This is a genomic window from Amorphoplanes friuliensis DSM 7358 (assembly GCF_000494755.1).
Taxonomy (GTDB): Bacteria; Actinomycetota; Actinomycetes; order Mycobacteriales; family Micromonosporaceae; genus Actinoplanes; species Actinoplanes friuliensis.
This window is the reverse complement of sequence record NC_022657.1, coordinates 8,016,087-8,131,195: the sequence shown is the minus strand read 5'-3', so window position 1 is coordinate 8,131,195 and position 115,109 is coordinate 8,016,087. Positions and strand designations below refer to the sequence as shown.

95 protein-coding genes and 3 pseudogenes (2 of these 98 cut by a window edge) are annotated in these 115,109 nt (G+C 70.3%); 56 read left to right on the top strand and 42 right to left on the bottom strand.

The genetic code is table 11. The features are described from left to right. The 3 genes from AFR_RS37415 to mce form a co-directional block, all read right to left on the bottom strand. Positions 1-755: the 5' portion of a coiled-coil domain-containing protein gene (locus tag AFR_RS37415; RefSeq protein WP_023562034.1), read on the bottom strand. 796 nt of this gene lie to the left of the window's left edge; only the first 755 of its 1,551 coding nucleotides appear in the window; it begins with the start codon at positions 753-755; its stop codon lies off the left edge, out of view. A 231-nt stretch (positions 756-986) separates the two neighbouring features. After that, a complete protein-coding gene (locus tag AFR_RS37410; protein ID WP_023562033.1) occupies positions 987-2,285 on the bottom strand; it encodes a DivIVA domain-containing protein in 1,299 nt (432 codons plus the stop codon). A 280-nt stretch (positions 2,286-2,565) separates the two neighbouring features. Then, a complete protein-coding gene (gene mce / locus AFR_RS37405) occupies positions 2,566-3,018 on the bottom strand; it encodes a methylmalonyl-CoA epimerase (RefSeq protein WP_023562032.1) in 453 nt (150 codons plus the stop codon). A 140-nt stretch (positions 3,019-3,158) separates the two neighbouring features. Between mce and AFR_RS37400 the strand changes: the two genes are divergently transcribed. Together AFR_RS37400 and meaB are read left to right on the top strand one after the other, a co-directional pair. Continuing rightward, positions 3,159-4,304, top strand: coding sequence for an acetyl-CoA C-acetyltransferase (locus tag AFR_RS37400; protein WP_052359895.1), 1,146 nt, complete (start codon positions 3,159-3,161; stop codon positions 4,302-4,304). A gap of 20 nt (positions 4,305-4,324) precedes the next feature. After that, entirely contained in the window at positions 4,325-5,275 is a 951-nt protein-coding gene (gene meaB, locus AFR_RS37395; protein ID WP_023562030.1) for a methylmalonyl Co-A mutase-associated GTPase MeaB, read from the top strand. On the opposite strand, the gene AFR_RS37390 is transcribed toward meaB, so the two are convergent. Further along, positions 5,272-5,868 carry a PadR family transcriptional regulator gene (locus AFR_RS37390; protein WP_023562029.1) on the bottom strand — a complete coding sequence of 199 codons (597 nt, stop codon included), beginning with the start codon at positions 5,866-5,868 and terminating at the stop codon, positions 5,272-5,274. The genes meaB and AFR_RS37390 overlap by 4 nt on opposite strands. A 63-nt stretch (positions 5,869-5,931) precedes the next feature. Between AFR_RS37390 and AFR_RS37385 the strand changes: the two genes are divergently transcribed. The 3 genes from AFR_RS37385 (at position 5,932) to AFR_RS37375 (ending at position 9,906) form a co-directional block, all read left to right on the top strand. Continuing rightward, the gene (locus AFR_RS37385; RefSeq protein WP_023562028.1) at positions 5,932-7,095 is read left to right on the top strand and encodes an FAD-dependent oxidoreductase; all 1,164 of its coding nucleotides are present in this window, start codon (positions 5,932-5,934) and stop codon (positions 7,093-7,095) included. A gap of 119 nt (positions 7,096-7,214) precedes the next feature. After that, positions 7,215-8,699 (top strand): GGDEF domain-containing protein, encoded by a 1,485-nt coding sequence (locus AFR_RS37380; protein ID WP_148308186.1) that lies wholly within the window; start codon positions 7,215-7,217, stop codon positions 8,697-8,699. Positions 8,700-8,793: 94 nt separating this feature from the next. After that, the gene (locus tag AFR_RS37375; RefSeq protein ID WP_023562026.1) at positions 8,794-9,906 is read left to right on the top strand and encodes a sugar ABC transporter substrate-binding protein; all 1,113 of its coding nucleotides are present in this window, start codon (positions 8,794-8,796) and stop codon (positions 9,904-9,906) included. On the opposite strand, the gene AFR_RS37370 is transcribed toward AFR_RS37375, so the two are convergent. Together AFR_RS37370 and AFR_RS37365 are read right to left on the bottom strand one after the other, a co-directional pair. Continuing rightward, positions 9,899-10,501 (bottom strand): Pr6Pr family membrane protein, encoded by a 603-nt coding sequence (locus AFR_RS37370; RefSeq protein WP_023562025.1) that lies wholly within the window; start codon positions 10,499-10,501, stop codon positions 9,899-9,901. The genes AFR_RS37375 and AFR_RS37370 overlap by 8 nt on opposite strands. 55 nt (positions 10,502-10,556) lie before the next feature. Continuing rightward, positions 10,557-12,101: a M4 family metallopeptidase gene (locus AFR_RS37365; protein ID WP_023562024.1), complete on the bottom strand. Its 1,545-nt coding sequence runs from the start codon at positions 12,099-12,101 to the stop codon at positions 10,557-10,559. 145 nt (positions 12,102-12,246) lie between these two features. Here AFR_RS37365 and icmA point away from each other — a divergent pair, with 145 nt between their 5' ends. Beyond that, positions 12,247-13,920 carry a coenzyme B12-dependent isobutyryl-CoA mutase large subunit gene (gene icmA, locus AFR_RS37360; protein ID WP_023562023.1) on the top strand — a complete coding sequence of 558 codons (1,674 nt, stop codon included), beginning with the start codon at positions 12,247-12,249 and terminating at the stop codon, positions 13,918-13,920. A 238-nt stretch (positions 13,921-14,158) separates the two neighbouring features. Here icmA and AFR_RS37355 read toward each other — a convergent pair whose 3' ends face one another. Together AFR_RS37355 and AFR_RS37350 are read right to left on the bottom strand one after the other, a co-directional pair. Beyond that, the gene (locus AFR_RS37355) at positions 14,159-15,412 is read right to left on the bottom strand and encodes an IS701 family transposase (protein WP_023358104.1); all 1,254 of its coding nucleotides are present in this window, start codon (positions 15,410-15,412) and stop codon (positions 14,159-14,161) included. A 67-nt stretch (positions 15,413-15,479) separates the two neighbouring features. Then, entirely contained in the window at positions 15,480-16,049 is a 570-nt protein-coding gene (locus tag AFR_RS37350) for a TetR/AcrR family transcriptional regulator (RefSeq protein WP_023562022.1), read from the bottom strand. Positions 16,050-16,147: 98 nt separating this feature from the next. Between AFR_RS37350 and AFR_RS37345 the strand changes: the two genes are divergently transcribed. The 3 genes and pseudogenes from AFR_RS37345 to AFR_RS48660 all read left to right on the top strand — a co-directional run. Next, complete coding sequence (locus AFR_RS37345; RefSeq protein WP_023562021.1) at positions 16,148-17,077, top strand: SDR family NAD(P)-dependent oxidoreductase; 930 nt, start codon at positions 16,148-16,150, stop codon at positions 17,075-17,077. Between the two features lie 75 nt (positions 17,078-17,152). Next, a complete protein-coding gene (locus AFR_RS37340; protein WP_023562020.1) occupies positions 17,153-18,067 on the top strand; it encodes a tetratricopeptide repeat protein in 915 nt (304 codons plus the stop codon). An 18-nt stretch (positions 18,068-18,085) separates the two neighbouring features. Beyond that, positions 18,086-19,126 (top strand): annotated as a pseudogene (locus AFR_RS48660) (arginase family protein); the annotation flags it as partial. Positions 19,127-20,937: 1,811 nt separating this feature from the next. Here the strand turns inward: AFR_RS48660 and AFR_RS37330 are convergent. Further along, entirely contained in the window at positions 20,938-22,866 is a 1,929-nt protein-coding gene (locus tag AFR_RS37330; protein ID WP_023562018.1) for a penicillin-binding transpeptidase domain-containing protein, read from the bottom strand. Positions 22,867-23,079: 213 nt separating this feature from the next. Between AFR_RS37330 and AFR_RS37325 the strand changes: the two genes are divergently transcribed. Then, complete coding sequence (locus AFR_RS37325) at positions 23,080-28,044, top strand: NAD-glutamate dehydrogenase (protein ID WP_023562017.1); 4,965 nt, start codon at positions 23,080-23,082, stop codon at positions 28,042-28,044. 132 nt (positions 28,045-28,176) lie between these two features. Here the strand turns inward: AFR_RS37325 and AFR_RS37320 are convergent. Next, a pseudogene (locus AFR_RS37320) lies at positions 28,177-28,785 on the bottom strand (alpha/beta fold hydrolase); the annotation flags it as partial. Between the two features lie 136 nt (positions 28,786-28,921). Here AFR_RS37320 and AFR_RS37315 point away from each other — a divergent pair. Together AFR_RS37315 and AFR_RS37310 are read left to right on the top strand one after the other, a co-directional pair. Then, positions 28,922-29,536, top strand: a complete 615-nt coding sequence (locus AFR_RS37315) for a TetR/AcrR family transcriptional regulator C-terminal domain-containing protein (RefSeq protein ID WP_041841422.1) — start codon at positions 28,922-28,924, stop codon at positions 29,534-29,536. Then, positions 29,533-31,671 carry a heavy metal translocating P-type ATPase gene (locus AFR_RS37310; RefSeq protein WP_023562014.1) on the top strand — a complete coding sequence of 713 codons (2,139 nt, stop codon included), beginning with the start codon at positions 29,533-29,535 and terminating at the stop codon, positions 31,669-31,671. The genes AFR_RS37315 and AFR_RS37310 overlap by 4 nt, the downstream gene beginning before the upstream one ends. Before the next feature lie 328 nt (positions 31,672-31,999). Here the strand turns inward: AFR_RS37310 and AFR_RS37305 are convergent, their stop codons facing one another. The 4 genes from AFR_RS37305 to AFR_RS37290 form a co-directional block, all read right to left on the bottom strand. Further along, a complete protein-coding gene (locus AFR_RS37305) occupies positions 32,000-32,770 on the bottom strand; it encodes a TetR family transcriptional regulator (protein WP_023562013.1) in 771 nt (256 codons plus the stop codon). Further along, positions 32,751-33,179: a thiol-disulfide oxidoreductase DCC family protein gene (locus AFR_RS37300; RefSeq protein ID WP_023562012.1), complete on the bottom strand. Its 429-nt coding sequence runs from the start codon at positions 33,177-33,179 to the stop codon at positions 32,751-32,753. The genes AFR_RS37305 and AFR_RS37300 overlap by 20 nt, the downstream gene beginning before the upstream one ends. Continuing rightward, positions 33,176-33,670 carry a hypothetical protein gene (locus AFR_RS37295; RefSeq protein ID WP_023562011.1) on the bottom strand — a complete coding sequence of 165 codons (495 nt, stop codon included), beginning with the start codon at positions 33,668-33,670 and terminating at the stop codon, positions 33,176-33,178. The genes AFR_RS37300 and AFR_RS37295 overlap by 4 nt, the downstream gene beginning before the upstream one ends. Before the next feature lie 141 nt (positions 33,671-33,811). Continuing rightward, a complete protein-coding gene (locus tag AFR_RS37290; protein ID WP_023562010.1) occupies positions 33,812-35,269 on the bottom strand; it encodes a glycoside hydrolase family 3 N-terminal domain-containing protein in 1,458 nt (485 codons plus the stop codon). A 173-nt stretch (positions 35,270-35,442) separates the two neighbouring features. Here AFR_RS37290 and AFR_RS37285 point away from each other — a divergent pair, with 173 nt between their 5' ends. Genes AFR_RS37285 through AFR_RS37275 form a run of 3 tightly spaced genes read left to right on the top strand, consistent with a single transcriptional unit; the run spans position 35,443 to position 38,397 of the window. Beyond that, positions 35,443-36,621, top strand: coding sequence for an ROK family transcriptional regulator (locus AFR_RS37285; protein WP_023562009.1), 1,179 nt, complete (start codon positions 35,443-35,445; stop codon positions 36,619-36,621). Further along, the gene (locus AFR_RS37280; RefSeq protein WP_438829916.1) at positions 36,621-37,484 is read left to right on the top strand and encodes an ABC transporter ATP-binding protein; all 864 of its coding nucleotides are present in this window, start codon (positions 36,621-36,623) and stop codon (positions 37,482-37,484) included. Before AFR_RS37285 ends, AFR_RS37280 begins: the two co-directional genes overlap by 1 nt. A 7-nt stretch (positions 37,485-37,491) precedes the next feature. Next, positions 37,492-38,397, top strand: a complete 906-nt coding sequence (locus AFR_RS37275) for a ribokinase (protein ID WP_023562007.1) — start codon at positions 37,492-37,494, stop codon at positions 38,395-38,397. Here the strand turns inward: AFR_RS37275 and AFR_RS37270 are convergent. The 3 genes from AFR_RS37270 to AFR_RS37260 are packed head-to-tail and all read right to left on the bottom strand — an operon-like array spanning position 38,387 to position 39,531. Then, complete coding sequence (locus AFR_RS37270) at positions 38,387-38,749, bottom strand: DoxX family protein (protein WP_041843234.1); 363 nt, start codon at positions 38,747-38,749, stop codon at positions 38,387-38,389. The genes AFR_RS37275 and AFR_RS37270 overlap by 11 nt on opposite strands. Before the next feature lie 39 nt (positions 38,750-38,788). After that, positions 38,789-39,064, bottom strand: a complete 276-nt coding sequence (locus AFR_RS37265; RefSeq protein ID WP_023562005.1) for a DUF8847 domain-containing protein — start codon at positions 39,062-39,064, stop codon at positions 38,789-38,791. After that, entirely contained in the window at positions 39,061-39,531 is a 471-nt protein-coding gene (locus AFR_RS37260; RefSeq protein WP_023562004.1) for a DUF6232 family protein, read from the bottom strand. Before AFR_RS37260 ends, AFR_RS37265 begins: the two co-directional genes overlap by 4 nt. 88 nt (positions 39,532-39,619) lie before the next feature. Between AFR_RS37260 and AFR_RS37255 the strand changes: the two genes are divergently transcribed. The 4 genes from AFR_RS37255 to AFR_RS37240 all read left to right on the top strand — a co-directional run bounded on the left by AFR_RS37255 (position 39,620) and on the right by AFR_RS37240 (position 44,539). Further along, complete coding sequence (locus AFR_RS37255) at positions 39,620-40,393, top strand: enoyl-CoA hydratase/isomerase family protein (RefSeq protein WP_023562003.1); 774 nt, start codon at positions 39,620-39,622, stop codon at positions 40,391-40,393. A gap of 72 nt (positions 40,394-40,465) precedes the next feature. Then, entirely contained in the window at positions 40,466-41,017 is a 552-nt protein-coding gene (locus AFR_RS37250) for a hypothetical protein (RefSeq protein WP_023562002.1), read from the top strand. 40 nt (positions 41,018-41,057) lie between these two features. Then, positions 41,058-42,851, top strand: coding sequence for an Hsp70 family protein (locus AFR_RS37245; RefSeq protein ID WP_023562001.1), 1,794 nt, complete (start codon positions 41,058-41,060; stop codon positions 42,849-42,851). 65 nt (positions 42,852-42,916) lie between these two features. Beyond that, positions 42,917-44,539, top strand: coding sequence for an acetolactate synthase (locus tag AFR_RS37240; RefSeq protein ID WP_023562000.1), 1,623 nt, complete (start codon positions 42,917-42,919; stop codon positions 44,537-44,539). Positions 44,540-44,542: 3 nt separating this feature from the next. On the opposite strand, the gene AFR_RS37235 is transcribed toward AFR_RS37240, so the two are convergent. The 3 genes from AFR_RS37235 to AFR_RS37225 are packed head-to-tail and all read right to left on the bottom strand — an operon-like array spanning position 44,543 to position 45,614. Then, positions 44,543-44,881, bottom strand: a complete 339-nt coding sequence (locus AFR_RS37235) for a PLD nuclease N-terminal domain-containing protein (RefSeq protein WP_023561999.1) — start codon at positions 44,879-44,881, stop codon at positions 44,543-44,545. A gap of 38 nt (positions 44,882-44,919) precedes the next feature. Next, complete coding sequence (locus AFR_RS37230) at positions 44,920-45,222, bottom strand: DUF202 domain-containing protein (protein WP_023561998.1); 303 nt, start codon at positions 45,220-45,222, stop codon at positions 44,920-44,922. Positions 45,223-45,236: 14 nt separating this feature from the next. Then, positions 45,237-45,614: a YidH family protein gene (locus tag AFR_RS37225; protein WP_023561997.1), complete on the bottom strand. Its 378-nt coding sequence runs from the start codon at positions 45,612-45,614 to the stop codon at positions 45,237-45,239. Between the two features lie 211 nt (positions 45,615-45,825). On the opposite strand from AFR_RS37225, the gene AFR_RS37220 reads away from it, so the two are divergent. The 6 genes and pseudogenes from AFR_RS37220 to AFR_RS37195 all read left to right on the top strand — a co-directional run bounded on the left by AFR_RS37220 (position 45,826) and on the right by AFR_RS37195 (position 52,345). Then, positions 45,826-46,605, top strand: a complete 780-nt coding sequence (locus tag AFR_RS37220; protein ID WP_023561996.1) for an electron transfer flavoprotein subunit beta/FixA family protein — start codon at positions 45,826-45,828, stop codon at positions 46,603-46,605. A 14-nt stretch (positions 46,606-46,619) separates the two neighbouring features. After that, on the top strand, positions 46,620-47,579 hold the full coding sequence (locus AFR_RS37215) for an electron transfer flavoprotein subunit alpha/FixB family protein (protein ID WP_023561995.1): 960 nt from the start codon (positions 46,620-46,622) through the stop codon (positions 47,577-47,579). 105 nt (positions 47,580-47,684) lie between these two features. Then, positions 47,685-48,860: a cysteine desulfurase family protein gene (locus AFR_RS37210; protein ID WP_023561994.1), complete on the top strand. Its 1,176-nt coding sequence runs from the start codon at positions 47,685-47,687 to the stop codon at positions 48,858-48,860. Positions 48,861-49,669: 809 nt separating this feature from the next. Next, positions 49,670-50,731: pseudogene (gene mnmA, locus AFR_RS37205) on the top strand (tRNA 2-thiouridine(34) synthase MnmA); the annotation flags it as partial. A gap of 217 nt (positions 50,732-50,948) precedes the next feature. Continuing rightward, complete coding sequence (locus AFR_RS37200; protein WP_041843231.1) at positions 50,949-51,947, top strand: methionine synthase; 999 nt, start codon at positions 50,949-50,951, stop codon at positions 51,945-51,947. A 44-nt stretch (positions 51,948-51,991) separates the two neighbouring features. Continuing rightward, positions 51,992-52,345, top strand: coding sequence for a VOC family protein (locus AFR_RS37195; protein ID WP_023561991.1), 354 nt, complete (start codon positions 51,992-51,994; stop codon positions 52,343-52,345). Position 52,346: 1 nt separating this feature from the next. Here the strand turns inward: AFR_RS37195 and AFR_RS37190 are convergent, their stop codons facing one another. Next, a complete protein-coding gene (locus tag AFR_RS37190) occupies positions 52,347-52,742 on the bottom strand; it encodes a type II toxin-antitoxin system PemK/MazF family toxin (protein ID WP_023561990.1) in 396 nt (131 codons plus the stop codon). A gap of 236 nt (positions 52,743-52,978) precedes the next feature. Between AFR_RS37190 and ligA the strand changes: the two genes are divergently transcribed. Continuing rightward, positions 52,979-55,078 (top strand): NAD-dependent DNA ligase LigA, encoded by a 2,100-nt coding sequence (gene ligA, locus AFR_RS37185; protein WP_238547419.1) that lies wholly within the window; start codon positions 52,979-52,981, stop codon positions 55,076-55,078. A 345-nt stretch (positions 55,079-55,423) separates the two neighbouring features. On the opposite strand, the gene AFR_RS48205 is transcribed toward ligA, so the two are convergent. Next, the gene (locus tag AFR_RS48205) at positions 55,424-56,335 is read right to left on the bottom strand and encodes a hypothetical protein (RefSeq protein WP_238547185.1); all 912 of its coding nucleotides are present in this window, start codon (positions 56,333-56,335) and stop codon (positions 55,424-55,426) included. 3 nt (positions 56,336-56,338) lie between these two features. Here AFR_RS48205 and AFR_RS37175 point away from each other — a divergent pair, with 3 nt between their 5' ends. From AFR_RS37175 to gatB, 4 genes are all read left to right on the top strand, one after another. After that, complete coding sequence (locus AFR_RS37175; RefSeq protein WP_238547184.1) at positions 56,339-58,033, top strand: putative bifunctional diguanylate cyclase/phosphodiesterase; 1,695 nt, start codon at positions 56,339-56,341, stop codon at positions 58,031-58,033. 252 nt (positions 58,034-58,285) lie between these two features. Continuing rightward, complete coding sequence (gene gatC, locus AFR_RS37170) at positions 58,286-58,585, top strand: Asp-tRNA(Asn)/Glu-tRNA(Gln) amidotransferase subunit GatC (RefSeq protein WP_023561986.1); 300 nt, start codon at positions 58,286-58,288, stop codon at positions 58,583-58,585. 23 nt (positions 58,586-58,608) lie between these two features. Then, positions 58,609-60,084, top strand: coding sequence for an Asp-tRNA(Asn)/Glu-tRNA(Gln) amidotransferase subunit GatA (gene gatA / locus AFR_RS37165; RefSeq protein ID WP_438829957.1), 1,476 nt, complete (start codon positions 58,609-58,611; stop codon positions 60,082-60,084). Then, positions 60,081-61,574 (top strand): Asp-tRNA(Asn)/Glu-tRNA(Gln) amidotransferase subunit GatB, encoded by a 1,494-nt coding sequence (gatB, locus tag AFR_RS37160; RefSeq protein WP_023561984.1) that lies wholly within the window; start codon positions 60,081-60,083, stop codon positions 61,572-61,574. The genes gatA and gatB overlap by 4 nt, the downstream gene beginning before the upstream one ends. Positions 61,575-61,769: 195 nt before the next feature. Here gatB and AFR_RS37155 read toward each other — a convergent pair whose 3' ends face one another. Together AFR_RS37155 and AFR_RS37150 are read right to left on the bottom strand one after the other, a co-directional pair. After that, the gene (locus AFR_RS37155; RefSeq protein ID WP_041841420.1) at positions 61,770-63,368 is read right to left on the bottom strand and encodes a metallophosphoesterase family protein; all 1,599 of its coding nucleotides are present in this window, start codon (positions 63,366-63,368) and stop codon (positions 61,770-61,772) included. Between the two features lie 51 nt (positions 63,369-63,419). Beyond that, complete coding sequence (locus AFR_RS37150; protein WP_023561982.1) at positions 63,420-64,598, bottom strand: PQQ-dependent sugar dehydrogenase; 1,179 nt, start codon at positions 64,596-64,598, stop codon at positions 63,420-63,422. A gap of 107 nt (positions 64,599-64,705) precedes the next feature. Between AFR_RS37150 and AFR_RS37145 the strand changes: the two genes are divergently transcribed. Next, positions 64,706-65,632, top strand: a complete 927-nt coding sequence (locus tag AFR_RS37145) for a 2-hydroxyacid dehydrogenase (protein ID WP_023561981.1) — start codon at positions 64,706-64,708, stop codon at positions 65,630-65,632. Here the strand turns inward: AFR_RS37145 and AFR_RS37140 are convergent. Beyond that, complete coding sequence (locus tag AFR_RS37140; protein WP_148308185.1) at positions 65,576-65,986, bottom strand: PH domain-containing protein; 411 nt, start codon at positions 65,984-65,986, stop codon at positions 65,576-65,578. The two genes, AFR_RS37145 and AFR_RS37140, sit on opposite strands and share 57 nt — an antisense overlap. Positions 65,987-66,051: 65 nt before the next feature. On the opposite strand from AFR_RS37140, the gene AFR_RS37135 reads away from it, so the two are divergent. The 3 genes from AFR_RS37135 (at position 66,052) to AFR_RS37125 (ending at position 70,211) form a co-directional block, all read left to right on the top strand. Continuing rightward, positions 66,052-67,128 (top strand): WD40/YVTN/BNR-like repeat-containing protein, encoded by a 1,077-nt coding sequence (locus tag AFR_RS37135; protein WP_023561979.1) that lies wholly within the window; start codon positions 66,052-66,054, stop codon positions 67,126-67,128. After that, the gene (locus AFR_RS37130) at positions 67,128-67,403 is read left to right on the top strand and encodes a MoaD/ThiS family protein (RefSeq protein WP_023561978.1); all 276 of its coding nucleotides are present in this window, start codon (positions 67,128-67,130) and stop codon (positions 67,401-67,403) included. Before AFR_RS37135 ends, AFR_RS37130 begins: the two co-directional genes overlap by 1 nt. Before the next feature lie 189 nt (positions 67,404-67,592). Then, on the top strand, positions 67,593-70,211 hold the full coding sequence (locus AFR_RS37125; RefSeq protein ID WP_052359557.1) for an EAL domain-containing protein: 2,619 nt from the start codon (positions 67,593-67,595) through the stop codon (positions 70,209-70,211). Between the two features lie 717 nt (positions 70,212-70,928). Here AFR_RS37125 and AFR_RS37115 read toward each other — a convergent pair. After that, entirely contained in the window at positions 70,929-71,948 is a 1,020-nt protein-coding gene (locus AFR_RS37115) for a LacI family DNA-binding transcriptional regulator (protein WP_023561976.1), read from the bottom strand. Positions 71,949-72,251: 303 nt separating this feature from the next. On the opposite strand from AFR_RS37115, the gene AFR_RS37110 reads away from it, so the two are divergent. The 4 genes from AFR_RS37110 to AFR_RS37095 are packed head-to-tail and all read left to right on the top strand — an operon-like array spanning position 72,252 to position 77,900. Then, positions 72,252-73,535 carry an ABC transporter substrate-binding protein gene (locus AFR_RS37110; protein ID WP_023561975.1) on the top strand — a complete coding sequence of 428 codons (1,284 nt, stop codon included), beginning with the start codon at positions 72,252-72,254 and terminating at the stop codon, positions 73,533-73,535. A gap of 56 nt (positions 73,536-73,591) precedes the next feature. Beyond that, complete coding sequence (locus AFR_RS37105; RefSeq protein ID WP_202963965.1) at positions 73,592-74,599, top strand: carbohydrate ABC transporter permease; 1,008 nt, start codon at positions 73,592-73,594, stop codon at positions 74,597-74,599. Beyond that, positions 74,596-75,483, top strand: a complete 888-nt coding sequence (locus AFR_RS37100; RefSeq protein WP_023561973.1) for a carbohydrate ABC transporter permease — start codon at positions 74,596-74,598, stop codon at positions 75,481-75,483. Before AFR_RS37105 ends, AFR_RS37100 begins: the two co-directional genes overlap by 4 nt. Beyond that, entirely contained in the window at positions 75,483-77,900 is a 2,418-nt protein-coding gene (locus tag AFR_RS37095) for a glycoside hydrolase family 2 protein (RefSeq protein ID WP_084298261.1), read from the top strand. Before AFR_RS37100 ends, AFR_RS37095 begins: the two co-directional genes overlap by 1 nt. 574 nt (positions 77,901-78,474) lie before the next feature. Here the strand turns inward: AFR_RS37095 and ilvD are convergent. Further along, a complete protein-coding gene (gene ilvD / locus AFR_RS37090; protein WP_023561971.1) occupies positions 78,475-80,322 on the bottom strand; it encodes a dihydroxy-acid dehydratase in 1,848 nt (615 codons plus the stop codon). A 146-nt stretch (positions 80,323-80,468) separates the two neighbouring features. Here ilvD and AFR_RS37085 point away from each other — a divergent pair, with 146 nt between their 5' ends. From AFR_RS37085 to mpgS, 5 genes are all read left to right on the top strand, one after another. After that, entirely contained in the window at positions 80,469-82,853 is a 2,385-nt protein-coding gene (locus AFR_RS37085) for a putative bifunctional diguanylate cyclase/phosphodiesterase (protein ID WP_023561970.1), read from the top strand. A 147-nt stretch (positions 82,854-83,000) separates the two neighbouring features. After that, entirely contained in the window at positions 83,001-84,833 is a 1,833-nt protein-coding gene (locus AFR_RS37080; protein WP_023561969.1) for an acetolactate synthase large subunit, read from the top strand. A 5-nt stretch (positions 84,834-84,838) separates the two neighbouring features. Further along, positions 84,839-85,354: an acetolactate synthase small subunit gene (ilvN, locus tag AFR_RS37075; protein WP_023561968.1), complete on the top strand. Its 516-nt coding sequence runs from the start codon at positions 84,839-84,841 to the stop codon at positions 85,352-85,354. A 79-nt stretch (positions 85,355-85,433) separates the two neighbouring features. Next, positions 85,434-86,447 carry a ketol-acid reductoisomerase gene (gene ilvC, locus AFR_RS37070; protein WP_023561967.1) on the top strand — a complete coding sequence of 338 codons (1,014 nt, stop codon included), beginning with the start codon at positions 85,434-85,436 and terminating at the stop codon, positions 86,445-86,447. Between the two features lie 185 nt (positions 86,448-86,632). Continuing rightward, the gene (gene mpgS, locus AFR_RS37065; protein ID WP_084298260.1) at positions 86,633-87,895 is read left to right on the top strand and encodes a mannosyl-3-phosphoglycerate synthase; all 1,263 of its coding nucleotides are present in this window, start codon (positions 86,633-86,635) and stop codon (positions 87,893-87,895) included. A 43-nt stretch (positions 87,896-87,938) separates the two neighbouring features. On the opposite strand, the gene AFR_RS37060 is transcribed toward mpgS, so the two are convergent. Further along, positions 87,939-88,733, bottom strand: a complete 795-nt coding sequence (locus tag AFR_RS37060; RefSeq protein ID WP_023561965.1) for a hypothetical protein — start codon at positions 88,731-88,733, stop codon at positions 87,939-87,941. Positions 88,734-88,904: 171 nt separating this feature from the next. Between AFR_RS37060 and serA the strand changes: the two genes are divergently transcribed. Next, positions 88,905-90,506, top strand: coding sequence for a phosphoglycerate dehydrogenase (gene serA, locus AFR_RS37055; RefSeq protein WP_023561964.1), 1,602 nt, complete (start codon positions 88,905-88,907; stop codon positions 90,504-90,506). Here the strand turns inward: serA and AFR_RS37050 are convergent. After that, positions 90,503-90,838, bottom strand: a complete 336-nt coding sequence (locus AFR_RS37050) for a hypothetical protein (RefSeq protein WP_438829956.1) — start codon at positions 90,836-90,838, stop codon at positions 90,503-90,505. The two genes, serA and AFR_RS37050, sit on opposite strands and share 4 nt — an antisense overlap. 393 nt (positions 90,839-91,231) lie before the next feature. On the opposite strand from AFR_RS37050, the gene AFR_RS37045 reads away from it, so the two are divergent. Together AFR_RS37045 and AFR_RS37040 are read left to right on the top strand one after the other, a co-directional pair. Then, complete coding sequence (locus AFR_RS37045) at positions 91,232-92,263, top strand: 3-isopropylmalate dehydrogenase (protein ID WP_023561962.1); 1,032 nt, start codon at positions 91,232-91,234, stop codon at positions 92,261-92,263. 154 nt (positions 92,264-92,417) lie between these two features. Then, positions 92,418-93,515: a branched-chain amino acid aminotransferase gene (locus AFR_RS37040; RefSeq protein ID WP_023561961.1), complete on the top strand. Its 1,098-nt coding sequence runs from the start codon at positions 92,418-92,420 to the stop codon at positions 93,513-93,515. Here the strand turns inward: AFR_RS37040 and AFR_RS37035 are convergent. Genes AFR_RS37035 through AFR_RS37025 form a run of 3 tightly spaced genes read right to left on the bottom strand, consistent with a single transcriptional unit; the run spans position 93,512 to position 95,166 of the window. Beyond that, positions 93,512-93,958 (bottom strand): glycosyltransferase, encoded by a 447-nt coding sequence (locus AFR_RS37035; protein ID WP_238547418.1) that lies wholly within the window; start codon positions 93,956-93,958, stop codon positions 93,512-93,514. The genes AFR_RS37040 and AFR_RS37035 overlap by 4 nt on opposite strands. Next, positions 93,841-94,392 carry a glycosyltransferase family protein gene (locus AFR_RS48200; RefSeq protein WP_041841417.1) on the bottom strand — a complete coding sequence of 184 codons (552 nt, stop codon included), beginning with the start codon at positions 94,390-94,392 and terminating at the stop codon, positions 93,841-93,843. The genes AFR_RS37035 and AFR_RS48200 overlap by 118 nt, the downstream gene beginning before the upstream one ends. A gap of 36 nt (positions 94,393-94,428) precedes the next feature. Beyond that, positions 94,429-95,166, bottom strand: a complete 738-nt coding sequence (locus AFR_RS37025) for a tyrosine-protein phosphatase (protein WP_023561960.1) — start codon at positions 95,164-95,166, stop codon at positions 94,429-94,431. 216 nt (positions 95,167-95,382) lie between these two features. On the opposite strand from AFR_RS37025, the gene cimA reads away from it, so the two are divergent. Then, the gene (gene cimA / locus AFR_RS37020) at positions 95,383-96,969 is read left to right on the top strand and encodes a citramalate synthase (RefSeq protein ID WP_023561959.1); all 1,587 of its coding nucleotides are present in this window, start codon (positions 95,383-95,385) and stop codon (positions 96,967-96,969) included. 5 nt (positions 96,970-96,974) lie between these two features. Here the strand turns inward: cimA and AFR_RS37015 are convergent, their stop codons facing one another. Then, a complete protein-coding gene (locus AFR_RS37015; protein WP_023561958.1) occupies positions 96,975-97,715 on the bottom strand; it encodes an ABC transporter permease in 741 nt (246 codons plus the stop codon). A gap of 21 nt (positions 97,716-97,736) precedes the next feature. Further along, complete coding sequence (locus tag AFR_RS37010; protein ID WP_023561957.1) at positions 97,737-98,606, bottom strand: ABC transporter ATP-binding protein; 870 nt, start codon at positions 98,604-98,606, stop codon at positions 97,737-97,739. Positions 98,607-98,688: 82 nt separating this feature from the next. Here AFR_RS37010 and AFR_RS37005 point away from each other — a divergent pair, with 82 nt between their 5' ends. Next, positions 98,689-99,300 (top strand): TetR/AcrR family transcriptional regulator, encoded by a 612-nt coding sequence (locus tag AFR_RS37005; RefSeq protein WP_023561956.1) that lies wholly within the window; start codon positions 98,689-98,691, stop codon positions 99,298-99,300. On the opposite strand, the gene AFR_RS37000 is transcribed toward AFR_RS37005, so the two are convergent. The 4 genes from AFR_RS37000 to AFR_RS36985 form a co-directional block, all read right to left on the bottom strand. After that, positions 99,281-100,279, bottom strand: coding sequence for an endonuclease/exonuclease/phosphatase family protein (locus AFR_RS37000; protein WP_023561955.1), 999 nt, complete (start codon positions 100,277-100,279; stop codon positions 99,281-99,283). The genes AFR_RS37005 and AFR_RS37000 overlap by 20 nt on opposite strands. 58 nt (positions 100,280-100,337) lie before the next feature. Next, a complete protein-coding gene (locus AFR_RS36995) occupies positions 100,338-101,795 on the bottom strand; it encodes a hypothetical protein (RefSeq protein WP_023561954.1) in 1,458 nt (485 codons plus the stop codon). A 130-nt stretch (positions 101,796-101,925) separates the two neighbouring features. Continuing rightward, positions 101,926-103,272 (bottom strand): M16 family metallopeptidase, encoded by a 1,347-nt coding sequence (locus AFR_RS36990; protein WP_023561953.1) that lies wholly within the window; start codon positions 103,270-103,272, stop codon positions 101,926-101,928. Then, on the bottom strand, positions 103,269-104,585 hold the full coding sequence (locus AFR_RS36985; RefSeq protein WP_023561952.1) for a M16 family metallopeptidase: 1,317 nt from the start codon (positions 104,583-104,585) through the stop codon (positions 103,269-103,271). Before AFR_RS36985 ends, AFR_RS36990 begins: the two co-directional genes overlap by 4 nt. Before the next feature lie 200 nt (positions 104,586-104,785). Between AFR_RS36985 and AFR_RS36980 the strand changes: the two genes are divergently transcribed. From AFR_RS36980 to AFR_RS36955, 6 genes are all read left to right on the top strand, one after another. Continuing rightward, positions 104,786-105,805 carry an AAA family ATPase gene (locus AFR_RS36980; protein WP_023561951.1) on the top strand — a complete coding sequence of 340 codons (1,020 nt, stop codon included), beginning with the start codon at positions 104,786-104,788 and terminating at the stop codon, positions 105,803-105,805. Between the two features lie 61 nt (positions 105,806-105,866). Further along, on the top strand, positions 105,867-106,832 hold the full coding sequence (locus AFR_RS36975) for a DUF58 domain-containing protein (protein ID WP_023561950.1): 966 nt from the start codon (positions 105,867-105,869) through the stop codon (positions 106,830-106,832). Beyond that, positions 106,829-107,809, top strand: coding sequence for a VWA domain-containing protein (locus tag AFR_RS36970; protein ID WP_023561949.1), 981 nt, complete (start codon positions 106,829-106,831; stop codon positions 107,807-107,809). The genes AFR_RS36975 and AFR_RS36970 overlap by 4 nt, the downstream gene beginning before the upstream one ends. Before the next feature lie 12 nt (positions 107,810-107,821). Further along, entirely contained in the window at positions 107,822-108,697 is an 876-nt protein-coding gene (locus tag AFR_RS36965) for a S1C family serine protease (protein ID WP_041841416.1), read from the top strand. 7 nt (positions 108,698-108,704) lie between these two features. Next, the gene (locus tag AFR_RS36960) at positions 108,705-109,382 is read left to right on the top strand and encodes a response regulator transcription factor (RefSeq protein ID WP_023561947.1); all 678 of its coding nucleotides are present in this window, start codon (positions 108,705-108,707) and stop codon (positions 109,380-109,382) included. After that, positions 109,379-110,578, top strand: coding sequence for a sensor histidine kinase (locus AFR_RS36955; protein ID WP_023561946.1), 1,200 nt, complete (start codon positions 109,379-109,381; stop codon positions 110,576-110,578). Before AFR_RS36960 ends, AFR_RS36955 begins: the two co-directional genes overlap by 4 nt. On the opposite strand, the gene AFR_RS36950 is transcribed toward AFR_RS36955, so the two are convergent. Next, entirely contained in the window at positions 110,562-111,458 is an 897-nt protein-coding gene (locus AFR_RS36950) for a LysR family transcriptional regulator (RefSeq protein WP_023561945.1), read from the bottom strand. The two genes, AFR_RS36955 and AFR_RS36950, sit on opposite strands and share 17 nt — an antisense overlap. A 66-nt stretch (positions 111,459-111,524) precedes the next feature. Between AFR_RS36950 and AFR_RS36945 the strand changes: the two genes are divergently transcribed. Together AFR_RS36945 and arfB are read left to right on the top strand one after the other, a co-directional pair. After that, on the top strand, positions 111,525-112,442 hold the full coding sequence (locus AFR_RS36945; protein WP_052359554.1) for an EamA family transporter: 918 nt from the start codon (positions 111,525-111,527) through the stop codon (positions 112,440-112,442). A 303-nt stretch (positions 112,443-112,745) separates the two neighbouring features. Beyond that, positions 112,746-113,183: an alternative ribosome rescue aminoacyl-tRNA hydrolase ArfB gene (gene arfB / locus AFR_RS36940; RefSeq protein ID WP_023561943.1), complete on the top strand. Its 438-nt coding sequence runs from the start codon at positions 112,746-112,748 to the stop codon at positions 113,181-113,183. A 3-nt stretch (positions 113,184-113,186) separates the two neighbouring features. Here the strand turns inward: arfB and AFR_RS36935 are convergent, their stop codons facing one another. The 3 genes in view from AFR_RS36935 to AFR_RS36925 are tightly spaced (at most 44 nt apart) and all read right to left on the bottom strand, a layout consistent with a single transcriptional unit that may run on beyond the window. Continuing rightward, complete coding sequence (locus AFR_RS36935; protein ID WP_023561942.1) at positions 113,187-113,768, bottom strand: dihydrofolate reductase family protein; 582 nt, start codon at positions 113,766-113,768, stop codon at positions 113,187-113,189. 44 nt (positions 113,769-113,812) lie between these two features. Further along, complete coding sequence (locus AFR_RS36930) at positions 113,813-114,652, bottom strand: helix-turn-helix domain-containing protein (RefSeq protein ID WP_023561941.1); 840 nt, start codon at positions 114,650-114,652, stop codon at positions 113,813-113,815. 5 nt (positions 114,653-114,657) lie between these two features. After that, a protein-coding gene (locus AFR_RS36925; RefSeq protein WP_023561940.1) for a hypothetical protein crosses the window boundary here: on the bottom strand, positions 114,658-115,109 show its 3' end. 487 nt of this gene lie beyond the right edge of the window; the window shows 452 of its 939 coding nt (coding positions 488-939); its start codon lies beyond the right edge, outside the window — the gene reads right to left on this strand; the stop codon is at positions 114,658-114,660.

The window sequence follows — 115,109 nt, the reverse complement described above, 5'->3', positions numbered from 1 at the left end:
GTCGCCTTGAGCTCGGCGCGCTCCCGCTCGGCGTCCGCGCGCAGCTTGGCGACGTCCTGCTGGGTCTTGTCCCGCAGCGCCTTGAGCTCCTGGTCGGCCTGCATCCGGGTCGACTTGACGTAACCGTCGGCCTCGGCGCGGGCCCGCTGGGACTCCTGCGCGGTGCGCTCGGTGAGCTGCTGGGCCTCCGAACGGGCGCGGGCGAGCGTGGACTCGGCCTCCGCGCGCAGCTGCTCGGCGGCCTGACGGCTGGTCGCCAGCGACTTCTCGGCGGCGGCACGCCGGGCGACGTCGGCTTTTTCCTCGTCGGCGCGGCGGGCGGCCAGCGCGATCTCGAAGTCGCGGATGCCGTCGTGGGCGTGGGCCTCGGCCTCCGCCCGGATCCGCTCGGCCTCGGCCAGACGGGCGGCGATGTCGTCGGTGGCGGAACTCTTGATGTCCGCGGCGACTTCTTCGGCCTTGGCCAGTATTTCCTCGACCTTGGGTCCCAGATGGCGGAACGAGACCTCGGCGCCCATGCCCGGCCGGCGCCGCGCCTGGTTGGCCTCCTGCTGAAGCCGGTCGATCTGTCCGGCCATCGCCTGGATCTGCGAGTAGGCCTGCTCGCGCTCGCTCGCCAGAGCCGCTATCTCGTTCTCGGCCCGCGCGACATAGCGTTCGACCTGCTTTTTCTCATAACCCCGCAGGGCGGTCTCGAAGCTGGGCTCGGAGGCTGCGTCTCCACCGAGACCGAAGATTTCCCCGCCGTGCGACATACTTTCCATCCTCACATACGCATCGTCCCGTGACGTGCCGATACACACCGGCCTGGCGGGACTGTGCGTCTGGTTGTGATTTGTCTGTGCCCAGGCTACGTGTGGAAACAAACGGGCCGCACCGGAGGAGCTCCGGTACGGCCCGCAAACGCCTTCGCACAACCGGCCCGGTTCCTTCAACCGTTACGCAAGCGCAAGGGTGGCGCAACCGGGAACCGAGTGGCAAACGACTCAGCTGGACTTGGCGACCGCCTCGGGCTGGCCGGCTTCCTCGGCCTCGGGCTCGCGCGGCGCCGGGGCGTCGGACTTGGCCTCGGCCTGCTTGACGACCTCGGCGGCCTTGGCCGCGGCACCGACCGTCGGCACCAGGCCGGAGAGGCCGGAGAGCATCTGGCCCAGCTGGTTGGTGACCGCGTCCTTCTGACGGGTCAGGTCGTCGACCTCACGCTTGGCGGCCTGCGTGGTCAGCTCGGCCTCCGTGCGGGCCTCGCTGAGCAGACGGCTGGACTCGGAACGAGCCTCGGTGACCGTCTTCTCCGCCAGGGCGCGGGCCTTCTCGACCGTCTCGATGGCGGTGCGCTCGGACTCGACGCGGCGGCTCTCGGCGCGCTGCTCGATCTCCTTGGCGCGGTCCTCGGCGGCGCGGGCGCGCTCCTCGGCCTCGGCCACCATCTTCTGGGTGGCGTTGACCTGGGCGGCGTGGCGCTGCGACTCCTCGCGCTCGCTCTTCTCCCGGCGCTCCGCGGTCTCCAGCGCGAGGGCCTGCAGGTCCTTGTCGCGCTTGTCGCGGGCGTCGGTCAGCATCTTGGTGGCCTCGGCGCGCTTCTCCTCGGCCTCACGGGCTGCCTTGGCCCGCAGCTGGGTGATCTCCCGCTCGGCGGTGGCCCGCAGCGAGGCGACCTCCCGCTCGACGGTCGACTTGAGCTCGGCGACCTCGTGCGCGGTGACCGTGCGCAGCTGCTTGGTCTCGCGGTCGGCGTCCGAGCGCAGCGTGTCCGCCTCGCGCCGGGCCTGCACGCGATTTTCCGCGGACTCGCGCTCGGCCTGCGTGCGGACCTGCCCCGCCTCACGCTCGGCGGTCGCCTTCATCGCGGCGGCCTCGGCACGGGCCTTGTCGGTGATCTCGCGTGCTTCGAGGCGGGCCGCGGAGAGGATGCCCTCGGACTCCCGCTTGGCCTCGCTACGGTGGTCGTTGGCCTGTTCCTCGGCCAGCCGGAGGATCTGCTCGACCCGGGTGCCCAGCCCGGAGAGGGTCGGCCGGTTGTTCTCCTCGAGGAGCTTGTTGCTGTCGGCCAGCTTCTGCTCGAGGGCGTTGAGACGCTGCTCCGCCTGGCGCAGCCGGCGCTGCGCGTCGTTCATCCGCTGCTCGGCCTCACCGCGGGCCTGCTCGGACTGGTTCAGGGCGGCGACGAGCCGGCCGAGATGGGCATCCACCTGCCCGCGGTCGTATCCACGCAGGACAACCGTGAAGTCGTGCTGCGAATTTGCGCTTTCGAAGAACGCGAGATTGGCATCCTGCTGCTGGGGCATTGGGACATACTGGCAGACCCCCCAGGGGGCCACGCAAGACCGTACGGGCCGGGTATTCCCGCCCGAGATCACCTTCGACCGGGCTCCCGGAGGCCGATGTCGGCCGTTCGGATGGCGTCGCGGGGTGGTTGCCCGCACAGCGTCGTCACGCCGCTACCTGCTGTGCCGCCCGGAATCGGAAGATCGTCGCACACGGTCGCCCCGCGGCGCTCGCTGTTGCCGACGATCCTGCCAGTCCGCAGCAGTAACGTCAGGACTTTTCACCCGCAAGGCGTACTAATCAGGAGGGTTGCACCAACTCGACCAGGACACCGCCGGCGTCCTTCGGGTGCACGAAGTTGATGCGCGAGCCGGCCGTGCCGCGTTTCGGCTCGTCGTAGAGCAGTCGCAGCCCGCGGGCCCGCAACGCGTCGCTGGTGGCCTCGACATCCGCCACCGTGTAGGCCAGTTGCTGCAGTCCCGGGCCGCTGCGGTCGAGGAACTTCGCGATCGCCGAGTCGGGGCGCAGCGGCGCGAGCAGCTGGATGCGCGCGCCCGTGCCGTCGTCGCCGGCCACGAGCATCGCCTCGCGGACGCCCTGGTCCTCGTTCGTCTCCTCGTGGACGCAGCGCATGCCGAAGATCTGGGCGTAGAACAAGATCGCCTCGTCCAGGTCGGGCACCGCGATGCCGACGTGATCGACGCGGAGCAGGCCCACCTCGGGCAGCGAGTCCAGGTCGCGAAGTGATTCCATGTCGGAGAGTGTGACATTCTCGCGGCGGTCCCCGGGGAGTAACAGAACGGCCATCCGGTTACGCTGACCTAACCATCGTTCAGGAGAAAGCGAAGCCTCCCGTGACCAGCTCGGTGATCGTCAGCGGCGCCCGTACGCCCATGGGCCGCCTCCTCGGCAACCTCAAGAACCTGCCGGCCACCGCCCTCGGCGGGTACGCCATCGCGGCAGCGCTCGAGCGCGGCGGTGTCGCGCCGGACCAGGTCCAGTACGTGATCATGGGTCAGGTGCTGCAGGCCGGCACCGGGCAGATCACCGCACGGCAGGCCGCCGTCGCCGCGGGCATCCCGATGACCACTCCGGCCGTGACGGTCAACAAGGTCTGTCTTTCTGGCCTCGACGCGATCGCCCTGGCCGACCAGCTGATCCGCGCCGGCGAGTTCGACATCGTCGTGGCGGGTGGCATGGAGTCGATGACCAACGCCCCGCACCTGCTGATGGGTCAGCGCCAGGGCAAGAAGTACGGCGACATCCTCGTCCGTGACCACACCGCGTTCGACGGCCTGATGGATCCGTGGGACGGCATCTCGATGGGCGAGTCCACCGAGCGCAGCGGCGCCGGCCTCGGGATCACCCGTGAGGAGCAGGACGCCTTCGCGGCGCTCAGCCACCAGCGGGCCGCGGCGGCCCAGCAGAACGGCCACTTCGCCGAGGAGATCGTTCCGGTCAAGGCGGGCCTGCGCGGGGTCGACAAGCTGATCGACACCGACGAGGGTGTGCGTCCCGACGCGACAGCCGAGTCGCTGGGCGCCCTGCGGCCCGCGTTCTCCAAGGACGGCACGATCACCGCCGGCAGCGCCTCGCCGATCTCCGACGGCGCCGCCGCGGTCGTCGTGATGAGCAGGGCCAAGGCCGAGGAGCTCGGGCTGACCTGGCTGGCCGAGATCGGCGCGCACGGCAACGTCGCGGGCCCGGACGCCTCGCTGCAGGCCCAGCCGGCCAACGCGATCAGGCACGCGCTCGGCAAGGCCGGCCTGGCCGTCGGTGACCTCGACCTGATCGAGATGAACGAGGCCTTCGCCCAGGTCGTGCTGCACTCGATGCGCGAGCTCAAGGTGAGCGAGGAGATCGTCAACGTCAACGGCGGCGCGATCGCCCTCGGCCACCCGATCGGCATGTCGGGCGCCCGCCTGGTGCTCACGCTGGCGCTGGAGCTCAAGCGGCGCGGTGGCGGGCTCGGTGCGGCCGCTCTCTGTGGTGGCGGCGGGCAGGGCGACGCGCTGCTCATCAAGGTGCCCACCGCTTGATCGTGAGGCAGGATGCGAGGGTGAGGACCCGGGACGTTCCGACGCTGGTGGCCCGTGCGCGGGAGGGCGATCCCCGGTCGGTCGCGCGCCTGATCACCCTGGTCGAGAACGGCGACCCGAAGCTCGCCGAGGTCGCCGCGGCGCTGGCCCCGTACGCGGGCCGGGCTCAGGTGGTGGGCCTGACCGGATCTCCTGGGGTGGGCAAGTCCACGACCACGAACGAGCTGGTCCGCGCGTTGCGCAAGGCCGGGCACCGCGTCGGTGTGCTCGCGGTCGACCCGTCGAGCCCGTTCACCGGGGGCGCGATCCTGGGTGACCGGATCCGGATGCAGGACCACACCACCGACCCCGGCGTCTACATCCGGTCGATGTCGAGCCGCGGTCAGCTCGGTGGTCTCGCCGCGGCGACCCCGCAGGCCGTGCGCGTGCTCGAAGGCGCGGGCTGTGACGTGGTGCTCGTCGAGACGGTCGGTGTGGGCCAGGCCGAGGTGGAGATCGCCTCGCTGGCCGACACCACGCTGGTGCTGCTCGCGCCCGGGATGGGCGACGCGATCCAGGCGGTCAAGGCGGGCATCCTCGAGATCGCCGACGTTTTTGTGGTCAACAAGGCCGACCGGCCGGGCGCCGATGCGACCTACCGCGACATCCAGGGCATGCTCTCGCTCGGCGAGCGCAGTCCGGGCGAGTGGCGGCCGCAGGTCGTGCGGGCCGTGGCGGTCAAGGGTGAAGGTGTCGACGACGTTGTCGCCGCCATCGAAAAACACCGGGCGTGGCTGGAGTCGTCCGGCCGGCTCCAAGCCCGGCGGGAGGCGCGGGCCGCCGCGGAGGTCGAGGCCATCGCGCTCGGCACGCTCCGTGCCCGCCTGGGCTCATTGCGCGAGGGTACGGCGCTGAGCGACCTCGCCGCGCGTGTGGCCGCCGGCGGGCTCGACCCGTACGCAGCAGCCGAGTCGCTGATCAAGGACCTCTAGCCGAACTCCGCGAGCGTCTCCACGATCAGGTTCTCGTCCCAGCTCAGGCGGCCCGAGGCGAGGTCGTCGACGAGCGCGTCGAGCCAGGTCAGCTCCGCGCGCAGCATCGCCGAGCGGTACTCGTCCTCGATCAGGAAGAGCCGCGGCAGCCCGGGTGGCGCCTGGGCGTCGATCTGCGCCAGCTTTTCCCGCAGTGTCGTGGCGCGGCGTTCGAGCAGGGTGCGGACTTCAGCCGGGTCCAGGATCGGAAGGAACGCCAGCGCGGCCGGGAATTCCGGGAACTCGCGGGCCGGCGTGGGCAGCATCTCGGTCAGCCAGCGCCGCAGGGTGGCGCCGCCGGCCTCGGTGATCTCGTAGACCGTGCGTTCGGGGCGCCCGGCCTCCCGCGCGGTGCCGCCGGGCCGGGCCAGACCGTCGCGGACCAGCCGGTCGAGCGCCTGATAGACGCTGTTGCGCTGGGCGACGTTGACCAGTTGGTCCTGCCCGCGCTCCTTGATCATCTGCTGCATCCGGTACGGGTGCATGGGCGCCTCGGCCAGCAGAGCCAGCAGCACCATCGCCAGGGTCGACCGGCGAGGCAGCGCAGACGTCATGGTCCACAGCCTAGGGGTTTCCCCGGGGTTGCCAGCCATAGTCATGGCATGCATAGTCATTCTATGACTAAGACAGCAGTCGTCGCCGGTGGTGGCATCGCCGGCACCGTCGTCGCCCTGGCCCTGCACCGGGCCGGGTTCACACCACTGATCCACGAGGCCCACGACCGCGGAGCCGACGAGCGCGGCGCGTTCGTCACGGTCGCCGAGAACGGCCTGTCCGCTCTCGAGGCGCTCGGCCTCGACCCGCGGCAGGTCTTCTCCGCCGGGTTCGCCACCCCGGCCATGGCGCTGCTGACCGCGGCCGGGAAACCGCTGGCCGAGCTGCCGCTGGGCACCACGACCACCACGATCCGGCGTGCGGACCTCTACCTGGCCCTGCGCGCCGAGGCCGTGCGCCGCGGCATCACGATCGCGTACGGCAAACGCCTCACCGGCCGGACGCGGCGGGACGGCGGTGTGACCGCCCACTTCGAGGACGGCAGCGCCGTCAACGCCGATCTGCTGGTCGGCGCGGACGGTCTCCACTCGCGGACACGGACGGCCCTGGACCCGGCCGCACCGGCACCGCGCTACCTAGGACTGCTCAACGCCGGCGGCTTCACGGCCGGTCCGGTCGCTCCGGCGCTCGCACCCGAACCCGGTGTCATGCAGATGGCGTTCGGGCGGAAGGCGTTCTTCGGCTGGGCCACGGCGCCGGACGGCTCGGTGTGGTGGTTCGCCAACCCGCCGAGCAAACAGCCCGTGGACCCGGCCGCGTGGACGCCCGCCACCTGGAAGGCGCGCCTGCTCGAGCTGGTCGCCGGCGACGGGATGCCGGCGGCGGCGATCATCGAGGCCAGCGACGAGATCGTCGGGCCGTGGAACACCTGGGACCTGCCGCGGGTGCCGGTCTGGCGTGACGACCGGACGGTGCTGATCGGTGATGCCGCGCACGCCGTCTCGCCGTCCTCGGGCCAGGGTGCGTCGATGGCCATCGAGGACGCCGTTGTCCTGGGCCGTTGCCTGGAAGCCCGGTCCGACGTCGGGGCGGCGCTCGCCGAGTACGAAGGGCTGCGGCGGGGACGGGTCGAGAAGGTCGTCGCGTACGGGAAGCGCAGCGGCAGCACCAAGGCCGCCGGTCCGGTCGGCGCGGTGCTCCGGGACGCCATGACACCGCTGGTCATGCGGCTGCTCTATCGCAAGGGCAATCCCCAGGCCTGGATCCTCGACCACCGGATCGGCTGAACGCCTCAGGTCGCCGGGCCGGCCGCCGATCACACCGTTCAGCCGTCCCGTCGACCGACGGGTGCCCGACAACGAACGAGGTGGCCATGCACCGGCCGGACGCGCGCCGAGGTCTGCGCGTGGATCCGCTGCTCGTGGTCCTGGCCGTGCTGGCGCTGATCACGGCGGTCGGCTTCGCGCTGCAGCGGGCCACCACAGTGGCCCAGGTCGCGACGTTCTGGCTGCTCATGGCGGCCGTGCATGCCTGTTTTGCGGTCACCTCGTGGCGGGTGGCCGCCCGGTCGCGGCCCAGCGGGCGCCACCTGTGGTCGCTGTTCGCCATCGCCGGTGCGGCCTTCCTGGTCGGCGACGCCGGGCAGCTGGTCGAGGTGGCCCGCCACCCGGCGGGCCCGTCGGCGGTGGTCGGGACGTCGTTCCAGTTCGGTGCCCTGGCGGTCGGCGTCACGGTGCTGGTCACCGGTCTGCTGCGCTTCCCGCTGGGCACGATGGAGGACAACGCCCGGTCCCGGCTGCGGCTCGACGTCGCGACTGTCCTGGCCGCCGCGACCACCTTCGGTCTGTGGCTCTTCGAGGTGCCGGCCGGCGACCGGGGAGGCGGCTGGTTCTTCGGGCTCGTCACCGCGATCCTCGTGCTGCCCGGGATGTTCCTCGTGGCGACCTTCGCCGTCGTGCGGCTGATCCTGAGCGGCCGCACACCGTTCACCCGGCTCACCGCGCTCACCGGTGGCACGGCCGCGGTGATGCAGGTCGTCCTCCAGGCGGTGCCCGGCTCGATCTACCAGGATCCGCGGTTCATGCCGTGGCTGCTCTGCGCCAACGTGCTGGCCAGCACGCTCCTGGCCGTCGCCGCCCGGTCCCAGGAACGCGGCGCCCGCCATGCCCGCCAGGACGTCACGGCCGGACCGCGGCGGCGTTACAGCATCCTCCCGTACGCCGCGATGGTCGCCGTGTGGCTGCTGACCGCGCTGCTGCTCGCGGTCGAAGGGCTGGACACGCGGGCCTGGGTCGTCGGCCTCGGGGCGGTGGTGACCACCGTGCTGGTCATCGGCCGGCAGGTGAGCGACTTCCGGGCCATCACCGAGCTGCTCGACGAGCGCGACAAGCTCACCACCGAGTTGTCCCGGCTGGCCTACCACGACGCGCTCACCGGCCTGGCCAACCGCGGGCGGTTCATGCAGCGGCTGCACGACGCCCTGGCGGCCGGTCCGGTGACCGTCTTCCTGGTCGACCTGGACGACTTCAAGCCGGTCAACGACGCGTTCGGCCACGCGACCGGCGACCAGTTGCTCATCGAGGTGGGCCGGCGGCTGCGCGCGGAGGTCCGCGACGGCGACACGGTCGGGCGGCTGGGCGGTGACGAGTTCGCCGTACTGATGGAGGGTCTGCCCGTGGACCGCCGGAAGGAGGTGGCCGACGGGCTGTCCGCCGCACTGAGCGGGACCGTCCGCATCGGCGCGGTCGACGTCGGCCTCAGTGCGAGCGTCGGCAGTGCCACCGGCCGCCAGGGTCTGCAAGATCCCGACAGCCTGCTGCACGAGGCCGACATGGCGATGTATGCGGTTAAAACCGACCGCCGGATCCTCGTCGCCGGTGACCTTGTGTAGTGATCCATATCCATTCAGTCGCACTTGCGATCAACGGGTTACGCAGGGCCAATGCCTGGTAACCTTGCCGCCCTCTGCCCGGGAGGAAGTCGCGATGCGTACGAAGATGTTCGCTCTGGTTGCGGTCGGTCTGATCGCGCTCGGTGGCACGGCCGCGTGCACCGACGACGACGGCGACGGAGGCACCTCCGGCGGAAGCGGTAACCGCGGGGGTGGCGGCGGCAAGGTCGGCGTGATCCTCCCCGACACCACCACCTCGCAGCGCTGGGGGACCGACGACCCCAAGCTGCTGAAGGCGGCCTTCGACGCGGCGGACGTGCCCGTCGACATCCAGAACGCGCAGGGCGACAAGGCGAAGTTCGCGTCGATCGCCGACGGCATGATCAACGGCGGCGTCAAGGTCCTGATCACCGTCAACCTCGACTCGGGCACCGGCAAGGCCGTGCTCAACAAGGCGAAGGCCGCCGGCATCAAGACGATCGACTACGACCGGCTGACGCTCAACGGCGGCGCCGACTACTACGTCAGCTTCGACAACGTCGCCGTCGGCGAGCAGCAGGGCAAGGGCCTGACACGCTGTCTCACCGAGAAGAACGCCAAGAGCCCGCTGATCGCCGACCTCAACGGGTCGCCGACCGACAACAACGCCACCCTGTTCAAGGACGGCTACGAGTCGGTCCTCCAGCCGAAGTACGACGACGGCACCTTCCTCAAGGGCCCGGACCAGTGGGTCGCCGACTGGAACAACAAGGAAGCCGGCGTCGTCTTCCAGGAGATGTGGAACCAGACCGGCCGGAAGATCGACGGTGTGCTGGCGGCGAACGACGGCCTGGCCAACGCCGCGATCGAGGTCCTCAAGAAGAACAACATGAACGGCAAGGTCCCGGTCACCGGTCAGGACGCCACGGTCCAGGGCCTGCAGAACATCCTCGCCGGCGACCAGTGCATGACGGTCTACAAGGCGATCAAGAAGGAAGCCGACGCCGCCGCCGACCTCGCCATCAAGCTCTTCAAGGGCGAGACGCCGACCACGGTGGACAGGGTCAAGGACCCCGAGTCCGGCGCCTACGTGCAGTCGGTCCTCGAGGACCCGCAGGCGATCTTCCTCGAAGACATCAACGACGTCATCAAGGACCGCTTCGTGGAGAAGAAGGCCGTCTGCTCCGGCCGCTTCGCCGCGCTGTGCCGCGAGGCCGGCATCAAGTAGCTCGCCGGCGCAGTCGTGCACTGCCGCGGTCGATCGCCACGAAGAGCAGGCCGAGGAGCCAGAACGCCAGGGCGAAGCCGGTCGCGCTGATGGCGACGCCGTCGTAGCCCAGCTCCCGGACGTCGATGAACGGGTACGGGTACCTGTGCACGATCAGCCCGCGGATCAACGCGAACGCCAGGTAGCCGAGCGGGAAGGCCAGCCAGTAGAGCGCGTACCGCCAGCGGAAGCGGCCGCGCTCGTCGAAGAGGATCCAGTCGAGCACGGCGAGCAGGGGCACGACCGTGTGCAGCAGCTGGTTGCCGATCGCCTCGGGCAGGGCACGTTCGACCGGGCCGGCCGCGAAGCCGCTCGCCGGGTTGTCGAGCACCAGGTGGTAGACCAGCCCGGTGATCGCGACGTAGAGCGTCACCGCACCCTTCCAGGCCGGTGGGGTCGTCCGGCCCGACAGGGACCAGACCGCGAAGATCCCGTACGCGACGTTGCTCTGGATCGTGAAGTACGGCAGCAGGCCGGTGAGTGTCGCCGGCCCGGACGCGGTCAGCACCACACCGGCGACCACCGCGAGGGCGGCGACCAGCCGCATGATCTTCATGGCGACAAACTAATGCCCGGCGATGCGGAGGCATCGCCGGGCATCAGCGCCGGGATCAGCAGGCGGCGTCGGTTCCGGTCACGTTGACCGCCGTCCACGCCTTCTGGACCGCCTTGTACTCGGTGCCGCACTTGCCGTAGAGGTCGGTCGCGGCCGAGAGGGTGTAACCGCGGGCCGCCTTGTAGTTGGTGCTCGAGGTGAAGTAGGTGCTCAGCGCGCGGTACCAGATCGCCGCGGCCTTGCTGCGCCCGATGCCCGTCACCGCGCCGGCACCGCTGCAGACAGGCGAGGTGCCGTACGCGGTGGCGCCGGTGCCCTCGGCCAGGTTGAAGAAGAAGTGGTTGCCGACACCCGAGGAGTAGTGCACGTCGACGTTCTTCGTGCTCGTCGACCAGCAGCCGATGCCCTTGCCGTCCAGCGTCGGGTTGTACATGTACCGCAGCGGCGCGCCGTTGCCGTTGATGTTGATCTTCTCGCCGATCAGGTAGTCGCCGGCGTCGCTGCTGTTCGCGGCGTAGAACTCGACCATCGTGCCGAAGATGTCGGAGGTGGCCTCGTTGAGACCGCCGGACTCACCGGAGTAGGTCAGGTTGGCGGTGCGCTCGGTGACACCGTGCGACATCTCGTGACCGGCCACGTCCAGCGAGACCAGCGGGCGGGCGTTGCCGCTGCCGTCGCCGTAGGTCATCGAGGAGCCGTCCCAGAACGCGTTCACGTACGCGCTGCCGTAGTGCACCCGCGACGGCACACCGGTGCCGTTGTTGAAGATGCCCTTCCGGCCGAACGTGGTGTTGTAGTAGTCGTAGGTCTTGGCGGCGCCGTAGTGCGCGTCGACCGCAGCCGACTGCCGGTTGGAGGTCGCCCCGGTGCCCCACGTGTTGTCGGCGTCGGTGAAGAGCGTGCAGGTGCCTGAGGTCCGGTTGTTCATGTCGCAGGTGGTGCCGTTGCCGTGCGACGCGTCCTTCAGGCTGAAGCTGGTGGTGGATACCTGGGTCGTGGTCAGTGACACGGTCCCGGAGTAGACGCTGCGGCCGCTGCCGGTCGCCGTCTCCACGGTGTCCCAGGAGCTGAGCACGGCACCGGTGGTCGCGTCGGTCACGACGTGCAGCTTGGAGGGGGTCTGCCCGTCCTCGCCGAAGCCCTCGACCACCGTCTCGTAGGCCAGCGTGCCGGTGCCGCTGGTCGCGTCGACCACGAGCTCGGGGGCGCCCACCGCGCTGACCGTACCGGTGAAGTGGGCCTTGGCCGTGGCACTCGCGGTCGAGGCGGCCCGCTTGGGTGTGGTGCTCAGCGTCAGCGGCGCGGCGAGGCCGACGGAGGCCTGGCGGAACGCGCCGTCCTTCGTGCCGTGCATGACGAGGTCACCGCCGAGAACCCGCAGGCCCTCGTACGTGCGGGTGTACCGCACGTGGGTCGTACCGTCGGCGTCCTTGGCCGTGGCCTTGACGGCAAAGGCGTCCGCGGCGCTCGCCTTGAGGGCGGCGCGGTGCGCGGACGGCGACAGGGGGTCGGGCGCGGCGGCTGCCGAGGTCGCTCCGACGCCCGTCAGCAGGCCGCCCATGAGCAGGGCGGAGCCGACGGCAGCGAGAGATCGTTTCAAGGGGGACTCCTGAACGGTGGGGGACCGTGGCGGTGGCCACGCATCTAGATCTACCGATCGATTGCCATCCTGTGAACATGCTGAAAACGTCATAACGTCGACGAGGCCTTAGCGATCGTTCAGCTTTGGGCCTACGATGTGCGCCATGGACGCAGCCGACATCGCCGCCGGCCGGGAGCGCTGGCAGCAGCGCTACGACGCCGCCCGCAAGCGGGACGCAGACTTCACCACGCTGTCCGGGTCGCCCGTCGACCCCGTGTACGGTCCCGCTGACGGCGACACGGTCGAGGACTTCGAGCGGATCGGGTGGCCGGGCGAGTTCCCGTACACCCGGGGTCTCTATCCGACCGGTTATCGCGGACGGACCTGGACCATCCGGCAGTTCGCGGGTTTCGGCAACGCGCGCCAGACGAACGAGCGCTACAAGATGATCCTCGCGGCCGGTGGTGGCGGGCTGAGCGTCGCCTTCGACATGCCGACGCTGATGGGTCGCGACTCCGACGATCCGCAGTCACTCGGCGAGGTCGGCCACTGCGGTGTTGCCATCGACACCGCCGCCGACATGGAAGTGCTCTTCGACGGCATCGACCTGCAGCAGACCACGACGAGCATGACGATCTCCGGCCCGGCCGTGCCCATCTTCGTGATGTATCTCGTCGCCGCCGAACGTCAGGGCGCCGACCTCGGCAAACTCGACGGCACGCTGCAGACCGACATCTTCAAGGAGTACATCGCGCAGAAGGAGTGGCTCTTCGAGCCCGAGCCGCACCTGCGCCTCATCGGCGACCTGATGGAATACTGCGCCGCCGAGATCCCGAAGTACAAGCCGCTCAGCGTCTCCGGCTATCACATCCGCGAGGCCGGTTCGACCGCCGCGCAGGAGCTGGCGTACACCCTGGCGGACGGCTTCGGGTACGTCGAGCTGGGCCTGTCCCGCGGTCTCGACGTCAACACCTTCGCCCCCGGGCTGAGCTTCTTCTTCGACGCGCACGTCGACTTCTTCGAGGAGATCGCCAAGTTCCGCGCGGCCCGCCGCATCTGGGCCCGGCACCTGCGTGACGACTACGGCGCGACCAGCGAGAAGGCGCTCTGGCTCAAGTTCCACACCCAGACCGCCGGTGTGTCCCTGACCGCCCAGCAGCCGGTCAACAACGTCGTCCGCACGGCGGTCGAGGCGCTGGCCGCGATTCTCGGCGGCACCAACTCCCTGCACACCAACGCCCTCGACGAGACCCTCGCCCTGCCGACCGACGAGTCCGCCGAGATCGCCCTGCGGACCCAGCAGGTGCTGATGGAGGAGACCGGCGTGACCAATGTGGCCGACCCGCTGGGCGGCTCCTGGTACGTCGAGGCGCTCACCGACCGCATCGAGGCCGAGGCGGAGGAGATCTTCACCCGCATCCGCGAGCTCGGCCACGACGGCAGCATGACCTCGGGCATCCTCCGCGGCATCGAGGACGGCTGGTTCACCTCGCACATCGCCGAGGCGGCCTTCGTCTATCAGCAGGCGCTGGAGAAGAACGAGAAGCGCATCGTCGGCGTCAACGTCCACACCGGCACGGTCGCGAAGGATCTGGAGATCCTTCGCGTCTCCCACGAGGTCGAGGTCGAGCAGAAGCGCGCGCTGGGTGCCCGCAAGGACAACCGCGATCCCGTACGCGTGCAGCAGGCGCTCACCCGTCTCGTCGACGTCTCCCGCACGAAGGAGAACATGATCCCCGCGATGCTGGACGCCGCCCGCGCCGAGGCGACGCTGGGCGAGATCTGTGAGGCGCTCAAGGGCGAGTGGGGGATCTACCGCGAGCCCGCCCGCTTCTAGGGGGTGTCTGGTGGATCACGACGGCCTGCGCCGGGCCCAGCTTCCGGCCCACTGGCGACGCGAAACCTGGACCTCGCCGCAGACTCGCCGTGATCCACCAGACACCCCCTAGTAGTGCTTTGTCATGGTCCTCTTCCCGCGCGGGTTTTTCGTTGCGGAAAGCGGGTTTGGCAGGTCGGGCAGGTGCCGATGAGGCGGGCCAGCAGGTGTTGCAGGCGTCGGAGTACGGCGTAGAGAGTCATTCCGGCGCACGGGTTTTTGGGTCCAGGCGTTGCAGGGTGAGAAACGCGTGAGCGGCGGAGACCAGGGTGGTGTGGTGGTGCCAGCCTTGCCAGGTGCGGCCTTCGTAGTGGTCCAGGCCGAGCCCGGTTTTGACCTCGCGGTAGTCGTGTTCGATGCGCCAGCGCAGCTTGGCCTGCCTGACGAGGTGCCGATATGGGGTCGTGGCGGGCAGGTTCGACAGCCAGTAGCGGGTCGGTTCCGGCTCGCCGGGTGGCCATTCGGCGATCAGCCACCGCACGGGCAGGTCTTCGTCGAAGCCGACGGCCCGGCGATGCACCAGGCTGGCGGGACGCAGCCGCAGGAACACGAAACTGCCGCCCATCTTCCGGGCTTTGCCGGCCCGGCGGCGTGAACCCTCGCGCCAGGTGACCCTGCGAGTCGCGTCGCGGCCGGCGGCCAAGACGTGGGTTTTGAGGCCGGGTGCGGCTTGCCGGTAGATCAGCGGCGGCCGCCGGCCAGCACCCTTATACGGGGGTGAGGTGCGCTGGGCGTCGATGGTGAAAGCGGTATGCGCGCAGTTCACGCCGACGACGTAGCTCAGGTTCCGGTCCTCGAGACCTTGGCGGAACTCAGCGGCGTCGCCGTAACCGGCATCAGCGACGATCAACGGCGGCGTCAGCCCCCACCCGCGGGCTTCATCGATCATGTCCATGCCCAGACGCCACTTCTCGCGATGCACGACGTCGTCCGGCATTCCGGTTTTGCGGCGGCGCTCGGGGGTCTCGGAGGTGGCCTTGTCGCTGGCCGGGTCCCAGGACTCGGGAACGAACAGCCGCCAGTCGACCGGGCACGACGCGGTGTCGGTGACCAGGTTCAGGCTGACTCCGATCTGGCAGTTGGTCACTTTCCCGGCCGTGCCGGTGTATTGCCGGGTCACACCCACCGACGCGGTACCGTATTTGAGCCAGCCGGTGTCGTCCAACGCCCACGCAGCCGGGACGATCGCCTCGTCCATCCGCACCGCCAGCCGTCGGCGCACCAACGCGGCATCCCACGGACTGTTGGTGACGAAATGGTTCAACGCCTGTTCGTGCGGCCCGGCAAGCCGGGCCGCCATCGGCTGGATCGACTTGCGACGACCGTCCAACATCAGACCGCGCAGGTAATGCTCGGCGCGCTCCTGCCACCGCGACCTGGTCAATGAAGCGAACACATCCGCCACGAACGCGTCCAGATCATCGGCCAGTTGCTGAACCTCAGCAGTGTCCATCCCTCCAGGACACCAAGATCAGCATTGATATGTCACCGTCACCCACCCAAAAGATGACAAAGCACTACTAGGGCTTCAGGCCGGCAATCATGATCGTCAGATAGCGGTCCGCCACGGTGCCGTCGTCGTCCCCGGAGACGACGGCATGGCGGACCCCGCACATCAGCCGCCGCATGTCGTCGGCGGTCACGTCCGGGCGGATGACGCCGGCGACCCGTGCGCGCTCCAGGAGCTCCATGCTCGCGCCGCCCAGCTCCCGGCTCAGCTCCAGCGTCTCCTCGCAGGCGTAGGTCGGTGTCGCCAGGACGGCCGCCAGACTCGGGTCCCTCAGCTGGCACTGCAGCGCGGCCCGCAGCAGGCCGGCCAGTCCCGTGGCGATGTCGGGCTCGGCGGCCGCCACGCGCGCCTGCGTCACCAGCGCCTCGAAACTCTCCGCCGCCATCGACTCCAGCAGCGCCTGCCGGGTCGGGAAGTGCCTGTACATCGTGCCGACACCGACGCCGGCCGCCTTGGCGATCGCATTCATCGGCAGGTCGGTGTCACCCGACACGAACGCCTCGCGGGCGGCGGCCACCATCCGCTCGCGCACGCGGGCGGAGTCTGCGCGCAGTGCCGCCGTGCTGGTCGTCGGAGCCATGTGATCCAGCCTATCAATCGGATAGATAATCCGTTCTCATGCTACGGTCTCCGCGTGGCGGATAAATAATCCGCTCTCGTTCGTTCCCGGAGGCACCGATGGCACTCGAGTTCCGCTTCGACGACATCCCCGACCAGACCGGCCGCACCGTGGTGATCACCGGTGCCAGCAGTGGCCTCGGCCTGATCGCGGCGCGCGAGCTGGCCGCCCGCGGCGCGACGGTGATCATGGCGGTCCGCGACACGGACAAAGGTCACCGCGTACGCGCCGGGCTGCGAGGTGACCTGGAAGTGCGCCACCTCGACGTCGCCGACCTGGACTCGGTCCGCGCGTTCTCCGCCGCACTGCATGAACAGGGGCGAACGATCGACGTGCTGCTCAACAACGCCGGCACCGGCGAACAGACCCGCCGGCTCACCCCGCAGGGCCACGAACGGGTCTTCGCCACCAACCACCTCGGCCACTACGCGCTCACCGGGCTGCTGCTCGACCTCTTCCGGCCCGATCGCGACCCGCGGATCGTCACCGTCGCGTCCAACTTCTACAGCCGCCTGCGGACCGGTCTCGACTTCGGCAACCTGCAGGGTGAGCGGTCCTGGTCGGCCGGTTCCGCGTACGTGCGGTCGAAGCTCGCCAACGTCCTCTTCGGAGCCGAGCTGGAGCGCCGGCTGCGGCGTACCGACAGCCCGGTGCGCAGCTTCCTCGCCCACCCCGGGATGGCCACCACGCCGATGCACGACTCGAACGCGGGACTGGCCCAGAAGGCCTTCGTGGCGATCGCCACACCGCTGTTGGCCCGCAGTGCCGAGCGGGGCACCGAGCCGATTCTCTTCGCGGCGACGAGCCCGGCCGCCGAGCCGCTGACCTTCCTCGGGCCGTCGATCCGTAAATGGGACTCCAAGGTGCATTTCGCCCCGCTGGTCCCGCCGGGTGACGACCTCGCCGCCGGCTCCCGGCTGTGGTCCGTGTCGGCCGACCTCACCGGCGTGCGGTACCTCGCGGACGACACGTCCCGGCTCATTCCCTGAACCCGTTGTGACGTCCGATATCGCCAGCCCGGCGGCGACACGGACAGCCCGGCCAGCGTGCGAGACTAGGTAACCATGAGCGACCCACGGACCACTCCGTCGATCTTCACCCGCGGTGCGGTCGACCTCGGTGCACTGCGCCCCGCGAACAAGCCCGCACCCGCGGGCCCCGCCGGGCCGGCGACGAGCGCCGCCCCCGCCCCGTCACCGGGTGGCGCACCGCCCGCGGTCATCGAGGTGACCGAAGAGAATTTCCAGACGACCGTGCTCGAACTGTCCATGACCACCCCGGTGATCCTGGACTTCTGGGCCGAGTGGTGCGAGCCGTGCAAGCAGCTCTCCCCGGTCCTCGAGAAACTCGCGGCCGAGGGCGCCGGCAGCTGGGTGCTCGGCAAGGTCGACGTGGACACCAACCCGCGGCTGGCCCAGGCGCTGCGCGTCCAGGGCATCCCGATGGTGATCGCGGTCGTGGGCGGCCAGCTCGTCGAGGGCTTCACCGGTGTGCTCCCCGAGGCCCAGGTCCGGCAGTACGTCGACGCGGTCCTCAAAGCCGGCGGTGTCGAGGTGGCAGCACCCGAGGACCCGCGCCTCGACGCGGCCGACGACGCCATGATGACCGGTGACCTCGACGCGGCCGAGGCGGCCTACAAGAAGATCCTCGCCGAGTCACCGCAGGACCACGCGGCGGAGTCGGGCCTGGCGCAGGTCGAGCTCTACCGCCGCATCACCGGTGTCGACGCCGAGAAAGCCCTGGCCAAGGCCGCTGCCGACCCCGACGACCTCGAGGCCCAGCAGCTCGCCGCCGACATCGAGGTGCTCAGCGGGCAGGCCCCGGAGGCGTACGACCGGCTCGTCTCGGCCGTCAAGCGGTCCAGCGGTGAGGAGCGGGACGCCGTCCGCAAACATCTTCTGTCACTCTTCAACGTGGCCGGACCCGACGACCCGGCCGTGGCGAGCGCGCGGCGCGCGCTGGCCAGAGCGCTCTTCTAGGCAAGGTTCGGGGGCTCCATGCGCCGCATAGCCGTGCTCGACGCACCGTCCAACCTCGGCCTGCGCCCGCCGACGCCGACCTCGGTGCCGGGCTGTGCCAAGGCGCCCGGAGCCCTCCGCGACCACGGCCTGCTGCGCCGCCTCGACGCCCGCGACGCCGGCTGCCTGACCCCGCCCCGGTACGACCCGGGCGACTGGCGGCCGGGGGACGGCGTCAGCCACGCGTCGGAGATCTCGGCGTATTCGCGCAAGCTCGCCGACCGCATCGGGGCGATCCTCGACCAGGGCGAGTTCCCGGTCATCCTCGGCGGCGACTGCTCGATCGTCCTCGGCTCGGCCCTCGCCATGCATCGCCTCGGCGAAGCCGTCGGCGGCCGCATCGGCCTGGTCTTCGTCGACGGCCACTCCGACTTCCGCCACCCCGGCAACGCCTCGTACGTCGGCGCGGCCGCCGGCGAGGACCTCGCCCTGGTCACCGGCCGAGGCCAGCACGACCTGGCAGCCATGGAAGGCCGCCGCCCGTACTACCGCGACATCGACGTGGTCGTGATGGGCATCCGCGCCCAGGACGAATACCGCCTCGACCTCCAGGCCGCCGGCATCGTCACCCGCCCGGTCCCGACCCTCCGCGCGGAGGGTGCCGCCCGCAGCGCCCAGTGGGCCCGCGACCAACTGGTCGACTGCGCGGGCTACTGGGTCCACGTAGACGTCGACGTCCTGGACCCGGCGGTCATGCCCGCGGTGGACGCTCCGGAGCCCGGCGGCATCGCGTTCCCCGAGCTGGAACTGCTCCTCTCGGGCCTGGTCGAATCCCCGCACTGCCTCGGCGTCGAAATCACCGTCTTCGACCCCGACTACGACCCCGACGGCGCCTACGCGGAAGAAATCACCTCCACGATCGTCGCCGGCCTGAAAGCGGCCCACACGGTCGACGCCCGCCCGGACCTGGTCGCCGCCCGCCGCGACCTGGCCGGCCCCGGACGCCTCGGCCCGGGCCGCCTCAGCACCCCACCAGCCGCGGCCGTCGAGGAACGGCGCGCAGCTGCCGCCCGCGACGACATCCGCCTGGCCGCGGCCGGCATGTCGAGCGGGCCGGGGGAGGTCGCTCTCCCGGCGGCAACCCTGCAAGCGGTCGAAAACGCACCCTTCCCAGCCGCCGAGTTCTTCCCGGGCGCCACCGCCTCAGACCCTGCCGACTCCGACCCTGCCGCCACTGCCTCAGACCCTGCCGACTCCGAACCCGTTGCCGGCGTCTCAGGCCGTGCCGACTCCGAACCCGTTGGTGGCGTCTCAGACCGTGCCGACTCGGAGTCCGAGTCCGAGCACGCCGCCGCCGATCTCGACCCGCAAGCGGCCGACACGCCCGAACCGCTCGCCGACAGCGACCATCCGGCACTCGAAGACCCGGACGCCGCCCTCACCGTGCCGGACGCCGCCCTCGCCGTGCCGGACGCCGCCCTCGCCGTGCCGGACGCCGCCCTCGCCGTGCCGGACGCCGCCCTCGCCGTGCCGGACGCCGCCCTCGCCGTGCCGGACGCCGCCCTCGCCGTGCCGGACGCCGCCCTCGCCGTGCCGGACGCCGACCTGGACGATCCGGACGCTACAGTCGACGACCTGGAAGAAGCCGACGAGCAGGCGAAGGCGCTCGCTGCAGACGCCGGACCGATCGACTCCGAGCCGGTCGACTTCCATGAGCAGCCCAGCAACGAGCTCGCGGAACACGATGCCGCGGATCATGAGCCGCCGGGCGCCGAGCCTGTCGGTCACCAGCCGGCGGATGCAGGCCCAGACGATCATGACCTGACCGACCAAACCGCGGACGATCGTGAGCTGCCTGATCAAGTCCTGGTTGCCCTGGACAGGCTGGCCCACCAGTACCCCGTCCATCCCAGCGTGGTCGGCCAGTACCCCGTCCATCCCAGCCCAGCCGATCACGACCACTCCGGTCCGGCCGATCACTACTACGACCACGTCCATCCGGGCTGGGCTGATCAGGACGCCGTCCATTCCGGCCTGGCTGATCAGGACCCCGACCACCCCGGCCCGGCCGATCAGGTGCTGGGCGGCGGCGAGCTCGTGAACCACGGGCTCGAGGACCACGGGTCAGTCGTGCACGAGCCTGCCGACGACGAGCCGGCGAACAGCGAGTCGGCCGATGACGAGCTGCTGGACCACACCTCCGTGGATCATGAGACTGACGGTGCCGAGCGTGCCGATGTCGAGTCCGCCGATCACGAGCAGGCCGACACCAACCTGGGTCATCCCGTGGAGGCCGACCACGATCCGGCCGGTCACCAGCCGGTGAGCCACGAGTTCGATGACCACGAGTTCGAGGACCACGAGTTCGAAGGCCACGGGTCCGCGGACCATGCGACTGTTGCCATCGAGCCCGACGATCCCCAGCCTGCAGACATCGAACCGACCGACATCGAGCCGGCCGATCAGACGCCGGCCGATCAGGAGCGCGCCGATCAGGAGCGCGCCGATCAGGAGCCCGTCGGCCAGGAGCTCGCCGAAGGGACGCCGACCGGCCAAGAGCGCGCCGATCAGGAGTCTGCTGGTCAGGAGCCGGCCGATCAGGAGCCGGCCGATCAGGAGGCTGTCGGGCGCAGCGAGCGTGACCGCTGGTCCGAGCGCAACCTGGTGACGGCCGACCACGCAGAACACGACGGCTACGACCCCGAGCAGGACGATTCCGTCGTGCGGACGGCGCCGCGGCCGCTCGGTTCGGCGCCGCTGCTCGATTCGAAGCCGTTGCCCGCCACCATGCCCGGGATGTTGCGTCCGCGCGCGGTGGAGGAGTTCAGCTTGCCGGCGCAGCGGCCCGCGTTCGAGATCGGGCCGGAGCAGCCTGCCGACCTCGGGTGACCCTACTTGTTCAGGGTTCGGAGGAAGCGTTCGGCGATCGGGACGGCTGCCTCGGCGCCGGCGCCGCCCTTCTGGACCATGACCGCGAAGGCGATGTCGCCCTGCCAGCCTACGAACCAGGCGTGAGTTTCCTCTTCGCCGTCCTTGAACTCGGCCGTGCCGGTCTTGCCGGACACGGGCTTGCCGGGGACGTCGGCGAGGCCGTCTCCGGTGCCCTTGGTGACCACCTCGCGCATCATCGTGCGGAGGGGCTGGACCGATGATGCTTCGAGGGCGGGGCCGTCGGCGAGGGGGGATGCCGGGGCCGGGTCGACGACGAGTTTCGGCTGCTTGAACTGGCCGCGGGCGACCGCCGCGGTCGCGCCGGCCATCGCCAGCGGGCTGACCGCGGTTGCGCCCTGGCCGAAGGTGGCTGCGGCGAGTTCGGTGGGGCTGCCGGCCGGGGAGATCTTGCCGCTGAACGCGTCGGCGCCGAGGTCCCACTTGGCGCCGAGGCCGAGTTTGGCCGAGGCGTCCTGGAGGCCGTCCGCGCCGAGTTTCGGGGCGACGTTGACAAAGGCGGTGTTGCACGACTTGGCGAAGTCGGTGCGGAACGGGACCGAGCCGAGGACCATGTTGTGGGAGTTCTTGAACTCGCGGCCGTCGACCTTCTTGGTCTTGGGGCAGTCCACCTTGCCGTCGAGGGTGACGGCTTTCTTGTCGAGCAGGCCCAGGGTCGAGACCATCTTGAACGTGGAGCCGGGCGGGACCTGGCCGGTCATGGCCGTGTCGACACCGGCGCCCTCGGGGCCGTTGGAGACGGCGACCACGCTGGAGTCGCTGATGCGGATGGCCACGAGCGCGCTCGGCTGCTTTTCGCCCGCAACGGCCGCGTCGGCGGCGTTCTGCGTGGTGACGTCGAGCGTCGTCTTGATCGACTTGCCGGCGACGGGCTCGGTGCTGAACAGCTGGGTGTCCTCGACGTCGTCGTCGGGGGTCTTGCGGGAGATCACCACGGCCTGGCCGGGGGTGCCGCGCAGCTGGCGGTCGTAGCGTTCCTGCAGGCCGCTGTGACCGACGAGGTCACCGTCGCTGAGCACGTCCGGGTTGGTGTCGAGGTCCTCGCGGGTCGCGACGTCGACCGTGCCGAGCAGGGCGCGGGCGAACTGGCGGGTGGGCGCGAGCTCCCGTTTGGCCTCCTGGAAGACGGTGCCCTGCAGTGCGCGTACGCGATTGCGGATCTTGTTGTAGTCGGGGCGGCGCAGGGTCACGACGTCGATGAAGGCGCCGTCGTCGGTGGCGTTCTTGATGCGTTCGCTCAGGGCCTTGGGGTCGATGTCGACCTTGATGGTCTTGAGAGCGGCACCCAGGTCCTTGAGGAGGGCGGGCTCGTCGGTGATCCGCAGGGGTGTCACGCCGACGATGACGACGTCGCGCTCGGTGACGATGGGCTTGTTGTCGGCGTCGAGGATGTCGGCCCGGTCGGCGCCCTTGCGACGCAGGCCGAGCGCGTCGCCGGTGGTCAGCTCGCTGTGCACGATCGACGGCTCCCACACCACACGCCAGCCGTCACTGTCACGCTTGGTGAGGCGTACCGTGCTCTGGTAGGACCAGGAGCCACCGCCGGGGAGGGTCCAGTCGACCTTCACCGGGCCGGAGGCGATGTCGCCGGTTTCCTTGGGCTTGCCCTCCGCGGCGAGCAGCACCGACGACTTCTTGAGGTCGCCGGAGAGGGCCTGGAGCTGGGTGAGGACCTCGTTGGCGGAGATCTTCGCGCCGTCGGCGGTGACAAAGCCGACCTTGGTCAGATCTCCGGCGCGCCAGCCGTCGAGGAACGCCCCGAGGGTCTGGTCGGGGCCGTCCGGGCTCGAACAGGCGGTGACGCCGCCGGCCATGAGCAGCAAGGAAGCCAGTGCGGCCACACCCCGTCCGGCCAGTGCTGTGCGGCGCATGAAGTCACCCTCCCCGGGCAAGATTCGAGAAAACCTACGGAACGGTAACCGCACTCCGCCCGCCGCGTTGCCCCATGGTGGGTGAGATGTAGCAAATTCGGTGTCGGATCTTTATCCCGCACCCCGGGTGTGCCCGTCGTGTCGGAGGCACGCTCTAGGCTGATGGCCGACACGTCGAACCCACAATGCCGTGGGTGAGGGGAGCGCTGGGTTATGGCTGTCGCCGATGAGGCAGCGATCGAATCCGATCCGGAGCTCGACTTCGGTCCCGGTCCGGGGCTGGCCCTGACGGGCCGGTTGGGGACCTCCGACGACGAGCTCGACGAGCCGTTGCCCAATGCCGAGCGCCTGGTGGCGCAGGCGGTGGCACTGGCCGGCGAGGATCACACCACCGCGTCGCTGGTGGGCCGGTTCTGGCGCTTCGCGCCCGACGAGGAGCTGGTCGGTTACACGGCTGCCGAGATGCATGCTGCGGCAGTTGCGCACCGTGAGCTGGCGGCGACGCGGCTCCCGGGGCAGCTGCGGCTCGACATCAGCGCGCCGGACCAGCTCGAGCCCCACACGGTGATCTCGATCGTCACCGACGACATGCCGTTCCTGGTCGACTCGGTCACCGCCCTGCTCACCGCCCACCAGCTCGACGTGCATCTGCTGGTGCACCCGCTGATCGTGGTCCGCCGCCGGGAGACCGGCGAGCTCGGGCAGGTCGAGGCCGACGTGGAGCCCGACGACGCGATCGACGGCGACCTGGTCGAGAGCTGGATCCGCGTCGAGATCGACCCGGTCCGCAAGGCCGAGGCCCGTGAGCAGCTCAGCCAGGAGCTGTGCCGGGTGCTGACCGACGTGCGTGACGCCGTCGACGACTGGCCGCGGATGCGCCAGCGGGCGGTTGTCATCGCCGACGAGCTGGCCGCCGCGCGGGGTTCCGACCGCAAGCTGCCGGTGCCCGACAAGGACGTCACCGACTCGATCGAGCTGCTCAAGTGGCTGGCGCACGACCACTTCACCTTCCTCGGTTACCGCGAATATCACCTCGACGGTGACGTGCTCAACGCCGTGCCGGGCAGTGGGCTGGGCATCCTGCGCGGTGACAACAGCACCCCGCGCAAGCTGTCCTCGATGGCCCCGGAGGCGCACCAGCGTGCCCTGGAGAAGCGCCTGCTGGTGATCACCAAGGCCAACTCCCGGGCCACCGTGCACCGGTCGGCCTATCTGGACTACATCGGCGTCAAGGTCTTCAACGAGTCCGGTGAGGTCGTCGGCGAGCGCCGCTTCCTGGGCCTGTTCTCCAGCTCGGCCTACCGCACCAGCGTCCGCGAGCTGCCGGTCGTCCGCCGCAAGGTCATGGAGGTGCTGGACCGCTCCGGCCTCTCTCCGCGGGGTCACTCCGGCAAGGACCTGCTGCAGATCCTCGAGACCTATCCGCGTGACGAGCTCTTCCAGATCAAGACCGATGATCTGTACGAGGCAGTGGTCGGCGTCCTGCGCATGGCCGGCCGCCGCCAGTTGCGGCTGTTCCTGCGCCGTGACGGCTACGGCCGTTTCATCTCGTGCCTGATCTACCTGCCGCGAGACCGGTTCACCACCGCCAACAGGCAGAGCATGCAGGAGATCCTGCTCCGCGAGCTCAACGGCATCGGCGTCGACTACACGACCCGGGTCACCGAGCGGATGCTCGCGCGGGTGCACTTCATCGTGCGCACCGACCCGGCCGACCCGCCGGGTGCCGTCGACCCCAACACCCTGGCCGAGCTGCTCGCCGACGCGACGCGCATGTGGGACGACGACTTCTCCCTGGTGCTCGAGCGCAAGCTGGGGGAGGAGCCCGCCAAGGACCTCTTCCACCGCTACTCGATCGGCTTCCCGGACAGCTACAAGGACGGCCACACGCCGTACGAGGCGGTGCAGGACATCGCGAAGCTGGAGCTGCTGGAGGAGACCGGCCAGCTCGAGATGCACCTCTACCGCAAGCGCCACGTCAACCGCGAGGGTTGCGCCGAGCCCGACGACGCCGACGTCCGGTTCAAGGTCTTCCGGTACGGCGAGCCGATGATGCTCTCCGCCGTCCTGCCCGTGCTGCACTCGCTCGGCGCGCAGGTGGTCGACGAGCGGCCGTACGAGGTGCGCCGCCCCGACGGCACCGTCTATCTCTACGACTTCGGTCTGCTGCCGCCCGCCTCGCACCGCGAGCTGTCCGAGGTGCGTCCCCAGGTGGAGAACGCCTTCGCGGCCGCGTGGCGGGGCGAGGCCGAGGTGGACGGCTTCAACGAGCTGGTGCTGCGGGCCGGGCTGACCTGGCGTCAGGTCGTGGTGCTCCGGGCGTACGCGAAATATCAGCGGCAGACCGGCAACGTCTTCTCCCAGCGGTACGTGGAGTCGACCTTCATCGCCTATCCGGAGATCGCCGGACTCCTGGTGCAGCTCTTCGAGGTGCGTTTTTCGCCCCGGCTGGAGCTGGTCGAGGAGGAGCGGGAGCGTCGTGGCGCCGACCTGGCCGAGCAGATCACCACACTGCTCGACGACGTCGACAGCCTCGACCAGGACAGGATCCTGCGGTCCTACCTGACGCTGATCCAGGCCACGCTGCGCACGAGCTTCTTCCAGCGCGGCGCGGACTCACGGCCCAAGTCGTACGTCGCGTTCAAGCTGGACCCGCAGGCCATCCCGGACCTGCCGGCACCCCGCCCGAAGTACGAGATCTTCGTCTATTCGCCCCGCTTCGAGGGTGTGCACCTGCGGTTCGGTGCCGTCGCCCGGGGTGGCCTGCGCTGGTCCGACCGTCGTGAGGACTTCCGCACCGAGGTCCTCGGCCTGGTCAAGGCGCAGATGGTGAAAAACGCCGTGATCGTGCCGGTCGGTGCCAAGGGCGGCTTTGTGCTCAAGCAGAAGCCGGGCGACCGTGACGAGGCCGTCGCCTGTTACCGCCTCTTCATCGGCGCGCTGCTCGACGTCACCGACAACATCCACAGCGGCAAGATCGTGCCGCCGGTCGACGTGGTCCGGCACGACAGCGACGACCCCTATCTGGTGGTCGCGGCCGACAAGGGCACGGCGACGTTCTCGGACATCGCCAACGAGATCTCGGTGAGCAAGGACTTCTGGCTCGGCGACGCGTTCGCCTCCGGGGGCTCGGCGGGCTACGACCACAAGAAGATGGGCATCACCGCGCGTGGTGCGTGGGAGTCGGTCAAGAAGCACTTCCGCGACCTGGGCACCGACACGCAGTCGCAGGACTTCACGGTGGTCGGCGTCGGTGACATGTCCGGCGACGTCTTCGGCAACGGCATGCTGCTCAGCGAGCACATCCGGCTGGTGGCCGCGTTCGACCACCGGCACATCTTCCTGGACCCCGAGCCGGACGCCGCCACCTCGTACGCCGAACGCCGCCGCCTGTTCGACCTGCCGCGCTCGTCCTGGGCCGACTACGACGCCGCGCTGATTAGCGCGGGTGGCGGGGTCTATCCGCGGACGGCGAAGTCGATCCCGGTGTCACCGCAGGTCCGGGCCGCGCTCGGTCTCGGCGACGCGACGGCCGTGAGTCCCGCGGATCTGATGCGGGCCATCCTCACCGCGCCGGTCGACCTGCTCTGGAACGGCGGCATCGGCACCTACGTCAAGGCGACCGCCGAGACGCACGCCGACGTCGGCGACAAGACCAACGACCCGATCCGGGTCAACGGCGCCCAGGTGCGGGCCAAGGTCGTCGGCGAGGGCGGCAACCTGGGCCTCACCCAGCGCGGACGCATCGAGTACGCCCGCACGGGCGGCCCGCAGGACGAGACCGGCACCGGGCACGGCGGCCGCATCTTCACCGACTTCATCGACAACACGGCCGGTGTCGACTGCTCCGACCACGAGGTCAACATCAAGATCCTGCTCGGTGGTGCGGTGACCGACGGCGAGATGACCGTCCCCGCCCGCGACGAGCTGCTGGCGGCCATGACCGACGAGGTCGCCGCGCTGGTGCTCCGCGACAACTACGAGCAGGCCACGGCGCTGGGCAACGCCCGCTCGCAGGCGCACTCCCTGCTCCCGGTGCACCGCCGCATGCTGATCACCCTCGAGCAGTCGGGCCAGCTCAACCGCGAGCTCGAGGCGCTGCCGACCGACAAGGAGCTGGCCGCCCGGTACGACGCCGGCGAAGGACTCACGGCACCCGAGTTCGCGGTGCTGCTGGCGTACGTGAAGATCTCGCTCGAGAGGCAGGTCCTCGCCGACGTCCTGGTCGACGAGGAGTGGACCAACGGTGTCCTCGCCCGCTACTTCCCGACGCCGCTGCGCGAGCGGTTCGGCGCCCGCATGGCCGGGCACCGCCTCCGCCGCGAGATCATCTCCACCGCCCTGGTCAACGAGGTCGTCAACCGCGGCGGCACCTCCTTCGTCTTCCGGGCGATGGAGGAGAGCGGGGCGTCCGCCGCCGACGTGATCCGGGCGTACGTCGTGATCCGCGACGTCTACGGTCTGCCCGACCTGTGGGCCGCGGCCGAGAAGCTGGACAACAACGTCCCGACACCGGCGCAGACCTTGGTCTACCTGGAGACGCGCCGCCTCCTCGACCGGGCCGTGCGCTGGCTGGTCAGCAACCGCCGCTCACCGATCGACGTGGCCGGCGAGATCGCCCGGCTGCGCCCGGGTGTCGACGCGCTGCTCCAGCAGCTCCCGACCGTGGTCATCGGCAAGGAACGCAGCTCCCTGGAGAACCACATCGAGATGCTGGCCGAACGCGGCATCCCGGAAGGGCTGGCCGAGTCGGTCTCTCGTGTGGTCTACAGCTTCGGCCTCCTCGACATCCTCGAGACGGCCGCGGCCACCGATCACGCGCCGACCGAGGTGGCAAAGGTCTACTTCGTCATCTCGGAACGCTTCCAGATCGACGTCCTCCTGTCGCACATCTCCCGCCTCCCCCGCGGCGACCGCTGGCAGACCCTCGCCCGCATGGCCCTGCGCTACGACCTGTACGCAGCGCTGGCCGGCCTGACCGCCGAGGTCCTGCAGTCGACGTCCGCGGAGGCCACCCCGGAGGACCGCGTCTCCGAATGGGAGCAGGTCAACGCCGCCTCGATGGCCCGCGCCGGCAACGCCATGGGCAACGTGGAGGAGTCACCCGCCGACCTGGCCGCCCTGTCGGTCCTCCTGCGCCAGATCCGCACCCTGGTCAAGACCTCCGCAGCCGGCTGATCCCGAACGACGCCCGGCCGGGAAGGCCGGGCGTCAGCGGGGTTTGATGTCCTCGTCCAGGAACTTGGTGATGGCCTGGGCGACGCGGGCCGGCGCGCTGCGTTCCGCGTTGTGGCCCTGGCCGTGCATCAGGAGGCGGCGCGTGCGGGGCAGGGCCTGCTCCAGCGCGTCGAGGCGTTCGGCCAGATGCCGGGGGGATCGGTCGCCGCCGAGGAGCAGGATCGGCAGGTCGAGGTCGGCGTAGGCGGGCAGCCGGACGCCGAGGGCGTCGATCGCGTCGTTGTCGTCGAGCTGGCGGATGACACGGCGGCGGTATTCCGGGTGGCGGCCCACGAAGGCGCCCGCGAACCAGGCCATCGGTGCGGGCAGGCGGACCACGTCGCGCAGGAAGATGGTCAGGGCGCGGCCCGGTTTGCCGGCGGCGATGGCTGCGTGGGCCGGCACGAGTTTGGGGCCGCCGAGGGGTTCGCCGATCACGGTCGGCGGTTCGTAGAGGACGGCGCCCGTGTAGGCGTCCGGGTCGGCGGCCATGGCCTCCAGTGCGAGGACCGCGCCGGACGAGTGGCCCACCAGCAGCGGTCGTCCCAGCTCACCCGCGACCGCCGCGACGTGGGAGACCTCTTGGGCCATCGTGACCGGGCGGGGAAGGTCCAGACGGTATTGGCGGCGGTGCAGCCGTACCGTGCGGAAGCGGTCGTGGAGCAGGTCCGTGACCGGCCGCCAGGCGCTCGGATCACCCATGCCGCCGTGGATGACCAGGATCGGTGTGCCGCGACCCTCATCCTCCGCCCACGCTTCGGTGCCGTCGTCGGTCATGACCTTCATGGCATCCTCCTTAGCAGCGCTAAGGAAAACTTAGCATTGCTAAGGTGACGTCGTGAAGGGCTTGACGCGAGAAGTGCTCATCGATGCCGGGCTGCGGCTCCTCGACGAGGTGGGTCTGGACGGACTCACCGTTCGCCGGTTGGCGACCGAGCTGGGCGTGCAGTCGCCGGCGCTCTACTGGCACATCCGCACCAAGCAGGAGCTGCTCGACGGCATGGCCAACGCGATCATCCTGCGCGCCGGGATGGGGCCTCCGCGCGACGACGAGAGCTGGCAGGAATGGCTGGCCCGGCGCGCGCGGGCGTACCGGAAATCCCTCCTGGCCAGCCGCGACGGCGCGCGGGTCGTGTCCTCGGCCGTGCGGGGCGGTGACTCCACGCGGCATTTCGAGGAGGAGCTCGCGGCGATGGTCGCGCGGGGGTTCACGCCGTTGCAGGCGCTGCGGACGATCACCGCGCTGAGCCACTACATCACCGGGCAGGTGCTGCAGGAGCAGGCCGTTGTGCGCGGTGAGCGGCCCGACCTCAGTGAACTGCCGACGCTGGCCGCCGCGGTGCGCGCGGGAAGCCCGATGGGCGACGACATGTTCGAGTACGGATTGGCGATCCTCATCACGGGCACCGAAGTCTCCCTGGGTACCCCCGAGGGGTATAAGCTGGCCCCATGACGCAGCAGATCGAGTTGGAGATCGGTGGCATGACGTGTGCCGCCTGCGCCAACCGCATCGAGAAGAAGCTCAACCGTCTCGAGGGCGTCACCGCGACCGTCAACTACGCGACCGAGAAGGCGCGCGCCACGGTTCCGGCGGGGCTCAGCGCAGCCGACCTCATCGCCGTGGTGGAAAAGACGGGTTACACCGCCGCCGAGCCGAAGGCCGAGCCTGTTGCCGAGGCGCAGCGGGCCGACCCGTTGCGCACCCGGCTGCTCGTGTCGGCCGCGCTGAGCGTTCCGGTGATCGTGCTGGCCATGGTCCCGGCCTGGCAGTTCACCTACTGGCAGTGGCTGTCGCTGACGCTGGCCGCGCCGGTTGTCGTCTACGGCGGCTGGCCGTTCCACCGGGCGGCGTTCGTCAACCTCCGGCACGGCGCCGCCACCATGGACACGCTCGTCTCGATCGGCACCCTCGCGGCGTTCCTCTGGTCGTTGTGGGCGCTCTTCCTCGGTGACGCCGGCGTGCCCGGCATGACGCACCCGTTCGAGCTGCGGGCCGGTTCGCAGGGTGACGCCCTCTACCTCGAGGCGGCGGCCGGTGTGACCGCGTTCCTGCTGGCCGGGCGTTATGCGGAGGCCCGGGCCAAGCGCCGGGCCGGTGACGCTCTGCGGTCGCTGCTGGCCCTCGGCCCCAAAACCGTCACCCTCGCCGACGGCCGCGAGATCCCGGCCGACAAGCTTCAGGCGGGCGACACCTTCCTGGTACGCCCGGGTGAGAAGGTCGCCACCGACGGCACGGTCGTCGACGGCGCTTCCGCACTCGACCAGAGTCTGCTCACCGGTGAGTCCGTGCCGGTCGAGGTGGCCGCGGGTGACCCGGTGACCGGTGGCACGGTCAACGCCGGCGGACGCCTGGTCGTGCGCGCGACCAGGGTCGGTGCCGACACGCAGCTCGCCCAGATGGCCCGCCTCGTCGAGGAGGCGCAGAACGGCAAGGCCGCGGTGCAGCGGCTCGCCGACCGCATCTCCGGAGTTTTTGTCCCGGTGGTGATCGCGCTGGCCGCGGCGACGCTGGGCTACTGGCTCGGCACCGGCCAGGGCACGACGGCCGCGTTCACCGCCGCCGTCGCCGTCCTGATCATCGCGTGCCCGTGCGCGCTCGGCCTGGCCACACCGACCGCGCTGCTGGTCGGCACCGGTCGCGGCGCCCAGCTGGGCATCCTCATCCGCGGTGTGGAGGCGCTCGAGTCGACCCGGCGCGTGGACACGATCGTGCTCGACAAGACCGGCACGGTGACGACCGGGACGATGACGGTGTCGTCGATCGTGCCCGAGCCCGGTCAGGACGCCGACGAGCTGCTGAGGCTGGCCGGTGCCGTCGAGGCCGCGTCCGAGCACCCGCTCGGCCGGGCGATCACCCGCGCCGCCGCCGCGAAGGGCTCGCTTCCTCCGGTGAGTGACTTCCGGGCGACCGCAGGTGTCGGTGTGCGCGGCGTGGTGGACGGCGCCGAGGTGGAGATCGCCCGGGGCACGGGCGACACCGCCGAGACGTGGGTCGAGGTCCGCGTCGACGGCACGGCCCGGGGCCGCCTGGCGCTCTCCGATTCGGTACGCCCGACGAGCGCCGCCGCAGTCCGCAGTCTCCGCGCGCTGGGCCTCGAACCGATCCTGGTCACCGGCGACGCGCCCGCGGTGGCCGAGGCCGTCGCCGCCCAGGTCGGCATCACCGAGGTCATCGCCGGTGTGCTGCCCGCGGGCAAGGTCGACGTGGTCAAGCAGCTCCAGGCCCGGGGCAGGTCCGTCGCGATGGTCGGCGACGGTGTCAACGACGCGGCCGCGCTGGCCCAGGCCGACCTCGGCGTGGCGATGGGTGCGGGCACCGACGTGGCGATCGAGGCGTCCGACCTGACCCTGATGCGCGACGACCTCACCGCGGCCGTCGACGCCGTACGCCTGGCTCGCCGTACCGTGACGATCATTCGGGGGAATCTGTTCTGGGCCTTCGCCTACAACGTGGCGGGTCTGCCGCTGGCGGCTGCGGGCCTGCTCAACCCCATGATCGCCGGCGCCGCGATGGCCTTCAGCTCGATCTTCGTGGTCGCCAACAGCCTGCGCCTCCGCCGCTTCAAGGCTGCGGCGCCGCAGAGGTAGGCGGCAGTGTGAGCCGGGCGCCTCAGCCCGATGATTGCTCCCGAAATCATCGGGGCGCCCGGCTCACCATCCGTGCCGCGGGGGAATTCGGACCGGTCCCGAGGTCCGAAGCCCTGCGACATCCCCAGATCCACCTGCAGAGGTAACGCTACGTGGCGACTGGTGCACCGCGGAAGCGCTCGGTACGCGAATTGGCCGAACGGTTGGCCGGTCGTGAGCGACAGATCCGGCTATCGGCGCACACCAGGGCGGAAAGCGCCGCATTCTGATCCGGTCGGCTCATCAGCCGACTACTCAAAGTGAGGAAGGTTAAGAGTGCGGAGAGTGATCAGTCGCGCCGGATCGAGTCGATCAGGGCGAGGATCTGCCGCAGCGCCGGCCGCAGCACGCGCAGGCGCGAGAGAGCGACGAGCCGGTCGACCAGCGGCACGATGCCGTCGATCAGCCGCCGCGTGCGCCGCTGCTCGGGGGAGTGGTCGTAGACCCAGAAGAGGACCACGCCCATCCAGCTGAGCCAGAGGAGCTCGGGGAGCTCCTTGCGGAGTTCGGGGTCGACCTTTGCGGACGAGCCGTCGACCACGTCCCGGAAGATCGAGATCGCCGCCTCGCGGGCCGGTGACGACTCCCGCGAGAACGGGCTCAGCGGTGACGACGGCTCCGCCGCGGACTTGAAGAACGTGGCCGCGAACGAGTGGTACGGCTCGTTGACGTCGATGCCGGCGTGCAGCACCCCGCGCAACCGGGCGGCGAAGTCCTTCTCGTTCGCCAGCACCGGCTCGGCCGCGACCCGGTGCGCGGCCTGGTTGCGGTCGTAGAACCCCTGGATCAGGTGTTCCTTGGAGTCGAAGTAGTAGTAGGCGTTGCCGACCGCGACCCCGGCCTCCTTGGCGATGGCCCGCATCGTGGTCTCGGTGTAACCGCGCTCCCGGAACAGCCGCAGTGCGGTCTCGAGGATCAACTGCCGGGTCTGCTCACCCCGGGCCCGCCGCGGCTTCTCCACGCCCGGGTCGCCTTCGACAGCCGCCGGCGTTTTGGCCTCGGGCGCCGCGGGGCTCGCGCCGGGCTCGTCGGCGGGGGAGTCAGCGGCAGCGGTCGTCACACACGTCACCGTAGTCGCCTGCCCGCGTCGATTGCCGGACGGCCGCGGCCGCGGCGATGAAGCGTCGTGCGGCGGGCAGCAACCGCGGCGACCCCAGCCGCTCGGCCATCCCGCGATAGTCGGTCAGCGCCCACAGGCACGCCAGCCACGCACCGTCCGACACGTACACCAGGCCACCGTCGGTGATCACGGTCAGATCGCGCAGGGTCGCGGCATGGTCCAGGCCGGGGAAGCGCCGCCGGGCGTCCGCCGATCCGGCCGGGACGAACTCCAGGGGTACGAGCTGGTCGCGGCTCTCCAGCCAGTGGTGTGCGGTGCGGCAGATCGGGCAGCCCTCGTCGTACAGGACCGTGAAGAAGCCGATCCGGCCGGCCCCGTGACCGGCCGGATCGGTGCTCTCCGCTGTCATGCGGGTGTGGGCGGCGGGACGGGGCCGGGCATTCCCTGGCCGGGCCAGCCGGCGGGCGGCGCTCCGGGCGCTCCGGCCGAGGGGCCACCGGGGCCGGGATACATCGGCAGGCGACCGGCGGGCGGGAGTGGCGGCATGACCTGCTGCTGACGCAGCCGTCCCCGGCGGTAGCGACCCAGGAAGAACACGTTCAGCACGTGCAGCACACCGAGCACGAGCAGGACAAAACCGATCTTGTACGACAGGGTCTCCAGCGCCCGGGCCGCGTCCGGTATGCGAGCGCTGGACCGCATCGCCACCGCCACGTAGCCGAGGTTGAGCAGGTAGAACCCCATGACGAGCAGCTGGTTGACGGCTCTGGCCAGGCGCTTGTCGGCGAAGACGTCCTCCAGGAAGACGAGCCCGTTGCGGGACAGTGTGGTCGCCACCCAGACCGTCAGCCCGGTGCTGACGATGAGGTAGACCAGGTACATCCAGACCTTGTGGTCCACGGTCCTCCACCTTTCTTGAACGCGTTCAACTACTGACGTGATCAGAGTAAGACGTTATTTGAACGCGTTCAAGGAGATCTGGGGCACAGAGAGAGGCAGCGGCGGGTGGCGGCCCGCCGCTGCCTCGGCCCTCGGTCGGTTCTACCGCGCCGCGGTCAGCCCCAGGGCCTCCGCAGCCGCGCGCCCGTTGGCGTGACTTGCGCCGTACGTGGTGACAAAGGCCCGTGCGCCGGCCGGACGCCAGACGGACGGCCAGCCCATCTCGACCACGGCAACAGTATGGCTGGCGGCGAGCGATTCGATGAGCGCCCGCGTGGCTTCGGCGCGGTGGGTGTGCCGTCCCACGACGATGATCGGCCGCAGCCCGGCCCGTGCGGCCAGTGCCTCGGGCGAGGCCTCCGCCGGTACGACCGAGACCTGCTCCGTCCCGTTCAGATGCGGCTTCAGTCCCCACGGCACGCGGCCCTCGGCGATCGAGTGACCCGACTCCAGCTGCACGACCAGGGGTTCGGTGAGCTCCACCAGGGAGCCCTCCACCCGTACGGCGCGACGGGCGGCGGCATAACCGAGAGCACCGTCGTGCGGGGTGGCCGCCACGGGCTGCTGTGTCCAGGACGCCATCGCCGCGTTGCGTTCCGCGGCCTCCTCGAGCCGGCTCAGGGACAGCCGCCCGTCACCGACCCCGGCGACGATCTCCGCCGCGACCTCCTCGACCAGGGCGAGGTCGACGCGTGCGCCGATGCAGAGCAGGTCGGCGCCTCCGGCGAGGGCGAGCACCGCGGCACGGCCGATGCCACCGGCGGCACCCGCGGCACCCTTCATCTCCAGGGCGTCGGTGATGACGGCGCCCTGGAAGGCGTACTCGTCACGGAGCAGATCGGTCAGGACTGCCCGGCTGAAGGTGGCCGGGCCGGAGCCGGTCAGCTCGGGGACCCGGATGTGCGCCGTCATGATCGCCTGTGTCCCGGCCGCGATGACCGCGGCGAACGGCGGCAGGTCACGCTCGCGCAGGACGGACAGCGGGGCGTCGATCGTGGGCAGCTCGAGGTGCGAGTCGGCCAGCGTCGCCCCGTGGCCCGGGAAGTGCTTCGCGCAGGCGGCGACACCGGTGGACTGCAGGCCGGCGACCGCGGCGGCGGCGTGGCGGGCCACCCGCAACGGGTCGGCGCCGAACGAGCGGGTGCCGATGATCGGGTTGTCGTCCGCGGTGTTCACGTCGACGGTCGGCGCCAGGTCGAGATTGATGCCCGCCGCGGCGAGGTCGGTGCCGATGGCCGCGTACACCGTGCGGGTGAGGTCCGGATCGTCGACGGCCCCGAGCGCGGCGTTGCCCGGGTACGGGCTGCCGGTCCGGTGCGCCAGCCGGGTGACGTCGCCGCCCTCCTCGTCGATGGCGATCAGCACGTCTGCGCGTACCGAACGGAGCTGGGCGGTGAGGGCCGCGACCTGAACCGGTTCGGCGATGTTGGCGCCGAAGAGCGTGTGGCCGGCGAGGCCCTCGCTGAGCAGCGCCAAAGCCCAGTCCGGGGCAGATTTGCCCGCAAAAGCCGCGAGCAGCGTCCGCAGGGCCAGGCGACGGAGACCCGGGTCGATAGGCATGGTGTCCTTCCTCGGTTCAGCTCTGGTTATCCTGCCCGGCGAGCTGCCATGATCGTCGAATGTCTATCGGACATGTGCCGCCGCCGGTGCCGGAGCTGACCGTTACGCTGCGGCTACCTGATGTGCGCCGATACCGTTATTGGAAACAATCCTAAATACTAGAGGACGTAGTTATGGCTGCCACCCGCCTCCCGGGCACTCCCCGGCTGCTGCGTGCGCTCAACGACCGCGCCGCGCTGGAACTGCTGCTCACGAAGGGTCCGCTGACCCGGGCACAGCTCGGCGAGATGACGGGACTGAGCAAGGTCACCGCCTCGCAGCTGGTCGAGCGGCTCGAGGAGCGCGGTCTGGTACGCCGCGTGGGTGAGCAGGCCGGCGGTCGCGGCCCCAACGCCCAGCTCTACGCCGTCACTCCCGGTAGTGCCCACGTGATCGGCGTCGAGGTGCTGCCGGACCGGGTAATCGCGGCGTGCGCGGACATCACCGGCGACGTCGTCGGCCGCAGCGAGCAGTCGACCCAGGACAGCGACGACCCGGTACGCGCCGTGCACAGCGCCGTCGTGCAGGCCGCGAGCCGGGGTGGCACCGACATGGAATCCGTCCGCCGCGTCGTGCTCGGCACACCCGGTCTGGTCGACCCGCAGACCAGTGAGGTCTCGTTCGCCTTCGACCTGCCCCGCTGGCACCGCGGCCTGCTCGCCGAGCTCCGCAAGGACCTCAGCACACCGGTCGTCTTCGGCAACGACGTGAACCTCGCCGCCGTCGCCGAGCAGCACACCGGCGCGGCCAAGGGCCACGACGACTTCGTCCTGATCTGGGTCGGCCGTGGTGTCGGCCTCGCCACCGTCATCGGCGGCCGGCTCCACCAGGGCAGCACGGGCGCGGCCGGCGAGATCGGCTACCTGCCGGTGGCCGGCGCCGAGATCCCCCGCAACGCCTCCAAGCGCGGCGCCAAGGGCGCGTTCCAGACGCTGGTCGCCTCCGACGCCGCCAAGGCGATCGGCAAGCAGTACGGCTTCCGCGGCGCCGAGTCCGCCGACGTGGTGCGCGCGGCTGTGGCCGCCGGCCCCGCGGGCGAGCCGGTCCTCGACGAACTGGCCGGCCGCCTCGCCCTCGGTGTCGCCGCGACCTGCGTGGTCCTCGACCCGCCCCTGGTCGTGCTGGCCGGCGAGATCAGCCAGGCGGGCGGGACGGCGCTGGCCGAGCGGGTCGAGCGCGAGGTCGCCTCGATCACCCTGGTCAGCCCGAAGGTCGTGATCAGCGAGGTCGCCGTCGAGCCGATCCTCAACGGCGCCCTCCTCACCGCCCTCGAATCCGTACGCGACGAGGTGTTCGGCTCCACCACGGGTTAGTGGTGTCCGGCCGCGCAGCCGCTGCATGGTTGGATGGACTCGTGCTCGAGGCAGCGACTTCCACCCCCACCCCACCTGACGACGACACCGTCATCTCCTTCGACCGGGTGAGCGTGATCCGCGGCGGTAGTCACCTGCTGCGGGGGCTCACCTGGCAGGTCGAGCTGGACGAACGATGGGTCGTCCTGGGCCCCAACGGCGCCGGGAAGACCACCCTGCTGAACCTCGCGTCCGGGCGGCTCCACCCGTCCCGCGGGACGGCCTGGGTGCTGGGCGAGAGGCTCGGACGCACGGACATCAACGAGTTGCGTACCCGGATCGGGCTCACGACCGGCCAGCTCGCCGAGCGGGTGCCGCCGACCGAGCGGGTCCTGGACGTCGTGGTCACGGCGGCCTGGTCGGTGGTCGGCCGCTGGCGGGAGAGTTACGACCCGCAGGACGAGGCGCGGGCCCGGGCCCTGCTGGACCAGATGGGCATGGGCGCGCTGGTCGACCGCGAGTTCGGCACGCTCTCCGAGGGGGAGCGCAAGCGCACCCAGATCGCCCGCGCGCTGATGACCGATCCCGAGATGATGCTGCTCGATGAGCCCACCGCCGGTCTCGACCTCGGTGGCCGCGAGGACTTGATCGGTCGTCTCACCGAGCTGGCCGAGGACCCCGACGCCCCGGCGATGGTGCTGGTCACCCATCACGTCGAGGAGATCCCGCCCGGTTTCACCCACGCGCTGCTGCTGCGCGAGGGCACAGTGGTCGCCTCGGGTCTGCTGGGCGAGACGCTGACGGCCGAGAACCTCTCGAAGACGTTCGGCCTGCCGCTGGTGGTCCAGCGCTCCGGCGACCGGTATTCGGCACGGGCGGCCTGAGCCCGTCATGTCCTCACCGCGGATCGTGGTCGCCGGTAGCGCCAACATGGACCTGGTCGGGCTGGCCGCCCGGCTGCCGTTGCCCGGTGAAACCGTGCTCGGTGACGACTTTGTCATGACCCCGGGCGGCAAGGGCGCCAACCAGGCGATCGCCGCGGCCCGGGCCGGTGGTGCCTGCACGTTCCTGGGCGCGATCGGCTCGGACGCGTTCGGTGTGACGATCAAGGCGCGCCTCAACGCCTCCGAGGTCGACACGGAGAACCTGCGGACCAGTTACGGCTCGTCCGGCGTCGCGGTCATCATGGTCGACCGCGCGGGTGAGAATTCCATCATGGTCAGCCCCGGCGCGAACAGCTCCTTCGCCGGCCTGAGCGCCACGGAGACCGCGATCATCGCCGAGTGCGACGTCCTGGTCTGCCAGCAGGAGATCCCGGTCGACACCGTCGTGGCGGCCGCCCAGGCGGCCCGCGAGGGCAACACCCGGGTGATCCTGAACGCCGCCCCGGCCCGCGACCTGCCGCCGGAGCTGGTCGCCGCCGTGGACCTGCTGGTGGTCAACGAGAACGAGGCCCTGGCCATCACCGGCACACCCGAGCTCGACATGGCGGGCCTGCTGGCGGTGGTCCCGCGGGTGGTCCTCACCATGGGCGGCGCCGGTTCCTGGTACGCGGACCGCGAAGGCCGCGACGAGCGGATCCCGGCCTGCGCCGTCGACGTCGCGGACACCACCGCGGCCGGCGACGCGTTCACGGGTGCACTGGCCGTGGCCTGGGGTGAGGGCCGCGACCTGGTGGACGCCGTCCGCTGGGCCAACGCGGCGGGCGCGGCCTGCGTTCGTAAGGTCGGCGCCAGCAACTCCCTGCCGTCCCGCGCGGAGATCGACGACCTCTACGGCCGGACGTTCAGCGCTTAGCGACTCGCAGTCCCCAGAGGACGAGCGGGATCTGCAGCGGCAGCCGCCCGTAGGCGATCGCCCGGCGCGCCGGCGAGGTGTCCCGCCAGTCGACGGCCATCTTGACGTTCGCGGGAAAAACACCGGCGAAGAGTCCCGCCGCGGCGAGCCCGCCGAGCCGCCGCGTGCCCGGATTGGCGATCGCCGCCGCAACGGCCAGCTCCGCGGCGCCGCTGAAGTAAGTCCACGTGCGCGGGCTGCCGGGCAACGACCGCGGCACGATGCTGTCGAACGGCTTCGGCCGCGCGAAGTGCAGAACACCGGAGGTGGCCAGCACCCCGGCCAGCACAAGGGCGCTTTTGGCGTTACTCACATCGAACTCCTGTGCTGAGAGCAGATCGCGGACCACACCTCAGCCGGCCGTGTCCGGGTCGGCGCCGATGTGGGCATAGATCCAGCCGGACGCGGCGGACGAGGATGGGGCGACTTCGTAGAGGTGCCGGATCGGGCCCACCGGCCCGCCGGATGCGCGGAAGCCCGGCGGAGGTTTCTGGTTCTGATCGAGTCCCACAATTTTGGTGCGGCCGTCGAACGGGCCACCGACGATCTTGATACCGACCTGGTTGCCGACCACCTCGCCGGCCAGCCATCGGCGGATGAGGTCCTGGTGCTCTCCCGGTGCGGTCACGCCGAGCGGGGGACCGAGTCGTGATCGAGGGCGCGCTGGAGGGCGCGGTAGATCTGGCCGAAGCGCTGCGCGTTGTCGGTGGTCAGGAGCAGGACGTCGGTGCCGCGCACCCGGGCCCAGATCTCCAGCCGGCGACTGCCCCGGTCGTAGGAGCGGTCGACGAACTCGAGCAGGACGTCGGCGAGCGGTGCCGCCGCCAGGCCGATCAGGACACCGCCGCCGGCCAGCGCGATGGTCATGGCCGTGGACGCGTCGATGACCAGGGCGATCAGGATGCCGACGGCGCCGATGACGATCGGGGTGATCATGGCGATGCCGAGGGCGCCGCGGCCCGCTACGGCGCTCCAGGAACGGCGTCCACGGGTGTGCCAGACCTGCGCGAAGTCGCCGAGCCGGTAGGCCCGGCCGCCCATCCGGACACCGGTCGACGTGACCAGCACGTCGGGGTCACGGTAATAGGTGATCATCACGCCTCCCTCGCTGCCATGGTACTTACCCAGACGGCCGACGCCTTACGCTGTCAGCTGTCTGAACGATCGCTAGGGAGGCATACGCGTGGGTGAATTCGTGCGACTGGAGACCAGCGGCGGCATCGGCACGATCCGGCTCGAACGGCCACCGATGAACGCGCTGAACACCCAGGTCCAGGAGGAGCTGCGGGCGTCGGCGCAGGCGGCGACGGCGGATCCCGAGGTCCGGGCCGTGATCGTCTGGGGCGGCGAGAAGGTCTTCGCGGCCGGCGCCGACATCACCGACTTCACCACCACGACGTACCAGGAGATGACCGTCCGCGCGGCGGCACTGTCCAGCGCGTTCGACGCGGTCGCGAAGATCCCGAAGCCGGTGGTCGCCGCGATCACCGGGTACGCCCTCGGTGGTGGCTGTGAACTGGCCCTGGCCTGCGACTGGCGGGTGGTGGCCGACGACGCCAAACTCGGCCAGCCGGAGATCAAACTCGGCATCATCCCGGGCGCCGGTGGCACCCAGCGGCTCGCGCGCCTGATCGGCCCGGCGAAGGCCAAGGACCTGATCTTCTCCGGCCGGATGGTCGACGCCGAGGAGGCCCTGCGGATCGGTCTCGCCGACCGGGTCGCTCCGGCCTCCGAGGTGTACGCGACCGCGGCTGCGCTGCTCAAGCCGTACCTGAACGGGCCTGCTCTGGCTCTGCGCGCCGCGAAGCTGGCGGTCGACGGTGGCCTGAACACCGATCTGGCCTCGGGTCTGGCCTGGGAGAGTCAGCTGTTTGCGGGGCTGTTCGCCACGGACGACCGGATCGAGGGCACAACGGCGTTCGTGGAGAAGCGCAAGCCGAAGTTCACCGGGCGCTGAGCAGGCGGCTCAACCGAGAAACGGACGCCGGGATCTCGCGGATATCGATCTGTTGCCATAAAGTTCCCCTCTGTGACGATGCCCGGCCCGCGTGTGACCCCGGTCCGCCGCACGGTCGGTGTCGCGGTGGCGCTGGTGACCGGTCAGGCCCTGCTGGGCGGGATCATTGGTTTTGTCACCTTCGGCGGTGAGAGTGACACGGCGCCCGGAACCGGGACCGCCGCGCCGCAGATCGCCGGCCCCCCGATCGTGCTGCCGCCCGCGAGCCTCCCGCCGTCCGGCCGATCAGCGGCGCCCAAGAAGCCCGCGACCCGCAAGTCGTCCGCCACCACACGGCCGGCGTCGCGCCGTCCGACGCCGGCGCCCGAGCGCAGATCGGCCGAGCCGTCGGCCACCACGGCGCGTCCGGCCACACCGTCACCGACACCGAGGCCGACAAAAACGACAACACCGCCGGGTCTGGTGCTGCTGCCGCCCGTGCCCGCCGACGACGAGGGCAGCGAGGATCCGGTGGTCGTCCGGGAGCGGTGCGACGACGAGGGCGCGACCGGCCGGACCTCCGACGGCAAGGTCGTGCGCTGTGTCCGCGGCCGCGACGGTGACCTGCGCTGGCAGCTCGTCTAGCCAGATCATCTTCCACGGGCCGGGGCCTACACTGGCGCGCATGTCCATCGACCAGGGTCGGCACTCTCTCGGCGTCGACTTCGGCACCTCGAACACCGTCGCGGTGGCCCGCTGGCCCGACGGGCGGGCGCGGCCGATCCTCGTCGACGGCTCCCCGCTGCTGCCCTCGGCCGTGTATGCCGAGCCCAACGGCCATCTCGCCGTGGGCCGCGACGCCGTGCACAACGCCCGGCGGGACCCCGCGCGGTTCGAGCCGAACCCCAAGCGCCGCATCGACGACGGCCTCGTGCTGCTCGGCGAGGAGGAGTTCGCGGTGGTCGACCTGATCGCCGCGGTCCTGGTCCGGGTGGCCGACGAGTGGCACCGCGCGGTCGGCCCGGTCCGCCCCGAGCTGACCCTGACCTGCCCGGCCACCTGGGGTGCGGCCCGCCGCAGCCTGCTCGCCGAGGCCGCTGCCATCGCCGGTCTCGAACGCGCCCGCCTGGTCGCCGAGCCGGTCGCCGCCGCCACCTACTTCGCCGAGGTGCTCGGCCGCGACGTACCCATCGGCTCGGTCGTCGTGGTGCACGACTTCGGCGCAGGCACCTTCGACGCGAGCGTCGTCGCGCGTACGGCCGAGGGTTTCGAGGTGCTCGCCGTCGACGGCCGTGACGACCTCGGTGGCCTCGACGTGGACGCGGCGATCGTCGACCATCTCGGCAAACAGGTCGCCGAGCGGGACGCGGCGGTGTGGCAGCGCCTCTCGGAGCCGGAGACGGTCGAGGATAGGCGCGCCAAGCAGCAGCTGTGGGAAGACGTCCGGATCGCGAAGGAACGCCTCTCCCGCATCCAGTCGGCGGACGTGGTGGTGCCGCTGCTCGACCTCGAACTCCACGTGACCCGCGACGAGCTCGAGGACCTGGCCCGGCCCCTGCTGGAGCAGACCGTGCAGGTCACCCGCGATCTGCTGCGCTGGGCCGACCTGCCCGAGGGCCGGCTGGCCGGTGTTTTCCTGGTCGGTGGTGCGAGCCGGATCCCGCTGGTGGCGACGCTGCTCCACCGCGAGCTGGGCGAGGCCCCGGTGGCGATCGAGCAGCCCGAGCTGGTGGTGGCCGAGGGCAGCATCCTGGCCGACGCCGCGCTGCTGGCGACCGAACCGGCCGCGCCCGGGCCGACCGCCGAGATGCGCCTGGTGTCGCGCAACAACCCGCTGCCGCCGCGGGGAGTCACGATCGACGACATGGAGACGGTCCCGTCGTCCCGCACGGCGTTGCGGCCGCCGGACCCGAACCTGCCGCCGCCGGCTGTCGACCCCTGGCCGGACGCGCAGCAGCACTGGACGCCCGACCCGGACCAGACGGTCGCGTCCGAGCCGTCGTGGGATGTCCGGTCCCTGCACAACACACCTGTGCCGGAGCCGGGAACGTCTCCGTCCGGCGGTTTCACCCCCGGAAAGGCCTCAACCAAAACCACGGGCACGGTGACGTCGCGACCCGTCTCACCGCCGACGCGGCCCGTGTCCGGAGCAGCGCGGCCTGCTTCCGGGGCTGCGCGGCCTGCTTCCGGGGCTGCACGGCCTGTTTCGGGGGCGGCGCGGCCTGTTTCCGGGGCCCGGCCCGGCTCGACCGCTCGCTGGGCGCCGGCGCCCGCGCCTGCGTCCGATGCGCGCCCGGCCGCCCGGCCCAAGCGCCGTCCCAGCCGGCTGCTGCGCTTCCTCCAGATCCTGCTGAGCATCCTGTTCCTGATCGCCGCGCCGCTCATCGCCCTGGTCGCGGCCTACAGCGTGAGCGCCCAGGTCCCGATGGATTCCGCCGCACAATTCCTCCTGGACGACCTCAGCCGCCTTCTAGGGTGAGTCTGATTCGTCTTTTCCCGGCGGCCCGGTAGCGTGCTGGCCAGGATCGAGCGGCGGGAGCTGGCATGGCGGAAATGATCGAGGGCCACGGCGGGGACCTGGCGCTGGCGGCGCTGCGGGCCTACGGGGTCACGGAGATGTTCACCCTCTCCGGTGGGCACGTCTTCCCGCTGTACGACGCCGCGCACAAGGCGGGCTTCCCGATCTACGACGTGCGTCACGAGCAGTCGGCGGTCTTCGCCGCGGAAGCCGTCGCCAAGCTGCAGCGGCGTCCCGGCCTGGCCGTGCTCACCGCCGGCCCTGGCGTCACGAACGGCATCTCCGGTCTGACCAGCGCCTTCTTCAACGCCTCCCCGGTGCTGGTGATGGGTGGCCGCGCGCCGGCCTTCCGCTGGGGTTCCGGCAGCCTGCAGGAGATCGACCACGTGCCGCTGGTCAAGCCGGTCACGAAGTACGCCGCCACGGTCGGCGGGACCGACGAGATCCCGGCCGAGGTGGCCAAGGCGCTGACCGCCGCGCTGACCGCCCACCGCGGCCCGGCCTTCCTCGACCTGCCGCTGGAAGTGCTCTTCTCCAGCGAGGACGCCGCCGCGCCGGGCGCCCCCGAGATCCCGGTGATCGAGCCCGACCCCGACGACGTGGCCCGCGCCGCCGCACTGCTGGCCGGCGCCGAGCGACCGGTCATCATCGCCGGCTCCGACGTGTGGGGTGGCAACGCCATCGCCGAGCTGCGGGCCGCCGCCGAGGCGCTGCAGGTGCCCGTCTTCACCAACGGCATGGGCCGCGGCGCGCTGCCGCCGGGCCACCCGCTCTCCTTCGCCAAGGCGCGGCGTCCCGCCCTCAACGAGGCCGACGTGGTCGCCGTCATCGGCACGCCGCTCGACTTCCGTCTCGGGTTCGGCGAGTTCGGCGCCGCCCAGGTCGTGCACATCGTCGACGCCCCCAGCCAGCGCGCCGGGCACGTCGAGACCGCGGTCTCGCCGGCCGGTGACCTGCGCCTGATCCTCACCGCACTGGCGAACCACACCGGCAGCCGCGCCGACCACACCGAGTGGGTCGAAGGCCTGCGCACGGCAGAGGACGCCGGCAAGGCCCGCGACGCCGAGGCGATGGCTGCGGAGTCCGACCCGATCAAGCCCGCCCGGATCTACGGGGAGCTGCGCAAGGTGCTCGCCCCCGACGCGGTCACGATCGGCGACGGCGGCGACTTCGTCTCCTACGCCGGGCGCTTCCTCGAGCCCGCCCAGCCCGGCACCTGGCTCGACCCCGGCCCGTACGGCTGCCTCGGCACCGGCCTCGGGTACGCGATGGGAGCCCGCGTCACCTACCCCGACCGCCAGATCTGCGTCCTCATGGGCGACGGCGCGGCCGGCTTCTCGCTGATGGACGCCGAGTCGCTGGCCCGGCAGGGACTGCCCGTCGTGATCGTGGTCGGCAACAACGGCATCTGGGGCCTCGAGAAGCACCCGATGCAGGCCATGTACGGCTACGACGTCGCGGCCGACCTGCAGCCGGGTCTGCGGTACGACCGTGTCGTGGAGGCGCTCGGTGGTGCGGGCGAGACGGTCGAGAAGTCCTCCGACCTCGGGCCGGCGCTGACGCGTGCCTTCGACGCCGGTGTCCCGTACCTGGTCAACGTGCTGACCGACCCGGCCGACGCGTACCCGCGGTCGTCCAACCTGGCCTGACCGCTACTCGTCGTTCTTCTCCAGCTCACGCTCCCACTGGGCGAGCAGTTCCCGGTCACGACGGGACTGCTCGCTGTCCATGGACCGCAGGAAGTCCGGATCGTCGTCGGGCGAGGTCGGGCGGGGATTTCCGCGGCGGATCGGCCCGCCCTCACGGGGTGGTGACACGGGCCGGCCCCAGAGGAAGTACGCCAGGGGGCCGATCAGGGGGATCAGCAGGATGACGAGCACCCACAGCACACGCGGCATCGTGCGTACCCGGTCGGCGGACAGGACGCTGATGAGCGCGAGCACCAGAAGGACAAGCTGCACGGCAGCCAGGAAGACGAACAACCGGACCATGAGGCAATGATGACGCGCCTCACCCCGAACGGCGACGATCAGAGCGTGACAAGCACCGTACCGAGAATGGTGAACCCGACCGTGAGGGCCGCGTAGGCCGTGATCGTGCGCTGTCCGGGCCGGGGTGGCCAGGCGTTGAGCCCTCGCGCCCGGCGGTAGGCGAGGCCGATCAGGGCGGCCCAGCCGGCCATCGCGCCGGCCGCGACGAGAAAGGTCCAGACGCCGGCCCCCGGGACGAAGGCCGGTCGTGCGGCCAGCAACGCCACCGCCGTCGCCGACAGTCCGGTACGCCGCCAGGCCAGCCGCGTGCGTTCCGCGGAGGCGCCGGGGTCCGGATTCACTCTTTCAACGGTGCTCACGAAAACGCTTTGATCAGCACGGCTACGACCAGCAGCAGCGCGCCGACGGCCACGAACAGGGCCAGGATCGCCGGGAACCGGGATTTCGGCAGATCGGTGCCGAGGCGCATGGCCCTCTCCGTCCGGGCCCAGTGATCGACCGCGCGGACGGCAACAACCCCTCCGAGCAGCAGCAACGCGACCGCGATGCCCTCCCTGAGGTGGGCGATGGGCAGCGGTGGCAGGAACTGCGCGCAGGCGAGACCGCCGGCCAGCAGTGCGAGGGCGGTCCGGATCCAGGCGAGGAAGGTGCGCTCGTTCGCCAGCGAGAACCGGTAGTCGGGCTTCTCGCCGACCACGGGCGTCTTCTGCGGGTTGAACCACTGATCGAGCACGCGGTCGATTATTGACCAGCCGGGTGAAGAAGGTCCCTCGGGCCGGTCGGCCTGAGCGGTGGGAGAAGATGAGGCCACGCCGGACACCGAGGTGAGGTGAGTCACTCTTGGTGGTGGAGACCCATAAGCTACCGACGGGTAACCTCCGAAGGGGGCCGCGGTTCCGGCAGCAAGACGTGCGTCCACACAACAGGAGGGTCGTCGAAGCGCGATGAACATCGTCGTACTGGTCAAGCAGGTGCCCGACTCCGGTGCCGAGCGCACCCTGAGCGAGGGCGACAACACCGTCGAGCGCACCTCGGCGAACAACGTCATCAACGAGATGGACGAGTACGCCATCGAGGAAGCGCTGAAGATCAAAGAGGCGCACGGTGGTGAGGTGACCGTCCTGACGATGGGCCCCGAACGCGCCACCGAGTCGATCCGCAAGGCGCTCTCCATGGGCCCCGACAAGGCCGTCCACGTGCAGGACGACGCGCTGCACGGTTCCTGCGCCGTCGCGACCTCCAAGGTGCTGGCCGCCGCGCTCGGCACGCTCAATGCCGACCTGGTGCTCTGCGGCGCCGAGTCGACCGACGGCCGCGTCCAGGTCATGCCCCACATGCTGGCCGAGCGGCTCGGCATCGCGGCGCTCACCGGCGCCCGCAAGCTCACCGTCGACGGCTCCCAGCTGACCGCCGAGCGGCAGACCGACGAGGGCTACGAGGTCGTCACCGCGGCCACGCCCGCCGTCGTCAGCGTCTGGGACACGATCAACGAGCCGCGTTACCCGTCGTTCAAGGGGATCATGGCCGCGAAGAAGAAGCCGGTGCAGAGCCTGTCGCTCGCCGACCTGGGCATCTCCGCCGACGAGGTGGGCACGGCCGGCGCGACCTCCGCGGTGGTCGAGTTCGCGAAGCGGCCCCCGCGGTCCGCCGGCACCAAGATCACTGACGAGGGTACGGGTGGCGAGCAGCTCGTCGCGTACCTCGCCGCCGAGAAGTTCGTCTGAGAGGGGCTCCCACCATGGCTGAAGTACTGGTCGTCGTCGAGGCCTCCCAGGCCGCCGGCGTCAAGAAGGTCACGCTCGAGATGCTGACCATCGCGCGCACGCTGGGCTCCGTCTCGGCCGTTGTGCTCGGTGGCGCCGGAGCGGCCGAACAGCTCGCCGCCAAGCTCGGTGAGTACGGCGCCGAGAAGATCTACGCGGGCGAGGGCGAGGAGATCGACGGGTACCTCGTGGCCCCGAAGGCCACTGCCGTCGCCGAGCTGGTCAAGCGCATCCAGCCCGCCGCCGTACTGCTCGGTGCGACCCAGGAGGGCAAGGAGATCGCGGGCCGGCTCGCGGTCAAGCTCGACAACGGTCTGCTGGCCGACGCGGTCGAGGTGGCCGCCGACGGCACGGCGACCCAGGTCGTCTTCGCCGGTTCCACGATCGTCAAGTCCAAGGTCACCAAGGGCCTGCCGATCATCACCATCCGCCCGAACTCCGTGACCCCGGCGCCGTCCCCGGCCACCCCGGCGATCGAGCAGCTCACGATCACCGTCTCGGACACCGACAAGCTCACCAAGGTCGTCGAGCGGGTCGCCGAGCAGAAGGGCTCCCGCCCGGAGCTCAGCGAGGCCTCGATCGTCGTCTCCGGCGGCCGCGGCGTGGGCAACGCCGACAACTTCAAGCTGGTCGAGGAGATGGCCGACTTGCTCGGCGGTGCCGTCGGCGCCTCCCGCGCGGCCGTCGACTCCGGGTACTACCCGCACCAGTTCCAGGTCGGCCAGACCGGCAAGACCGTGTCGCCGCAGCTCTACGTGGCGCTCGGCATCTCCGGTGCGATCCAGCACCGGGCCGGCATGCAGACCTCGAAGACGATCGTCGCGGTCAACAAGGACCCCGAGGCCCCGATCTTCGAACTGGCCGACTTCGGCGTGGTCGGCGACCTCTTCAAGATCGTGCCCCAGGCCGACGACGAGATCCGCAAGCGCAAATAATCACGGTTGTTCGAAGCGGCCCGGCGGTCTTCTCCGCCGGGCCGTTTTTCGCGCCGTGCATCCGGGCCGTTTCGGTTGACGGCTCAAGGCATAAGCTTCTCCGTGATGGCCTACCTGGATCACGCGGCGACCACGCCGATGCTCGCCGAAGCGCTCGACGCCTACGTCGCCGCCGCCCGCGAGGTCGGCAATCCGTCGTCCCTGCACGCCGCCGGCCGGGGCGCCCGCCGGCTGGTCGAAGAATCCCGCGAACGCATCGCCGCAGTCCTCGGCGCCCGCCCCTCCGAAGTGATCTTCACCAGCGGCGGGACCGAGAGCGACAACCTCGCCACCAAGGGCATCTACTGGGCCCGCCGCACCGCCGACCAGCGCCGCAACCGCGTGGTCGCGTCGGCGGTCGAGCACCACGCCGTCCTCGACGCCGTCGACTGGCTCGGCAGCCACGAGGGAGCCGACATCAGCTGGCTCGCCGTCGACGAGGCCGGCCGCGTCGACCCCGAAGCCCTGGCCGCCCTGATCGCCGAGCACGGCGACGAGATCGCCGTGATCAGCACCCAGTGGGCCAACAACGAGGTCGGCACGATCCAGCCCGTCGCCGCCCTGGCCCGCCTGGCCGCCGGCGCCGGCATCCCGTTCCACACCGACGCGGTCCAGGCCGTCGGCCAGGTCCCCGTCGACTTCGCCGCGAGCGGCGCCGCGGCCCTCACCCTCACCGGCCACAAACTCGGCGGCCCGGTCGGCGTCGGCGCCCTCCTCCTCGGCCGCGACATCGCCGCCACCCCCCTCCTCCACGGCGGCGGCCAGGAACGCGACGTCCGCTCCGGCACCCTCGACACCCCCGGCGTGGTCGCGTTCGCCGTCGCGGTCGAAACCGCAGTCAAAACCCAGCAGGAGTACGCCGCCAGAATCGCCGCCCTCCGCGACGACCTGACCTCCCGCGTCCGCGAAGCAGTGCCCGACGCGGTCTACAACGGCGACCCCACGGACCGTCTCCCAGGCAACGCCCACTTTTCTTTCCCCGGCTGCGAGGGCGACGCCCTGCTCCTCCTCCTGGACGCCCAGGGCATCTCTTGCTCGACGGGCTCGGCCTGCTCGGCCGGGGTCGCCCAGCCGTCCCACGTCCTGCTGGCCATGGGCGCCGACAACGACCGCGCGCGATCCTCGCTGCGCTTCACGCTGGGCCACACGTCTACAGCGGCCGACATCGACGCGCTGCTGGCGGCTCTGCCTGGGGCGGTAGAACGCGCCCGCCGGGCCACCGCCTGGAAAACGCCCCGCTGACCGGCGGGCCGCGTCAGCGGCCCTGCCCGCAGCCCTGCCTGCCGGGCGGCTGCTGCGGGGGGACATCGAGTCCCCACCACACCTTGTGCGTCCGCCACGCGTCTTCCGCGCCTCGCGTCTTTTCGCCTGGCGTCCGGCACCATGCGTCCGTGTTGCGCCGACTTCCTTGATGTCGGGGTTTCGGTGGGCCGGGTCTCGCGCTTTCAGCCTGGCGCTTTGCGCTTGGCGTCTGTGTTGCGCCGATTTCCTTGATGTCGGGGATTTGGCAGGCCCGGTCTCGCGCTTTCCGCCTGGCGCCTTGCGCTGGGCGTCCGTGTGGCGCCGATTGCCTTGATGTTGGGGTTTCGGCGGGGCTGGTCCTGCGTCTCGCGGCGGTGTTGGGCCGATTTCCTTGATGTCGGATTTGGCGGGGCCGGTCCCGTGCCTCGCGGCAGTGTTGGGCCGACTTCCTTGATGTTGGGGTCTCGGCAGGTTCGGTCTCGGGCCTTCGCGCCTTCCCCGGCTCGCGCTTGGCGTCTGTGTTGCGCCGACTTCCTTGATGTTGGGGATTCGGTAGGCGCAGTCCTGCGCCTTCCTGCCTGGCGTCTCGCGGTCCGCCTGGCGCCTCGCGTAGTCCCGCCCGGCGCCTCTGCCTGCTCACCTACGCCTCGCGCTTTTGCGCTGCTCCAACCGCCACCTTGGGCCCACCTCGGGCCGCCCATCTCGAGCTTTCGGTCGGGAGGCGCTGCGTTGTGGGGTTGGATGCCTACTCTGCGGTGATGTGGCTGCCGCTGGTGAACGTTGTCGGGGGCGGCGGATAGGCTTGCTGTGTGCGAGTGCTTGCAGCTATGTCCGGGGGAGTCGACTCCGCCGTCGCTGCCGCGCGCGCCCGTGATGCCGGTCATGACGTGACCGGTGTGCATCTGGCGCTGGCGCGGAATCCGCAGACCTATCGGACCGGTGCGCGGGGTTGTTGCACGCTGGAGGATTCTCGGGATGCGCGGCGGGCTGCCGACGTCATCGGGATTCCGTTCTACGTGTGGGACATGGCGGACCAGTTCCATGAGAATGTCGTCGACGATTTTGTCGCCGAATACGCGGCCGGGCGGACCCCGAATCCGTGCCTGCGCTGCAACGAGAAGATCAAGTTCGAGGCTGTGCTGGACCGGGCGGTCGCGCTCGGCTTCGATGCCGTTGTCACCGGTCACCATGCGCGTCTGGGTGCGGACGGCCACCTGCGCCGCAGCGTCGACATCGCCAAGGACCAGTCGTACGTCCTGGCCGTTCTGACTCGCGCGCAGCTCGACCGGGCGATCTTCCCGCTCGGCGACTCGACGAAGGCCCAGGTTCGCGAGGAGGCCGCCGAGCGTGGCCTTGCCGTTGCCGACAAGCCGGACTCCCACGACATCTGCTTCATCGCCGACGGGGACACCCGCGGCTTCCTGGCCTCCCGCCTGGGTGAGTCGCCGGGTGACATCGTCGACTCCCGCACGGGTGCCGTTCTCGGGCAGCACGCGGGCGCTTATTCCTACACGGTCGGCCAGCGCAAGGGCCTCGACCTCCGGGTCCCGGCCCCTGACGGCCGCCCGCGCTACGTCCTGTCGATCACGCCGAAGACCAACACGGTCACGGTCGGCTCCCGCGAGGACCTCGAGGTCGACACGGTCACGGCAGCCCGTCCCATCTGGCACGGTACGGAGACGCCGGTCGAGTGCGAGGTTCAGCTGCGCGCTCACGGCGAGGTCGTCAAGGCGGCGGTGACGGTCGACGCAAACGGCCTGGTGGCGCATCTCCACTCGCCGGCCCGGGGTGTTGCGGCCGGTCAGGCGATCGTGGCTTACCGCCCAGACCCGGACGGCGACATCGTCCTTGGCTCAGCCACTATCTCCGCCGGCCTCCCCGCCAACCCACCCTCGCAGGCTCCCGCCTCCACCTCGGCCGGCTCCGCGGTCCTCTCGGCCGGTTCGGAGGTCGCCGGTTCCGGTTCGGTTCCGGGCGGCGGGGCAGCTTCGGCCGATCACGCGGCTGGAGCGGGTGGTGCGGCTTCGGCTGAGGGTTCTGCGTTGGTCGGTAGTGCTGCGCGTTCTGGTGGAGCTGGGTCGTCGCGGGGTGAGTGACTTTCCGTGGCCGGTCGGGGCGGCTACCGGGCTCGGGTCGTTGCCCGGGACCGACATCGCCGAGGCTCAGCGGCTGATCATGGGGGAGTTGCCCGACCTGCCGCATCTGGCGGAGTTGCCGGCGCGCGGGCCCGGTGCGGACATGATCGGGCGCAGTGCCGGTTTTCTGGTCGAGCTTCCCGTGCAGCTGTACGTGGGGCGCTGGCAGATGGCGCTCCGGCCCGGGAAGGACCAGCGGCGGATCGCTGATCTGCTCGAGCGTGACCTGGACCAGTTGACCGAGCAGGCCGACCGGTACGCCGGGCCGATCAAGGTTCAGGCCGCCGGGCCGTGGACGCTGGCCTCAAGCCTGGATCTGGCGATCGGTGGGCGGATGCTGCGCGACGCCGGCGCCGTGCGTGACCTCACCAACTCGCTGGCCGAGGGGCTGCGGCGGCATGTCGCCGACGTGCAGCGGCGGCTTCCGCGGGCTTCGGTGCTGCTGCAGCTCGACGAGCCTTCGCTGCCGGCGGTCCTCGACGGACACATCCCGACCGAGAGCGGCTTCAGTGCCTATCGGGCCGTCGACGGGCCGGACGCGGCGACCGGACTGCGGACGATCGTCGAGGCGGTCGGGGTGCCGGTGATCGTGCATTGCTGTGCTCCGGGCGTACCTTTGCAGGTTGTGCGGGATGCAGGGGCCGCGGCTGTGGCGCTGGACCTCGGGCTGGTCAAGGATCTTGATCCGCTGGGGGAGGCGCTGGAGGCCGGGCTCGGGCTTTTTGCCGGTGCGGTGGCGACGGTGCCGGCACCGGGGGCTCGGCCGCCGACGTCGGCGAAGATCGCCGATCGGGTGAGCACACTGTGGAGCCGGCTCGGTTTTTCCGCGGCCCGGTTGCCGGAGCAGGTCGTGATCACTCCCGAGTGCGGGCTGGCCGGTGCGCCGCAGCCCTACGTGCGTGCGGTGCTGAACGCTTGCCGGGACGCCGGTCGCCGTCTGGCCGAAGTCTGACGGTTTCGGCGGTCCTGGGCGGTTCGGGCGGGCATCATTCAGTCATGATCGGACGTCTGGACACCGTCGTCATCGACTGCCCCGACCCGCGCGCCCTGGCCGGCTTCTACAGCGAGCTGCTGGGCATGCACGTCGTCCACGACGAGGACGGCTGGGTGACCATCAGAACCGACTCGGACGCGCCCGGCCTCGGCTTCCAGAAGGCGCCCGACTTGCTCCCGCCGGACTGGCCCGACCGGCACCGGCCGCAGCAGTTCCACCTCGACGTGCGCGTCGACAACATCGAACTCGCCGAGCAGCGGGCCCTGGCGGCCGGCGCAAAACGGCTCGACGGTGGCGGCAAGGACTTCCGGGTCTACGCCGATCCGGTCGGCCACCCCTTCTGCCTCGTCTGGTGACTCAGCGCCGGGCCGCGACCCGGAGACGGGTACGGCGGTCGGCGGTGCCCGCGCGGTGATGGAACGCCGACGGGCGTACCAGGATGGGCTCGCCCAGGTTGAGGTAGGAGTCGTGGTCCGCGCGGGCGTCCCAGCGCCGGGTCGGGATCAGCACGTGGTCGCGGCGGTGGCTCTTGTCCTGGCTGGTGATCTTCAGAACCGTGATGCCGTCGCGGCCGCGGCGCAGAACCAGGCAAGGGCGCAACTTCGAACCCCGGCCCCTCGCGTACGGGACGTCGGCCCACCAGATGTCCCCGCTGCTCGGCCGGGACCTGCGCAGTCGCCGGCGCAGCAGCCAGGCCGCCGCCACCATCGCTACCACCAGGGCCGCCACCAGCCACAACCGCCAGTCCGCCATCGGCAGAACGTACCTCGCCGACGCCCGGCCCCGCATGTCGGCAGTTTTGTCGGACCGGGCGACTAACGTGCCACTGGAAAGCCGAACACGGAGGTCTCCCGGTGCCTGAGAACCAGTCTGTCGAAACGGGGTCGGCCGCGGCCGCCGAGCAGCTCGCGGAGGGCCGGCCGACTGCTGAGCAGGTCGCGGCGGCCGGTGCCGAGCCGACCTCCGAGGCCAGCGCCCGGCACGCCGAGCTGAGTGACGAGCTGCGCGGCCATCAGTACCGCTACTACGTGCTCGACTCGCCGACCATCTCGGACGCCGAGTTCGACAAGCTGCTGCGCGAGCTCGAGGCGCTCGAGGAGCGTTTTCCCGCGCTGCGCACCCCCGACTCGCCGACGCAGAATGTCGGCGGCACGTTCTCCACGTTGTTCACGCCGGTCGAGCACGCCGAGCGGATGATGTCGCTCGACAACGTCTTCGACGAGGACGAGCTGGCCGCCTGGGCCGAGCGCACCGAGCGCGACGCGGGCGCTCCGGTCCGGTTCATCTGCGAGCTCAAGGTCGACGGCCTGGCGATCAACCTCACGTACGAAAAAGGGCGGCTGGTGCGCGGCGCGACCCGGGGCGACGGTCGCACGGGTGAGGACGTCACCTCCAACGTCCGGACGATCCGTGAGATCCCGGAGCGGCTGGCCGACGACAACCCGCCCGAGCTGCTCGAGGTGCGGGGCGAGATCTACTTCCCGGCGTCCGCGTTCGCCGATCTCAACGCGTCGCTGGTCGAGCAGGGCAAGGCGCCGTTCGCCAATCCGCGTAATGCCGCCGCGGGCAGCCTGCGGCAGAAGGATCCGCGCATCACCGCGTCGCGGGGGCTGCGCATGGTGGTGCACGGCATCGGCGCGCGCAAAGGCTTCCGGCCCGACTCGCAGTCTCACGCGTACGAGGCGTTGAAGTCCTGGGGTCTGCCCACGAGCGAGCGGTGGCGGCTGGTCGACGGGATGGACGAGGTGCGCGACTACATCGCGTACTACGGCAAGAACAGGCACTCCGTCGAGCACGAGATCGACGGTGTGGTCGTCAAGGTCGACTCGGTCGCGATCCAGGGGCGGCTGGGCTCGACGAGCCGGGCGCCACGCTGGGCGATCGCGTTCAAATACCCGCCCGAGGAGGTCACCACCAAACTCCTCGACATCGCGGTCAACGTGGGGCGCACCGGGCGGGTCACCCCGTACGCCGTGCTGGAGCCCGTCCTCGTCGCCGGCTCGACGGTGGCGCAGGCGACGCTCCACAACGCGCGTGAGGTCGAGCGCAAAGGTGTGTGGATCGGCGACACGGTCGTGCTGCGTAAGGCCGGTGACGTCATCCCGGAGGTGCTCGGGCCGGTCATGGACCTGCGACCGGACGACGCCCACCCGTTTGTCATGCCGACCGTGTGTCCCGAGTGCAGCACGCCGCTCGCTCCCGCCAAGGAGAGCGACATCGACATCCGCTGCCCCAACACCCAGCACTGCCCCGGGCAGTTGCGGGAGCGCCTGTTCTACCTGGCCAGCCGGGACGCTCTCGACATCGAGGTGCTCGGTTACAAGGCCGCCCGCGCGCTCTACGAGTCGGGGATCCTGACCGACGAGAGTGACCTCTTCAGCCTGACCGCGGACGACCTGCTGCGGTCACCGTTCTTCGTCAACATGGACGGCACGCTGGGCAGCAACGCCGTGAAGCTGCTGGAGAACCTCGAGGAGGTGAAGCAGCGGCCCCTCTGGCGGGTGCTGGTGGCGTTGTCGATCCGGCACGTCGGTCCGAAGGCGTCGCGGGCGCTGGCCCTGGAGTTCGGGTCCATGGAGAAGATCGAGGCTGCGGTCGAGGACGGTCCGATCGAGGACCTGTCCGCGGTGGACGGGGTCGGGCCGACGATCGCGGAAAGCCTCCGCGAGTGGTTCTCGGTGGACTGGCACCGCGAGATCGTCCGCAAGTGGCGCGAAGCCGGCGTCAAGATGGCCGACGAACACTCCGAGAGCGGCCCGCGTCCGCTGGCCGGTCTGACGTTGGTCGTGACCGGGACGTTGTCCACCCACACCCGCGACGAGGCTTCCGAGGCGATCATGGCCGGGGGCGGCAAGGTCAGCGGGTCGGTCTCCAAGAAGACCGGCTTTGTGGTGGTGGGCGACAACCCCGGCAGCAAGTACGACAAGGCTTTGTCGCTGCGGGTGCCGGTGCTGGACGAGGCGGGCTTTGCGGTGCTGCTGGCGGACGGCCCCGAGGCTGCTCGTGCGGTCGCCGAGATCTCCGAGGAGCCGGTGAAGGAGCCGAAGAAGAAGGCGGCGGCGAAGCCTTCGAACGAGGAGGCCGGATAACCCGCCCGTGGGACCCCCAACGGGTGAACTATTCGGGGTTCCCCGTTCCCGGAGATATGCCGATTTGGTAACGGCGAGTCTGTTTCGCGTAGTTTTGTCCACGCGGATCTATGGTGAGGAAGATCGTTCGGTCGACACCACCGTGGAGGTCGCATGGGTGCCGCACAACAGCGCAGCTCCATGCCGGGCGAAGGCGAGCCGGCCGGCGAGCGCAACACCAGCGCGCCCGCCGGCGGTAACTCGCCGGAGACAGGCCACGCCGCCGATGGCGGCCCCGGCGACGGCCCTCGCGCGTGCAACGACTCACCGCCGGACGACGATTCGCGCACGACGGCCGATTTGTGCTCAGCCCCCGACTCTCGTATGGGCGCCGGGCCGACGGGCACCGGGGCGCCGGGCGGCGCTGGGGTGGATCGCCGAGCCTTGGACCCTGGCCCTGCCACCGACCGCCTTGCGGGTGGCCCGTTTGAGACCGACCGCCTCGAGGATGAACGCGCCGCGGGTGACGGGTCTGCGGCGGGCCGCAGAGCAGGTGACCGCCTGGCAGTTGACCGCCCGGCAGGTGACGGTCGGGCGGTTGATCGCCCGGCGGGTGACCGCTCTGACGCCGACAACCTCGACGATGAACGCGCTGCGGGTGACCGGTCCGAGATCGATCGCTTTGCGGGTGACCGGTCTGAGACCGATCGCCTCGGTGACCGTCCTGCCGTCGACCGCTCTGAAGCTGATCGCCTCGAGGGTGAACGCCCTGTTGGTGAACAGTCTGCGGCGGCGCGGCGGGCGGCCAACCGGGACGTGGATGAGCACTTCGTAGCCGAAGCGGCCGTGAGCGGCGCGCAGGCGGATGAGGGTGGAACGCGCGCCGGGAAGCGGACAGCTCGGCGTTGGCCGGCCAAGCGGGACACCCTGCCCGGCGCGGCGCGATCCGTTACCGCGCGGCGCGGAGCCGTCGTTGCCGTAGGTGGCGCGCTGCTGGTCGACCTCGCGCTCTGGGGCGTCATGCCGGATGTCTTCGCTGAGCTGCCGACCGGCTTCTGGGTCATGGCGGTGCTCGCTCTGGCCGTTGACGCGCGGCCCTATGTCGTGGCCAACCGCCGGGCCAGTTCGGTCATTCTTCCGTCGATCTGCTTCACCTTTGGGATCGCGCTCGCTTGGGGGTTTGTGCCTGCGCTGGCTGTGCAGCTGGCCGCGATGGCTGTTGCCGGGGTGCGGATGCGGCAGTCCGCGCGGCGGGCGCTTCATCTTGCGCTGCAGCATGCCGTGGCGCTGGCCGGGGCTGCTGCGGTTGCCGGTGTGGCCGGGCTGCACATCGGTGCGGAGCCGCGCTGGGACGACGCGCTGCTGACAGTGGCTGCCGCCGCTGCATGGATTTTGGCGCGCTACGCGATTGATGCGGTGATTGCGCGGTGGTCGTCCGATGGGCGGAAGCGGCGGCGGGTGCAGCGCTGGGGTGTCGAGCTTTTTGCCACGGCCGCGCTGCTGCTGCTCGGGCCCGTGGTGCTGGCGGCGGCACAGGTCGGGCTGGCTCTCGTGCCGTTGGTGCTGCTCGCGTTGCACGCCGTGCATCGGATGGTGCGGTCCGCGGGTGAGTACGAGCGGGCGTCCCGTGTCGACGCGCTGACCGGGCTGCCCAACCGGCGCGCGCTGCAGACGTCGGTGGCCGAGCGGGGAGTGGGGCGAGGGCTGCACCGGCCCGAGCGCCGCCTGGCGTTGCTGCTGCTCGATCTCGACCGGTTCCGTACGGTCAACGACGCGCTCGGGCACACCAGCGGCGATCGGCTCCTGGTCGAGGTCGCGCGGAGGCTGGCTGCGGCCGTACCGGCTCATGATCTTGTCGTGCGGCTCGGCGGTGACGAATTTGCCGTGCTGGCCACGCGGGTCGACGGGCCGGCTGCGGCCCGGCGGCTGGCGGCGCACCTGTCCGAGGCTTTTGTCCGGCCGTTCGCGCTCGACGGGCTGCCCATCGACGTCAGCGCCTCGATCGGGATCGCGCTGCAGTGCGAGCGTGGTGGCGACGGCGCCTCGCTGCTGCGCCAGGCCGAATCCGCGATGTACGACGCCAAGGAGCGCGGTGACCAGATCGCCCTCTATGCGCGGGATGCCGAGCACCACACGCCCGACCTGACGCTGCTCGCCGACCTGCGCCTGGCCGTGCAGGCCGAACCGGCGAACGATCCGGCCGCCGACGGCATCACGCTCTACTACCAGCCGCAGATCGCCATCGCGACCGGCGAGGTGGTCGGTGTCGAGGCGCTGCTGCGCTGGCGGCATCCCGTGCGCGGCATGGTCGGCCCCGAGAAGCTGCTGCGGGTCGCCGAGCAGACACCGGTGATGCGGTTGCTGACCAGCAGGGTGCTCCGCGAGGTGATCGCCCAGCTCGCGGCCTGGCGCGCGGCAGGCCGGCCCTTGCGGGCCTCGGTCAACGTCAGCGTCCGAGACCTGCACGCGACCGACATCGCCGACGAGATCGACGAGCTCCTCCACCGGTACGCCGTGCCGGCCGACCTGCTGCAGCTCGAGATCACCGAAAGCGCGCTGATGGCGGACCCGCACCGCGTGCTGCACACGATCACGAGGCTGGACCGGATGGGCGTGGCGATCTCGCTGGACGACTTCGGCACGGGTTACTCGTCACTGCAGCACCTGCGCCGGCTGCCGCTGTCCGAGGTGAAGGTCGACCGTTCGTTTGTCCTCGGCATGGCCACCGACCGTGGTGACGCCGCGATCGTCCGCTCGGTGATCGCACTGGCCGACTCGCTCGGCCTCCGGGTCGTCGCCGAGGGTGTCGAGGACGAGCGCACCTGGCGGCTGCTGGCGTCGGCGGGCTGTCACGCCGCGCAGGGCTGGTTCCACGCCCGCCCGATGCCGGCGCCGGACCTGGCCGGCTGGCTCATTCGGTACCGTCCCCTGCGACCCGGCCGCGAACCCGGCGCCCTGGCGGTGCCGGCACCCTGAGGAGTGCTGATGCCGATCCCTGTCCGCCACGAAATCGAACTGGAACTTCGGCTCAAAAAGCCTTGAGGCCTTGGCTCACGCAGCCCTTTCTCGGCGGGAGCGACGATCTGCGCCACCCACCGAGCTACGACATCCAGATCTTGATCTTGGAAATCCGGAAGTTATCCACAGACCGGGGGAGCCGCCCGCCGCCCCACCCCGCTGGCGAAATAGACTCCTCTGGTCAGCGACATCCACCACCAAGGGGGCACGATGGCCGCCATCTCCCGCGAAGAGGTCGCGCATCTGGCGCGCCTGTCGCGGCTCGCCGTGACCGAGCAGGAGCTCGATCGGTTCGCCGGTCAGCTCGACGTCATTCTGCAGTCGGTTGCCCGGATCGGTGATGTGGCCGCCGAGGACATCCCGCCGACCTCGCATTCGGTGCCGCTGACCAACATCTACCGCGACGACGTCGTGCAGCCGAGCCTCACGCAGGAGCAGGCGCTGTCCGGCGCTCCCGACTCCGCCGAGGGCCGGTTCCGCGTGCCGCGCATCCTGGACGAGGAGGAATAAGCACCGTGTCTGACGTCACCAGGATGACCGCCGCGCAGATCGCGGGTCTGATCAGCAGCGGTGAGGCTTCCGCTGTCGAGGTCGCCACCGCACATCTGGCGCGGATCGACGCTGTCGACGAGCGGGTCCACGCGTTCCTGCACGTCGACCGGGAGGGTGCCCTCGAGGCGGCCCGCAAGGTCGATGAGCAGCGCAGCAAGGGTGAGGCGCTCGGTCCGCTGGCCGGTGTGCCGGTCGCGGTCAAGGATGTGATCGCCACCAAGGGTGTGCCGACCACCGCCGCCTCCAAGATTCTCGAGGGCTGGAAGCCGCCTTACGACGCGACCATCGTCGAGCGGCTGCGGGGCGCCGGCACGGTCATGCTCGGCAAGACCAACATGGACGAGTTCGCCATGGGGTCGTCGACCGAATACTCCGCCTACGGCGCGACCAACAACCCGTGGGACCTCGGCCGGATCCCCGGCGGCTCCGGTGGTGGCAGCGCGGCGTCGCTGGCTGCTTACGAGGCGCCGCTGGCGATCGGCACGGACACGGGCGGCTCGATCCGGCAGCCCGGCGCGGTCACCGGCACGGTCGGTGCGAAGCCGACCTACGGCGGCACCTCGCGCTACGGCCTGATCGCCTTCTCGTCCTCGCTGGACACGCCCGGCCCCTGCGCCCGGACCGTCGAGGACGCGGCGCTGCTGCACTCGGTCATCGCCGGTCACGACGTGCGGGACTCGACGTCGATCCCGCAGGCTGTTCCCGATGTCGTGGCGGCCGCCCGGCTCGGCGCGACCGGTGACCTGACCGGCGTCAAGCTCGGCATCGTCAAGGAGTTCGCGGGGGAGGGCGCCGAGCCCGGCGTCATGGCGGCTTTCCGCGAGTCCGTCGAGGCGCTGGTCAAGCTGGGCGCCGAGGTTGTCGAGGTGTCCTGCCCGCACTTCGAGTTCGCCCTGCCGGCCTATTACCTGATCGCGCCGAGTGAGGCCTCGTCCAACCTGGCCCGCTTCGACGGTGTGCGGTACGGCCTGCGGGTCGGCGACGACGGCAACCGGTCGCTCGAGGAGGTCATGTCGCTGACCCGCGAGGCCGGTTTCGGGCCCGAGGTCAAGCGGCGCATCATCCTCGGCACCTACGCCCTGTCGAGCGGCTACTACGACGCCTACTACGGCCAGGCGCAGAAGGTCCGCACGCTGATCACGCGGGACTTCACCACGGCGTTCGAGCAGGTCGACGTGCTCATCTCGCCGACCACGCCGTTCGTGGCGTTCCCGTTCGGGTCGCGCACCTCCGACCCGTACCAGATGTACCTCGCCGACCTCTACACGATCCCGACGAACCTCTACGGCGGTCCGGCGATCTCGGTGCCGTGCGGTCTGTCCGAGGGTCTGCCGGTCGGCTTCCAGGTGATGGCGCCGACGATGGCCGACGACCGGATGTACAGGGTCGCCGCAGCGCTCGAGTCGGCCGTCGGGACGTTCACCCCGCCCGAGCTCAGTTTGGAGTCCGCCGCATGAGTACGACCGTGCTCCCCTCCTACGAGGACGCGATCGCCCGTTACGAGCCGGTCATCGGCCTGGAGACGCACGTCGAGCTCGGCACGAACACCAAGATGTTCTGCGGCTGCCCGACCGTCTTCGGCGGCGAACCCAACACGCAGGTCTGCCCGGTCTGCCTGGGCCTGCCCGGTGCGCTGCCGGTCGCGAACCGCGCCGCGATCGAGGCCACCATCCGCATCGGCCTCGCGCTCAACTGCAACATCGCCGAGTGGTGCCGCATGGCCCGGAAGAACTACTTCTACCCGGACATGCCGAAGAACTTCCAGACGAGCCAGTACGACGAGCCGCTCTGCGTGGACGGGTACGTCGACGTGGACATCGACGGTGAGACCTTCCGGGTCGAGATCGAGCGGGTCCACCTCGAGGAGGACACCGGCAAGTCGCTGCACGTCGGCGGCTCCACCGGCCGGATCCACGGCGCGACCGAGTCGCTGGTGGACTACAACCGGGCCGGCATTCCGCTGGTGGAGATCGTCACCAAGCCGGTTCCCGGCCTGGGCGCCCGCGCGCCCGAGGTGGCCAAGGCCTACGTGACCGAGCTGCGCGACATCATCCGCTCGCTGAACGTGTCCGACGTGCGCATGGAGCAGGGCTCGATGCGCTGCGACGTGAACACCTCGCTCAACCTGCCCGGCGACGAGTGGGGCACCCGCACCGAGACCAAGAACGTCAACTCGCTGCGGTCGGTCGAGCGTGCGGTCCGCTCGGAGATCATCCGGCAGGCGATGCTGCTCAACGAGGGCACCCGCATCTTCCAGGAGACCCGGCACTTCCAGGAGACCACCGGCGACACCCGCCCGGGCCGCTCCAAGGAGACCGCCACCGATTATCGCTACTTCCCCGAGCCCGACCTCGTGCCGATCGCGCCCGACACCGCGTGGGTGGCCGAGCTCAAGGCGGCCCTGCCGCCGGTGCCGAGCGTCAAGCGCGCCCGGCTGGCCGAGGAGTGGGGCATCTCCAAGGACGAGATGCAGTCGGTGGTCAACGCCGGTGCGACCGAGCTCATCGAGCAGACCATCGCCGCCGGCGCCACCCCGGCCGGCGCCCGCAAGTGGTGGATGGGTGAGCTCGCCCGCCGCGCCAACGAGACCGGCGTCGAGCTGGCCGACGTCGGTGCGACACCGGCGCAGGTCGCGCAGCTCCAGGGCCTGGTCGACGAGGGCAAGCTCAACGACAAGCTCGCCCGTCAGGTCCTCGAGGGTGTCGTTTCCGGCGAGGGTGACCCCGCTGCGGTCATCGCGGCCCGCGGGCTCGGCGTCGTCTCCGACACGGGCGCGCTCACCGCGGCCGTCGACGAGGCCATCGCCGCCAACCCGGACATCGCCGCCAAGGTCCGCGACGGCAAGGTCGCCGCGGCGGGCGCCCTGGTCGGCGCGGTCATGAAGACCACCCGCGGCCAGGCCGACGCCAAGACCGTCCGCGAGCTGATCCTGGCGCGCCTTTCCTAGTCCCTTCCCAGTACGCACAACGCCCGGTCCTGTGACACACAGGGCCGGGCGCTGCCGTCCCGGCCCTGTGCGGCCCGCATCCGGGCGGAGAGCGGTGGAGACCCTCGCGATCTTGGACGTCCGAGGCCCCCAGGAGGGCCCCTCACGTCCAAGATCGCGGGCGCGGCGTCGGCGGTGCGAGCTGTGCGAGCGGCGTCAGCGGCTCGGGGGTGCGCTGTTCGGGGTCAGGCCGGGGGTCACACCGTTGAACACCGACGGGTTCGTGGTCGGCTCCGGGTCGGTGCCGATGACCTTGCGTTGCATGGTCACGTTCTGTTCGCCGGTGCCGCCCAGCTGAATGTCGTCGTAGGCCTTCAACGACTGGCTCTCGTCGAAGTACAGGACCGACATCGTCAGCGGCGTCGGCTCCTCGTTCTCCAGCCCACGCAGCCCGGCGCCGCCGGTCGAACCCTCGACCAGCAGACGCGTCTCCAGCGGTGCCTGCGTACCCGCGGAGGCCGACGGCGCCGGGGAGGCCGACGGGTCCGGGGACGGCTGGTCCAGCGTTCTGACCTCACGCTTGTGCAGGTGGCCGGCCAGGACCAGCGGCACCACACCCGACAGCGGCGGTGCCATCGCCGGGTCGTGGACCAGGGCCACGCCGACCTTCGTCTTCGAGGCGCGGATCGTGGTCGCTAGTTCCTCGCCACTGCGGAGCAACGGGGACGATCCGGGGTCGTCCGCGTTCGCCGCGGGGGCTTCGCTCTTATCCGGAGTGAATTCGGGGTCACCGATGCCGGCGATGGTCAGGCCGTTGATCGTGACGACGTCGTTGTCCAGCACCTTCGCGTTGGTCTGCCGGGCGACCGCCGCCTGGATCGCCGTCGAGTCGTGGTTGCCGCGCACGTACACGTACGGGACACCGAGCTGGCCGATCGAGTTGACGTACGACGTCTCGGCGCTGCTGCCCCAGTCCACGATGTCACCGGTGTCGACCACGGCGTCGATGTCCCACTGCTTGACGACCGTCCGGATCACACCCCACGACGTCGGGTTCAGGTGCAGGTCGGAGACGTGCAGGATGCGGGTCGTGCCGCCGGCGGGGTCGAAGACGGGCAGCGCCGACACCGTGGTGTAGATGCGGCTAACGTTGCTGACGAGCTCCTGGAGCTGGTCGGCGTACCGGCCGTAGTTGTCGGCGATCCGCCGGGCGTCACCGACGACCGCGGGCGCATTGACCAGCAGACCCTCGTAGCGGGGCTCGCTGATCGAGTCGGGGCGGATCGTGGCCACGGCCAGTCCGAGGCTGCCACCGGTCACCACCAGCGCCAGAACCCCCGCGGACGCCACCCGCCGGATGTTGCGGAAGATCAGCGCCGACAGGATGAGCGAGCACACGATCGCCGCGCCGAGCGCGCGCAGACCGAGCTGCAGCACACCCTTGGTCACGTCGTCGACGGCGGACTGTCCGGCCGCGCTGATGGCCGTGGGGTCGTCGATCAGCGCCTCGGTGCGTCCCTGGTCCAGGGAGCCGAGGTCGACCTTGAGGTGGATCGGGCCGTCGTGGCTGTCGAGATGCAACGAGCCCAGCGGCGGGATGTCCACCTCGGTCCCGCCCTCGATCGACGGGCTGATCGACATGTCCGCGCGGAACGGCCCGACGGCGATCTCGGACTGGGCGAACAGCATAGTGCCGACAACAACGCCGGTGAGGCTGACGGCGACAACTCCGGCCCAGACGCGGAGCCGGCGGGCCCACGGACGCGCCCAGAGGCGGCGTGCCGCGGCGGTCGCCACAGAAATCTTCTCGTTCATGGTCAACGGCTGACCTGCCCCCGTGTGCCGGACGTCAAACGGTTACGCGTGTTAACTCCGGCCCGCCCCGCCGTCCGAGAACACCAACCTGATGATCATGTCGTCGTCCGGTCCCGGTTCGCCGCCTTCCTCCTGGTTGGAGGTGGTGACCCAGAACGAGCCGTCCGGTGCGGCGACCAGTGCGCGCAGGCGGCCGTACTCGCCGGTCAGCAGGGCTCGGGGCTGGCCCAGCAGCGTGCCGTTGCCCGTCACGTCGACCATCCACAGCCGCTGCCCCAGCAGGCACGCGGTGGCGATCATGCTCTCCAGCACCGCCACACCCGAGCAGTACGAGTCCTCGATCGGAAACGTGACCAGGGGATTGGTGAACTTCGTGTTGGTGCCCTTGCCGTCGACCGTGGGCCAGCCGTAGTTCTTGCCCTTCTGGATCACGTTCAGCTCGCCGTTGGTCTTCTGACCCGACTCACCGGCGTACATCTTCTTGTTCGCGTCCCAGGCTATGCCCTGGACGTTGCGGTGACCGGAGGACCAGACCGGCGAGTCCTTGACCGGATTGCCCGGCGCCGGCTTGCCCGCCGTAGTGATCCGCAGAATCTTGCCGCCGAGGTTCTTGGGGTTCTGCGCCTGGGTGCCGGCGGCGGTCCCGTCGCCCGTGGTCACGTACAGGAAATTGTCGGGTCCGAAGGCAAGCTGGCCGCCGTTGTCGTTCTCGGAGCGCGGGATGCCGGTCAGGATCGGCTGCGGCTTCCCCTTGAGCTGGAGCTTCGCGACGCGGTTGTCCTTGGCGGTCGAGTAGTAGACGTAGGCCGTGTTGTCGTCGGCGAACTTCGGTGAGACCGCGATGCCGAGCAGGCCGCCGTCGCCGCCCGCCTCGGCCTCGGACAGGCGCTGCACCTCGACGACCTTGAGACCCTCGGCGTCGGACTCGGGTCCGACCCGGAGGATGCGGCCGGTGTCCCGCTCGGTGACCAGGGCGCCGCCGTCGGGCAGGAACGCCAGACCCCACGGCACCTCGAGCCCCTTGGCCAGCACCGTCGCGGCCGCGGCGCGGTCGCCGTCGCTGTCCGGACCGGCCGACACCGACGGGGTGGGCAGGTTGGGAGGCTCGCCGGCCACGTCGGGCTCGGGCGGGCCGAAGCTGCACGCGGCGGTCAGGGCCAGCACGGCAACCAGAGCCACGGCGCCACGCGTCACAGCGCGTGCGCGGACTCTCGGACTGCGCTCGATCACACGACCTCCTCGTTTCCCGGTCCAGGGTAGCCGTGCCGGCTGGGACGTCCGGCACACCTGGGATCCGGACCGGGCGCGAGGCCCGCGGCGCGGCTAAGTTGGGGACGGTGAAGGTCTGGATCGCTCATGAGAAGGGCCGCGAGCTGCTCGGCGAGCTGCCGGCCGGTGTCGAGGTCGAGGTCTGTGAGGACGCGGCCACGCTGCCGTCCGACCCCGCCGACGTGAAGTTCTGGGTGCCACCGTTCAGCGCGAAGGTGCAGGCCTCGGACCTGCTGCCGCAGCTGACCGGTCTCGAGGTCGTCCAGCTGCTCTCGGCCGGCGCGGACAACTGGGTCGGTCGTGTGCCCTCCCCGGTGCAGCTCTGTGACGCCCGGGGCGTGCACGACGCCTCCGTCTCCGAGTGGGTCCTGGGTGCCGCGATCGGCTCGTTGCGGCAGTTCCCGGCGTTCGCGCGGGCCCAGGAGCGGCAGGAATGGACGCCGGGCGCGTTCACGCCGACACCCGAGCTGACCGGCAAGCGGGTGCTGATCGTCGGTGCCGGGTCGATCGGCCGGGCCATCGAGCAGCGGCTGGCACCCTTCGAGGTCACCGTCACGCGGGTCGCGCGCACAGCCCGTCCCGAGCACGACGTGCACGCCGTCGACGAGTTGCCGGTGCTGCTCCCGTACGCGGAAGTGGTTGTCCTGGTCGTGCCCTTGACCGAGCAGACGCGGGGCTTGGTCGACGCGAGCTTCCTGGCCGCGCTGCCTGACGGGGCGCTGGTGGTCAACGCCGCACGCGGGCCGGTCGTCGACACCGATGCGCTGGTCACGGAGCTGGCCTCCGGGCGGATCTCCGCGGCGCTCGACGTCACCGACCCTGAGCCGCTGCCCGCCGGCCACCCGCTGTGGCAGCTGCCGAACGTCTTCATCACGCCGCACACCGGCGGTGCGGTGCTCGGCCTGCTTCCCCGCGCCTACGGTCTCGCGGGTGCCCAGCTACGCCGGTTCGCCGCCGGGGAGACCCTGGTCAACCGGGTCGTCGACGGATACTGACTGGCCGCTCACGGCGATCACGGCGGCCAGGTTGGCGGTGGTGACACCGGTCAGCTTGATCACCTTGCCGTCCGTGAGCAGCGCCGAGACCTGCCGCCGGTCGTCGGGAGCCAGCTCGGAGATCCGCGACCAGGGGATCCTGGTCGAGCCGAAGAGCGCCCGGACCCGAAGACCCTCGGGAGTCACGTCGGTGCCGGCGCGCCAAGCCCAGATCAGGATGGCGAGCGGGATCAGCAGGATCGGGGCGAGCTGCCACCGGGCACCGGCGAACGGGATGGTGCCGACGAGCGCGATCAGCGCGGCGACGATGAGGGCGCCGGACTTACGGACGCGCATGACGGGCTTTCGACTCACGTTCCTCATCCTCCCACCCGCCGGATCCCGGGTTCTTGTCGGACCTGCCGCGCATAATGCTGGGCATGACCGAGCTGCTAGCCATCGGCACCAAGAAAGGCCTGTTCCTGGCCACTAGTGACGACAACCGGCAGAGCTGGAAGGTCAGCTCCGCGCACTTCTCCGGACACTCGATCTACGCCGTCGCGATCGACACACGCGGCCCGGCGCCGCGGCTGCTGGCCGGGGCGGACAGCTCCCACTTCGGCCCGAGCGTCGTGATCAGCGACGACCTCGGCGCGACCTGGCAGGAGCCCGACAAAGCTCCGCTGGCCTTCCCCTCGGACACCGGTGCCGCGGTCGAGCGCGTCTGGCAGATCGTCCCGGCGCAGGGGGACGTGGTCTACGCCGGTGTGCAGCCGTCGGCGCTCTTCCGCTCCGAGGACGGCGGGCGCACGTTCGAGCTGGTCCGGGCCCTGTGGGACCACCCGCACCGGCCCGACTGGGGTGCGGGTTTCGGTGGCCAGGCGATCCACACGGTCCTGCCGCACCCCGCCGACCCGCAGTGGGTGCTCGTCGCCATGTCGACCGGCGGCGTCTATCGCACCACCGACGGCGGCGCGTCGTGGGCGCCCTCCAACGAGGGCATCGAGGCCTACTTCCTGCCCGACCCTCGGCCCGAGTTCGGCCAGTGTGTCCACAAGGTCGCCCGCGACGGCGCCGACCCGGACCACTACTACGCGCAGAACCATCACGGCGTCTACCGGTCGGTCGACGGCGGCGGCACGTGGCAGTCGATCGCCGGCACCCTGCCCGCCGACTTCGGCTTCCCGATCGTCGCGCACCCCCGGCGCGGCGGCACGATCTGGAGCTTCCCGCTGATCAGCGACGGGCAGCGGGAGCCCGTCGACCACCTCTGCCGGGTCTTCCGGTCGACCGACGCCGGCGACACCTGGCAGCCCCTGCAGACCGGCCTGCCCGACGAGCCGTTCTATCCCGTGGTGCTGCGCGACGCGATGTGCGCGGACGACGCCGAGCCCGCGGGCGTCTACTTCGGCACCCGGTCCGGTGAGGTCTTCGCCAGCCGCGACGAGGGCGAGACCTGGTCGTCCGTGACCGCCCACCTGCCCGACATCCTCTGCGTCCGCGCGGCGAGTTACTGATGCCGACGCTGCTGATCCCAGGTGTCCTGCGGGCTGAGTGCGGCGGGTCCGCACACCTGGAGGTGACCGCACAGGGCTCGCTCGGTGCCGTGCTCGACGAGGTGCGGGAGCGCTGGCCACGGCTCGAACGCCGGATCCGCGACGAGAGCGGCACCGTTCGCCGGTATGTGAACGTCTATGTGGACGGGGAGGATTGCCGCCGGTCGGGCGGTCTGGAGACCCCGGTGCCCGCGGCTGCGGAGATCCAGATCCTGCCGTCGGTGGCGGGCGGCTGAACGGCTGGGATCTTTCCTCCGGATTGCCGTTTGGCCGTCCATAGCCGACGATCCGAACGTGCAAAGGAGAACCGCACGCACGTAACCTGTTCGAGGGACACTCGTTACCCGGTGTGGGTGCGGTGACTCCTCCTAGTCGTCGTGGCCTGTTCGACTCCCGCCCTCAAATCGCAGAGGATCACGCCTCCCGTGGCAGTGCAGCCCCCAGCACCCACCGGCACCCGGTCCCACCGGGTGGCGTTCCTGATCGCACCGGTCCTCGGCGCGGCGGTGCTGATCGCCGCGCTGACCGGCCTCGTCCCGGATCTGGCCGCGCTAGCGATCGCGGTCGGCGGTGTCGCCCTCTGGGCCACCGTCGTGCTCGTCCACACCGCGCTCGCGATCCATCACCGCGACGGCACGTTCGCGGCCTGCCGGGGCGCCGGCTTCATCGGCATGGCCGCACTGGTCACCGGCGTGACCGCCGGACTGCTCTACCTCGGCCCACCCCACCAGGGCATCTACCTCGCGGCCGGTGTCGGCGCGGTCGCCACGCTCTACGTGCTCGGCACGATGCTTCTTCCCGGCGCTGCTTCCACAGCCGCGGTGCGCCTGCGCCGTGCGTTCGATGGTCTCGGTCTGGGTGTGGCGCTCGGCTTCGCGGCCTATCTGATGCGCCCGCTCGGCAAAGCCCCGTATTCCACACTGGTCTGCACGTTGCTCGCGGCGACGGGCATCTCGATCGTCACCGTCATCGTGCTGCGCGCCCGGCTGCACCGCCCGGCAGCCCTGCGCTGCGGGCTCGGCGCGATCCTCGTCCTCCTCGCGCTGTCCACCGTGGCCAACCTGGTCCTGTCCGGCCACGACGACTGGATCGTCGCGCTCTTCGGCCTGCCGATCGTCGCCGGCCTCGCCCTGACCGCCGAGGGCGGCTCCCGTCGCAATCTGCCGGAGTCGCTGCCACCGCGCGAGCAGGACCTGTACCTCTCCGGTTATCCGCTGCTGGCGCTGCCCGCCGGCATCGGCGTGATCGCCGCGCTCTACCACCTCATCTTCGTCGGCAACTTCGACCCCACGGCGATCTCCCTCGGCATCGCGATGGTCGCCATCCTGACGATGCGCGAGCTGCTGGTGGTCAGCGACATCCGCCGCTACACCGGCCAGCTCCGCACCAAGGAAGCCCACTTCCGGTCGCTGGTCGCCGGGGCCACCGATCTGACCCTGGTCCTCGACGACAAACTGACCGTCCGCTGGCAGTCCCCGGCCGCGGCACGACTTTTCGGCCTCGCCGACTCCGAAGTGGTCGGCCGCACCTTCATCAATCTCCTCCACCCGGACGACGCCGCCGGCGCCCAGGCGGGCATCGAGACGTTGCTCGCCGGCGAGCACGACGACGGCCCGCCCGCCCTGCTCAACGCCCGCATCCGCGACGGCCACGGCATGTGGCGCGACACCGAGTCCACCGTGGCCGATCAGCGCTCGGTGCCCGAGGTGTCCGCCCTCGTCGTGCACGTCCGCGACGTCGGCGAACGCCGGCACCTCGAGCGCACACTGCACAAATTGTCGTACACCGATCAGCTCACCGGCCTCGCCAACCGCCGCGCCCTGATGCGCGATCTGCTCGCGTACCGCCGCCGGGCCGGCCAGCAGGGCACCGTCCTGGTGATCGACCTCCACGGCCTCGCCGAGATCAACGACAGCAAGGGCCGCGAGATCGGCGACGCCGTCCTCATCGAGGTCGGCCGCCGCATCCGCAGCCTCCTCGGCGAGGAAGACGTCGCGGCCCGCCTCGGCGGCGACGAATTCGCGGTCCTCACCGCCGACGGGGCGGTCCTGGCCTACGCCCTGGCCACCCGCATCGTCACGCTCCTCATGGAGCCGTACCAGCTGCCCGGCACGATCGTCGAACTCCACACCAGCGTCGGCCTCGCCGAACTGGCCGGCGGCAACGACTCCGAAGAAGTCCTCCGCCACGCCGACCTCGCCCGCAGCCGCGCCCGCCAGCTCGGCCGCGACCGCGTCGAGTGGTACGACACCGACGTCGAGATCCAGCTCCACCGCCGCATGGACCTCGAACGCGAACTCCTCGGCGCCGCCGACCGCGGCGAACTCGACCTCGTCTTCCAACCGGTCGTGTCGCTCAGCGACACCCAGCCCGTCGGCGTCGAAGCCCTCCTCCGCTGGCGCCACCCCAAACTCGGCACGATCCTCCCCGCCGAACTCCTCCCGATCGCCCGCGCCGTCGGCTGCGCCGCCGACCTCGACGAATGGGTCCTCGACGCCGCCTGCCGCCACCTGTCCAGCTGGCCCGGCGGCAACAACGAATTCTGGCTCTCCGTCAACGTCTCCCCGCGAGAGCTGCTCAGCGCCCGCTTCCCCGAAACCGTCGCCGAAATCCTGGCCCGCCACCGCCTCGAACCCGAACGCCTCGTCGTCGAAGTCCAGGAAACCTGGGTCGCCGAAGACGTCCCGGCGATCGTTGCCTCCCTGACCGGCCTCCGCAAACTCGGCGTCCGCGCGGCCCTCGACGATTTCGGCGCCGGCCAGGCGTCCCTCTCCCACCTGCGCCGCCTCCCGGTCGACATGCTCAAACTCGACCAGGGGTTGGTGAATACGCCGGCTGAGCCCCCAATCGGGCCTGCGGTGATCGACGTCGTGGTCAGCCTGGGCAAGCGGCTGGGCCTGGAAATAGTGGCCAAGGGCCTGGAAACCCAGGAACAGATCGACCGCGCTCGCCGCGCCGGCTGCCTCTACGGCCAGGGATTTGCCCTGGCCAGGCCGGCTCCCGCCGAGCGCATGGAAGCCTATTTGGACAGCCACCGAGCCTGAGCGGTAAATCCGATTCGAGGCCGGTCCAAGTTCGAGGGCGGGTTCAAGTTCAAGTTCGGGGGCGGTTCAAGTTCAAGGGCAGGATGTCGTGCCTGGTTGCATGGCACTGACCGCCGCTCCCGCCGAGACCGGGCACGGAGATCCAGTCGCCCAAGGGCTCCTGAACGGATCTCCGCACCCTGCCAGGTTCGTGCGGACACAGTCCCAAACCCGGCGGGCTGCGTTGCGCGGGGCCTTGTCGGGTCGGGCCTAGAGGCAGGCCCAACATGCTTGAAGTTGGGCCTATCAAGGCCGTGCCCGGCCACGCCGAGCTGCATAGCGCTGAGACTTTGGCGGGCCGAGCTTCGAGGTCGGCCCAACATCCTTGAAGTCGGGGCTATGAAGGTTGCGCCGCCGCGCCGCGCCCCCGCCGCGCCCGCGTCGCGCCTGAACTACGCCGACCTGCGTCGCGCTGGGGCCTTGGCGGGCCGGCTTCGAGGTGGGCCCAACATCCTTGAAGTTGGGCTTGTGAGGGTTCCGGCCCACCGCCGCGCCGTGACTGAACTACGCCGAGCTGTGTTGCGCTGGGGCCCAAGCTTCGAGGTCGGCCCAACATCCTTGAAGTTGGGCTTGTGAAGGTTGCGCCGCGCCGCCGCGCCAGCCCGCGCCAGCCCGCGTCGGCGTCGTGCTGAGCCGCGTCGTTTTGAGCCGCAGTGACGGCTGAGGCCCGGGAAGCGGTCAGGTTTCTCGGGGTGGGGCTGTGCTGCCTCGGGGGGTGAGGTGGGCGGTGCCTTCCTCGACGTCCTTGACGGGTTCGCCGGCGATGGCGGCCAAAAGCTGGCGGGCAGCGTGCGCCCCGTAAGCCGCAATGTCCCTGCTCAGCGCAGTCAGCGGCGGATGGACCAGGGAGCACAGCGGTGAGTCGTCCCAGGCCACGATCGACAGGTCGCCCGGGACGGACAGGCCCATCTCCTGGGCCACCGACAAACCGGCCACGGCCATCACGTCGTTGTCGTAGATGATCGCGGTGGGGCGTTCGGCGTTGATCAGGAGGCGGCGGGTGGCGCGACCGCCTTCTTCGCCGGTGTAGTCCGAGGGGACCGTTACGGCTTCGCTGAGGCCGAGCGAGGCGCAGACCTCGGTGAACGCCCTGGTCCGGGTCTGGGTGTGCAGGAGATCGGGAAGGCCGCCGACCCGGGCGATGCGGCGGTGGCCCAAGGCCATCAGGTAGCGGACCGCTTCGGTGATCGCGCCGGCGTCGTCGGACCAGAGTTGGGCCAGGTTGCCAGTGTCGCCGGGTCCTCCGATGACGACGGCCGGCAACTGGAGCTCGTTCAGGACCGGGATGCGGATGTCGTTTTCGCGGAGGTCGGTGACGAAGACGCCGTCGACGCGGCGTTCGCCCCACCAGCGGCGGTAGACGTCGATCTCGTTCTGGGGTGTGGCGACGACCTGGAGGGTGAGGGCGAACGAGCGGGCGGCCAGTTCCTGCTCGAAACCGCTGATCAGGCCCATGAAGAACGGCTCGATGCTCAGTATGCGGGCAGGCCGGCACAGGGTGAGGCCGACGGCGCGGGCGCTGGCGCCGGACAGGGCGCGGGCGGCGCTGTTCGGGTTGAAGCCGATCTCCTGGGCGATGGCGACGATGCGCTGACGGGTCGCCTCGGAGACGCCCGGCTGGCCGTTGAGGGCGTACGAGACCGCGCCCTTGGACACGCCGGCTCGGCGCGCGATGTCGGCGATCGTCGGCCGCTTCACTCGCTGTGCCCCTCTCTGTCGCGCAAATGGTGGAGCGCTCTCACGCTACCTCGCGGCGTTCAGGGCCTGGTGGGCGCGGATCACTTGATCGGTTAAGTGTTGCAGACCACAGGCTGTCACGTAACCCTCCGGAAGCATAGAGGGCGTTTTAGCCCACTTTACGAGCGCTTACATCGGTTGATTCCGCGAGTGGACACGAACATGAAACACGGCCTTGACAGGTAGTGAGCCGCGTCATACGGTCACGTCACTTATCCGGTTCAGTAAATATTGTTCGTCAACTTTCCCTTGGGTGGAGGAGTAATGGAACGGTTCGCCAAGCGGGGCGTAGCGCTTGTCGCTGCCGGCCTCGCCGGAACCCTGGCAATCGCGGGCTGCAGTGGTCAGAGCCTGGAGGGTGGCAGCGACAAGGCCGCCGACGGTCAGATCACCTTGAAGGTCAACTTCTGGGGCGACATGGGCCTGGACAAGCTCAAGGCCGCGTACGAGAAGGACCACCCGAACGTCAAGATCGTGCTGAACTCGGGCGAGTACAACGCCCAGCACGAGGACCTGCAGAAGAAGCTGGTCGCCGGCAGCGGCGCCCCCGACATCTCTGCGGTCGACGAGGGCTTCATCGTCCAGTTCCGCGGTCAGTCGGACAAGTTCGTCAACCTGCTCGACAAGGGTGCGGCGAGCTACGAGCCGAAGTACCTGCCGTGGAAGTGGCAGCAGTCGATGTCCGCCGACAAGAAGCAGATCGGCCTCGGCACGGACGTCGGCGGCCTGGCCATGTGCTACCGCACCGACCTGTTCAAGGCGGCGGGCCTGCCGACCGACCGCGAGTCGGTCTCGAAGCTGTGGCCGACCTGGGACGACTTCATCGCCACCGGCAAGAAGTACGTCGCGGCGACCGACAAGAAGTTCGTCGACTCCGGCACCAACATGTTCAACCCGGTGCTCGCCCAGCAGCCGCAGGGCTTCTACGACGAGTCCGAGGCGCTGCAGATGGACGTCGGCCCCAAGGTCGCGTTCGACGTCAGCATGAAGGCGATCGAGGCCGGGCTCTCGGCCAACCTCGCCAGCTTCCAGCCCAACTGGGACCAGGGCTTCAAGAAGGACCAGTTCGCCACGCTGGCCTGCCCGGCGTGGATGCTCGGCCACATCCAGGACACCGCGCCCGAGCAGAAGGGCAAGTGGGACATCGCCGCGATCCCCGGCGGCGGCGGTAACTGGGGCGGTTCCTGGTGGACCATCCCGAGCCAGGGCAAGAACACCGACGAGGCGTACAAGTTCGTCGAGTGGATGGTCCAGCCGGCGCAGCAGATCGAGGTCTTCAAGACCGTCGGCAACCTGCCGTCGCAGCCCGCGCTCTACAAGGACGCCGCGGTGCTGGACTACAAGAAGGAGTTCATGAGCAACGCGCCCACCGGGCAGATCTTCGCCGCCACGGCGGAGGGGCTCAAGCCGCAGTACCTGGGCAAGAAGAACGGCCCGACCCGCGTCGCGGTGGAAAACGTGATCACCCGCGTGCAGCAGGGGTCGCTCAAGCCCGAGGCCGCGTGGCCCGAGGCTGTCAAGGCAGCCCAGAAGGCCGCCACTTCCTAAGACGAATCGACGGCGGGGCGGTCCGGACAGGGCCGCCCCGCCGCTGAACGGAAGGAGTGGCTGTGTCCCTCACCCGCAGCGCACCCCCGGCCCCCGCAGCCGAACCGGCGCAGCGACGCGCCCCCGAGCCCGAGAGCAAACAACGCAACTGGTTGCACCGCTTCGACAACAAGCGTGTGCCGTACCTGTTGTTCTCTCCGTTCTTCCTGCTCTTCGCCGTTTTTGGGCTCTTCCCGATCGTCTTCAACGGCATCGTCGCGCTGCGCAACTGGCGGCTCGACGACCCGACCCTGACGGGCTGGGCCGGTCTCGCGAACTTCGAGCGGCTCATCCACGACGAGGACTTCTGGAACGCCCTGGTCAACACGTTCGGCATCTTCATCCTGGCCACCGTCCCGCAGCTGCTGATCGCGCTGATGCTGGCCAACCTGCTCAACCGCAAGCTCCGCGCGACCTCCTGGTGGCGGGTCGGCGTGCTCCTGCCGTACGTGACCCCGGTGGCCGCCTCGACGCTGGTCTTCGCCGTCGTGTTCTCCCGCGACAACGGCATGGCGAACTGGCTGCTGTCCCTGGTCGGCTTCGGCAGCCAGAGTGATCCGCTGGACTGGCGGGCGTACAAGTGGAGCTCCTGGATCGCCATCGCCACGATGGTCAACTGGAAGTGGATCGGGTACAACGCCCTGCTCTACCTGTCGGCGATGCAGTCGATCCCGAAGGACGTCTACGAGGCGGCGGCCGTCGACGGCGCCGGCCCGTGGCGGCAGTTGTGGCGCATCACCGTGCCGATGATCCAGCCGGTGCTGATCTTCACCGTCGTGCTCTCGACCATCGGCGGCCTGCAGCTCTTCAACGAACCGATGCTGTTCGAGGAGAACCCCGCGGCCGCGTCCGGCGGCTCGAACGGGCAGTGGCAGACCATCGCGCAGCTGATCTACAAGGTCGGCTGGAAGGACCTCAACCTCGGGTACGCGGCCGCGATGTCGTGGGCGCTGTTCCTGATCATCCTCATCGTCGCCGCCCTGAACGCCCTGGTGACGAACCGCCTCGGAGGAGGACGCCGATGACCACGACCGCACCCCGCCTCAATCCGCGGCGCCGGGCCGAAATCGGTCGTGCACCTCAGGACACCCGCGGCACCTGGCGTACCTATGTCGCCCTGGTCGCTTTCCTGGCGCTGTCGGCGTTCCCGCTGTACTGGATGTTCGTCATCGCCACCAGCACCGACGAGGCAGTCTCGCAGATCCCGCCGTCCGTGGTTCCCGGCGGCGAGCTGATGAACAACCTGCGCGAGGTCTTCACCCTGCAGCAGGTCTACTTCGCGGCGTCGCTGATCAACAGTTTCATCGTCGCCTCCGTGGTCACGGTGTCGACGCTGTTCTTCTGCTCGCTGGCCGGTTTTGCCTTTGCCAAGCTGCGGTTCCCCGGCCGCGACAAGCTCATGGTCGTGGTGATCCTGACGCTGACCGTGCCCAACCAGCTCGGCATCGTCGCGCTCTACATCCTGATGGGCAAGCTCGGCTGGAACGGCACCCTGCTGTCGGTCATCGCGCCGTTCCTGGTCAGTGCGTTCGGCGTCTTCTACATGCGGCAGTTCATCATGCACTCGGTGCCGGACGAGCTGGTCGAGTCCGCCCGGATGGACGGCGCGCTGACCATGCGCGTCTACTGGAGCATCGTGTTGCCGGCCATCCGTCCGGCGCTGGCCGTGCTGGGTCTGCTCACCTTCGTGGCGACCTGGAACGAGTTCCAGTGGCCGTTGATCCAGCTCAACGGCACCGAGTTCCCGACGTCGATGGTGGCGCTCTCCGACCTGGCGAGCGGCAACTACGTGATCTACCGCCGGGTGCTCGCCGGCGCCTTCGCGGCGACTGTCCCACTGCTCGTGCTGCTGTTGCTGGGCGGGCGGCAGATCGTTCGGGGGATCATGGAAGGCGCCGTCAAGTCCTGATGAGGAGTGTTGTGACCTCGTACCGACCTTTGCACGATGGTTGGGCGCTCACCGGCGGCGACGTGGACAGCGTCGCCGCCGTGGTGCCCGGCTGTGTGCACACCGACCTGCTCGCCGCGGGCCTGATCGACGACCCGTACCTGGACGAGAACGAGAAGAAACTCGCCTGGATCGGGCGTACCGACTGGGTCTACGAGACCGTCTTCCAGCACACGCGGGGTGACGGGCGCGCGGACCTGGTCTGCGCGGGCCTGGACACCGTCGCCACCGTCATCCTCAACGGTGTCGAGCTCGGCCGCACCGCCAACATGCACCGCGGCTACCGCTTCGACGCCCGTGAGGTGCTCCGCGACGGCGAAAACCAGCTCCGCGTCCGTTTCGACTCCGCCTACAGCTACGCCGAGGCGCAGCAGGAGCGGCTCGGTGACCGGCCGAACGCCTACCCGGAGCCGTTCAACTTCATCCGCAAGATGGCCTGCAACTTCGGCTGGGACTGGGGCCCGACGCTCGTCACCGCCGGGATCTGGCAGCCGATCGGCCTGCACAGCTGGTCGGTGGCGCGCCTCGCCGAGGTCCGCCCGCAGGTCGCGGTGGCCGACGGTGTGGGCACGGTCGACGTTCGCGTGCGCCTCGAGCGGGAGACCGCCGGGCCGGTCACGCTGGCCGCGACCGTCGCCGGCCGGCGCATGCAGATCCAGACCGAGGAGGACGAGGCCGTCCTTTCCCTCACGGTCGACGATCCCCAGCTCTGGTGGCCGAGAGGGTACGGGAACCAGCCCCGTTACGACCTCGACGTGACCCTGGCCGGGCCGGACGCCGCACCCCTGGACACCTGGCACCGCAAGATCGGCTTCCGATCGGTACGCGTCGACACCACGCCGGACAGCGAGGGCAGTGCCTTCACGCTGCTCGTCAACGAGACGCCGGTGTTCGTCCGGGGTGTCAACTGGATCCCGGACGACGTCTTCGCCAACCGGGTCACCCGCGAACGCCTCGCGGCCCGGTTCACCCAGGCGATCGACGCGAACGTCAACTACCTGCGGATCTGGGGTGGCGGCCGGTACGAGTCGGAGGACTTCTACGACCTCGCCGACGAGCTGGGCCTGATGGTGGGGCAGGACTTCCTGTTCGCTTGTGCGGCGTACCCGGAGGAGGAGCCCTTTGCCACCGAATTGGCGGCGGAGGCGCGCGAGAACGTGGTGCGGCTGTCGAGTCACCCCAGCCTGATGATGTGGACGGGCAACAACGAGAACATCTGGGGTCACGAGGACTGGGGCTGGAAGGACAGCCTCGGTGACAAGTCGTGGGGCGCCGGCTTCTACTTCGACGTGCTGCCGCGCATCGTCGCCGAGGAGGACCCGAGCCGGCCGTACTGGCCGGGCAGCCCGTACTCGGGGCGTAACGACAAACATCCGAACGACCCCGCGTACGGGACGACGCACATCTGGGACGTCTGGAACACCGACGACTACCTCAAGTACCGCGAGTACCGGCCGCGGTTCGTCGCGGAGTTCGGATACCAGGCGCCACCGGTGTACGCGACGCTGCGCCGGGCCATCTCCGACGAGCCACTGACCCACGACTCGCCGGGCATGCAGGCGCACCAGAAGGCGATCGGCGGCGACGGCAAACTGCAACGGGGTCTCGACGCGCACCTGCCCGCGCCACGCGACTTCGACGACTGGCACTTCCTGACACAGCTCAACCAGGCCCGCGCACTGTCGGTCGGCATCGAGCACTTCCGGTCGTTGCGACCCGTCTGCATGGGCGCGATCATGTGGCAGCTCAACGACTGCTGGCCGGTCACCTCCTGGGCCGCGGTCGACGGCGACGGTCGCAAAAAGCCCCTCTGGTACGCGTTGCGCCGCTCGTACGCCCCACGGCTGCTGACCGTTCAGCCCCGGGACGGCGTGCCGCATCTGGTGGCGGTCAACGACTCCGCCGAGGACTGGCCGCTGTCGGCGACCGTCTCCCGGCGTACCGTCGCGGGGGTTGTCGAGGCCGAGGTGGCGATCGGCGCAACCGTCGGTCCGGGCGCCGCCATCACGCTGCCGTTGCCCGCGGAGGTCGGCGCGGCCGGCGACGCGGCGCACGAGTTCCTGGTGGCCGAGGCGGAGGAGCACCGGGCGTGGTGGTTCTTCGCCGAGGACAAGGACATCGCGTGGCCACCGGCCAAGTTCGACGCAACGTTCGAAGCCATCGGTGACGACGCCCGGGTCCGTATCACCGCACACAACATCCTGCGAGACCTCACACTGCACCCGGACCGCCTGGACCCGTCCACCGAGGTGGACGAGTCCGGCGTGACGCTGCTGCCGGGTGAGCAGGCAACGTTCATGATCCGGGGCGGCGCGGGCCTGGAACCGACCGCGCTGACCACGCGCCCGGTCCTGCGCTGCGTCAACGACCTGTCCTGATCCGTCGCCGCGACCGGCCTCCACCGAGGCCGGCCCGCGGCGACGGCCGCGTCGATCCGGTCCGGGAGCTCGGATAGTCGTGGACCAGAATGCTCGTGGGCAGTAGATCGCCTGGTCCGGGTCGCCGGGCACCGGGATGCCCCAGCCGTCGGCGCGGCCGGCCGCGAGACACTGATTTCCCGCAGACCCGCCCGGACAAAGCGTTCGGGCGGCTCGATCCGGACCTGCCCCGACTCCAGGACGTCGAGGATCCGCCGCTCGTACAGCGACAGCCGGAAGAACCAGTTCGTCTCCTCGACGCGTTCGAGAGCGCCCGGATGCTCCGGACAGACGTCGTCCCCGCACGAGGGCGGGGACTCGATCGGTGGGTGATTACCGCACGCCGGAGAACCCCGCGAGGGGGCGCATCATCGACGGGCCGCAGGACTGCATGACGCCGATGGTGTCAGGCTTCGGGGATCCCGGCGAGCCGTTTGCGGGACCACCGGATCAGCCCGGAAGACGGTCGACCGGCCTGACCCGCGCGGAGCTTCGCGTGGGAGGCCGGTCGACTTCTGTGTGCGTACGGAAAGGGTTACTCGGGGACCTTGCGGTAGGCGCCGTCGCTGGCACTGGTCGCCATCGAGGCGTAGGCCCGGAGGGCCGCCGAGACCGTGCGCTGGCGGTCGACCGGTGAGTACGGCTTCGGCCGGCGCTCTTCCTCGTGCCGCCGCTGGGCCAGTTCCTCGTCGGTGACGTTGAGCGTGATCGTGCGGCCCGGGATGTCGATGGTGATCTCGTCGCCGGTCTGGACCAGGGCGATGAGACCGCCGGATGCCGCCTCGGGGGAGACGTGGCCGATGGAGAGGCCCGAGGTGCCGCCGGAGAAGCGGCCGTCGGTGATGAGCGCGCAGGCCTTGCCCAGGCCGCGACCCTTGAGGAACGAGGTCGGGTAGAGCATTTCCTGCATGCCGGGGCCACCGCGCGGACCCTCGTAGCGGATGACGACCACGTCGCCGGCGAGCACGCGTTTGCCGAGGATGCCGTCGACCGCGTCGTCCTGGCTTTCGAAGACGCGGGCCGGGCCGCTGAACTTCCACAGCTCCTCGGCCACGCCGGCGGTTTTGACGACACAGCCGTCCGGGGCGAGGTTGCCGAAGAGGATCGCCAGGCCGCCGTCAACCGTGTACGCGTGCTCGACCGAGCGGATGCAGCCCTCGGCCGCGTCCGTGTCGAGCGTGGCCCAGCGGTTCGTCGTGGAGAACGGCTGGGTCGTGCGGACGCCGCCGGGCGCGGCGTGGAAGAGCTCCAGCGCCTTCTCGCTCGCTTGGCCGCTGCGGATGTCCCACTCCTGCAGCCAGCTGTCGAGGTCGGGGGAGTGCACCGAGCGGACGTTCGGCCGGAGCGCCCCGCCGCGGTGCAGCTCACCGAGCAGAGCGGGGATGCCGCCGGCGCGGTGGACGTCCTCCATGTGGTACTTCGGGCTGTTCGGGGCGACCTTCGACAGGCAGGGGACCCGGCGCGAGACCGCGTCGATGTCCGCCACGCTGAAGTCGATCTCAGCCTCGCGGGCCGCGGCCAGCAGGTGCAGGACCGTGTTGGTCGAGCCGCCCATCGCGACGTCCAGCGCAACGGCGTTCTCGAACGCGTCACGGTTGGCGATCGAGCGCGGCAGGACCGACTCGTCGTCGTTCTGGTAGTACTGCTTCGCGATGTCGACGATCAGCTCGCCGGCCCGCTCGAACAGCGCCTTGCGGGCCGCGTGGGTCGCCAGCGTCGAGCCGTTGCCCGGCAGTGCCAGGCCGATCGCCTCGGTCAGGCAGTTCATCGAGTTGGCGGTGAACATGCCGGAGCACGACCCGCAGGTCGGGCAGGCCGACCGCTCGATCGTGTCGAGCTGCTCGTCGGTGACGTTCTCGTTGGCGCTGGCGCTCATCGCGTCGACCAGGTCGAGCTTCTCGTGCACGACACCCTCGATGGCGATCGTCTTGCCGGCCTCCATCGGGCCACCGGAGACGAACACGGTGGGGATGTTGAGACGCAGCGCGGCGATCAGCATGCCGGGGGTGATCTTGTCGCAGTTCGAGATGCAGACGAGGGCGTCGGCGCAGTGCGCGTTCACCATGTATTCGACGGCGTCGGCGATGAGCTCGCGGCTGGGCAGCGAATAGAGCATGCCGCCGTGGCCCATCGCGATGCCGTCGTCGACGGCGATCGTGTTGAACTCGCGCCCGATGCCGCCCGCCTCGAACACCGCGTCGGCGACGAGGCCGCCCATGTCCTTGAGGTGGACGTGGCCGGGTACGAACTGGGTGAAGCTGTTGGCGATGGCGACGATCGGCTTGCCGAAATCGTCGTCAGTCATGCCGGTGGCGCGCCACAGGGCGCGCGCGCCGGCCATCGTCCGACCGTGGGTCGAGGTCCGGGAGCGCAGCTCAGGCATGACTACATACTGCCACCGCCGGTAAGGACCGCACCTGTGCCGGTGGACACGAAGTCCACTGCGCGGGACGGCAAACGTGAGTTGCGGTTCGAAACCGGTCGATCGGTCAGCTCCCGAAAAGTCGTTCAGTACGGCAGAGTGTCCCCGTGCACTCACCGTCCGGCGTGGAGCTGGCCGGGCTGGCGAGCCTCCTTGTCGCTGTCCCGGCCGTCGCGCTGCTGGGCAATTCCGGTCGCCGGCACACCGATGCCGCCCGGCGCGCCCACCTGACACTCGCGGCCGGTGCCGCTGTGACCACCGCGGCCGCACTCGCGGGCCTGCTCAGCGACCTGTTCCTGGCGCACGGGCCGGCGCAGCTCGGCTCGGCCGTGGCTGTGGCGATGGCGCTGGGCACTCTCACCCTCCTGGCCGGCACGCTGCTGCTGCCCGGTGCCGCGGAGAGCCCCGGCGCGGCGTTCCGGCTGCTGATCGACGGTTTTGTCGTCGGCGCGGCGATCTGGTTCGTCGGCTGGGTGCTCGTCGCCGAGCCGACCCGGCTCCTCGGTGACCAGACCCCGGCCCGGTGCCTGTCGATGCTGCTGCCCGCCGGTGTCGCGGTGATCGCCATCGGGCTGACCGCGGTGCTCGCCCTGCACGCCCACCGGCCCCGGCACATCACCGTGCGGGTCGCTGCCGGGGTGAGCGTGGTCGCGGTCGCGGCCACCGCGCTGTCCGGCGGCATCTGTCAGAGCTGGCCGATCGTCGTGCTGCTCAGCGCTCTGCTGCTGCCCGCCGGCCTGGTGGTCGTCGCCCACGCGATCAAGATCGCCGACCGGCCGGTCGAGGTCGTCGGTGACATCACCCAGCGCAACACCGGGTACGCCTTCGTGCCGATGGCGGCCATGGTCGGCGCCCTCGGATATCACCTGGCGGTCGGCGGGGTCTTCGACGTGTTCGGCTTCGTCGGGTCCAGCGTCGAGGGTTTTGCGCTGGTGGCGCGTCAATATCTGGCCCTGGCCGACGTCAAGCGCTACACACTGCGGCTGCGGCTGCGCGAGTCGCACTTCCGGGAGCTCGCCCACACCGATCCGCTGACCGGGCTGGCCAACCGCCGCGGTCTGGTCCGGGCGCTGCGCGAGCCCGGTGTCCGTGACCGGCCCCGGGTGCTGGTCGGCCTCGACCTGGACGGCTTCAAGAACGTCAACGACATGCGCGGGCACGACATCGGTGACGCCGTGCTCGTCGAGGTCGGTGAGCGCCTCCGCGCGAACCTCCGCGAGGGTGACGTCGCCGCGCGCCTCGGCGGTGACGAGTTCGCGGTGCTGATGTGGGCGACACCCGAGGAGGCGATGGTCGCGGGCAAGCGGCTGCTCGCGGTGCTCGGTGAGCCGTACGACACCGAGGACGGCTCGGTTTTCCTCTCCGCGAGCGTGGGGGTCGCCGACTCGCCCGCGCCCGGTGACACCGGCGAGCTGATGCGCGACGCCGACCTGGCCCTGCGGTACGCCAAGCAGCGCGGCAAGAACAGGGTCGAGCGGTACGAGAAGCGTTACGACGAGCTGCTGCGCCGCCACAGCGTGCTGGAGAACGAGCTGCGGCACGCCATCGACCGCAAGCAGCTACGCCTGGTCTTCCAGCCGGTGGTCGCGTTGCCCTCCATGCGGCCGGTCGGGGCCGAGGCGCTGCTGCGCTGGCACCACCCCGACCTGGGCTCGGTCCGCCCCGACGAGTTCATCCCGGTCGCCGAGGAGTCCGGGCTGATCAGCATGATCGGCTCGTGGGTGCTCGACCAGGCCTGCCGGCAGCTGTCCCTCTGGCTCGCGGGCGGCCACGACGTCTGGGTGTCGGTCAACCTCTCGCCCAAGGAGCTGCACGCCGCCGACTACGCGGGCCAGGTCGCCGGTGTCCTCGAGAAATACGGCGTGCCCCCGCAGCGTCTTGTGCTCGAGGTGACCGAGCACGCCGTGGCCACCGACATGGACGAGCTGATCCGGCGGCTGTGCGAGCTGCGCTCGACCGGTGTACGGATCGCGCTCGACGACTTCGGCGCCGGCTATTCCTCCCTCGGGCAGCTGCGCAACCTCCCCGTCGACATCCTGAAGATCGACCACGCGCTGGTCGCCGAGCCGGAGTCGCGCACCGGCACCGCCGCGCCGCTCGTCGACGTGGTGGTGCGGCTCGGTCACCGGCTCGGGCTCGAGGTGCTGGCCGAGGGCATCGGCACACCCGCGCAGCGAGCGATCGTCGAGGAGGCCGGCTGCCGGCTCGGCCAGGGTTCGCTGTTCGGCTGGGGTGTGCCCGCCGAGCACCTGGAGGCGCAGCTGGAGACTGTCCGATCCTCCGGCGCGCGTCCGGTGCCGGCTCAGCGAATTCGTCCCGTAACCCCGCCGAGCGCGCCCGCCCGCAGTCAGGTGATCATGCTGGGGCCGGGAATGCGGCAGGTCAGAGCCTTGCTGCCGACCGATCCGGCCTTCGCCGACGAGGAAGTCTCGCGAACGGGTGACCAGGATGTGAGATCAGTTGACGCACCTCGTGAGATGGGGCAGTCTTAGCCGCATGTGCTTGTCGTCCCGAGTACTTATGTGAGCGCACTCTCCCTCCAGCAGGAGTGAGGAGAGTGCGCTAGGTCCCGTGCTTCGGCACGAGGGCCTTTTTTGTTGCTCACGTAACGGGATCCGAAACGAACGAAGGTCAGCGTCATGACGAGACCCACACCCGAGACCCTCGCCCACCGCGCCACCCCGGCCACCGTCGCGGCGGCTGCCGGTGCCCCGGCCGTAGCCACGGTGTCGCCGACCCCCGTCACCGGGGCCGGTTCGCTCGTGCGGTCGCTCGAGGCGCTCGGCGTCGAGGTGGCGTTCGGGATTCCCGGCGGGACGATCCTGCCGGCGTACGACCCGCTCTACGACTCCAAGGTCCGGCACATCCTGGTCCGCCACGAGCAGGGCGCGGGCCACGCCGCCACCGGATATGCGCAGGCCACCGGCAAGGTCGGCGTTTGCATCGCCACCTCCGGCCCCGGCGCGACCAACCTGGTGACGCCGATCGCCGACGCCTACATGGACTCGGTGCCGATCGTGGCGATCACCGGCCAGGTGGCCCGGGCCTCGATCGGGACGGACGCCTTCCAGGAGGCGGACATCCAGGGCATCACGCTGCCGATCACGAAGCACAACTTCCTGATCCAGACGCCCGAGGAGATCCCGCAGATCATGGCGGAGGCCTTCCACCTGGCGCTGTCGGGACGCCCGGGCCCGGTCCTGGTCGACATCCCCAAGGACGTGCAGCAGGCCGCGACCATGTTCTCCTGGCCGCCCACGCTGGACCTCCCCGGTTACCGGCCGACGCTGCACCCGCACGGCAAGCAGATCCGCGAGGCGGCCCGGCTGATCGCCGCGGCCAAGCGCCCCGTCCTGTACGTCGGCGGCGGTGTGCTCAAGGCCGGCGCGACCGACGGGCTGCGCAAGCTCGCCGAGCAGACCGGCATCCCGGTCGTGACCACGCTGATGGCGCTCGGCGCGTTCCCGGACTCGCACCCGCAGCACCTGGGCATGCCCGGCATGCACGGCACGGTTCCGGCCGTTTTTGCCCTGCAGAAGGCCGACCTGCTGGTCACCCTGGGCGCCCGCTTCGACGACCGGGTCACCGGCAAGCTCGACACGTTCGCCCCCGAGGCGAAGGTCGTGCACGCCGACATCGACCCCGCCGAGATCGGCAAGAACCGCCACGCGGACGTCCCGATCGTGGGCGACGCGCGGCACGTCATCGACGAGCTGATCGCGGCCGTCTCCGGCAGCGCCGGCGGCACCGGTTCCTACCCGGCGTGGTGGGCGCAGCTCAACGACCTGCGGGAGCGGTACCCGCTCGGTTACGACGAGCCGACCGACGGCACGCTCGCCCCGCAGTACGTGATCGAGCGCATCGGCGAGCTGGTCGGCCCCGACGCGATCTACGTGGCCGGTGTCGGGCAGCACCAGATGTGGGCGTCGCAGTTCATCAAGTACGAGAAGCCGGGCACCTGGCTCAACTCCGGCGGCGCCGGGACCATGGGATACGCCGTGCCCGCCGCGATGGGCGCCAAGGTCGGCCGCCCCGACACCCAGGTGTGGGCGATCGACGGCGACGGCTGCTTCCAGATGACCAACCAGGAGCTCGCGACCTGCGCGCTGGAGGGCATCCCGGTCAAGATCGCCGTCATCAACAACGGCAACCTCGGCATGGTCCGGCAGTGGCAGACCCTGTTCTACGAGGGCCGCTACTCCAACACCGAGCTGGGCACCCACAAGCACCGCATCCCCGACTTCGTGAAGCTCGCCGAGGCGCTGGGCTGTGTCGGTCTGCGCTGCGAGTCCAAAGCGGACGTGGACGCGACGATCAAGGCGGCCATGGAGATCAACGACCGGCCCGTGGTCATCGACTTCACGGTCGGCAAGGACGCCATGGTCTGGCCGATGGTCGCCGCCGGCACCAGCAACGACGAGATCATGTTCGCCCGTGACGTGCGCCCCAGCTTCGAAGAGGATGACCTGTGACCAGCATGAACAAGCACACCCTCTCCGTGCTCGTGGAGAACAAGCCCGGCGTGCTCGCGCGGGTGAGTGGTCTGTTCTCGCGCCGGAGCTTCAACATCGATTCGCTGGCGGTGGGCGAGACGGAGAACCCGGACGTCTCCCGCATCACGATCGTGGTCAACGCCGACTCCTCACCCCTGGAGCAGGTGACCAAGCAGCTCAACAAGCTGGTGAACGTCCTGAAGATCGTCGAGCTGGACCCGCAGCAGTCGGTCCAGCGCGAACTCCTGCTGGTCAAGGTGCGGGCCGACCGCACCGTGCGCGGGCAGGTCCTCGAGACGGTCGAGCTGTTCAGGGCGAAGGTGATCGACGTCGCTCCGGACACCCTCACGATCGAGGCGACCGGCAACCCCGACAAGCTGGACGCCTTGCTGCGCGATCTCGAGCCGTACGGCATCAAGGAGATGGTGCAGTCGGGTCTCGTGGCCATCGGCCGCGGCTCGCGCTCCATCACGACCGGCCCCGCTCTGCGCGCGGCCTGATTTTCACCATAGATTCGAGAGCCCGTCCAACCGCCCCGGCCACCGCCCCTACCGGACTAAAGACTCAAGTGAGGATTCAATGACCGCCGAAGTGTTCTACGACGACGACGCCGACCTGTCCATCATCCAGGGACGCAAGGTCGCCGTTATCGGGTACGGCAGCCAGGGCCACGCGCACTCGCTGTCGCTGCGCGACTCGGGCGTCGACGTGGTGGTCGGCCTGAAGGAGGGCTCCAAGAGCCGCGCCAAGGCCGAGGAGCAGGGCCTCAAGGTGCTCACGCCCGCCGAGGCGTCCGCCTGGGCCGACGTGATCATGGTGCTCGCGCCCGACACCGCCCAGCGGAAGATCTACACCGAGTCGATCGAGCCGAACCTGACCGCCGGCAAGGCGCTCTTCTTCGGTCACGGCCTCAACATCCGCTTCGAGCTGATCAAGCCGCCGGCGAACGTCGACGTCGCCATGGTCGCCCCGAAGGGCCCGGGCCACCTGGTCCGCCGCCAGTACGTGGACGGCAAGGGTGTTCCGGCGCTGATCGCGGTGGAGCAGGACCCCAGCGGCGGCGCGCAGGCGCTCGCCCTGTCCTACGCGAAGGCGATCGGTGGCACCCGCGCCGGTGTCATCAAGACCACCTTCAAGGAAGAGACGGAGACCGACCTGTTCGGCGAGCAGGCCGTCCTCTGCGGCGGTACGGCTGCGCTGGTGCAGACGGGCTTCGAGGTGCTGACCGAGGCCGGTTACGCCCCGGAGATCGCGTACTTCGAGTGCCTGCACGAGCTGAAGCTGATCGTCGACCTCATGTACGAGGGTGGCATCTCCCGCATGCGTTACAGCGTGTCGGACACCGCCGAGTTCGGTGACTACGTCAGCGGCCCGCGCGTGATCAACGCGTCGGTGAAGCAGGAGATGAAGAAGATCCTCGCCGAGATCCAGTCGGGCGAGTTCACCAAGGCGCTCATCGCGGACGACGAGGCGGGTGGCACGCGTCTGCAGCAGTTCCGCAAGGAAGGCGCCGAGCACCCGATCGAGGTCACCGGCAAGAAGCTGCGCGACATGATGAGCTGGGTCGACCGGCCGATCACCGAAACTGCCTGACCTTTCAATACCCCGGATATGCACGCCGGGCCGGAGTGCCGCAAGGCTCTCCGGCCCGGCGTTTTGCGTGACTGCGCGACTACTTGAAACGTGGGTGTTACGTCCCGCTTACGCAACCGGCGTCGTCATCGAATTGTGTACTGTTCGGACGCTTCGGGGTCGACAACAGCAGGTAGATTCGCCGCATGCGACTGGCTGATTCTTTCCGGAGTGAGCGCTTCGGCGCGGTCCGGATTCATGAGCTGCAGAGGGTGATCGAGCTCGACTCGGGCGCCGTGCATGATGCCGGCCGGCCGGGGCTTTCGGCTGGTAGCCGGGTTGTGCCGCCTGACGCATTACGCGCTGTCGAGTCGCAAATGGTAATCGTCGTCCCGTGCATGAATGAGACACGAAGCGTCATCGAAGGAGTGCTCTCCGGCATTCCCCACGACTGTCTCATTGTGCTGGTCTCCAACAGCGACAAGCTGCCGGTGGACCGCTACGAGATCGAGGCGCAGACGGTCGAGCAGTTCTGCCGTCTGGCCGGCCGATCGGCGATCAGTGTTCATCAAAAGGATCCCGGACTCGCGGCCGCGTTCAAGGCCGCCGGGATGGAGGAACTGATCGGCGAGGACGGACTGGTCCGTTCCGGCAAGGGTGAGGCCATGCTGATCGGCATGGCCCTGGCCGCGATGACGGGACGCCGCTATCTGGGCTACGTCGACGCCGACAACTACGTTCCGGGTGCCGTCCACGAGTACTGCAAGGCGTACGCCGCCGGGCTGCACCTCGCGGACAGCCCGTACGCGATGGTCCGGATCTCCTGGCACTCGAAGCCGAAACTGCGCGACGGGCGGCTGTTCTTCAGCCGTCGCGGCCGCAGCTCGGAGATCACCAACGAGTGGCTCAACCGGTTCCTGGCCGAATACTCCGGTTTCGGCACCGAGGTGATCGCGACCGGCAACGCCGGTGAGCATGCGATGAGCCTCGACCTGGGTCTCAAGCTGCGGCTGGCCGGCGGTTTTGCCGTCGAGCCGTACGAGTACCTCGATCTGTTCGAGCAGTTCGGTGGGGTGCTGGAGAGCACCAGCCCGGACGTGATGAGCAGTTCGGTGCCGGTGCTGCAGATCGAGACCCGCAACCCGCACTTCCACGACAACAAGGGCGAGGACCACGTGCAGGGCATGCGGATGCAGGCCCTCAACGTCGTCTACCACTCGCCCGTGACCCTGCCGTCCGTGCGTCAGGCGATCATCGAGTTCATGGTGGCCCAGGGTGCGCTCGAGGTCGGCCAGGAACCCCCGCGCGAGCGGGTCTATCCGCCCGTCGGCAGCCTCGACCTGGAGCTGCTCTACGACGGGCTCGACGCGGAGGCGCTGACCTTCCGCCAGTTCGACGGTCTCGCGTCGGCGGGTTACGCGCCCGCGCCGCCGATCGAGCGGAACCTCATCCCGCGCCCGACCGTTTAGCGACGAGGGTCCCGGCGGGCGTGGCGGCGCCCACCGGGATCACTCACGACTGCGGCTTCTCCTGCGGCACGGGCGGAGGCTGCACCTGTCCGGCCGGCTGGATGTGCTCCGTGGGCGCCTGCTGCGAAACAGCGGGCGCCGGAGGCGCCGACTGCGGCAGGGGCGGAGGCGGCTGCTGCTGCTGCCATCCTTGATATTGCGGCTGCGGCGGGTACTGGTACTGCGGCGGGTATTGCGGCGGCGGTGCACCCCACTGCGGCTGCTGCTGCGGCGGGTAGTGCCCGGGCCAGGGCTGCTGATATTGCATCGGCGGCGGCGCGACCGGTGTCGCCAGCTCCTTGAGCCAGTCCGCCTCGGCCTTGGCCCAGACCCGGCGGGCCGCGAGGTAGGACGGCCCGTGGCCGAGCAGCGGGATCAGCAGCACACCGAGACCGACCACGAGGGCGAGGATGCCCACCTGGAGCCCGCCGGTGTCCGACTCGCTGGCCACGCCGGTGACCAGGAAGACCAGGCCGGTGATGAGGATGAGGCCGCCGACCACCATCGGGCCGACGGTGTTGCCGTTGCGCACCAGCGACCACGCCACGGCGGCGGTCAGGGCGGCGCCCACGGCGAGGACAGCCGTGAACAGCCCCTTGGCGGCGGCTTCACCGACCGTGTCCCGGATGTAGGAGTCGGTGGAGACGGTCAGCAGGGCCGCGATCGCCAGCGACAGCGCGACGAGACCGAGCAGCGCGACGGTGACGGCCACACCGAAGGGAACCCGGCGCGGTGGGTCGGGGATGACGGGACCGTGGTCCTCGTCGATGTCCCCGGTGTCGGTGGAGGCTTCAGACATGCCGAGAGGCTAGCGGGAACGGTGCTCGTGGCGGGGTCCCGCAGGGTACGAGAAGATTTCCGTCCTGTGACACCGGTCACCATGAGATGACATCCCGTGGTGGTCGCCGATCCGTCTACGCTCGCGGAAAGGTCGGCGGCCGGCCGCCTGCGAGACAAACTGTGGAGACGTATGACTCCCGTGGTACTGATCGCTGAGGAACTGGCCCCCGCCGCCATCGACGTCCTGGCCTACGACTTCGACGTCCGCCACGTGGACGGCACCGACCGCGCCGCGCTGCTGGAGGCCCTCGCGGACGCCGACGCGGTCATCGTCCGTAGTGCCACCCGGATCGACGCCGAAGCCGTCGCCGCCGCCCCGCGCCTCAAGGTTGTCGCCCGCGCCGGGGTGGGTCTCGACAACGTCGACGTCCCCGCCGCCACCGCCCGCGGTGTCATGGTGGTCAACGCCCCCACGTCCAACATCGTCTCGGCCGCCGAGCAGGCGATCGCGTTGCTGCTGGCCGTGGCCCGGCACACCGCCAGCGCCAGCGCGTCCCTCAAGAACGGCGAGTGGAAGCGGAAGAAGTACACCGGCGTCGAGGTGCAGGGCAAGACCGTCGGTGTGGTCGGGCTGGGGCGCATCGGGGTGCTCTTCGCACAGCGGATGGCGTCGTTCGGGACGCGGCTGATCGCGTACGACCCGTACATCCAGCCGGCGCGGGCGGCGCAGCTGGGCGTACGCCTGGTCGGTCTGGACGAGCTGCTGCGGGAGAGCGACTTCATCTCCGTGCACCTGCCGCGGACACCCGAGACACTCGGGCTGATCGGCGAGAAGGAGTTGGCCACGGTCAAGCCCGGCGTGCGGATCGTGAACGCGGCCCGCGGCGGCCTGATCGACGAGCGGGCCCTGGCCGACGCGCTGGCCGAGGGCCGGGTCGCCGGCGCCGGCATCGACGTTTTTGTCACCGAGCCGACCACCGAGTCGCCGCTGTTCGCCTTCGACAACGTGGTCGTCACCCCACATCTGGGCGCGTCGACCGCCGAGGCGCAGGACAAGGCCGGCCTGTCGGTGGCCCGCAGCGTCAAGCTGGCGTTGCAGGGCGAGTTCGTGCCCGACGCGGTGAACGTGCAGGCCGGTGGAGTGGTCGACGAGGACGTGCGGCCGCTGCTCGCCCTCGCGGAAAAGCTGGGCAAGGTCTTCACCGCCGTCGCGGGTGGTGTCGCCGCCAGCGTGACCGTCGAGGTCCGCGGCGAGATCGTGTCGCACGACGTGGCGGTGCTCAAGCTGGCCGCGACCAAGGGCCTCTTCGCCTCGGTGGTCGAGGAACAGGTCACCTACGTCAACGCACCGCAGCTCGCGGCCGACCGCGGCGTCGAGGTCGAGCTGATCGTCGACCGCGAGGTCTCCGACCAGCACAACCTGGTCACCGTCCGCGGCGCGCTCCCGGACGGGCGCACGGTCAGCGTCGCCGGGACAGTCACGGGTACGGGCACACGGGAGGCCCGCAAGCTGACCCAGGTCGACGAGTTCGACCTGGAGCTGGGCGCCGGCGGTGTGCTGCTCTTCTTCCGCTACTCGGACCGCCCGGGCATCGTCGGGGCGATCGGGTCGATCCTGGGCGAGGCCGGCGTCAACATCGCGGCGATGCAGGTCGCCCGGCGCGAGGCCGGCGGCGAGGCCCTGATGGCCCTGACCGTCGACTCCTCGGTGGACGCCGAGCTGCTCTCGGCGGTCGCCGCCGCGATCGGCTCCGCCAAGGGCAGCATCGTGGACCTCAGGGACGAGGACTAACGAGCTTTGACCGGTGGGGGATACACCGTGCCGTCCTGAAGGTCGAGCAGATCCAGATTGAGCTCGCCGGCGAGCCGCTCGATCGTCTCGAGCACCGCGTCCGGGCAGTTCTCGTCCAGGCGCATCTGGATGTGGTCCGCGGCGGCGTGCAGCGGTGCGCTCGCCCAGGGGGTGCCGGCGAGGGTGGCCCGCGGACCGCGGTCGGGGTAGTGGCTGGTCAGGGCGTCATAGAAGGCAACGACGCGCGGGTCGGCGGGGCGCTGCGGGTGTTCGCCGCGGGCGCACCGGGCGTTGGCGGCGCGCACGTCATCCGGCATGTCCGTGTTGTCCATGGCCCACACCACGAGGTCGAAACTCACCGGCGCATGGTGCCATACCCTTCGCGTGCCGAGTCGGTTGTCGCCCCGACACGCGGGGGATGCGTCTTGCGCGACATTAGTCCGCATCGCTAGCGTTGGTCCTGCCGCGCGGGCTATGCGGGTGTGTCTTCGGGTGACACCTCCGTGGTCGCTCCGTGCGGTGGATGCACCCCCGGCGGGCGCGAGCCACGCGTACCTGTCGTGACAGCCCCCGCGATCGTTGCCGCGATCAGCGGGGGTTGTTCGCGTCCGGACCTTTCCCTCCCTTAACGATTGTTCATCCACACTCTGGGACCGCCGTGCCAGAGATCGGGACAGCGGACTACAGTCGGGCGGGTCTCGACGATTGAGGGAGTGGACGTGACGGTGGCGCGGATCGCGGTTGTGGCCGGCGACGGCATCGGGACCGAAGTGACCGCGGAAGCCCGCAAGGTGATCGAGGCCGTCCTCCCCGACACGGAGTTCGACGACTACGACCTGGGTGCGCGCTTCTACAACCGCACCAAGGAAGTCCTGCCGCAGGCCATCGAGGACGAGCTGGCGGCGCACGACGCCATCCTGCTCGGCGCCATCGGTGACCCCAGCGTCCCGCCGGGCGTGCTCGAGCGTGGCCTGCTGCTCAAGCTCCGCTTCGACTTCGACCAGTACGTCAACCTGCGCCCCTCCCGGCTCTGGCCCGGAACGACCAGCCCGCTCTCCGGCATCAAGCCCGGCGAGATCGACATGGTCGTCGTCCGCGAGGGCACCGAGGGTCTCTACGTCGGTGCCGGTGGTGTCCTCCACAAGAACACCCCCGCCGAGATCGCGACCGAGGAGAGCCTGAACACCCGGCACGGTGTCGAGCGGGTCATCCGCGACGCGTTCGGCCGGGCGCAGCGCCGCGAGCGCCGCCACCTCACCCTCGTGCACAAGACCAACGTGCTCACGCACGCGGGCGGGCTCTGGGCGCGCACTTTCGCCGCCGTCGCCGCCGAGTTCCCCGACGTGACCACGGAATACCAGCACATCGACGCCGCGAGCATGTTCCTGGTGAGCAACCCGCAGCGGTACGACGTGGTGGTGACCGACAACCTCTTCGGTGACATCCTCACCGACATCGCCGCTGCCGTGACCGGTGGCATCGGCATGGCCGCCAGCGGCTCCGTCAACCCGGAGCGCAAGTACCCGTCGACCTTCGAGCCGGTGCACGGCTCCGCGCCGGACATCGCCGGCCAGGGCATCGCCGACCCGGCGGCCGCCATCCTCTCCGCGTCGCTGCTGCTCGAGCACCTCGGGCACACCGACGAGGCCCGACGAGTATCCGAGGCGGTCGCCGCCGAGGTCGCGTCCCGCACACCGGGCGCCTCGCTGCGTACCGCCGAGGTCGGAGACCGGGTCGCCGCCACCGCGGCCGCCTGACCTCACCTTCACCCCGTCTCCCGCCCGGTGACCCGGGCGGTCGATGACGTGCACCCTGAGCCGGTCGGCTTTGAACGACCGTTCGGGGTAAGTTCCTTGGAGCACTACGGGTGCTACCTCTTTGTTCTTCGTGACAGAAAGCAGGTCAACTGCCATGAGTGGTGGTGACAACCTCGACTTCGAGATCCGTCCGCACCCGGCGCCCGTAAGTGACGCGGACCGCGCGACACTGCTGGCCAACCCGGGCTTCGGCCGGATCTTCACCGACCACATGGTCACCATCCGCTATGCGGAGGGGAAGGGCTGGTACGAGCCCCGGGTGGAGGCGCGCGCGCCGATCCCGATGGACCCGGCCGCGGCTGTGCTGCACTACGCGCAGGAGATCTTCGAGGGCCTGAAGGCGTACACGACGCCGGACGGCGGTGTGGCGATGTTCCGCCCGGACGCCAACGCGGCCCGGTTCGGGCAGTCGGCCCAGCGCATGGCGATGCCGGTGCTGCCGCAGCCGACGTTCCTCGAGTCGCTGAGCCAGCTCATCAAGATCGACAAGCGGTGGATCCCGGAGAGCGACGAGGGCAGCCTCTACCTGCGCCCGTTCGCGTACGCGAGCGAGGTTTTCCTCGGAGTGCGCCCGGCGATGGAATACCTGTACCTGGTGATCGCCTCGCCGGTCGGCGCCTACTTCAGCGGCGGTGTGAAGCCGGTGACTGTGTGGGTCACGCCCGACTACACGCGTGCGGCGCCCGGTGGCACCGGTGCGGCGAAGTGCGGCGGCAACTACGCCGCCGGTCTCTCCGCGCAGGCCGAGGCGATCGAGCACGGCTGTGACCAGGTGGTCTACCTCGACGCGGTGGAGCGGAAGTACGTCGACGAGCTCGGCGGCATGAACATCGTCTTCGTCCAGGACGACGGTTCGCTGGTGACGCCGCCGCTGACCGGCACGATCCTGCCCGGCATCACCCGTGACTCGATCCTCAAGCTGGCGCAGCGGGCCGGTCGCAAGGTCGAGGAGCGCCCGGTCAGCTTCGACGAGTGGCGTGACGGCGCCGCGTCGGGCCGGATCCGCGAGGCGTTCGCGTGTGGCACCGCCGCGGTGATCACGCCGATCGGCACGGTCCGCCACCCGGACGGCGAGTTCACCGTCGCGGACGGCGGCTCGGGTGAGGTCACGATGGCGCTGCGCCAGGAGCTGGGCGACATCCAGCGGGGCCGCGCCGAGGACCCGTTCGGCTGGGTGCACCGGGTTCTCTAGCCGGCCAGCTCGGTCAGCACCGCGTCCGCGTCGGGCATACCGTTGATCTCGGTCTGCACGGCGCGGGCGTTTGCCGTCAGGACCGGGTCGTCGAGCAGCCGGAGCGCCGCCGCACGAACGGTCTCGGCGGTCAGCTCCGCCGGTGGCACGACGATGGCAACTCCCGCCCGCTCGGCGGTGGCGCCGTTGACGAACTGGTCTGCGCCCTGCGGCAGGACCAGATGCGGCAGGCCGTGACAGAGCGCCGCGACGATCGTCCCGGCGCCACCCTGGGTGACCAGGCCAGAGCACCGGGGCAGCACCAGGGCGTGCGGGGCGAAGTCGGTCAGGAAGACGTTCGGCGGCTGGGGTCCGAGCCGGGCCGGATCGCTGCCCGGGCCGACTGTGACCAGGACGTTGACCGGCAGGTCCCGCAGAGGTCGCCGTACCGTGCTCCGAACCACTCCCACGCCTCACCCGGCAGCGGGCCCAGCCCGTGCACCAGGTGCCGGGCGCCGGTCCGTGCGGCGGCCACGGCACCGGCCAGTTCGGTCACCGGATGCACGACCAGGTCGGGCTTCCACTGCTCGGCGCGTGGCACCAGCTCGGCGGCCCGTGCGAAAGCCGCGGCGCCGAACATGCTGCTGATCACCGTGGCCATCCGCTGGTCCGGGGCGACCGCCGCCAGGTCCGGACCCCGGGAGCGGAAGGCGGCGTCCGCCTCTGCGCGGCTCGGGCCGACCTCCCAGGTCGCCAGGCCGCGCCGGCGAGCCTCGATGACGCCCTCTGCGCCGGTCGCGACGATGACGTCGTGGCCCGCGCGCTGGGCGGCACGGATCAGCGGCAGCAGCGGGAGGAGATGTCCGTGTGCCGGCCAGGTGCTGACGAGGACTCGCATGCGTCGCAGTAGACACCCCCGGCGGCAGGGGGTCTGTCAGCTGGACGTCAGCAGGTGGTCGCGCATCGCCGCGATCTGATCGGTGCTGAGGCCGATCTCGCGGACGTACTTCTCGACCGAGCCGTACCGGTCGCGCAGGTCGCCGAGGAAGAGCAGCATGGCGTCCTGCGGGCAGTCGAACATGTGGTATTTGTCCTGCACCAGGTCGGGTTTGGTGCGCATCAGGTAGGCCGTCAGCGACGCCATCGCGACCTCGGTCAGCGCGTAGTCCTGGGCGATGTCCGCATCGGACACTCCGAGCAGTGAGAGCGTGAGCGCGCAGACCACGCCGGTGCGGTCCTTGCCGGCCATGCAGTGCACGACAACCGGCGCCGCCTCGGGGTCGGCGATCAGGCTCAGCGCCGCCGCCAGGCCTTCCTGGCCGTCCTCGGCGAAGTTGAGGTAGCGGTCGGCCAGCCAGCGCTCGTGCGGCAGCGACGGTGCGACGGTGTCCCAGTCGATGTGCTTCACCACGAGGTTGTGATAGGCGAGGCCCTCGGCCTCGGGGACCCGGCCGTGCTCCTCGACCTCGAAGACCCGGCGCAGGTCGATGACGCTCCGGACGCCCAGGTCGCTGAAGGTCTGCAGGTCGTCGCCCTTGAGCCGGTGCAGGGAGTCGGCGCGGAACAGGCGCCGCCACCTCACCGTGCGATTGTCGAGGCCGGCGTAACCACCGACGTCGCGGAAGTTGTAGCTGGCGGAGAACGTCACGGTGCGGGGATATTCGTCGGCCACCCGTTCAACCTAACGGGCGACCGCTCACCCCCGCCGTCCCGGATTCTGGACTTTTATCTCACACCGCGATCCTGAGTGGCATGCTTCGGGACGTGACCCACTCCGTGCTGATTATTCGCACCTAGCGCGCCGGCTGACTTTTTCGCCGACGTGCCGACCTCCCGCATCCGCGGGGGGTCTTTTTGTTGGGTCGTCAGTCTCGGAAAGGAACCTCCCATGACCTATCAGGTGTTCGACACGACGTTGCGCGACGGCGGGCAACGCGAGGGCATCAGCTACTCGGTCGTCGACAAGCTCGCGGTCGCCCGGTTGCTGGACGAGTTCGGGGTCGGCTTCATCGAGGGCGGCTGGCCGGGTGCGATGCCCAAGGACACCGAGTTCTTCGCCCGCGCCAAGAACGAGCTCGAGCTGAAGAACGCGGTGCTCGTGGCGTTCGGGGCGACCCGCAAGGCGAACGTCGACGTGGGTACGGACCCGCAGGTCAAGGCCCTGCTGGACGCCGAGACACCGGTTGTCTGCGTGGTGGCCAAGTCCGACATCCGGCACGTCGAGCGGGCGCTGCGCACCACCGGCGAGGAAAACCTGGCCATGGTCCGGGACACCGTCGAGCACCTGGTCGCCAACGGCCGCCGTGCGTTTGTCGACTGCGAGCACTTCTTCGACGGCTTCCGCTACGACCCCGACTACACCGCCTCCGTCGTCCAGGCCGCGTTCGAGGCCGGCGCCGAGCGGGTGGTCATGTGTGACACCAACGGCGGCATGCTCCCGTCGATGATCACCGCGGTGATCCAGGACCTGGTCCGGCGGACCGGCGTGGCACCCGATCAGCTCGGCATCCACTGCCAGAACGACACGTCCTGCGCGGTCGCCAACACCGTCGCCGCCGTCGAGGCGGGCGTCGAACACTTCCAGTGCACGGCCAACGGGTACGGCGAGCGGCCGGGCAACGCCGACCTCTTCGCCGTCGTCAGCAACCTGCAACTCAAGCTCGGGCTGAAGGTCCTACCGGACGGCTGCCTCGAGAAGGCGACGCGGGTGTCCTCCGCGCTCGCCGAGATCGCCAACATCGCCCCCGACACCCACCAGGCCTACGTCGGGGCCGCGGCATTCGCTCACAAGGCGGGGCTGCACGCGAGCGCGATCAAGGTGGATCCGCTGCTCTACAACCACGTCGACCCGTCGGTGGTGGGCAACGACATGCGGATCCTGGTGACCGAGATGGCCGGCCGGGCCAGCATCGAGCTCAAGAGCCGTGAGCTCGGTCTGGACCTGGCCGGCCACCCGGACACCCTCACCGCCGTGACCCGCAAGGTCAAGGACCTGGAGGCGGGTGGCTGGTCCTTCGAGGCCGCCGACGCTTCCTTCGAGCTCCTGGTACGCAGTGAGCTCCCCGGCGAGGACTTCGTCCGCCCGTTCGCGCTGGAGTCCTACCGGGTGCAGGTCGAGCACCGTGAGGACGGCGCAGTGGTCTCGGAGGCCACCGTCAAGGTGCGTGTCCGCGGTGAGCGCATCATCGCGACCGCCGAGGGCAACGGCCCGGTCAACGCCCTCGACGAGGCGCTGCGGGTGGCACTCTCCAAGCACTACCCGGAGCTGAAGACATTCGAGCTGGCCGACTTCAAGGTCCGCATCCTGGAGGGCTCGCACGGCTCGAACGCGATCACCCGCGTCCTGGTCGAGACGAGCGACGGCCGCCGCGACTGGACGACCGTCGGTGTCCACGAGAACGTCGTCGAGGCGAGCTGGAAGGCCCTGACCGACGCCCTCACCTACGGCCTGGCCCGCACCACCACGTCCGCCTGATCCCGTCAGTCGCGCCTGGTCATCACCCGTAGCGTGATGGCCAGGCCGGCGGCGCACCAGACGGCCAGCACGGCGAACGGCAGCACGGTGATGCCTCCGGGCGGCGAGGTCAGCGTCTCGCGGACGGCCTGGGCCATGTACTGGAACGGCAGCACCTCGTGCACCGCCCGCAGCCACTCCGGCAGGCGGTCGGCGGGGAAGTTGATCGGCGAGAACATCAGCGCGACGAACACGATCGCCTGGGAGATCACGCTCGTCAGCGAGGGCGACAGCGCGTACGCCATGGCAAAGCCGATCGTCGTCGCCGTCAGCGCCACCAGCAGCATCGCCGGCAACACCCACCAGCTGACGTGCAGGTTCAGGTCGAAGCGCAGCACGGCCGCGAGCAGTCCGAGCACCAGTCCCGGCGCCCCGGGGAGCAGCCACGTGGTCACATCGGCGGCCAGCACGGCGGTCCGGGGTACCGGAAGGGTCCGGTTGTAGGTGAAAGTGCCCTCGGTCTTGGACTGCGCGACGAGTTGCGGCGCCATCACCATGCCGATCGTGATCAGCCCGAGTGTCGGTGCGCCGGTCGAGAGGTAGAGCGCCGTCGCCGGGTCGATGGACGGCAGCAGGTAGGCGAAGCCGACGACGATCCCGACCGCCAGGAACACCTGGACGACCAGGACCATCGGCAGCAGATAGCGCAGGCGGATCACCGACCAGCGCAGCAGGAGCAGATAACTACGCAACCAACTCCGCGTCATGCCGGGCCTCCTCGGTCTCGGTCAGCCCGACGTAGACGTCCTCGAGGCTGGTGGGGTTGAGCGAAAAACGCGCCGGCAGGCTGTGGGCCCAGGCGGCCGCGAGGGCCCGTCGGCCGCGGCCAGTGAGAGGACGAGCCGGTCGCCGTCGCGGCGGACCGTGCGGGCCCACAGCGGTGGTGCGGGATCCGCCCCGGGCAGCCACACCTCGAGCCGCATCTCCTGATCCGTCGCCAGGGACGCGGGTGTGCCGGCCGCGGTCACCCGGCCCTGGCTGAGCACCACGACCCGGTCGATCGCGCGTTCGGCCTCGGTGATGTTGTGGGTGACCAGCACCACCGCCCGATCCTCGGTGGCGAGGGCACGCACCTGCTCCCACAGCAGGCGGCGGCGCACCGGGTCGACGTCGTTGGTGGGCTCGTCCAGCATCACCAGACCGCCCGGCTCGACGATCGCCATGGAGAACGCCGTCAGCCGCCGGACACCACCGGACAGCCGTTCGCCGGGCTGGTCGGCCCACTCCTCGATGTCGAGCGCCGCCAGCAGTTCCGCGGTCCGTCGCTGGACCACGCGGCGCTTTCCGCCCCTGATCCGGCCCACGATCTCGATCGCCTGGCGGGCGGTCACCCCGGTCAGTGGTGCCTGCGCCTGCGGCTGGAAGGAGCACACCTTTCTCGCGTACGCGGGGTCGGCGACCGGGTCCCGGCCGAGCAGGGTGATGTGGCCGCCGGTCGGCCGGACCAGGCCGACGATCTGACTGAGCAGAGTGGTCTTGCCGGCGCCGTTGTGCCCGAGCAGGCCCAGCACCTCACCCGCCGCGACGTCCAGGCTGATGCCGTCGTTGGCGCGCGCGCCGCGGCGGTAGACCTTGGTCAGGTTCTCGATGTGCAGCACGATCGCCTCACATACCCTTCGGTATTCGGATACCACTCAGTATCTGGATACTGCTGGGAATGTCAACGGGTAGGTTGGTGCCATGACCGAGCGACTCACCCGCGCGCAGCAGCAGGAGCGCACCCGCGAGCGCCTTCTCAACGCCGCCGAGACCCTCATCGGCGACCGCGGCATCCACCAGACGTCGCTCGACCAGATCGCGGCGGCTGCCGGTCTGACCAAGGGCGCGATCTACGCCAACTTCGGCAGCAAAAAAGAGCTGATCGCCGCGATCCTGGACCGCAAGCTGACCTCGGACGACGGCGAGCCGCACGAGCCGCTGTCGTCCCTGGACAGGTGGGCGAGTTCGCTCGGTGACAGTTACTCGGTCAACGTCGAGCGGCCGGAGATCCGCCGCTTCGCACTGGCAATGATCGAGCTGTGGCTCTACGGCATGCGCGAGGACGCCGGCCGCGCACCGGTCGCCGAATGGCTGCGCACTATCCGCGCGCTGAACAGCAAAAAAGCGGAGTCGCTCGCGACCGGCGAGCTCCCGATGCCCGTCGACCAGCTTTCCGCCTTGATGACAGCCCTGGACATCGGCGTCGCGATGCAGCACTACCTCGACCCCGAGGCGGTCCCGCCGGAGGTCTACCGCGCCGGCCTCGAAGCCGTCATGCGCCGCCCGGAGGCGTCTACACCGCCGGGAGTCTGAGGCCGGCGACGATCGCGCGGTGGTCGCTGCCCGGGATGGTGTGGACGCTGACCGCGCCGACGCCGAGGCGTTTGTCCGCGAGGACGTGGTCGATAGTCACCGGCGGCAGCGGGTCGCCGTCGTAGGGGCCCCACGTGCCGATCAGGCCCTGGCCGGCCGCGTCCGCCGCGTCGCGGTAGCCGCTGCTGATCAGGTCGCGGAGCGGTGCGTGGTCGAGGGTCGAGTTGAAGTCGCCGAGCAGGATGCGGGGGACACCTTTCGGGTCCGCGCGCGGTTCCTCGCCGAGGTCGTTCCGCCACTGGTTCAAGATCTCGATCGAGTACGGGGCCAGCGGATGCGCCGACTCCACCACCACGGCGGAGGCCCCGGGCGGCTGGATCGTCCCGTACGCCTGACGGAAGCCGCCGCCGTTCTGGCGTACGCCGGGCTCGGTGATCGGGAAGCGGGAGTAGAGCCCGGAGCCGCCGGCGCCGTACTCCGCACCCAGCGACGAGTAGGGCAGCAGCTCGCCGAGCCCGGCCGCCGCGAGCTGGGTCTGTGCGTTCGGGCTGAACTCCTGCAGCGCCAGCACCGCCACATCGTTCTCGCGGACGAGCCGGACGAGTTCGGCCGGGTCGGCGTTGCCGAAGAGCATGTTCGACGTCATGACGTGCAGGGCGACACCACCCTGCGGGCCGCGGTTGTTGTCGGGGAACGCCCGGGGCAGCACCATCACGGCGAAGAGGGCGACGGTGACCGTGGCGACCGCCGCGGCCAGCCAGCGCCGGGTCACGAGTGCGGCGAGCACCGGCATCACCGACCACGCCGCGACGTACGGGGTGAAGGCGAACAACTGCACGAGCGCGCCCTGCTCCCACCCGCCGAGGCGCAGCACCGCCCAGACCGTGCCGGGGAGCACCAGGAGCCACAGCAGCACCAGCCACACCACACGGCGTACCCGGACCGGTTTGGTCGTGGGTGCTGAGCTGGTGATCGTCATGAGGGCGACGCTATCCGCCGGGCGCCACCCTCACCGAACGATCCTGCCGCACGTCACATCATCGGTACGGGTTGAAGTTCTGCGCCGCCATCAGGAACCAGGACGTGGCGCCGACGTGCTGGCGGGTGAAGTAGCCGAACGCGAAGCCGGTGTCGAAGGCGCTGGTCGCGGCCACGATGCCGGAGCGGGCGGGCAGCGGTGTGCCGGTCCAGGTGCCGCCCTCGCCGGGGTTGGAGAGCTTGCCACCGTCGGCGTCCGCGGTCAGGCCGACGGTCTGGCCGGCACCGAGGTCCTGCTGCGCGACCGCGGTCTGCACGAGCAGGCGCTTGGCCCGGGCGGCGTCCCCGCGCCCGTCGCGCTTGAGCAGGGCCAGCGCGGTGTGACCGTTGCCCTCGAGCCAGACGGCGTTGCGGTTGTTGGGCAGGGTGCTGCCGGAGACGGTCCCGGTGAGGACCTTCGCCTGGCTGCTGTAGGTCACGCCGGAAACGGTCCCGTCGGTGTTCGACAGGTTGTCGAGGACCCAGTCGACGGCACCTTCGTGGCGGCGTTCGCCCACGCTGAGCAGCGCCCAGGTCTGCACGTCCTCGGGGATGTTGCCGGTGTTGACGAGGTTGGGGTCCTCACCCTCGACACCACCGAGCGTGCCGGTCCAGTAGTACCCGCCGGTGCGGTTCCACATGGCGCGGACGAAGGCGCCCGCCTCCGTGGCCCGGGTGATCCAGCGGCGGTCCTTGGTCAGCTTGGCCAGGAGCGCGAACAGCCCGTACGCGTCGATGTTGTGCTCGGTCGACGACCACTTCTGCGCGGTCTCGCCGTCACCCTGGAGACCACCGTGGTAGCCGCCGTAGTGGTACGGGGACTGCCGGTCCGCGATCCAGTGCCCGAGCCGGACGGCGCCGTCGAGGTACTTGGTGATCCGCGTGTCGATGTAGAGCTGTGCCAGTGCGAGGGCCACCCACGCCATGTCGCCGGTCGACGAGCCGCCGAAGCCGTACGGCCACAGAAAAGCCGCCTTGCCGTCCTCGCGCTTGAGGCCGGGGAAGTACGGGCCGCCGCCGTAGAAGAGCATCGGCCCCGCGGCGTACGCCTGACGCACCCGCCCGTCGGTGTACTTCTCGTCGTTGTCCTGGATCCACAGCAGGGCGTCGCCGATGAGCCGGGCCCGCCGCACGTTCGCGACCGTCGGGTTGGCCAGGTAGGCCAGCGCCGCGAGGGCGTTGTCGTAGACAAAAGCGGTCGTCATCAACTCGCTCTCGTTGTTGTAGCTCTGCAGCAGGCGCGGCTCACCACCCTTCACGTACGCGTCCTGCACGACGTCGAGGTAGTGGCAGGCGCGGCCGACCGGCCCGGCCAGGCTGCGGTCCACCAGGTGCCGGGGCGCGCAGCTGCCCGCGGCCGCCGCGGACTGCGGGACCAGCAGGGGCGCGGCGACAGTGGCAGCAGCCGCGGCGGCCGGCAGCGCGAGCAGGCTGCGGCGGGAGAGGGGGCCGGACGCAGACGTGACGTTGGTGGGCATCGGGGGCGGACTCCAAACCGGTCGTGAGAGCGCTCTCAGGAAGAGCGCTGGGCGCCATTGAAACGCCTGCGTCACGCCGTGGCAATACCTGGGCCGCCATCAATGTGACGGCGGCCCAGAAATGCCGGGATCAGACCTCGACGTCGACGATCTCGCCGATGCCACTGGCCACGAGTTCGTCGCGGATCGAGGCGGCGTCACCCTCCACGACCAGCGTCAAACCCTCCGGGTGGAGGTGTTGCTGTGCGGCGGCCGAGACGTCCGCGACCGTCGCGTCGAGCAGGTCCCGCCGCAGCGTCGCGTAGTAGTCGTCGGGCAGTCCGTGCACCACCAGCGTCGCCAGCGAGCCCGCGATCGAGCCCGGCGTCTGCATGTCGACCGTGAGCTGCCCGGCCCGCCAGGTCCGGCCGACCGCCAGCTCCTCCTCGGTCACGCCCTCCTGCCAGGTACGGGTGATCTCGCCGACCGTGTCGACCAGCGCCGGAGCGGTCACGGCCGTCTGCACCGAGGTGCTGACCCCGAACCGCCCGAACCGCCGCGTCATCGCGAAGTCGGCGCGGATGCCGTACGTGTAGCCCTTGACCTCGCGGATCAGGTGGTTGAGCCGCGAGGTGAACGCCCCGCCCAGCACCGTGGCCGCGAGGGTCATCGGCACGTAGTCCGGGTGCGCGCGTTCCGGGGCGCGGTGCCCCAGACGCAGTGTCGACTGCACCGAACCGGGCCGGTCGACCAGCAGCACACGACGAGCCGAGCCGACCGTCGCCGGCAGCGGCAGGGCCGGTGTCAGCGGCGAACCGGACGTGCCCGCGAACGCGGCGGCACCGAGCTCGGCCAGGTCGAGACGTGCCAGGTCACCGGCGACGAGCAGCACACCCGCCCGCTGGAACCACGACTTGTGGAACTCGACCACGTCCTCGGCGGTCACCGCCGCCACCGACGTGGGATCACCGTGCAACGGGCGGCCGTAACGCTCACCGGCACCGAACAGGTCCATCCGCAGCGCGGCATCCGCCCGCGGACCGGGCTGCGCCCAGTCCATCCGCAGCCCGGTGACCTCGTCGTCCCGCACCCGCAGGACATCGGCCGGGTCCAGGCGCGGGGTCCGTGCCGCCTCCGCCAGCAGGGCGACAGCCCGGGGCAGCAGAGCCGACGGTACGGACACACCGACGCGGAACGCATCCCAGTCGACCGACGTGGAGAGCTCGGCACCCAGGCCCTCCAGGGCGAGCGCAAACGCCGCCGAGTCGCGGGCCGAGGTGCCCTCCTCGAGGCACTTGGCGAGCACGGTGGCCGTGCCCTCGCGTCCCGCGGTCTCCCGGGCGCCACCGGCGTCGAGCAGCAGCGCGGCGGTCGCGAGATGCTGGCCGGGCATGTGCGCGGCGACAACCTCACCGCCGGCCACCGACACCCGCTGGATCGCCGGGAACGTGTACGGCCGGGCCTCACCCGCACCGGGACGGGTTGCCACGAGGCTCATGCTTCGGTCCCTTCTTCGGGCAGGTACGTCAGAGTCACGCGAGATTCGGCGTTCAGCGTGCGTGCGGCGTCGGTGATGTCCTGGGCCGTCACGGCCAGCCACTGCGGCAGCCGGTAGGCCGCGCTCGACGCGTCACCGAACTGCGTCGCGTACCGGCTGAGGGTGTCGGCGCGACCGCCGACTGTGGACATCTGGCGCCACCACGAGGTGGTGAGCAGGGCCTTGGCGCGTTCGAGCTCGGCCTCGGTGACCGGCTCGGTGGCCATGCTGTCCAGCACCTCGGCCACACCCGCCTCCAGCGTCGCGGCGTCCACGCCGTCCTTGGCCGTGGCCGTCACGATCAGCGGCGCGGGCGCGTGCGCAAGATCCACGCCGTAGGCGCCGATGTAGTCCGGCTGCGCGATCCGCGAACCGTCGGCCAGCCGCTGGTAGAGACGGCTGCCGCGGCCGCTGCCGAGCACGGTCGACAGCACGGTGATCGCGTCGTACCCGGCCGTACCGAACGGGTGGGTACGGTGCGACAGGTAGATCCGCGGTGCCGGGACCTTGCCGGTGACAGTCTCCCGCACCGGCTCGCCGGCCGGGCCGGTGATGTGCCCGCGCGGCGCCGGCGGGATGTCGGAGACCGCCTCGATCACGCCGAAATACTTCTCGGCGAGTGCAAAGACCTCGGCCGGAGAGACGTCGCCGGCGACGGTCAGCACGGCGTTGTTCGGGGCGTAGTACTGCTGGTGGAACGCCTTGAAGGTCTCCAGGCTGGCGGCGTTCAGGTCCTCCATCGACCCGATCGTCGCGTGGTGATAGGGATGCCCCGGCGGGTAGAGCAGCGGGAGCAGGCGCAGCCACGCGTCGCCGTACGGCACGTTGTCGTACCGCTGGCGGCGCTCGTTCTTGACGACCTCCCGCTGGTTGTCGAGCGTCTCCTGGGTCAGCGCCGGCACCAGACCGCCCATGCGGTCCGCCTCCAGCCACAATCCCAGCTCGAGGTGCTCGACCGGCAGCGTCTCGAAATAGTTGGTGCGGTCCGGGTTGGTCGTCGCGTTGAGCGAGCCGCCGGAGCCCTGCACCAGCTTCATGTGCTCGGTCTTGGCGACGTGCTGCGATCCCTCGAACATCAGGTGCTCGAAGAGGTGCGCAAAGCCGGTCTGACCGGCGGGTTCGTGCCGTGATCCCACGTCGTACCAGAGGTTCACGCACACCACGGGCGCGCTGTGATCCTCACTGACGACCACCCGCAGCCCGTTGTCCAGGCGCGAGGTTTCGATGGGCCACGGATAGCCGGTCTCGGCGACCGGTGCGGGCTGAGCAGACACGCAACCTCCCTGTAGCGGCTTCCGCCCACCGGCGGTGCCGCGACCCAGTATTCCGTCTTTGCAGGTCGGTGCGCTCCTTCGGTGCGCTTTCGGCCCTTCTTGATGTCATCGGTACCAGGGCGGGCGCTCGGCGCATCCCCCAAGTCCCGGGCGCCCGCCCCCGCACCTTTGCCCAAGAGCACTTGCTGAAGAGGGGACCCATGACAGACATCGCAGCCGACACGGACACGCGGATGCTCGAGCAGACGCTGTTCGAGGTCAAGAAAGTGATCGTGGGCCAGGACCGGCTCGTCGAGCGGCTCATGACGGCACTCCTGGCCGGCGGGCACTGCCTGCTCGAAGGCGTACCCGGGGTGGCCAAGACCCTGGCCGCGGAGACGCTGGCCGTCGCGGTCGGCGGCAGTTTCCACCGCATCCAGTTCACTCCGGACCTGGTGCCCTCCGACATCCTCGGCACCCGGATCTACCGGGCGTCCAAGGAGAACTTCGACGTCGAGCTCGGGCCCGTGATGGCCAATCTGGTGCTGGCGGACGAGATCAACCGGGCGCCGGCGAAGGTCCAATCGGCGTTGCTCGAGGTGATGGCCGAGGGTCACGTCTCGATCGGTGGCCGGACCTACCAGACGCCGCAGCCGTTCCTGGTGCTCGCCACCCAGAACCCGATCGAGAGCGAGGGTGTCTACCAGCTGCCCGAGGCGCAGCGTGACCGGTTCCTGATGCGGGTGGTCGTCGGTTACCCGACCGACCAGGACGAGCTCGGGATCCTCTACCGGATGGGCGGCGTGCGGCCGACGGCCCGTCCGGTGCTGGACACCGGGAAGCTCCTGGCCCTTCAGGCCCGTGCCCGGGATGTCTTCGTGCATCACGCCCTGGCCGAGTACGTGGTGCGGCTCGTTCTCGCGACCCGGGACCCGGCGCGTTTCGGGCTGCCGGAGCTGGCCGGTCAGCTGGCGTACGGCGCCAGCCCCCGCGCGACGCTCGGACTGGTGGCCGCGGGCCGGGCGCTGGCACTGCTGCGCGGACGGGACTACGTGCTGCCGGGCGACCTGCTCGACATCGCACCGGACGTGCTCGCCCACCGACTCGTCCTCTCCTTCGACGCCGTCGCCGATGGCATCGAAGCCGAGTCGATCATCGCCCGCATCGTCGAATCCGTACCGCTCCCGGTGATCGCTCCGGCTCAGGAGCAGCAGGGGCCCGGCTTGGGGATCGCGGCATGACCGACTGCACCGGACGAAGGCGACGTAGGAAGGGCCAGAAGGGCATGCCCGGTGGTGCAGGATGAACGAGGGTGCGTCGATCAACGAGCTGGCGCCGGAGCGGCGGCTGCGGCGGCTCGAGCTCATGGTCACCCGGCGGCTCGACGGGATGCTGCACGGCTCGTACCTGGGTCTGCTGCCTGGCATCGGCAGCGAGCCCGCCGGCAGCCGGGAGTACCGGCCCGGTGAGGACGAGGTCCGGCGCATGGACTGGTCCGTCACCGCGCGGACTGCCGTGGCACACGTCCGGCAGGTCGACGCGGATCGCGAACTGGCCAGCTGGATCCTGGTCGACGCCTCGGCCAGCATGGACTTCGGCACCGCCGAGTTCGAGAAGCGGGAGCTCGCCGTCGCCTCGGTGGCAGCGGTCGGCTTCCTCACCGCCGGGCACGGCAACCGGCTGGGCGCGCACCTGCTCGGCCCCGGTGGCGTACGCCGTTTCCCGGCGCGCAGCGGCCGCACTCACCTGCTCGGCATGCTGCGCACCCTGATGGCGGTGCCCCGGGCGCTGCCCGCGACCGACCCGGTACCGCTGGCCGAGGCGATCGACGGGCTGCACCGTGCAGTCCACCGCCGTGGTCTCGTCGTGATCGTCTCGGACTTCCTCGACGGTCTCGACGACGACGGGCTGGGCCCCGGCGCACCCGACTGGGAACAGCCGATGCGCCGCCTCGCGGCCCGGCACCAGGTGCTCGCCGTCCAGATCAGCGACCCGCGTGAGCAGGAGTTGCCGGACGTGGGCCTGCTGACCGTCGTCGACCCGGAGACGGGACGCCGGCGGGAGGTGCCCACGGCCAGCCGCAAACTGCGCGAACGCTACGCGGCCGCGGCGGCCACCCAGCAGGCCTCGATCGCCGGGGCGTTGCGGCGTACCGGCGCCGGCCACCTTCCACTTCGGACGGACCGCGACTGGGTCGCGGACATCGTCCGGCACGTCCACGCCCAGCGGCGCCTGGGCCGAGCATCCCGAACAGGAGCAAGACCATGACGTGGCTGTCACCGGAACGGCTGTGGCTGCTCGTGGCCGTCGCGGCGCTTGCTGTCGCGTACGTCGTGATGCAGCGGCGGCGGAGCAGGTACGCCGTGCGGTTCACCAATCTCAAGCTGCTCGACCGGGTCGCGCCGAAACGTCCGCAGTGGCGCCGGCACGTTCCCGCCGGGCTGTTCCTGGCCATGCTGGCGTTGCTCGTCGTGGGCTTCGCCCAGCCGCAGGCCGAGGTGCAGGTGCCCCGCGAACGCGCCACGGTGCTCGTCGCCGTCGACGTCTCCCGGTCGATGCTGGCCACGGACGTCGACCCCGACCGGCTCACCGCCGCGAAGGCCGCCGCCCGCGAATTTGTCGCCAACCTCCCGCCGGAGTTCAACGTCGGACTGGTCGGCTTCGCCGGTACGGCGTCGGTGTTCGTGCCGCCGGTCACCGACCGTGCGGCGGTCGACGCCGGCATCGACCGCCTCTCTGAGGGCACGGCCGGTCGGGCCGGTACGGCCATCGGCGACGCGATCGCCACGTCGCTGGACGCTATCCGCACCCTCGACGCCGAAGCCGGTGAGGACGTGCCGCCCGCCCGGGTGGTGGTGCTCTCCGACGGCGCGAACACCGCGGGACAGGACCCGGCCGACGCGGCCACCCTGGCCACCGAGCTGGGCGTACCCGTCGACGCGATCTCGTTCGGGACTGCCAACGGCACGATCGGGGGCAGTGCGCTCGGCGGTGGCACCGGGGGCGGCGGTCAGCCCGTACCGGTCGACGGGCAGACGCTGCAGGCGGTCGCCGACGCGACCGGCGGCAACTACTTCGAGGCCGGCAGCGCGGACGAGTTGCGAGCCGCTTACGCCGACATCGGCAGTTCGGTGGGCTACGAGACCGAGACGCAGGACATCTCGGCCCGGTTCATCGGCTTCGGGCTGGCCCTGGCGGTCCTCGCCGCGCTGGCTTCCATGTTCTGGTTCGCCCGCCTCCCGTAGAAGGAGAACACCATGTCGGCACCTGGATTGGGCGGGGCACCTCGGGGACCCGAGTTCATCTCGCCCGGCTTCGACGAGCGCGCTCCGGGCGTACCGTCGCACGCTCTTGATCCGAGACCCGCGGGGACCGCAAGGAAGTGGCCGCTCTTCGCGGCTGCCGGTCTCGCCCTGGTCGCGGTCTCCGCCGGTACGGGCGGAGCGGCCGGATATCTCGCCGGATCCACCCCGGAGGCCGGCGAACCCACCGCAGGCTCGTCGACCGCACCGGCACCGCCCGGGGTGCCCTCCGACCTGGTCGGCGCCGCCGCACGGGCCCTTCCCGGGGTGGTGTCCGTGCAGGTCCGCACCGGTTCGGGCGGTGCATCCGGGTCGGGCTTCGTCTTCGACGACCGCGGGCACATCGTCACCAACAACCACGTGGTGGCCGGTGGCGGCGGTTCGGTGAGTGTTGTCGGCTCCGACGGGCGCAGGCTCACCGCCGAGGTGGTGGGCACCGACCCCAACAGTGACATAGCGGTGTTGCGGGTCACGCCCTCCAGCGCACTGCGGCCGCTGGATCTGGCCGACCTGAGCGCCACCCGGGTCGGTGAGCCGGTGCTGGCGGTCGGCTCCCCGCTCGGCCTCAGCGGCACGGTCACCGCGGGCATCGTCAGCGCGCTCGACCGGCAGGTCCGGCTGGGCGGCACGGTACGCCAGACCGCGGTCCAGACCGATGCGTCGGTGAACCCCGGCAATTCGGGTGGACCACTCGTCAACGCCCGGGAAGAAGTGATCGGCGTGAACACCGCAATTGCGACGCTCGAAGGCGGCGGATCCATCGGGATCGGCTTCGCCGTGCCCATCGACCGGGCCCAGCAGGTGGCAACAACCCTCATCGGCCGTGGATAGTCGACAGATGCGGCTGCTGGTGGTGGAGGACGAGGAAGACCTGGCCGAGGGACTGCGGGTGGGTCTCGCCCGGACGGGTTACGCGGTCGACGTCGCGGGTGACGCGGCCGAGGCGTACGACCGGCTGACCGTGAACGAGTACGACCTGATGCTGCTCGACATCAACCTGCCCGACGGCGACGGCTTCACCCTGTGCCGCTCGCTGCGCAACGGTGAGGTCGCCACCCCGGGCGACGGCGACCTGCGGGTGCTGATGCTCACCGCCCGCGGCGGCCTCGAGGATCGTGTCCGCGGTCTGGACGAAGGTGCCGACGACTATCTGGTGAAGCCGTTCGCCCTGGCCGAACTCCTGGCCCGGGTGCGGGCGCTGCTCCGGCGCGACACGGCCGGCCGGTCCGCGGTGCTGACCGTCGGCGACATCGTGCTGGACGTCGCCCGGCACGTCGTCACCCTGGGCGGCGAGCGGCTCGCGGTGACACCCAAGGAGTTCGGCGTCCTGGAATACCTGATGACCCGGCCCGGGCACGTCGTGTCGAGCGAGGAGTTGCTCGAGCACGTCTGGGACGCCAACGCGGACCCGTTCACCCAGACCGTCCGCGTGACGGTCGGCACCCTGCGCCGCAAGCTCGGAGAGGGCTCGATCGAGACGGTGGTCGGCCGGGGCTACCGGCTGGGCGAGTCGTGAAACGGCCGGAGCTGTTCCGGTCGATCCGGTTCCGGCTGACCATGCTCTATTCCACACTGCTGTTCGCCCTGGCGGGGGCGGCGCTCGCGATCACCTACTTCGCGGTCGCCGCCACCACGAACCCGCAGCAGATCAACGAGCGACAGGCCTACGTCAAGGACGGCCGCGTCGTGGTCGACCGGATCCAGGTCGCCGATGTGCGCGAGATCGAAGCCGCGATCAACTACAACACCCTGCAGACCCTGCGTACGTACTCGCTCATCGCCCTCGCCGGTCTGTTCTTCGTCAGCCTGGGCATCGGCTGGGTGCTCTCCGGCCGGGCCCTGCGCCCGGTCGGAGCGATCACCCGCACCACCCGCGAGATCCAGGCCACCGACCTGTCCCGCCGCATCCGCCTCCAGGGCCCCCGTGACGAGCTGCGCGACCTGGCCGACACGATCGACTCCATGCTGGATCGCCTCGACGACGCCTTCCAGGCCCAGCGGCAGCTCATCGACGACGCGTCGCACGAGCTGCGCAGCCCCCTGGCGATCATCCGGACCAATCTCGACGCCTCGCTGACCGTCCCGGAAGCCACCCCCGACGAACGCGACCGCGCGGTGGCCGTCGTCGACCGGGCCACCACCCGGATGTCCCGCCTGGTCGAGGACCTGCTGGCCACCGCCCGCCGCGACGCCGACTCGATGACCGACGTCGACGTCGACCTGTCGGCCGTTGCCCGGGAGGCGGGCGAGGAGTCGTTCATCCCCGAGCGGATCCTCACCCTTCGCTACGTCCTGACCGACGACCTGCACCTGATCGGGGACGCCGACGCGCTCCGCCGGGCCGTCGGCAACCTGCTCTCCAATGCCGTACGCCTGGCTCCGACGTCCTCGACCGTGACGGTCGCGACCGGCCGGATCGGCTCGTGGTTGTGGATCGCGGTCGCCGACCAGGGGCCGGGCATCGCACCCGACGACCTGTCGCGCGTCTTCGACCGCTTCTGGCGCGGCGCCGCTGCTGCCCACTCCGGCGCCCGTTCCCGTGAACGTCGGACCGGCCTCGGTTTGGCCATCGTCCGGCAGATCGTCGAGTCCCACGGCGGTCAGGTCGCAGCCTTCTCCACCCTCGGGGTGGGCAGCACCTTCGTGCTGTGGCTGCCTGCCGCGGGCCGTACCGACGAGGAACCACCGCCCGCGATCAGCCCGTGGACGTGATGCTGCTGCGCAACGCCTCACGGAACGCGCGCACCCGCGGCTGCTGACCCGCGCCGCTGCGCACACCGGTGAAGAGCCGCCGCCGTGGCCGCCCCGGCAGGTGATGCAGCCGCACCGCGCCGGGTGAACTGCCGGCCCAGAGCAGATCCGGCAGGAACGCGACCGCGTGCCCGGTCTCGACCAGCCGCACCTGCAGCAACAGGTCGCCGCTGGAGAAACGAACATCCGGCTCGAAGCCCGCGCTGCGGCACGTGTTCCGCGCCCACTGCCCCGGGATGATGTTGCCCGGATCGAAGACGAACGGCGCCCCGGCCAGCTCGGACAACTCGCCCCGGCTCCACGGCCCGTCCGGCGGAACAGCAAACCGCATCTCGTCGGAGGTGAGGTCCTCCTCGTCGACACCGTCCAGCCGCGGCTGCGCCAGACCCGGGTACTCCTCACCGAGCACCAGATCGAAGTCGTGGGCGACCAGCCCGGCAAATGCGTCGTGGGCCTCCGCCTGCGTGAGCTGAACCCGCAACGCGGGATGCCGCTCGGCGACCAGCGACAGGGCCGTCGGCACCAGCGCCAGCATCACCGACTGGAACGACGCCACCCGCAGAGTGCCCGTGACTTCCGTCATGCTCCGGGCCAGATCAGCCTCGGCTAGCTCCAGTCGTTCGAGGATCACCTCGGTGTGGCGTACCAGGATCCGGGCCTGCTCGGTCAGTCGCACACCCCGCCCGACATGCTCCAGCAGCGTCGTCCCGGTCTCCGCCTCCAGCTGCGTGAGCTGCTGCGAAATGGCCGAAGGACTGTAGGACAACGCCCGGGCGACGGCCGCGAGAGTGCCCCGCCGGTCGAGCTCGCGGAGCAGCCGCAGCCGATGAATGTCCAGCATCGCTAACCATTATCGCTCAGAAACATTCGCTGGACGAACCGATCGACGCCGGGCGACGGTGAGCACATGCGAACGCCCGTGCTCATGGTCCTCGGCTCCTGCGCCTCCCTGCAGATCGGCGCCGCCCTGGCCGCCCACCTCTTCCCGGCCACGGGCAGCGCCGGCGCCACCCTGCTCCGCCTCGGCCTCGCCGCGATCGTTCTCCTCCTGATCGCCCGCCCGGCAGTCCGGGCATGGCGCCGCGACCAGTGGCGCGAGGTTGTCCTCCTGGGCGTCTCCCTCGCCGCGATGAACGGCTTCTTCTACGCGGCGATCGCCCGCATCCCCCTCGGCATCGCCGTCACGATCGAATTCCTCGGCCCCCTCACCCTGGCCGCGGTCCTCTCCCGCCGCGGCCGCGACTTCCTCTGGGTGGCCCTCGCCGCCCTCGGCGTCCTGGCCCTGGGCTGGACCGGCCCGGACGCCGCAGGCCTGGACCCGGTGGGTGTGCTCTACGTCCTGATCGCCGCGATCTTCTGGGCCCTCTACATCCTGGCCGGCACCCGAGCCGGCGCCGCGGTCCCGGGCCACGGCGGCCTCGCCGTAGCCATGACGGTCGCCGCCCTCCTGGTCCTCCCGGGCGGCCTGTCCGGCGCCGCGACGGCATTCACCTCGCCCTCGCTACTCCTCCTGGCGCTGGGCACCGGACTGCTCGCCTCGGTGATCCCTTACACACTGGAAATGGCGGCGCTGCGCCGGCTGCCGCAGGCGGTCTTCGGAATCCTGCTGAGCCTGGAACCGGCGGTGGCTGCACTGGCCGGGTGGCTGCTGCTCTCCCAACCCCTGTCTTTGACCACGGCGGCCGCGATCGCCGTTGTTGTCCTGGCCAGCATCGGCTCGACCCTCTCGGCCGCCCGCCGCCGCCCCACTCAACCCCTGCCACTCGAAGCCTCGGCCGGCCAACACCTTCCCGACGACGGATTGCCGATCCCATCGGCCCGATGACACCTCGCCAACCGGGCCGCCCACTCCGCGGATTCCGGTTCTGTGCGGTTTTCCCTCGCGGAAGACAGCAGGGGCTTGCGGGGTTGCCGGACAGCGACGCGGCGAGTCCCCGCGAGGCATCAGTGCAAGCCGGTGGGTGTGGTCAGACAGGTCGAGCCGCCGTTGCTCTTTCGGTCAGCCAGACGGACGCGCAGATCCCGGCCCGGGTCGGGCCCGGCCGGCTCAGAGCTTTCAGGACGTTGCCGGCCGGCGGTGAGCTGTGTCGATCAACAACTGCCTGGCGGGGGTGGTGGGTCGGGTGGGATGCTGGGCGGCGTGGCGGATGATGTGCAGGTCAGTGAGCGGTTGACCATTCCGGCCGCGGAGCTTGCCTGGCGCTTCTCCCGGTCGAGTGGGCCCGGCGGTCAGGGTGTGAACACCACCGACTCGCGGGTGGAGTTGTCGTGGGATCTGGCCGGGTCGGTGATGTTGCCGGCTTCGTTGCGGGAGCGGGCGATCGAGCGGCTCGGTAATCGCCTCGTCAACGGTGTGCTGACCGTGACCGCTTCCGAGCACCGCTCGCAGCTGCGTAACCGTGAGGCCGCAGCCGCCCGTCTGGCCGGGATCGTTGCCGGCGCCATTGCTGCGCCGCCGCGGGCGCGGCGGGCCACGCGGCCTTCGCGGGGTGCGGTCGAGCGTCGCATCGGTGAGAAGAAGCGCCGTGGGCAGATCAAGCGTGGCCGGCGCGGGGAGCTCGACTAGCGGTCAGCGGCGTACCCGGTAGTTCAGGTGGAGGACGCGGGTGCCCTGGATGACCACGTCGGGGTCTTCCAGCAGGTGCTGGGCGTCGACGGCGCCGAAGTAGCGTTTGCCGGACCCGAGGATGACGGGGGCGACGTCCATGCGGACCTCGTCGATCAGGCCCGCGGCCAGCGCCTGGCCGCCGACGTTGCCGGCGGCGACCTCGATCAGGCGGTCGCCCGCGAGTTGCTGTGCTTTGGTCACGGCTGCTTTCACGCCGTCGACGAAGTGGAACGGCGCCTCGGGGTCCCAGCCGTCGGGCGGCGGACGGTGTGTCACGACGACCACGTGGTCGATGCCGCTCGGGGGTTTTCCGTCCCAGCCGTCTGTCAGGTCGAAGACGTGGCGGCCGCAGATCGTCACCCCGATCCGGTCCCAGTACGACCGGGTGTGGTCGTAGGAGGCCTGTGACACCTTCAGCGCGCCGCTGTCGTCCAGGGGGACGTCGCCGCTGATCAGCCATTCGAACAGGGGTCCGGGCTGGTCGTTGGTGTCCGCGATGAAGCCGTCCGCCGATACCGAGCCGTACATCACTACTTTGCCCATGGCCCTCAGGGTAGGGATCGGCGCGCTGGTGTTCTTGTAAAAAATCAATCGGCGGGCAGTGGCCAGTCGTCCAGCACGTGGCCGGGATGGTCGCGCAGGAACCGCCGCCGTTCTTCGACGTAGCGGGTCGGGGTGAGCCCGGTGAAGGCGCGGAACTCGTGGCCGAAGTGGGCCTGGTCGAAGTAGCCGGCGCTGCTCGCCAGGCCGGCCCAGTCGACCGGTTCGGCGGGGTTGATCGAGAACACGGTGGCGGTGAAACGGTACGCCCGGGCCAGGCGTTTCGGTGTGACCCCGATGAGTTCCTTGTAGCGCCGGGCCAGGTGCGTGCTGCTGACACCGGCTGAGAACCGCAGGTCCTCGATGGCCGCCGCGCCGCTGGTCGCGGCGATGATGCGGCTCGTACCGCGGACCAGTCCCAGGCCGGTCGTGTCGCCCAGCCGGCGCATCAGCTCGTCCTCGAGCAGCGTCAGCATCTCGTGCGGGCTGTCGGCTGCAGCCAGCCGGTCTCGCAGCTCAGCGACGGCGGGCCGGCCCCAGACCTGCTCCACCGTCACCGGCCGGTCGCACAGCTCGGCGGCCGGCATCGGCAGGAACGGCGCCGGACCCCACGGCTTGAAGTGCACACCGACGGACCGCGTCCAAGGTGGGTAGCCGAACTCCAGTGCGCGGGTCGGCGTGGTGATTACGCAGCCGTCGGCGTACTCGGCCGTGGTGATGTCGGTGCCGGCGCGGATGCGGAACGGTGCCCCGAGGTTGACGATCAGGAACGCCGCCGGGCTGGCCGGGAGGGTCAGCCGGGCGTACGGGGACACACCCTCGAGGTAGTAGAGGTCGTCGATCAGCCCGTCGAGCGGCGGTCGCGGCGCCCGGGACACGTACTCCATGTCGGTCAGATGTTGTTGGGGGCTACGGCTTCGCGGTTCTCGGCGGCGAGGGCGGGGCCGAGGAGTTCGTCGCAGACGCGGATGAGGCGGCCGCGGAGGGCGGCGGCGCGGCGGGCGAACTCGCGCTGACGTGCGACGTACTCCGCTTTGCCCTCGGCTGTTTCGATCTTGACCGGAGCCTCGCCGTAGGAGGACAGGTCGTAGGGGCTGGCCTGCATGTCCAGGAGGCGGATGTCGCCGGCCAGGGCGAAGCAGTCGAGGGCGAGGGCGCCGGGGACCGCGGGACCGAGTTTGGTGGCCCACTTGTGGCAGTCCATGGCGGCGTGGAGGCAGCCGGGCTGGTCGAGGTCGACCTGGGTGGCCCGGGTGGGCTGGAGGCGGTTGAGCCCGACGGCTTCCGGGGTGAAGAACCGGAACGCGTCGAAGTGGGTGCAGCGGATCGGGTGCTGCTCGACGA

Excerpts from the sequence above, each read along its gene's own strand:
- AFR_RS37410 (WP_023562033.1), bottom strand. The coding sequence starts at position 2,285 with ATGCCCCAGCAGCAGGATGCCAATCTCGCGTTCTTCGAAAGCGCAAAT.
- mce (WP_023562032.1), bottom strand. The coding sequence starts at position 3,018 with ATGGAATCACTTCGCGACCTGGACTCGCTGCCCGAGGTGGGCCTGCTC.
- AFR_RS37400 (WP_052359895.1), top strand. The coding sequence starts at position 3,159 with ATGGGCCGCCTCCTCGGCAACCTCAAGAACCTGCCGGCCACCGCCCTC.
- AFR_RS37390 (WP_023562029.1), bottom strand. The coding sequence starts at position 5,868 with ATGACGTCTGCGCTGCCTCGCCGGTCGACCCTGGCGATGGTGCTGCTG.
- AFR_RS37385 (WP_023562028.1), top strand. The coding sequence starts at position 5,932 with ATGACTAAGACAGCAGTCGTCGCCGGTGGTGGCATCGCCGGCACCGTC.
- AFR_RS37375 (WP_023562026.1), top strand. The coding sequence starts at position 8,794 with ATGCGTACGAAGATGTTCGCTCTGGTTGCGGTCGGTCTGATCGCGCTC.
- AFR_RS37370 (WP_023562025.1), bottom strand. The coding sequence starts at position 10,501 with ATGAAGATCATGCGGCTGGTCGCCGCCCTCGCGGTGGTCGCCGGTGTG.
- icmA (WP_023562023.1), top strand. The coding sequence starts at position 12,247 with ATGGACGCAGCCGACATCGCCGCCGGCCGGGAGCGCTGGCAGCAGCGC.
- AFR_RS37355 (WP_023358104.1), bottom strand. The coding sequence starts at position 15,412 with ATGGACACTGCTGAGGTTCAGCAACTGGCCGATGATCTGGACGCGTTC.
- AFR_RS37350 (WP_023562022.1), bottom strand. The coding sequence starts at position 16,049 with ATGGCTCCGACGACCAGCACGGCGGCACTGCGCGCAGACTCCGCCCGC.
- AFR_RS37345 (WP_023562021.1), top strand. The coding sequence starts at position 16,148 with ATGGCACTCGAGTTCCGCTTCGACGACATCCCCGACCAGACCGGCCGC.
- AFR_RS37340 (WP_023562020.1), top strand. The coding sequence starts at position 17,153 with ATGAGCGACCCACGGACCACTCCGTCGATCTTCACCCGCGGTGCGGTC.
- AFR_RS37330 (WP_023562018.1), bottom strand. The coding sequence starts at position 22,866 with ATGCGCCGCACAGCACTGGCCGGACGGGGTGTGGCCGCACTGGCTTCC.
- AFR_RS37325 (WP_023562017.1), top strand. The coding sequence starts at position 23,080 with ATGGCTGTCGCCGATGAGGCAGCGATCGAATCCGATCCGGAGCTCGAC.
- AFR_RS37310 (WP_023562014.1), top strand. The coding sequence starts at position 29,533 with ATGACGCAGCAGATCGAGTTGGAGATCGGTGGCATGACGTGTGCCGCC.
- AFR_RS37300 (WP_023562012.1), bottom strand. The coding sequence starts at position 33,179 with ATGACAGCGGAGAGCACCGATCCGGCCGGTCACGGGGCCGGCCGGATC.
- AFR_RS37290 (WP_023562010.1), bottom strand. The coding sequence starts at position 35,269 with ATGCCTATCGACCCGGGTCTCCGTCGCCTGGCCCTGCGGACGCTGCTC.
- AFR_RS37285 (WP_023562009.1), top strand. The coding sequence starts at position 35,443 with ATGGCTGCCACCCGCCTCCCGGGCACTCCCCGGCTGCTGCGTGCGCTC.
- AFR_RS37275 (WP_023562007.1), top strand. The coding sequence starts at position 37,492 with ATGTCCTCACCGCGGATCGTGGTCGCCGGTAGCGCCAACATGGACCTG.
- AFR_RS37260 (WP_023562004.1), bottom strand. The coding sequence starts at position 39,531 with ATGATCACCTATTACCGTGACCCCGACGTGCTGGTCACGTCGACCGGT.
- AFR_RS37245 (WP_023562001.1), top strand. The coding sequence starts at position 41,058 with ATGTCCATCGACCAGGGTCGGCACTCTCTCGGCGTCGACTTCGGCACC.
- AFR_RS37240 (WP_023562000.1), top strand. The coding sequence starts at position 42,917 with ATGGCGGAAATGATCGAGGGCCACGGCGGGGACCTGGCGCTGGCGGCG.
- AFR_RS37235 (WP_023561999.1), bottom strand. The coding sequence starts at position 44,881 with ATGGTCCGGTTGTTCGTCTTCCTGGCTGCCGTGCAGCTTGTCCTTCTG.
- AFR_RS37220 (WP_023561996.1), top strand. The coding sequence starts at position 45,826 with ATGAACATCGTCGTACTGGTCAAGCAGGTGCCCGACTCCGGTGCCGAG.
- AFR_RS37215 (WP_023561995.1), top strand. The coding sequence starts at position 46,620 with ATGGCTGAAGTACTGGTCGTCGTCGAGGCCTCCCAGGCCGCCGGCGTC.
- AFR_RS37210 (WP_023561994.1), top strand. The coding sequence starts at position 47,685 with ATGGCCTACCTGGATCACGCGGCGACCACGCCGATGCTCGCCGAAGCG.
- AFR_RS37195 (WP_023561991.1), top strand. The coding sequence starts at position 51,992 with ATGATCGGACGTCTGGACACCGTCGTCATCGACTGCCCCGACCCGCGC.
- AFR_RS37190 (WP_023561990.1), bottom strand. The coding sequence starts at position 52,742 with ATGGCGGACTGGCGGTTGTGGCTGGTGGCGGCCCTGGTGGTAGCGATG.
- AFR_RS48205 (WP_238547185.1), bottom strand. The coding sequence starts at position 56,335 with ATGCTGCAGCGCAAGATGAAGCGCCCGCCGCGCGGACTGCCGCATCCG.
- gatC (WP_023561986.1), top strand. The coding sequence starts at position 58,286 with ATGGCCGCCATCTCCCGCGAAGAGGTCGCGCATCTGGCGCGCCTGTCG.
- gatA (WP_438829957.1), top strand. The coding sequence starts at position 58,609 with ATGACCGCCGCGCAGATCGCGGGTCTGATCAGCAGCGGTGAGGCTTCC.
- gatB (WP_023561984.1), top strand. The coding sequence starts at position 60,081 with ATGAGTACGACCGTGCTCCCCTCCTACGAGGACGCGATCGCCCGTTAC.
- AFR_RS37155 (WP_041841420.1), bottom strand. The coding sequence starts at position 63,368 with ATGAACGAGAAGATTTCTGTGGCGACCGCCGCGGCACGCCGCCTCTGG.
- AFR_RS37135 (WP_023561979.1), top strand. The coding sequence starts at position 66,052 with ATGACCGAGCTGCTAGCCATCGGCACCAAGAAAGGCCTGTTCCTGGCC.
- AFR_RS37130 (WP_023561978.1), top strand. The coding sequence starts at position 67,128 with ATGCCGACGCTGCTGATCCCAGGTGTCCTGCGGGCTGAGTGCGGCGGG.
- AFR_RS37110 (WP_023561975.1), top strand. The coding sequence starts at position 72,252 with ATGGAACGGTTCGCCAAGCGGGGCGTAGCGCTTGTCGCTGCCGGCCTC.
- AFR_RS37100 (WP_023561973.1), top strand. The coding sequence starts at position 74,596 with ATGACCACGACCGCACCCCGCCTCAATCCGCGGCGCCGGGCCGAAATC.
- AFR_RS37095 (WP_084298261.1), top strand. The coding sequence starts at position 75,483 with ATGAGGAGTGTTGTGACCTCGTACCGACCTTTGCACGATGGTTGGGCG.
- ilvD (WP_023561971.1), bottom strand. The coding sequence starts at position 80,322 with ATGCCTGAGCTGCGCTCCCGGACCTCGACCCACGGTCGGACGATGGCC.
- AFR_RS37080 (WP_023561969.1), top strand. The coding sequence starts at position 83,001 with ATGACGAGACCCACACCCGAGACCCTCGCCCACCGCGCCACCCCGGCC.
- ilvN (WP_023561968.1), top strand. The coding sequence starts at position 84,839 with ATGAACAAGCACACCCTCTCCGTGCTCGTGGAGAACAAGCCCGGCGTG.
- ilvC (WP_023561967.1), top strand. The coding sequence starts at position 85,434 with ATGACCGCCGAAGTGTTCTACGACGACGACGCCGACCTGTCCATCATC.
- mpgS (WP_084298260.1), top strand. The coding sequence starts at position 86,633 with ATGCGACTGGCTGATTCTTTCCGGAGTGAGCGCTTCGGCGCGGTCCGG.
- AFR_RS37060 (WP_023561965.1), bottom strand. The coding sequence starts at position 88,733 with ATGTCTGAAGCCTCCACCGACACCGGGGACATCGACGAGGACCACGGT.
- serA (WP_023561964.1), top strand. The coding sequence starts at position 88,905 with ATGACTCCCGTGGTACTGATCGCTGAGGAACTGGCCCCCGCCGCCATC.
- AFR_RS37050 (WP_438829956.1), bottom strand. The coding sequence starts at position 90,838 with ATGGACAACACGGACATGCCGGATGACGTGCGCGCCGCCAACGCCCGG.
- AFR_RS37040 (WP_023561961.1), top strand. The coding sequence starts at position 92,418 with ATGAGTGGTGGTGACAACCTCGACTTCGAGATCCGTCCGCACCCGGCG.
- AFR_RS48200 (WP_041841417.1), bottom strand. The coding sequence starts at position 94,392 with ATGCGAGTCCTCGTCAGCACCTGGCCGGCACACGGACATCTCCTCCCG.
- cimA (WP_023561959.1), top strand. The coding sequence starts at position 95,383 with ATGACCTATCAGGTGTTCGACACGACGTTGCGCGACGGCGGGCAACGC.
- AFR_RS37015 (WP_023561958.1), bottom strand. The coding sequence starts at position 97,715 with ATGACGCGGAGTTGGTTGCGTAGTTATCTGCTCCTGCTGCGCTGGTCG.
- AFR_RS37005 (WP_023561956.1), top strand. The coding sequence starts at position 98,689 with ATGACCGAGCGACTCACCCGCGCGCAGCAGCAGGAGCGCACCCGCGAG.
- AFR_RS37000 (WP_023561955.1), bottom strand. The coding sequence starts at position 100,279 with ATGACGATCACCAGCTCAGCACCCACGACCAAACCGGTCCGGGTACGC.
- AFR_RS36995 (WP_023561954.1), bottom strand. The coding sequence starts at position 101,795 with ATGCCCACCAACGTCACGTCTGCGTCCGGCCCCCTCTCCCGCCGCAGC.
- AFR_RS36990 (WP_023561953.1), bottom strand. The coding sequence starts at position 103,272 with ATGAGCCTCGTGGCAACCCGTCCCGGTGCGGGTGAGGCCCGGCCGTAC.
- AFR_RS36980 (WP_023561951.1), top strand. The coding sequence starts at position 104,786 with ATGACAGACATCGCAGCCGACACGGACACGCGGATGCTCGAGCAGACG.
- AFR_RS36975 (WP_023561950.1), top strand. The coding sequence starts at position 105,867 with ATGAACGAGGGTGCGTCGATCAACGAGCTGGCGCCGGAGCGGCGGCTG.
- AFR_RS36970 (WP_023561949.1), top strand. The coding sequence starts at position 106,829 with ATGACGTGGCTGTCACCGGAACGGCTGTGGCTGCTCGTGGCCGTCGCG.
- AFR_RS36965 (WP_041841416.1), top strand. The coding sequence starts at position 107,822 with ATGTCGGCACCTGGATTGGGCGGGGCACCTCGGGGACCCGAGTTCATC.
- AFR_RS36960 (WP_023561947.1), top strand. The coding sequence starts at position 108,705 with ATGCGGCTGCTGGTGGTGGAGGACGAGGAAGACCTGGCCGAGGGACTG.
- AFR_RS36950 (WP_023561945.1), bottom strand. The coding sequence starts at position 111,458 with ATGCTGGACATTCATCGGCTGCGGCTGCTCCGCGAGCTCGACCGGCGG.
- AFR_RS36945 (WP_052359554.1), top strand. The coding sequence starts at position 111,525 with ATGCGAACGCCCGTGCTCATGGTCCTCGGCTCCTGCGCCTCCCTGCAG.
- arfB (WP_023561943.1), top strand. The coding sequence starts at position 112,746 with ATGCTGGGCGGCGTGGCGGATGATGTGCAGGTCAGTGAGCGGTTGACC.
- AFR_RS36935 (WP_023561942.1), bottom strand. The coding sequence starts at position 113,768 with ATGGGCAAAGTAGTGATGTACGGCTCGGTATCGGCGGACGGCTTCATC.
- AFR_RS36930 (WP_023561941.1), bottom strand. The coding sequence starts at position 114,652 with ATGGAGTACGTGTCCCGGGCGCCGCGACCGCCGCTCGACGGGCTGATC.